The organism is Porphyrobacter sp. TH134 (assembly GCF_002855495.1).
Classification (GTDB): domain Bacteria; phylum Pseudomonadota; class Alphaproteobacteria; order Sphingomonadales; family Sphingomonadaceae; genus Erythrobacter.
Genome location: NZ_PKRO01000003.1, coordinates 1 through 113,748, shown reverse-complemented (window position 1 = coordinate 113,748; position 113,748 = coordinate 1). Strand labels below are relative to the sequence as shown.

General features: G+C 65.2%; 100 protein-coding genes, 3 tRNA genes and 1 riboswitch (1 of these 104 only partly in view). Of the genes, 64 read left to right on the top strand and 39 right to left on the bottom strand.

Features of this window, described 5'->3' with window-relative positions; all coding sequences use genetic code 11:
• Together tatB and tatC are read left to right on the top strand one after the other, a co-directional pair.
• Window positions 1–144, top strand: partial view of a Sec-independent protein translocase protein TatB gene (gene tatB, locus C0V72_RS02540; RefSeq protein WP_101791643.1) — the 3' end only. Its footprint begins 288 nt before the window's first position; only the last 144 of its 432 coding nucleotides appear in the window; the start codon falls outside the window, past its left edge; the stop codon is at window positions 142–144.
• Window positions 131–943 carry a twin-arginine translocase subunit TatC gene (gene tatC, locus C0V72_RS02535; RefSeq protein WP_101791642.1) on the top strand — a complete coding sequence of 271 codons (813 nt, stop codon included), beginning with the start codon at window positions 131–133 and terminating at the stop codon, window positions 941–943. Before tatB ends, tatC begins: the two co-directional genes overlap by 14 nt.
• Here tatC and C0V72_RS02530 read toward each other — a convergent pair whose 3' ends face one another.
• Complete coding sequence (locus tag C0V72_RS02530) at window positions 944–2,599, bottom strand: amidohydrolase (protein WP_101791641.1); 1,656 nt, start codon at window positions 2,597–2,599, stop codon at window positions 944–946. It abuts the gene before it with no gap.
• 142 nt (window positions 2,600–2,741) lie between these two features.
• Between C0V72_RS02530 and C0V72_RS02525 the strand changes: the two genes are divergently transcribed.
• The 4 genes from C0V72_RS02525 to C0V72_RS02510 all read left to right on the top strand — a co-directional run bounded on the left by C0V72_RS02525 (window position 2,742) and on the right by C0V72_RS02510 (window position 11,658).
• Window positions 2,742–4,004 (top strand): threonine ammonia-lyase, encoded by a 1,263-nt coding sequence (locus C0V72_RS02525; protein WP_101791640.1) that lies wholly within the window; start codon window positions 2,742–2,744, stop codon window positions 4,002–4,004.
• Window positions 4,005–4,215: 211 nt separating this feature from the next.
• Window positions 4,216–5,061, top strand: a complete 846-nt coding sequence (locus tag C0V72_RS02520; protein ID WP_101791639.1) for an arginyltransferase — start codon at window positions 4,216–4,218, stop codon at window positions 5,059–5,061.
• Between the two features lie 127 nt (window positions 5,062–5,188).
• Complete coding sequence (locus tag C0V72_RS02515) at window positions 5,189–7,417, top strand: autotransporter assembly complex protein TamA (protein ID WP_233999738.1); 2,229 nt, start codon at window positions 5,189–5,191, stop codon at window positions 7,415–7,417.
• A complete protein-coding gene (locus C0V72_RS02510; protein WP_101791637.1) occupies window positions 7,417–11,658 on the top strand; it encodes a translocation/assembly module TamB domain-containing protein in 4,242 nt (1,413 codons plus the stop codon). The genes C0V72_RS02515 and C0V72_RS02510 overlap by 1 nt, the downstream gene beginning before the upstream one ends.
• Before the next feature lie 43 nt (window positions 11,659–11,701).
• Here C0V72_RS02510 and C0V72_RS02505 read toward each other — a convergent pair whose 3' ends face one another.
• The 7 genes from C0V72_RS02505 to C0V72_RS02475 form a co-directional block, all read right to left on the bottom strand.
• Entirely contained in the window at window positions 11,702–12,298 is a 597-nt protein-coding gene (locus C0V72_RS02505; protein WP_101791636.1) for a lysozyme, read from the bottom strand.
• Between the two features lie 118 nt (window positions 12,299–12,416).
• Window positions 12,417–13,376, bottom strand: a complete 960-nt coding sequence (locus tag C0V72_RS02500; protein WP_101791635.1) for a calcium/sodium antiporter — start codon at window positions 13,374–13,376, stop codon at window positions 12,417–12,419.
• A 137-nt stretch (window positions 13,377–13,513) separates the two neighbouring features.
• The gene (gene glnA, locus C0V72_RS02495) at window positions 13,514–14,923 is read right to left on the bottom strand and encodes a type I glutamate--ammonia ligase (protein WP_101791634.1); all 1,410 of its coding nucleotides are present in this window, start codon (window positions 14,921–14,923) and stop codon (window positions 13,514–13,516) included.
• Between the two features lie 67 nt (window positions 14,924–14,990).
• On the bottom strand, window positions 14,991–15,329 hold the full coding sequence (locus C0V72_RS02490) for a P-II family nitrogen regulator (protein WP_054119870.1): 339 nt from the start codon (window positions 15,327–15,329) through the stop codon (window positions 14,991–14,993).
• Between the two features lie 219 nt (window positions 15,330–15,548).
• Window positions 15,549–16,469 (bottom strand): N-acetyl-gamma-glutamyl-phosphate reductase, encoded by a 921-nt coding sequence (gene argC / locus C0V72_RS02485; protein ID WP_101791633.1) that lies wholly within the window; start codon window positions 16,467–16,469, stop codon window positions 15,549–15,551.
• Between the two features lie 3 nt (window positions 16,470–16,472).
• Window positions 16,473–16,835 carry a hypothetical protein gene (locus C0V72_RS02480; RefSeq protein ID WP_101791632.1) on the bottom strand — a complete coding sequence of 121 codons (363 nt, stop codon included), beginning with the start codon at window positions 16,833–16,835 and terminating at the stop codon, window positions 16,473–16,475.
• 109 nt (window positions 16,836–16,944) lie between these two features.
• Window positions 16,945–18,327, bottom strand: a complete 1,383-nt coding sequence (locus C0V72_RS02475) for a leucyl aminopeptidase family protein (RefSeq protein WP_101791631.1) — start codon at window positions 18,325–18,327, stop codon at window positions 16,945–16,947.
• Window positions 18,328–18,393: 66 nt separating this feature from the next.
• Here C0V72_RS02475 and C0V72_RS02470 point away from each other — a divergent pair, with 66 nt between their 5' ends.
• From C0V72_RS02470 to C0V72_RS02460, 3 genes are all read left to right on the top strand, one after another.
• Window positions 18,394–19,329 carry a PdaC/SigV domain-containing protein gene (locus C0V72_RS02470; protein ID WP_101791630.1) on the top strand — a complete coding sequence of 312 codons (936 nt, stop codon included), beginning with the start codon at window positions 18,394–18,396 and terminating at the stop codon, window positions 19,327–19,329.
• 32 nt (window positions 19,330–19,361) lie between these two features.
• Window positions 19,362–20,189 (top strand): type I methionyl aminopeptidase, encoded by an 828-nt coding sequence (gene map, locus C0V72_RS02465; RefSeq protein ID WP_101791629.1) that lies wholly within the window; start codon window positions 19,362–19,364, stop codon window positions 20,187–20,189.
• A 166-nt stretch (window positions 20,190–20,355) separates the two neighbouring features.
• On the top strand, window positions 20,356–20,664 hold the full coding sequence (locus tag C0V72_RS02460; protein WP_101791628.1) for a hypothetical protein: 309 nt from the start codon (window positions 20,356–20,358) through the stop codon (window positions 20,662–20,664).
• Here the strand turns inward: C0V72_RS02460 and C0V72_RS02455 are convergent.
• From C0V72_RS02455 to ccmA, 3 genes are read right to left on the bottom strand one after another with little or no spacing between them, the layout of a single operon-like run.
• The gene (locus C0V72_RS02455) at window positions 20,661–21,323 is read right to left on the bottom strand and encodes a hypothetical protein (RefSeq protein ID WP_233999737.1); all 663 of its coding nucleotides are present in this window, start codon (window positions 21,321–21,323) and stop codon (window positions 20,661–20,663) included. The two genes, C0V72_RS02460 and C0V72_RS02455, sit on opposite strands and share 4 nt — an antisense overlap.
• The gene (locus tag C0V72_RS02450) at window positions 21,323–21,973 is read right to left on the bottom strand and encodes a heme exporter protein CcmB (RefSeq protein WP_101791626.1); all 651 of its coding nucleotides are present in this window, start codon (window positions 21,971–21,973) and stop codon (window positions 21,323–21,325) included. Before C0V72_RS02450 ends, C0V72_RS02455 begins: the two co-directional genes overlap by 1 nt.
• Window positions 21,970–22,581, bottom strand: a complete 612-nt coding sequence (gene ccmA / locus C0V72_RS02445) for a heme ABC exporter ATP-binding protein CcmA (protein ID WP_101791625.1) — start codon at window positions 22,579–22,581, stop codon at window positions 21,970–21,972. The genes C0V72_RS02450 and ccmA overlap by 4 nt, the downstream gene beginning before the upstream one ends.
• A 64-nt stretch (window positions 22,582–22,645) precedes the next feature.
• On the opposite strand from ccmA, the gene C0V72_RS02440 reads away from it, so the two are divergent.
• Both C0V72_RS02440 and C0V72_RS02435 read left to right on the top strand, forming a co-directional pair.
• On the top strand, window positions 22,646–22,945 hold the full coding sequence (locus C0V72_RS02440) for a 4a-hydroxytetrahydrobiopterin dehydratase (protein WP_101791624.1): 300 nt from the start codon (window positions 22,646–22,648) through the stop codon (window positions 22,943–22,945).
• The gene (locus C0V72_RS02435; RefSeq protein WP_101791623.1) at window positions 22,945–24,081 is read left to right on the top strand and encodes a hypothetical protein; all 1,137 of its coding nucleotides are present in this window, start codon (window positions 22,945–22,947) and stop codon (window positions 24,079–24,081) included. The genes C0V72_RS02440 and C0V72_RS02435 overlap by 1 nt, the downstream gene beginning before the upstream one ends.
• On the opposite strand, the gene C0V72_RS02430 is transcribed toward C0V72_RS02435, so the two are convergent.
• From C0V72_RS02430 to C0V72_RS02420, 3 genes are all read right to left on the bottom strand, one after another.
• The gene (locus tag C0V72_RS02430) at window positions 24,082–24,888 is read right to left on the bottom strand and encodes an SDR family oxidoreductase (protein ID WP_101791622.1); all 807 of its coding nucleotides are present in this window, start codon (window positions 24,886–24,888) and stop codon (window positions 24,082–24,084) included.
• Between the two features lie 233 nt (window positions 24,889–25,121).
• The gene (locus C0V72_RS02425) at window positions 25,122–26,069 is read right to left on the bottom strand and encodes a hypothetical protein (protein WP_101791621.1); all 948 of its coding nucleotides are present in this window, start codon (window positions 26,067–26,069) and stop codon (window positions 25,122–25,124) included.
• A 113-nt stretch (window positions 26,070–26,182) separates the two neighbouring features.
• Window positions 26,183–26,800 (bottom strand): DNA-3-methyladenine glycosylase family protein, encoded by a 618-nt coding sequence (locus C0V72_RS02420; protein WP_101791702.1) that lies wholly within the window; start codon window positions 26,798–26,800, stop codon window positions 26,183–26,185.
• 106 nt (window positions 26,801–26,906) lie between these two features.
• Between C0V72_RS02420 and C0V72_RS02415 the strand changes: the two genes are divergently transcribed.
• The 32 genes from C0V72_RS02415 to C0V72_RS02260 all read left to right on the top strand — a co-directional run bounded on the left by C0V72_RS02415 (window position 26,907) and on the right by C0V72_RS02260 (window position 61,639).
• Entirely contained in the window at window positions 26,907–27,224 is a 318-nt protein-coding gene (locus C0V72_RS02415) for a 2Fe-2S iron-sulfur cluster-binding protein (protein ID WP_101791620.1), read from the top strand.
• 91 nt (window positions 27,225–27,315) lie between these two features.
• Window positions 27,316–28,371, top strand: coding sequence for a cysteine synthase A (locus C0V72_RS02410; RefSeq protein ID WP_101791701.1), 1,056 nt, complete (start codon window positions 27,316–27,318; stop codon window positions 28,369–28,371).
• The gene (locus C0V72_RS02405) at window positions 28,368–28,805 is read left to right on the top strand and encodes a hypothetical protein (protein ID WP_101791619.1); all 438 of its coding nucleotides are present in this window, start codon (window positions 28,368–28,370) and stop codon (window positions 28,803–28,805) included. The genes C0V72_RS02410 and C0V72_RS02405 overlap by 4 nt, the downstream gene beginning before the upstream one ends.
• Window positions 28,789–29,577: a DUF4350 domain-containing protein gene (locus C0V72_RS02400; protein ID WP_101791618.1), complete on the top strand. Its 789-nt coding sequence runs from the start codon at window positions 28,789–28,791 to the stop codon at window positions 29,575–29,577. Before C0V72_RS02405 ends, C0V72_RS02400 begins: the two co-directional genes overlap by 17 nt.
• 377 nt (window positions 29,578–29,954) lie before the next feature.
• Window positions 29,955–30,452, top strand: coding sequence for a division/cell wall cluster transcriptional repressor MraZ (locus tag C0V72_RS02395; RefSeq protein WP_101791617.1), 498 nt, complete (start codon window positions 29,955–29,957; stop codon window positions 30,450–30,452).
• Window positions 30,449–31,393, top strand: a complete 945-nt coding sequence (rsmH, locus tag C0V72_RS02390) for a 16S rRNA (cytosine(1402)-N(4))-methyltransferase RsmH (protein ID WP_101791616.1) — start codon at window positions 30,449–30,451, stop codon at window positions 31,391–31,393. The genes C0V72_RS02395 and rsmH overlap by 4 nt, the downstream gene beginning before the upstream one ends.
• On the top strand, window positions 31,390–31,953 hold the full coding sequence (locus tag C0V72_RS02385) for a hypothetical protein (protein WP_101791615.1): 564 nt from the start codon (window positions 31,390–31,392) through the stop codon (window positions 31,951–31,953). The genes rsmH and C0V72_RS02385 overlap by 4 nt, the downstream gene beginning before the upstream one ends.
• Window positions 31,950–33,701, top strand: coding sequence for a peptidoglycan D,D-transpeptidase FtsI family protein (locus C0V72_RS02380; RefSeq protein WP_101791614.1), 1,752 nt, complete (start codon window positions 31,950–31,952; stop codon window positions 33,699–33,701). The genes C0V72_RS02385 and C0V72_RS02380 overlap by 4 nt, the downstream gene beginning before the upstream one ends.
• Complete coding sequence (locus C0V72_RS02375; protein ID WP_101791613.1) at window positions 33,698–35,194, top strand: UDP-N-acetylmuramoyl-L-alanyl-D-glutamate--2,6-diaminopimelate ligase; 1,497 nt, start codon at window positions 33,698–33,700, stop codon at window positions 35,192–35,194. The genes C0V72_RS02380 and C0V72_RS02375 overlap by 4 nt, the downstream gene beginning before the upstream one ends.
• Window positions 35,191–36,684 carry a UDP-N-acetylmuramoyl-tripeptide--D-alanyl-D-alanine ligase gene (locus C0V72_RS02370; RefSeq protein WP_101791612.1) on the top strand — a complete coding sequence of 498 codons (1,494 nt, stop codon included), beginning with the start codon at window positions 35,191–35,193 and terminating at the stop codon, window positions 36,682–36,684. Before C0V72_RS02375 ends, C0V72_RS02370 begins: the two co-directional genes overlap by 4 nt.
• A gap of 32 nt (window positions 36,685–36,716) precedes the next feature.
• A complete protein-coding gene (gene mraY / locus C0V72_RS02365; RefSeq protein ID WP_101791611.1) occupies window positions 36,717–37,787 on the top strand; it encodes a phospho-N-acetylmuramoyl-pentapeptide-transferase in 1,071 nt (356 codons plus the stop codon).
• Between the two features lie 16 nt (window positions 37,788–37,803).
• Complete coding sequence (gene murD, locus C0V72_RS02360; RefSeq protein WP_101791610.1) at window positions 37,804–39,180, top strand: UDP-N-acetylmuramoyl-L-alanine--D-glutamate ligase; 1,377 nt, start codon at window positions 37,804–37,806, stop codon at window positions 39,178–39,180.
• Entirely contained in the window at window positions 39,177–40,406 is a 1,230-nt protein-coding gene (locus tag C0V72_RS02355; protein WP_101791609.1) for an FtsW/RodA/SpoVE family cell cycle protein, read from the top strand. The genes murD and C0V72_RS02355 overlap by 4 nt, the downstream gene beginning before the upstream one ends.
• Entirely contained in the window at window positions 40,403–41,638 is a 1,236-nt protein-coding gene (gene murG / locus C0V72_RS02350; protein WP_101791608.1) for an undecaprenyldiphospho-muramoylpentapeptide beta-N-acetylglucosaminyltransferase, read from the top strand. The genes C0V72_RS02355 and murG overlap by 4 nt, the downstream gene beginning before the upstream one ends.
• Window positions 41,635–43,068, top strand: coding sequence for a UDP-N-acetylmuramate--L-alanine ligase (murC, locus tag C0V72_RS02345; protein WP_101791607.1), 1,434 nt, complete (start codon window positions 41,635–41,637; stop codon window positions 43,066–43,068). Before murG ends, murC begins: the two co-directional genes overlap by 4 nt.
• Window positions 43,065–44,030 (top strand): UDP-N-acetylmuramate dehydrogenase, encoded by a 966-nt coding sequence (gene murB / locus C0V72_RS02340; RefSeq protein WP_233999736.1) that lies wholly within the window; start codon window positions 43,065–43,067, stop codon window positions 44,028–44,030. Before murC ends, murB begins: the two co-directional genes overlap by 4 nt.
• 111 nt (window positions 44,031–44,141) lie before the next feature.
• Window positions 44,142–45,149, top strand: a complete 1,008-nt coding sequence (locus C0V72_RS02335; RefSeq protein WP_101791606.1) for a D-alanine--D-alanine ligase — start codon at window positions 44,142–44,144, stop codon at window positions 45,147–45,149.
• Window positions 45,127–46,053 carry a cell division protein FtsQ/DivIB gene (locus C0V72_RS02330; protein WP_101791605.1) on the top strand — a complete coding sequence of 309 codons (927 nt, stop codon included), beginning with the start codon at window positions 45,127–45,129 and terminating at the stop codon, window positions 46,051–46,053. The genes C0V72_RS02335 and C0V72_RS02330 overlap by 23 nt, the downstream gene beginning before the upstream one ends.
• A complete protein-coding gene (gene ftsA, locus C0V72_RS02325; RefSeq protein ID WP_101791604.1) occupies window positions 46,053–47,375 on the top strand; it encodes a cell division protein FtsA in 1,323 nt (440 codons plus the stop codon). The genes C0V72_RS02330 and ftsA overlap by 1 nt, the downstream gene beginning before the upstream one ends.
• Window positions 47,376–47,496: 121 nt before the next feature.
• Entirely contained in the window at window positions 47,497–49,236 is a 1,740-nt protein-coding gene (ftsZ, locus tag C0V72_RS02320; RefSeq protein WP_101791603.1) for a cell division protein FtsZ, read from the top strand.
• Between the two features lie 105 nt (window positions 49,237–49,341).
• Window positions 49,342–50,928: an SPOR domain-containing protein gene (locus C0V72_RS02315; protein WP_233999735.1), complete on the top strand. Its 1,587-nt coding sequence runs from the start codon at window positions 49,342–49,344 to the stop codon at window positions 50,926–50,928.
• Window positions 50,929–51,102: 174 nt separating this feature from the next.
• Window positions 51,103–51,594, top strand: a complete 492-nt coding sequence (locus C0V72_RS02310; protein ID WP_101791601.1) for a YbjN domain-containing protein — start codon at window positions 51,103–51,105, stop codon at window positions 51,592–51,594.
• A 13-nt stretch (window positions 51,595–51,607) separates the two neighbouring features.
• Window positions 51,608–52,399, top strand: coding sequence for a pyrroline-5-carboxylate reductase family protein (locus C0V72_RS02305; RefSeq protein ID WP_101791600.1), 792 nt, complete (start codon window positions 51,608–51,610; stop codon window positions 52,397–52,399).
• A 141-nt stretch (window positions 52,400–52,540) separates the two neighbouring features.
• A complete protein-coding gene (locus C0V72_RS02300) occupies window positions 52,541–53,284 on the top strand; it encodes a Bax inhibitor-1/YccA family protein (RefSeq protein ID WP_101791599.1) in 744 nt (247 codons plus the stop codon).
• Window positions 53,285–53,484: 200 nt separating this feature from the next.
• Window positions 53,485–54,417, top strand: coding sequence for a hypothetical protein (locus tag C0V72_RS02295; protein ID WP_101791598.1), 933 nt, complete (start codon window positions 53,485–53,487; stop codon window positions 54,415–54,417).
• Between the two features lie 128 nt (window positions 54,418–54,545).
• A tRNA-Ala gene (locus tag C0V72_RS02290) sits at window positions 54,546–54,621 on the top strand.
• A 165-nt stretch (window positions 54,622–54,786) separates the two neighbouring features.
• Window positions 54,787–54,976, top strand: a riboswitch (cobalamin riboswitch).
• 113 nt (window positions 54,977–55,089) lie between these two features.
• Window positions 55,090–57,036 (top strand): TonB-dependent receptor plug domain-containing protein, encoded by a 1,947-nt coding sequence (locus tag C0V72_RS02285; RefSeq protein ID WP_101791597.1) that lies wholly within the window; start codon window positions 55,090–55,092, stop codon window positions 57,034–57,036.
• A 13-nt stretch (window positions 57,037–57,049) separates the two neighbouring features.
• Window positions 57,050–57,568 carry a hypothetical protein gene (locus C0V72_RS02280; RefSeq protein WP_143704509.1) on the top strand — a complete coding sequence of 173 codons (519 nt, stop codon included), beginning with the start codon at window positions 57,050–57,052 and terminating at the stop codon, window positions 57,566–57,568.
• Entirely contained in the window at window positions 57,565–58,482 is a 918-nt protein-coding gene (locus tag C0V72_RS02275) for an ABC transporter substrate-binding protein (RefSeq protein WP_101791595.1), read from the top strand. The genes C0V72_RS02280 and C0V72_RS02275 overlap by 4 nt, the downstream gene beginning before the upstream one ends.
• A 48-nt stretch (window positions 58,483–58,530) precedes the next feature.
• Complete coding sequence (gene obgE, locus C0V72_RS02270; protein ID WP_101791594.1) at window positions 58,531–59,595, top strand: GTPase ObgE; 1,065 nt, start codon at window positions 58,531–58,533, stop codon at window positions 59,593–59,595.
• Window positions 59,596–59,603: 8 nt separating this feature from the next.
• Complete coding sequence (gene proB, locus C0V72_RS02265; protein ID WP_101791593.1) at window positions 59,604–60,725, top strand: glutamate 5-kinase; 1,122 nt, start codon at window positions 59,604–59,606, stop codon at window positions 60,723–60,725.
• A gap of 2 nt (window positions 60,726–60,727) precedes the next feature.
• Entirely contained in the window at window positions 60,728–61,639 is a 912-nt protein-coding gene (locus tag C0V72_RS02260; RefSeq protein WP_442792546.1) for an NAD-dependent epimerase/dehydratase family protein, read from the top strand.
• Between the two features lie 92 nt (window positions 61,640–61,731).
• Here the strand turns inward: C0V72_RS02260 and C0V72_RS02255 are convergent, their stop codons facing one another.
• The 9 genes from C0V72_RS02255 to C0V72_RS02215 all read right to left on the bottom strand — a co-directional run bounded on the left by C0V72_RS02255 (window position 61,732) and on the right by C0V72_RS02215 (window position 70,032).
• Entirely contained in the window at window positions 61,732–62,517 is a 786-nt protein-coding gene (locus tag C0V72_RS02255; protein ID WP_172438877.1) for a phosphoadenylyl-sulfate reductase, read from the bottom strand.
• Entirely contained in the window at window positions 62,507–62,962 is a 456-nt protein-coding gene (locus C0V72_RS02250; protein ID WP_101791591.1) for a DUF934 domain-containing protein, read from the bottom strand. The genes C0V72_RS02255 and C0V72_RS02250 overlap by 11 nt, the downstream gene beginning before the upstream one ends.
• Window positions 62,955–64,583 (bottom strand): nitrite/sulfite reductase, encoded by a 1,629-nt coding sequence (locus tag C0V72_RS02245; protein ID WP_101791590.1) that lies wholly within the window; start codon window positions 64,581–64,583, stop codon window positions 62,955–62,957. The genes C0V72_RS02250 and C0V72_RS02245 overlap by 8 nt, the downstream gene beginning before the upstream one ends.
• Window position 64,584: 1 nt before the next feature.
• Window positions 64,585–64,884, bottom strand: a complete 300-nt coding sequence (locus tag C0V72_RS02240; RefSeq protein ID WP_101791589.1) for a DUF2849 domain-containing protein — start codon at window positions 64,882–64,884, stop codon at window positions 64,585–64,587.
• Window positions 64,881–65,708: a uroporphyrinogen-III C-methyltransferase gene (gene cobA / locus C0V72_RS02235; RefSeq protein WP_233999734.1), complete on the bottom strand. Its 828-nt coding sequence runs from the start codon at window positions 65,706–65,708 to the stop codon at window positions 64,881–64,883. Before cobA ends, C0V72_RS02240 begins: the two co-directional genes overlap by 4 nt.
• A gap of 67 nt (window positions 65,709–65,775) precedes the next feature.
• Window positions 65,776–66,789, bottom strand: coding sequence for a mechanosensitive ion channel family protein (locus C0V72_RS02230; RefSeq protein WP_101791588.1), 1,014 nt, complete (start codon window positions 66,787–66,789; stop codon window positions 65,776–65,778).
• Entirely contained in the window at window positions 66,789–67,976 is a 1,188-nt protein-coding gene (gene metC / locus C0V72_RS02225; protein WP_101791587.1) for a cystathionine beta-lyase, read from the bottom strand. The genes C0V72_RS02230 and metC overlap by 1 nt, the downstream gene beginning before the upstream one ends.
• On the bottom strand, window positions 67,973–68,845 hold the full coding sequence (locus tag C0V72_RS02220; RefSeq protein ID WP_101791586.1) for a sulfurtransferase: 873 nt from the start codon (window positions 68,843–68,845) through the stop codon (window positions 67,973–67,975). The genes metC and C0V72_RS02220 overlap by 4 nt, the downstream gene beginning before the upstream one ends.
• 47 nt (window positions 68,846–68,892) lie before the next feature.
• Window positions 68,893–70,032 carry a hypothetical protein gene (locus tag C0V72_RS02215; RefSeq protein ID WP_101791585.1) on the bottom strand — a complete coding sequence of 380 codons (1,140 nt, stop codon included), beginning with the start codon at window positions 70,030–70,032 and terminating at the stop codon, window positions 68,893–68,895.
• 147 nt (window positions 70,033–70,179) lie between these two features.
• Here C0V72_RS02215 and queF point away from each other — a divergent pair, with 147 nt between their 5' ends.
• Window positions 70,180–70,653: a preQ(1) synthase gene (gene queF, locus C0V72_RS02210; RefSeq protein ID WP_101791584.1), complete on the top strand. Its 474-nt coding sequence runs from the start codon at window positions 70,180–70,182 to the stop codon at window positions 70,651–70,653.
• 83 nt (window positions 70,654–70,736) lie between these two features.
• Here queF and C0V72_RS02205 read toward each other — a convergent pair whose 3' ends face one another.
• Window positions 70,737–72,929 carry a putative bifunctional diguanylate cyclase/phosphodiesterase gene (locus C0V72_RS02205; RefSeq protein WP_233999733.1) on the bottom strand — a complete coding sequence of 731 codons (2,193 nt, stop codon included), beginning with the start codon at window positions 72,927–72,929 and terminating at the stop codon, window positions 70,737–70,739.
• Window positions 72,930–73,239: 310 nt separating this feature from the next.
• Here C0V72_RS02205 and C0V72_RS02200 point away from each other — a divergent pair, with 310 nt between their 5' ends.
• The 3 genes from C0V72_RS02200 (at window position 73,240) to C0V72_RS02190 (ending at window position 83,460) form a co-directional block, all read left to right on the top strand.
• The gene (locus tag C0V72_RS02200; RefSeq protein ID WP_172438876.1) at window positions 73,240–78,717 is read left to right on the top strand and encodes an AMP-binding protein; all 5,478 of its coding nucleotides are present in this window, start codon (window positions 73,240–73,242) and stop codon (window positions 78,715–78,717) included.
• Window positions 78,718–78,821: 104 nt separating this feature from the next.
• Window positions 78,822–82,520, top strand: coding sequence for an SDR family NAD(P)-dependent oxidoreductase (locus tag C0V72_RS02195; RefSeq protein WP_101791583.1), 3,699 nt, complete (start codon window positions 78,822–78,824; stop codon window positions 82,518–82,520).
• A 13-nt stretch (window positions 82,521–82,533) separates the two neighbouring features.
• Window positions 82,534–83,460, top strand: a complete 927-nt coding sequence (locus C0V72_RS02190) for an acetyl-CoA carboxylase carboxyltransferase subunit alpha (RefSeq protein WP_101791582.1) — start codon at window positions 82,534–82,536, stop codon at window positions 83,458–83,460.
• 11 nt (window positions 83,461–83,471) lie between these two features.
• Here the strand turns inward: C0V72_RS02190 and C0V72_RS02185 are convergent.
• The 4 genes from C0V72_RS02185 to C0V72_RS02170 all read right to left on the bottom strand — a co-directional run bounded on the left by C0V72_RS02185 (window position 83,472) and on the right by C0V72_RS02170 (window position 87,433).
• Window positions 83,472–83,547: transfer RNA gene (locus C0V72_RS02185), tRNA-Thr, on the bottom strand.
• 73 nt (window positions 83,548–83,620) lie between these two features.
• Entirely contained in the window at window positions 83,621–85,111 is a 1,491-nt protein-coding gene (locus C0V72_RS02180) for a porin (RefSeq protein ID WP_101791581.1), read from the bottom strand.
• 121 nt (window positions 85,112–85,232) lie between these two features.
• Window positions 85,233–86,117 carry a hypothetical protein gene (locus tag C0V72_RS02175; RefSeq protein ID WP_101791580.1) on the bottom strand — a complete coding sequence of 295 codons (885 nt, stop codon included), beginning with the start codon at window positions 86,115–86,117 and terminating at the stop codon, window positions 85,233–85,235.
• Complete coding sequence (locus C0V72_RS02170; protein ID WP_101791579.1) at window positions 86,114–87,433, bottom strand: replication-associated recombination protein A; 1,320 nt, start codon at window positions 87,431–87,433, stop codon at window positions 86,114–86,116. Before C0V72_RS02170 ends, C0V72_RS02175 begins: the two co-directional genes overlap by 4 nt.
• Window positions 87,434–87,547: 114 nt before the next feature.
• Between C0V72_RS02170 and C0V72_RS02165 the strand changes: the two genes are divergently transcribed.
• The gene (locus tag C0V72_RS02165; RefSeq protein WP_101791578.1) at window positions 87,548–88,204 is read left to right on the top strand and encodes a PadR family transcriptional regulator; all 657 of its coding nucleotides are present in this window, start codon (window positions 87,548–87,550) and stop codon (window positions 88,202–88,204) included.
• A 68-nt stretch (window positions 88,205–88,272) separates the two neighbouring features.
• Window positions 88,273–88,707 carry a hypothetical protein gene (locus C0V72_RS02160; protein ID WP_101791577.1) on the top strand — a complete coding sequence of 145 codons (435 nt, stop codon included), beginning with the start codon at window positions 88,273–88,275 and terminating at the stop codon, window positions 88,705–88,707.
• Here the strand turns inward: C0V72_RS02160 and C0V72_RS02155 are convergent.
• Complete coding sequence (locus tag C0V72_RS02155; protein ID WP_101791576.1) at window positions 88,704–89,879, bottom strand: glycosyltransferase family 4 protein; 1,176 nt, start codon at window positions 89,877–89,879, stop codon at window positions 88,704–88,706. The genes C0V72_RS02160 and C0V72_RS02155 overlap by 4 nt on opposite strands.
• Window positions 89,880–90,042: 163 nt before the next feature.
• On the opposite strand from C0V72_RS02155, the gene C0V72_RS02150 reads away from it, so the two are divergent.
• From C0V72_RS02150 to C0V72_RS02140, 3 genes are all read left to right on the top strand, one after another.
• Window positions 90,043–91,221 (top strand): phosphoserine transaminase, encoded by a 1,179-nt coding sequence (locus tag C0V72_RS02150; protein ID WP_101791575.1) that lies wholly within the window; start codon window positions 90,043–90,045, stop codon window positions 91,219–91,221.
• Between the two features lie 132 nt (window positions 91,222–91,353).
• Window positions 91,354–92,943 (top strand): phosphoglycerate dehydrogenase, encoded by a 1,590-nt coding sequence (gene serA / locus C0V72_RS02145; protein ID WP_101791574.1) that lies wholly within the window; start codon window positions 91,354–91,356, stop codon window positions 92,941–92,943.
• A gap of 138 nt (window positions 92,944–93,081) precedes the next feature.
• The gene (locus tag C0V72_RS02140; RefSeq protein ID WP_101791573.1) at window positions 93,082–94,197 is read left to right on the top strand and encodes an ATP phosphoribosyltransferase regulatory subunit; all 1,116 of its coding nucleotides are present in this window, start codon (window positions 93,082–93,084) and stop codon (window positions 94,195–94,197) included.
• 27 nt (window positions 94,198–94,224) lie between these two features.
• On the opposite strand, the gene C0V72_RS16155 is transcribed toward C0V72_RS02140, so the two are convergent.
• Window positions 94,225–94,533 carry a hypothetical protein gene (locus tag C0V72_RS16155; protein ID WP_143704508.1) on the bottom strand — a complete coding sequence of 103 codons (309 nt, stop codon included), beginning with the start codon at window positions 94,531–94,533 and terminating at the stop codon, window positions 94,225–94,227.
• An 11-nt stretch (window positions 94,534–94,544) separates the two neighbouring features.
• Here C0V72_RS16155 and C0V72_RS16150 point away from each other — a divergent pair, with 11 nt between their 5' ends.
• Window positions 94,545–94,772: a hypothetical protein gene (locus tag C0V72_RS16150; RefSeq protein ID WP_143704507.1), complete on the top strand. Its 228-nt coding sequence runs from the start codon at window positions 94,545–94,547 to the stop codon at window positions 94,770–94,772.
• A gap of 74 nt (window positions 94,773–94,846) precedes the next feature.
• Window positions 94,847–95,251: a hypothetical protein gene (locus tag C0V72_RS02135; RefSeq protein WP_101791572.1), complete on the top strand. Its 405-nt coding sequence runs from the start codon at window positions 94,847–94,849 to the stop codon at window positions 95,249–95,251.
• Window positions 95,252–95,299: 48 nt separating this feature from the next.
• Here C0V72_RS02135 and C0V72_RS02130 read toward each other — a convergent pair whose 3' ends face one another.
• A complete protein-coding gene (locus tag C0V72_RS02130) occupies window positions 95,300–96,130 on the bottom strand; it encodes an alpha/beta hydrolase (protein WP_233999745.1) in 831 nt (276 codons plus the stop codon).
• A gap of 364 nt (window positions 96,131–96,494) precedes the next feature.
• Between C0V72_RS02130 and C0V72_RS02125 the strand changes: the two genes are divergently transcribed.
• From C0V72_RS02125 to C0V72_RS02115, 3 genes are all read left to right on the top strand, one after another.
• A complete protein-coding gene (locus tag C0V72_RS02125) occupies window positions 96,495–97,784 on the top strand; it encodes an adenylosuccinate synthase (protein WP_101791571.1) in 1,290 nt (429 codons plus the stop codon).
• A 122-nt stretch (window positions 97,785–97,906) separates the two neighbouring features.
• Window positions 97,907–98,467, top strand: coding sequence for a L,D-transpeptidase family protein (locus C0V72_RS02120; RefSeq protein ID WP_101791570.1), 561 nt, complete (start codon window positions 97,907–97,909; stop codon window positions 98,465–98,467).
• A 170-nt stretch (window positions 98,468–98,637) separates the two neighbouring features.
• Window positions 98,638–99,645, top strand: coding sequence for a MarR family transcriptional regulator (locus C0V72_RS02115; RefSeq protein WP_101791569.1), 1,008 nt, complete (start codon window positions 98,638–98,640; stop codon window positions 99,643–99,645).
• A gap of 3 nt (window positions 99,646–99,648) precedes the next feature.
• Here the strand turns inward: C0V72_RS02115 and C0V72_RS02110 are convergent, their stop codons facing one another.
• From C0V72_RS02110 to argH, 4 genes are read right to left on the bottom strand one after another with little or no spacing between them, the layout of a single operon-like run.
• Window positions 99,649–100,536, bottom strand: a complete 888-nt coding sequence (locus tag C0V72_RS02110) for a precorrin-2 dehydrogenase/sirohydrochlorin ferrochelatase family protein (protein WP_101791568.1) — start codon at window positions 100,534–100,536, stop codon at window positions 99,649–99,651.
• Between the two features lie 19 nt (window positions 100,537–100,555).
• Window positions 100,556–101,815: a diaminopimelate decarboxylase gene (lysA, locus tag C0V72_RS02105; RefSeq protein WP_101791567.1), complete on the bottom strand. Its 1,260-nt coding sequence runs from the start codon at window positions 101,813–101,815 to the stop codon at window positions 100,556–100,558.
• Window positions 101,816–101,832: 17 nt separating this feature from the next.
• Window positions 101,833–102,069, bottom strand: coding sequence for a hypothetical protein (locus C0V72_RS02100; protein ID WP_101791695.1), 237 nt, complete (start codon window positions 102,067–102,069; stop codon window positions 101,833–101,835).
• A complete protein-coding gene (argH, locus tag C0V72_RS02095) occupies window positions 102,069–103,445 on the bottom strand; it encodes an argininosuccinate lyase (RefSeq protein WP_101791694.1) in 1,377 nt (458 codons plus the stop codon). The genes C0V72_RS02100 and argH overlap by 1 nt, the downstream gene beginning before the upstream one ends.
• A 31-nt stretch (window positions 103,446–103,476) precedes the next feature.
• Between argH and C0V72_RS02090 the strand changes: the two genes are divergently transcribed.
• Window positions 103,477–104,043, top strand: coding sequence for a TlpA family protein disulfide reductase (locus C0V72_RS02090; RefSeq protein WP_233999732.1), 567 nt, complete (start codon window positions 103,477–103,479; stop codon window positions 104,041–104,043).
• A 1-nt stretch (window position 104,044) separates the two neighbouring features.
• On the opposite strand, the gene asd is transcribed toward C0V72_RS02090, so the two are convergent.
• Both asd and C0V72_RS02080 read right to left on the bottom strand, forming a co-directional pair.
• Entirely contained in the window at window positions 104,045–104,893 is an 849-nt protein-coding gene (gene asd, locus C0V72_RS02085; RefSeq protein ID WP_101791566.1) for an archaetidylserine decarboxylase, read from the bottom strand.
• Between the two features lie 122 nt (window positions 104,894–105,015).
• A complete protein-coding gene (locus tag C0V72_RS02080) occupies window positions 105,016–105,642 on the bottom strand; it encodes a helix-turn-helix transcriptional regulator (protein ID WP_143704506.1) in 627 nt (208 codons plus the stop codon).
• Between the two features lie 537 nt (window positions 105,643–106,179).
• Here C0V72_RS02080 and C0V72_RS02075 point away from each other — a divergent pair.
• From C0V72_RS02075 to C0V72_RS02055, 5 genes are all read left to right on the top strand, one after another.
• Window positions 106,180–106,686 (top strand): hypothetical protein, encoded by a 507-nt coding sequence (locus C0V72_RS02075; RefSeq protein ID WP_143704505.1) that lies wholly within the window; start codon window positions 106,180–106,182, stop codon window positions 106,684–106,686.
• Window positions 106,687–106,774: 88 nt separating this feature from the next.
• Window positions 106,775–107,347 (top strand): hypothetical protein, encoded by a 573-nt coding sequence (locus C0V72_RS02070; protein WP_101791563.1) that lies wholly within the window; start codon window positions 106,775–106,777, stop codon window positions 107,345–107,347.
• Window positions 107,348–107,378: 31 nt separating this feature from the next.
• Window positions 107,379–108,098 (top strand): fimbria/pilus periplasmic chaperone, encoded by a 720-nt coding sequence (locus C0V72_RS02065; protein WP_172438875.1) that lies wholly within the window; start codon window positions 107,379–107,381, stop codon window positions 108,096–108,098.
• A gap of 6 nt (window positions 108,099–108,104) precedes the next feature.
• Entirely contained in the window at window positions 108,105–110,618 is a 2,514-nt protein-coding gene (locus tag C0V72_RS02060; protein WP_101791561.1) for a fimbria/pilus outer membrane usher protein, read from the top strand.
• On the top strand, window positions 110,615–111,502 hold the full coding sequence (locus C0V72_RS02055; protein WP_101791560.1) for a hypothetical protein: 888 nt from the start codon (window positions 110,615–110,617) through the stop codon (window positions 111,500–111,502). The genes C0V72_RS02060 and C0V72_RS02055 overlap by 4 nt, the downstream gene beginning before the upstream one ends.
• Window positions 111,503–111,535: 33 nt before the next feature.
• Here the strand turns inward: C0V72_RS02055 and C0V72_RS02050 are convergent, their stop codons facing one another.
• Window positions 111,536–111,970: a hypothetical protein gene (locus tag C0V72_RS02050; RefSeq protein WP_101791559.1), complete on the bottom strand. Its 435-nt coding sequence runs from the start codon at window positions 111,968–111,970 to the stop codon at window positions 111,536–111,538.
• 245 nt (window positions 111,971–112,215) lie between these two features.
• A tRNA-Val gene (locus C0V72_RS02045) sits at window positions 112,216–112,291 on the bottom strand.
• Window positions 112,292–112,490: 199 nt separating this feature from the next.
• Here C0V72_RS02045 and C0V72_RS02040 point away from each other — a divergent pair.
• Window positions 112,491–113,297, top strand: coding sequence for an acyltransferase family protein (locus tag C0V72_RS02040; RefSeq protein ID WP_101791558.1), 807 nt, complete (start codon window positions 112,491–112,493; stop codon window positions 113,295–113,297).
• The last annotated feature ends 451 nt before the right edge of the window (window positions 113,298–113,748 follow it).

Sequence of the window (113,748 nt, the reverse complement as noted above, 5' to 3'; positions counted from 1 at the left end):
GATGCCGCACCCGCGGCGCTGCCGCCGGTCCATGATGCAGCGCCAGCGGTTGGCGCAGCCTCTGCGGAAACCATTGCTGATCCGCTGGCGCAAATCCCTGCGCCAGAACCCACCCCCAAAGGCGCTGCCGATGTTCAAGGTTGACGACCTCGACGAGAGCCGCGCGCCTTTGCTCGATCACCTGATCGAATTGCGCACCCGCGTGATCCGGGCGCTGCTGGCGCTTGGGGTCGGCTTTGTCGTGTGCCTTTATTTTGCGGACGAAATCCTCGGTATTCTGGTCTTTCCGCTCAAGCAGGCTTTCCCCAAGGGCGAGGGCCAGCTTATCTTTACCAAGCTGCCCGAGGTGTTCTTCGTTGAACTGAAGGTCGCGCTGTTTGCAGGCTTCATGGTCAGCTTTCCGGTGATCGCCAACCAGCTCTGGGCCTTCGTCGCACCGGGGCTGTACGCACGCGAAAAGAAGGCGTTTCTGCCGTTTCTCTTCGCCACGCCGGTGCTGTTCGGCGCGGGTGCATCGCTCGCCTATTTCATTGTGATGCCGACCGCGTTCAAGTTCTTCCTGGGCTTTGGCGGCGAAGCGGGCGGATTGCAGGTGCAGGCTTTGCCGAGCGCGGGCGAGTATCTCACGCTCGTGATGCAGTTCATTCTCGGCTTTGGGGTGACGTTTCTGCTGCCGGTGCTGCTGCTGCTGTTGCACCGTGCGGGCATTGTAAGCCGGACGCAAATGGTCGCCGCGCGGCGTTACGTCATCGTCGGGATTTTCATCATTGCTGCGATCGTGACGCCGCCCGATCCCGGCTCGCAGATCATCCTGGCCGTGCCGTTGTGGCTGCTGTTCGAAGCGTCGCTGCTGCTGATGCGGTTTCAGGAGAAGGCTGTCGCCGCAGACCGGCTGGCGCGTGAGGCAGAACTGGCGGCGCAGGAGCAGGCTGCGGCCGAATAGCTACTTCGCCTCGCGCACCTTCTTGCCGCCAATCCAGACCTGAAGGATCTTGGTATCGCGCAGCGCTTCCGGCGAGGCGAACAGCGGATCGCGGTCGATCAGCAGGAAGTCGGCCCGCTCTCCGGGCAGCAGGCGGCCAAAGCGCCCCTCGGCAAACCCGGCATAGGCCGCATCCGCAGTAAACCCGGCGAGTGCAGTTTCACGGCTAACCGTTTCTTCCGGAAACCAACCGCCGAAGGGCTGCCCGCTGGCATCGGTGCGGCTGATCGCCGCTGCCATCCCGGCAAAGGGATCGGCAGGTTCCACCGGCGCGTCCGATCCGAAGGCGAGCTTGCCCCCCACCTTCAGCACGCTGCGCCACGGATAGGCCCCGTCCAGCCGGTCAGGCCCCAGCCGTGCTTCGGCCATCAGCCGGTCCGAGGTCTGGTGGAGCGGCTGCATCGAGGCGATCACGCCGTGCTGGCCAAGCCGCGCAATATCGACCGGGTCAATGATCTGGGTGTGTTCGATCCGCCAGCGCCGGTCACCCTTGTAGCTTTCCGACAGCTCCTCGATCGCGCTGAGCACTTCGGCGTTGGCGGCATCGCCAATGGCGTGAACCGCGGTCTGGAACCCGTCCATCGCCGCCCGGCTCATCAGGTTGCGCAATTGGGTCGGGCTCAGCAGCGGCAGGCCGCGCGTGCCGTGATCGTCGGCGTAAGGCTCTTTCAGGCTCGCGCCGCGCGATCCCAGCGCGCCGTCGAGGAACAGCTTGATCCCGCCCATGCGCAGCTTGTCATCATACAGCCAGCCGGTCGGCTCGCCCCCTGCCATCAGTTCGAGCGTTTCGATGCTGTCGGCATAGGACATGATCCGCACCACCAGACGCCCCTCGTCACCCGCGCGGCGGAAGGTTGTCCAGTCGGCGGGCTTGGTGCCCATGTCGGCGACTGCCGTGACGCCCTTGGCCAGCATCACGTCTTGTGCAGCGGCAAAGGCCAGATCGCGCTCTTCCGGGCGCGGCGGGGGGACGACCTTGGCCACCAGCGCGACGGCCTTGTCGACGAACACACCGGCCGGTGCGCCCTTGGCGTCGCGGATGATCTTGCCGCCATCGGGATCGGGGGTCTTGGCTGTCACGCCCGCTGTCTGGATTGCCAGCGTATTAGCCCAGTTGGCATGATTATCCGCGCGTTCCAGCCACACCGGGCGGTCGGCGACCACGGCATCGAGCTCGGCGGCGGTCGGGAACCGGCCCAGACCCCATTTTTCCTGATTCCACCCGCGCCCGATGATCCACGGCCGGCCCGGATTGGCATCGGCAAAGGCCTTGATCGTCGCCAGCGCGTCTTCAAGCGAGGTGGTGCCCGACAGATCGAGGGTGAGCGCGGCAAAGCCCATGTCCATCACATGGACGTGCGCGTCGATCAGTCCGGGGATCATCACCTCGCCCTTGCCATCAAGCCGGTAATCGACCTGCGGGCGCTTGTCCTCGCGGGCCAGCACCTGGGTAATCTTGCCCTCATCATCGAAGACCAGTCCGGTGAACCGCTTGACCTTGCCATCCGCGTCAATCGTCACCCCGTCGACATTGTCGATCAGCGTATCGGCCAGCGCCGGTGCCGACAGGGCAAGGGCAGAGACAGCGGCAAGAGCAAAAGCGATGGTGCGGGGCATGGCAATCCTTGAAGCGGCGCGAAAACAGGTCTGGGTGCGCTGCCTATCGCTTTGCCGGGCGCTTGCCAATCGGTGCGCGTATACGAAATCGGCAAGGCCGCGATTGCCCTTACGTCGCCAAGCCTCTAATCGCGCGGTCGCCATGTCGACACAACTCGCCCCCGCCAGCCCGAAAGGTGCCGCCGCCACACCGGCCGACCTGACCCTTGATGATGTTCGCGCTGCGGCTGCGCGGATTGCAGGTTCGGTGGTTGAAACACCGATGATGCATTCGATCACGCTGTCGCAGATTACCGGCGCGGATATCTGGCTGAAGTTTGAAAACCTCCAGTTTACTGCCGCTTACAAAGAGCGCGGAGCACTGAATGCGCTGCTGCTGCTGACCGAGGAACAGCGCGCGCGCGGCGTGATCGCAGCCTCGGCCGGCAACCATAGCCAAGGCCTATCCTATCACGGCACCCGGCTTGGCGTGCCGGTAACGATCGTGATGCCGCGCACCACGCCGACCGTTAAGGTGATGCAGACCGAAAGCGTCGGCGGCAAGGTCGTGCTGGAAGGCGAATCCTTTGATGAAGCCTACGCCCATGCCCGCAAGCTTGAAGGCGAGTTGGGCCTGACTTTTGTCCACCCGTTTGATGATCCCGATGTGGCGGCAGGCGCTGGCACGGTCGCGCTCGAAATGCTGGCGGTGAAACCCGATCTGGATTGCATTGTCACCCCGATTGGCGGCGGCGGGCTGATTTCGGGCATGGCGACCGTGGCCAAGGCGCTCAATCCGGATATCGAAGTGGTGGGTGTGCAGGCGGGGCTGTTTCCCAGCATGTTCGACCGGATCAAGGGCGCCAGCTTGCCGTGCGGCGGCGATACGCTGGCCGAAGGCATCGCGGTCAAACAGCCCGGCGATTTCACCGCCAGGGTGATCGCCGAAAAGGTTGACGACATCCTGCTGGTGGATGAGCCCGCGCTGGAAAAGGCGGTGGCGCTGCTGCTTCAGATTGAAAAGACGGTGGTGGAAGGCGCTGGTGCGGCGGGGCTTGCGGCGGTGCTGCGCAACCCGGCGCGGTTTGCGGGCAAGACCATCGGTCTGGCGCTGTGCGGCGGCAACATCGATACGCGGTTGCTGGCCAATGTGCTGCTGCGTGATCTGGCGCGCCAGGGCCGCCTTGCGCGCCTCAGGGTCACCTTGCAGGATCGCCCCGGCGCCCTGTTCCGGGTGATGCGCCTGTTTGACGAACACAACGTCAATATCATCGAGATCTACCACCAGCGCATCTTCACCACGCTGCCTGCCAAAGGCCTCATCACCGATATCGAATGCGAAGCGCGTGATGCCGAGCAGGTGGAGCGGCTGGTTGAGGGCCTGCGCGCTAATGGGTATTCGGTGCAGCTCGTCGAACTCGGCTGAAAATCAGGAATAATTTGCCAGCACCGACCCGGCGTTCGCGCCGGGCCGCACCACTTTGGGCGCAGTTTTGCGGTCAATTGAGCCGCTGTTCGCATATTCCGCGAGATTTTCATGGTTAAAGGACTTTTACCAGCGCATGGGTGCGGGCATAAGATTTTCTTAACGTTTCCGACCCTGCGCGATTCATGCGAAAAAAGGACTGGCACCACCCGTGACGGCACCAATCCGCTTCCCCCGGTTCTTTGTGACCAGCCCCGCACCTTGCCCCTATCTGCCCGGGCGGAGCGAGCGGAAGGTTTTTACCGAGTTGAAGGGCGCCCACGCCGATCAGTTGAATGAAGCGTTGGGGCGCATTGGTTTTCGCCGCAGCCAGACGGTGGCCTACCGTCCGTCATGCCTTGATTGTCAGGCCTGTGTCTCGGTCCGGGTCGTGGCTGGCGCCTTCCGGCCCTCAGCCACGCAGAAGCGCGATCTGAAACGCAATGCCGATCTGATCGTGACCGAATGTCGTCCTTGGGCGACCGATGAACAGTTTGAGCTGCTGTCGCGCTACCTTGGCCAGCGCCATCCCGATGGCGGGATGTCGGCGATGGACGAGCTTGATTACGCCGATATGATCGAACACACCCCGGTTGGCAGCGTGGTCACCGAATATCGCGAGCCTGGCCCCGGCGGAAAGCCCGGTCGGCTGATCGGTGCGTGCCTCACTGACCGGCAGAGCGACGGCCTGTCGATGATCTATTCGTTTTACGAACCCGATCATCCCGGACGTGCGGGTCTCGGTAATTTTATTATCCTCGATCATATTCGCCGGGCGGCGGCTGAGGCATTGCCTTACGTCTATCTGGGTTATTGGGTCGAAGGCAGTCCGCGTATGCAGTACAAGGTTCGCTACCGCCCGCTTGAGCGGCTGACCCGCGAAGGCTGGCAGTTGATGGAGGCGGCGGACCAGCATCGGTTGATTGCGGCAGCAACAGCGCCGCGCACAGCACAAGTTTCAGACCTGGTGGGCGCGCGGGGCAAGGATGGCCAGCCTGTCAAGTTCCCGTCCAGCTGAGGCGGTCGCAAGGCATCTCACGCTCGGTCTGGCACTTATCGCAGGATTGAGACGTGGATCGCTTGTGCTGGTTGCGGTTCCGGCTTCCGCTGCGTTTGCAGCGCAGCCGGCCGCGCCGCCAGCCGTCGTGCCTGCCACCGCTGAGCCGCCCGCTGCGGTCCCGGCAGCAGGCGATCCCGCGGCTGAGCCGCCTGTACGCGCTGAGCCGCAAGCTGTGCCAACGTCGCTGGATGATCTGATTCCGGCTGATGCTGTCGCCAATCCCGAAGCATGGGCTGCGGGCGGCGTTTCCAATCCTGCTCCGGTGGTTGAGGCCGGCAGCGATCTGACAGACCCGTTCTCGTCACCGATCGATGACCCTCTGGCCGGTTTTCTGCCGCCGCCCAATCCGGCCTTGCAGCCTGCGATTGACGAGACGTTTGCCAATTTTGCGCTGGAGGAGCCCGAGCCGCTCCCGGCCGATCCCGAGCTTGCAGAACTCCCCAGCCTCGCCGGGCCGGTGCTGGGCGAATTGCCCGAGCTGGCTGAGACGCGGATCAACGACCAGCTGGTGCTGGCGCTTCCGGCGGCGAAGGAAGCCTTCCCCGAAAGCGCTGAATTCGTCCAGCGGTTCAAGGATCTGTCGACGTTGGAGGCGTTTGACGACGACAGCGACTCAATCCCTCAGGTGGCGGCCCGCGCGCGCGCCGATGAAGAATTGCTGGGCAATATCCTGCGCACCTATGGCTATTACGGCGGTGAGGTTGTGCGTCAGCTATCGGGCGGTCGGCGTGCCAGTGATGCGGCCGGGGCCGCCGCGGATCAGGCCGCAGAGGCCGCAGCAAGCGAGCCCAGCGTGCGGTTCGATATTCTGCCGGGCACGCGCTACAGTTTCGGGCGGATCGACCTTGGGGCGCTGCCCGCCTTGCCGGAGCCCGACGCCAGCCGCCTGATTGCGGCGTTCGGGATTAAGCCGGGCGATCCGGTCTATGCCGACCGCATTGTGGAACGCGAACTCGAATTGCGCGTGGCGCTGGGGGAAACGGGCTATCCGTTTGCCGAGCTGGCAGAGCCGGAATTGCTGATCGATCATGCCCGCAGCGAAGGCGATCTGACGCTCGATGTGCAGCCGCGCGGCAAATATGTGTTCGGCGATATCATCAGCGCCGATGAGCGGTTTCTGTCCGGGCGCCATCTGGCTGAGATCGCGCGCTTTGATGAAGGCGATGTGTTCCAGCAGAGCCTTGAGACAGACCTGCGCCGGGCAATTATTGCCACCGGGTTGGTTTCCAGCGTGACCGTTACCCCGCGCGAAACCCGCGCGCCGGTTGGCAGCGAGCCGGGCGAAGTTGCGCTTGATGTCGCGTTTGACCGCGCGCCGGTGCGTACCGTTGCGGGCGCGATTGGTTACGGCACCGAGGATGGCTTCAAGGTTGAAGGCCGGTGGGAACACCGGAACCTGTTCCCGCCGGAAGGCGCGCTGCGGCTGCGAGGGATCCTTGGCACCCGCGAAGCACTCGCCAGCGTTGGCGTGCGGCGCAACAATTTCCTCGGCCGCGATCAGGTGCTTAGCGTGGACCTGTTCGCCAGCGATATCACGACGCAGGCGGTGGATTCGCGTGGTTTCGGGATGCGCGGCACGTTTGAGAAGGTATCGAACATCCTGTTCCAGAAGCCGCTGAGCTGGCAGTTGGGCGGCGAACTGCTTTATACCGACGAACGCAACCGGACCAGCCGCGTGGCCCCCGACGCTGTCGTGCCGCGCCAAGCCTATCTGATCGGCGGATTGTTCGGCAGTGTCACACTCGATGCGAGCGATGATCTGCTCGACCCTAACGAAGGTTACCGCGCTACGCTGTTCCTTGCGCCGGAGGTGTCACGGTCTGACGGGGCGCAAAGCTTCTATCTGCGCGCGCAGGGCGATGTGAGCTATTATCAATCGGTCGGGCCGGCGGTGCTGGCCGGACGGCTGCGTGCGGCAACCATTCAGGGCGCAGGCATTGACGATATTGCGCCGTCACGCCGGCTGTATGGCGGCGGCGGGGCGTCGGTGCGCGGCTATGGGTTCCAGGGCGTTGGCCCGCGCGATGATCTGGGTAACCCGACCGGCGGGGCCTCGTTGGTCGAATTCTCGCTGGAAGCGCGCGTGGAGACGCCGTTGTTTGGCGGCGCCATCGAGGTCGTGCCGTTTGTCGATGGCGGATCGGTCGCGCGCGGATCGACCCCGGATTTCGACGAGATCCGGTTCGGCGCCGGGGTGGGCATTCGCTACAAAACCACCTTTGGCCCCATCCGCGTCGATGTGGCGACCCCGATCAATCCCACCGCGTTCGATAGTCCGGTGGTGGTCTATGTCAGCCTGGGTCAGGCATTCTGATGGCGGCGGACGATCCTGTGCTGCCGGAAGCGCAAACCCAGTCAGCGCCAGCGCCGCGCAGCAGCGCCGCGCGCCGCTGGGGCAAGCGGCTGGCGTGGGCGCTGGCGATCCTGATTGCGCCGGTCCTGCTGGCCGCGGCTTTCTTTGCCACGCCGATCGGCAAGCGCTTCATTGCTGACCAGATTGCGGCTGTGGCGCCAGCCTCGGGCCTGCGCTTTACCGTCGGCCGGATCGAAGGCGACATCTATGGCAAGGCGGTGCTGCGGACCGTGGTGGTGCGCGATCCCAAGGGTGCGTTCCTGACGATCCCCGAAGTGCGGCTGGACTGGCGCCCGCTCAACTGGCTGCGCGGCGGGCTCGATATCCGGGAAGTGACCGCGCGGCGCGGACGGCTGACGCGCTTGCCCGAACTGCTTCCCGGTGATCCGGACGCGCCGCTGCTGCCCGATTTCGATATTCGCGTCGACAAGCTGGTGATCGATGATCTGGTGATCGCCAAGGGCATTGCCACCGCGCGTGACGAGCGGGCCGACATGACGGCCCGGATCGACATTCGCAAAGGCCGCGCGTTCATCGACGCCAAGGCGCGGTTGGGGGCCGAAGACCGGATCAATCTGCTGATCGATGCCCAGCCTGATGGCGACCGGTTCGATATTGCCGGCGATTACCGCGCTCCGGCTGGCGGTGTGCTGGCCGGGTTGGCAGGGCTGAAGGAAGGTTACACCGCGCGCATTGTCGGCGATGGCAGCTGGGTCAAGTGGCGCGGCGCCGCGCTGGCCCGGCGCCTTGATGCACAAAGCGCGCCCGTTGCCGCATTCCAGATCAGCAATGATGCGGGCCAATACGGGGTGATCGGGAAGCTGCGCGCCGGGCTGGCGGATGATACAATTGCAGGCCGGGCGCTGGGCGAAACGCTGTCGCTTGTGGTTGGCTTCAAGCTGGACAACAGCGTGGTGGAAGGCCGGGCCGCCGCGGTATCATCAGGGGTTGATCTGCGGGCCGCGGGCGCTGTCAATCTGGCGGACAAGGTGGTGGACGGTGCGCGGGTCCGGCTTACCATGCGCAACCCCGATCTGCTGGGTGAAAGCCTGCGGATCGAGGGCGGCGAGCTGATCGCCAATCTTTCGGGCGCGTTCGACGATCTTGCCATCAAGCACGAACTGACCGTTTCCCGCCTCACGGCATCCGGCGTGGTTGCCACCGGGCTGGCCCAATCGGGCGCCGCGCGGATCGAAGGAACAGTGCTCAGCCTGCCGCTGGCGCTGACAGCGCAGCGGGTGCAGACCGGTAATGCCTTTGCCGATCCTCGCCTTGTCAAAGGCCGGGCCAGCGGCATCATCACCTATGATTTTGCCAAGGCGCGCCTCGCGGCTGACAGGGCGCAGATTGCGTTTCCCGGGCTGGAGGCGGCGCTGTCCCTGCGCGGCGATGTTGGCGCCGGGGCCTATGCTGTCGCCGGGCCGATCAAAGCCAGTGCCTTGCGCGTCGAGGGCGCAGGCGTGGTGACCGCCAACGCCAAGATCCTCGCCAAGTTCGGCCCCGCCGTGCCGTGGAGCCTGCGCGCCAACCTGGCCGGAGTTCTCAGCCGGATCGGTAATGCGACCCTCGTCAATCTGGCTGGTGAGCAGGTGCGCTTCAAAGGCGCGCTGGGCATGGGCGCGGGCCAGCCGGTGGTGCTGCGCGATACCACCATCACCTCGCCGCGCCTGACCGCCCGGCTCGATAGCAAGCTGATGACCGCTGGCGGCGTCACGCGAACGGTCATCGCGGGCAGCGGACAGCAGGCGCAATATGGACCATTCCGTTTCGATGCCGAAGTCGCAGCCGATGGCCCGCGCGGCGTGCTGGTGCTGGCCGATCCCTACCCCGCGGCCGGACTGAAAGACGTCCGGATCGCGCTTGCCCCCAGCACAGAGGGCTTCGGCCTCGATGTTGCCGGCGGATCGCTGCTGGGCGAATTTGACGGCGCGATTGAACTGTTTCTTCCCGAAAACGCCCCCACACGGGTCGCGATCAACCGGCTGGATGTCTATCGCACCACAATCACCGGCGGCGTGGTGCTGGAAGATGCCGGGCCTTCCGGCGATCTGCGGCTGGCGGGCGGCGGCGTCAACGGCACGCTCTCGTTCCGCCCGCAAGGCGGCGGGGCAACCGGATTTGTCGTCGATCTGGCCGCGCGCAATGCCAGCTTTGGCGGCGCGACGCCGATCAGCATCACCCGCGCCGATATTGCGGCGACGGGGCGTTATGCTGATGGCAGCACGACACTGGAAGCGGACATCACCGCAGCCGGGTTCGAATATGGCAGTCTCAGCCTTGCCAGCATGACCGCCAAGGCGGCCATCAACAATGGCCGCGGCAAGGTTACGGGCAATATCGCCGGGCGGCGGTCTGACCGGTTTGCCGCGAATTTCGATGCCGAGGTGGCGCCCAGCCGGATAGCGGTGGCTGCGCGCGGGCAATACGGCAACGCCCAGATCACGATGCCGCGCCGTGCGGTGTTGACCGCTCTGGATGATGGCGGCTGGCAGCTGGCGCCGTCGCAGATCGGCCTGGGCGGCGGCTTCGCGATTGCCGAGGGCACCTTCGGCGGCGGCACCACTGCCGTTCAGCTGAAACTGTCGCGCATGCCGCTGCGGCTGCTGGATCTGGCGGGGACCGATCTCGGCCTTGGCGGACGATTGACCGGGATCATCGATTACCGCCAATCGGGCCGCGGAGTTCCCACGGCAACAGCCCGCGGGCGGATCGAACGGTTCAGCCGGGCAGGCCTCGTGCTTTCGTCCAAGCCGATCAATGTGCTTGGCGTGGTCAACCTTGGCGCCGACCGCCTGACGGCTGCGGCCCGGTTGTTTGAAGGGGAAGACCGGCGCGGCGATCTGGCCATGCGGATTACCGGCCTGTCGCCCACTGGCGCGCTGACCGACCGGCTGATGCGCGGACAGCTGGGGGCGCGGCTTTCGTTTGATGGTGCGGCTGAAACGCTGTGGCGGCTGGCAGCGATTGAGGCCTTTGATCTGGCCGGCCCCGTCCGTATCGCTGCGCGCGCCACCGGCACGCTCGCCAGCCCGCAAATCACCGGGACAGTCGCGAGCGATGATCTGACGGTGCAAAGCGGGTTGACCGGCACGCGCATTACCAATGTCAATGCGCGCGGCCGATTTGCCGGATCACGGCTGGAGCTGGTGCGCTTTGCCGGGCAGACGCCGGGCGGCGGCACGATCAGCGGCAGCGGCACAATCGATCTGGCGGGCATGGGCGCGGCGCGCGGGCCAAGCCTTGATCTGCGGGCCGCGGTCAAGCAGGCCCGGTTGCTTGATGCCAACGGGCTTGAAGCGACGATTACGGGCCCCTTGCGGATCGTTTCCAACGGGCTGGGCGGCACGATCGCCGGGCGCGTGAAGATCGACCGGGCGCGCTGGGCGCTGGGGATCGCTGAAGAGGATGTCGCGCTGCCGCAAATCGCCACGCGCGAGATCAATGGCGATGGTGCGCGCGGCCGGACGCAGGTTTCGGGCCGTGATGCGGCGTGGCGCTATCTGGTGAATGCCTCGGCGCCAAGCAGGGTGGCGGTCGAAGGGTTGGGGCTGGAGAGCGAGTGGGGCATCGACATCGCGCTGCGCGGGACGGTTGATGATCCGCGCATCGGTGGCACCGCTCAGCTTGTGCGCGGCGATTACACCTTTGCCGGCACCCGCTTTGATCTGACCCGAGGGCGGATTCTGTTCGATGTGGGCGAGCCGATCAATCCGCGGCTTGATGTGCTGGCTGAGACCGCCAAGAACGGCACCAATGTCGATATCGCTATCACCGGCAATGCCCAATCGCCGACGATTGCCTTCTCCAGCGATCCAGCCTTGCCTGAAGAGGAGATTCTGGCCCGGCTGCTGTTCGGCGGTTCGGTCACGTCGCTCTCGGCGACGGATGCGGTGCAATTGGCAGCGGCGCTTGCGGCGCTGCGCGGCGGCGGCGGCGGCCTTGATCCGATTGGCGAGTTGCGCCGGTCAATCGGGCTGGATCAACTGCGCATCATCAGCGCCGACCCGCTGATCGGGCGCGGCACGGGGATTGCGATTGGCAAGAACATTACCCGCAGCATCTATGTCGAGCTGGTAACCGACGGGCGCGGTTACAGCGCAACGCAGGTCGAATACCGTATCACCAGCTGGCTGGCCTTGCTTGGGACGGTATCGACCATCGGCCGCGATTCGGTGCTGGTGCAGGTCAGCCGGGATTACTGAGGGCGTTTGATCACCCGCGCATAGGTGAAGACGGCCCGGCCCATCACGGCGCCGGACTAAGATACAATGCCGCCTCTGCCGCACGGCGGCGCACCAGGCCCTTCAGCACGCGGCCACCGGCGCGGTTCCAGCGGGCAAACTCGCGCGCGGCCCCTGCGGTGTCTCCGGCGATGTGGCGCCGGGTCAATGCGGCGCGGGCGATTGCGCCGGTATTGTAGTGAAAGCTGACGAACGCATCGAACTGGGCCTGTGTGGTCGGCGCGGTGCGGATGACGGCGGAAACATCGGCGGCGTAACGCGCCAGATCCTGTGCCAGGCGGGCATCGCACTGGACCTGCGTCCAACAGGTGCCGGGGCCGATCACGCCCCCGCCAAATCTGTCGCGGCCGGTTGCACCCCAACCGATGGTCCAAGGTTCAGCGCCGGTGCCGGGATCAGGGTAGGCTTCCACCATCCCATCGTGCCGGATCCGGGCGCAGCCCTCGAACTGTTTGATCAGCGCGATACCCACGGCGCTGATCGTCTGCTGCTGTGCGGGCATGGGGACGGGCGGGATGGGGGGCGGGGGCGTTGCAGGTGTGGCAATCGCAGCGAGGCGGCGGATCAGCGTCAGCAACGAGGTGGCAGGTTGGTAGGGCATGGCGGCGGCCTCTTGAAGGGAGAGAGGCCGGGGAATTAGGCACGCTTGGCGCGGGTAGGAAAATGAAATCTTGGCAGGCCTGCTGCGGTATACCACCCACGCTGGCGGCAAATGCGCGTCAACGCAGCGCAAGCAGGGCGGTATAGCCGATATACAGCGCCACCAGCAGCGCGCCCTCGATCCGGGACAGCTTCCATCCGCTGCGCAGCTGGACGATCAGGAGCGCTGTGACGCCAAGCATGACCCAAATGTCGAAACCGGCGATTTCTGCGGGCACGGCAATCGGCTTTATCACAGCCGTCAGACCCAGAATTCCGAAAATATTGTAGATGTTTGAGCCAACAATGTTGCCCAAGGCCACATCCTCATGCTTGCGCAGGACTGCGACGATGCAGGCAATCAATTCGGGCAGGGATGTGCCGACGGCAACAACCGTCAGGCCGATAACACTTTCCGATACGCCTGCCGTACTGGCAATCACAGTGGCGCCATCGACCAGCCAGCCTGCGCCGAAAATGGCTGCGACAAGCCCTGCAACAATCATCGCGCCAAGGATGATCGGGCCGGTAGAGGGCGGCACGGGACGGTCTTCAGCCTCGGCTTCATGACGATGGCACTCGTCGTCATCCGCGGCACTTTCGGATTTGTAGGCGTACCAGACGTAGCCGCCGAGGCAGATCAGCAACCCGAGCCCCATCAACCGGTCGATAAAGCCGAAAACCACCACCCCTGTCGCCAAAAGCGTCGCACCGCCCAGCGCAATCGAATCGCGCCGAAAGGATTTCGGATTGACGCTAAGTGGCAGAATGACCGCTGACAGCCCGAGAATAAACAGGATGTTGGCAATGTTCGATCCCACCACATTGCCGATCGCGATCCCTGGCGATCCTGCCAGCGCGGCTTGCACACTCGTGGCCAGTTCGGGGGTTGAAGTGCCAAAGCCAACAATGGTGAGGCCCGCCAGCAACGGCGATATGCCGAGCCGTGCCGCCATGCCGACCGCGCCCCGCACCAAAAGCTCACCGCCCAGCGCGAGCAGGACCAAACCGCCAAGCACCAGCAGGATTGATTGCGTCATAACTGTCCTTGAGATCCCACTTATCCCTGCGACTTAGCGCGCGCGGCGGGCCAAGGGAAGATTGGTATCCATGCAAAAGGGCCGCCCGGTTCGCCGGACGGCCCTTGCGATTGTTCCTAAGGGTAGGGACGATCAGATCACATGCTGTAATACATGTCGAATTCAACCGGGCAGGGGGTGGTTTCGGTGCGGATCACCTCTTCCCACTTCAGTTCTGCGTAGGATTCGATCTGGTCCTTGGTGAACACGTCGCCCTTCAGCAGGAACTCGTGATCGGCGGCCAGACTGTCGAGCGCTTCACGCAAACTGCCGCACACAGTCGGCACTTCGGCGAGTTCGGCCGGGGGCAGATCGTAGAGGTTCTTGTCCATCGCCTCACCCGGATGGATCTTGTTCTCGATCCCGTCGAGACCCGCCATTAGCAGCGCCGAATAGCACAGGTAGGGGTTGGCCATCGCGTCGGGGAAACGGAATTCCACGCGCTTGGCCTTGTCGCCCGTCCCGTACGGAATGCGGCACGAGGCCGAACGGTTGCGCGCCGAATAGGCCAGCAGCACCGGTGCTTCGAAGCCCGGCACCAGCCGCTTGTAGCTGTTGGTGGTCGGGTTGGTGAAGGCGTTCAGCGCCTTGGCGTGCTTGATCACGCCGCCGATGAAGTACAGGCACATTTCCGACAGACCGGCATATTCATTGCCGGCAAACATCGGCTTGCCATCCTTCCAGATCGAGATGTGCGTGTGCATCCCGCTGCCGTTGTCGGCCTTGATCGGCTTGGGCATGAAGGTCGCGGTCTTGCCATAGGCATGGGCAACCTGGTGCACGACATACTTGTAAATCTGCATCCGGTCAGCGGTCTGCACCAGCGTGCCGAAGGTCAGGCCCAGCTCGTGCTGGGCGGCGGCGACTTCGTGGTGGTGCTTGTCGCACGGCAGGCCCATTTCGAGCATGGTCGAGACCATCTCGGCGCGAATGTCCACGGCGCTGTCGACCGGCGCGACGGGGAAGTACCCGCCCTTGGCGCGCGGGCGGTGGCCCATGTTGCCCTGCTCGTATTCCTTGCTGGTGTTGCCCGGCAGTTCGATGTCGTCGATCGCGAAGCCCGATCCGGCGTAGCCATCTTCAAAGCGCACGTCGTCGAACATGAAGAACTCGGCTTCCGGGCCGACATAGACCGTGTCGCCGATACCGGTCGACTTGAGATAGGCCTCGGCGCGCTTGGCCGTGGTGCGCGGATCGCGGCTGTACCAGTCGCCGGTCGAAGGCTCGACGATGTCGCAATTGATGACCAGCATCGGGGTCGCGCTGAAGGGATCGACCCAGGTTTCGGTCAGATCGGGCTTCAGGATCATGTCGGATTCGTTGATCGCCTTCCAGCCCGCGATCGACGATCCGTCGAACATCAGGCCGTCTTCCAGCTCGTCTTCACCCATGACACTGGCGACCATGGTGAGGTGCTGCCACTTGCCCTTGGGGTCGGTGAAGCGCAGATCGACCCACTCGATTTCCTCGTCCTTGATCTTCTTCAGGACGTCTTTTGCTATCGACATTTGTGTAGTGCCTCCGAGGTAAGTCTGGGTTGGCCCGCCGGTATGGCTGGGCAGGAGAGGGTGAAAATCAGATCGCGTCGTCGTTGGTTTCGCCGGTGCGGATGCGCAGCGCGCTTTCGATCGCGGTGACGAAGATCTTGCCATCGCCGATCCGCCCCGTCTGCGCAGCCGCGGCGATCGCTTCGACCACGCGTTCGGCCTGATCGTCGGCGACGACCACTTCGAGCTTCACCTTGGGCAGGAAGTCGACGACATATTCGGCGCCGCGATAAAGCTCGGTATGGCCCTTCTGGCGGCCGAAACCCTTGGCTTCCGTCACGGTGATGCCGGACACGCCGATTTCGTGCAGCGCTTCCTTCACCTCATCGAGTTTGAAGGGTTTGATGATCGCTTCGATCTTTTTCACGTCGTCCCCATCCGCGCCTGGCCGTTTGCTGACCGATTCATAACAAGAACCGTGCCAAGCTGTGTTGGTGGCGGCTTTGAACAATCCTTGCCGCTTGAAGACTCAAGGGTAGGGATGTCTTTCGCCTTGGCCCTGCCGGTAGCAAGATTATGGTGCGCTGCGCAATGGTGCACAGCATCTGATCGGGGGTTGCCTAAATTTTAAGCAATCGCCGCGCGATTATAAGCGAAGGCCCGTAGTTTCGGGCAGGCCGCACATGATGTTGAGGTTCTGGATCGCGGCGCCTGATGCGCCTTTGCCAAGGTTGTCGAGGTGGGCGACAAGGCGGGCCTGACTGTCATCGGGTGAACCGAAGACGAACAGTTCCATGCCATCCCAAGGCTCGGCAGATTTGCGAAGCAGCAGTTCGCTTGCTGGCTCGCTGTTGACCTTTACGACCCGGCTGTTTGCATAGGTTGCGGTCAGCTCGTCACGAAGCGTCTGGCTGCCTTCGCCGCCGATCACGTCCAGCGAAAGCGGCACATCAACAATCATGCCGCGATGGGCCGGGATCACCGCTGGCGAGAATACCGGCGCGTGCTTCAACCCGGCGTAGCGCTGCATTTCGGCAAGATGCTTGTGCCCGAGCGACAATCCATAGGCGCGAAAGGCGATGTCGGGTTCGGTGTCGAACCGGTCGATCAGCGCGTTTCCACCGCCTGAAAATCCGCTCACGGCGTTGACGGTGTAAGCCCAGTTTTCAGGCAACCGCCCCGCGCGAACCAAGGGGGCGACCAGCGCGAGGAACCCGGTAGGGTAGCACCCTGGGTTGCTGACGAAACGGGCATTGGCGATGGCGTCATGCCCGATCAGTTCGGGAAAGCCATAAGTCCAGCCGTCCGCCACGCGGTGCGCGGATGAGGCGTCGATGATCCGGGTGTCCGATCCTTCCGCCAGCTTCACCGCCTCCTTCGCCGCTTCGTCCGGCAGGCACAGGATGGCGATGTCGGCCGCGTGGATCGCGTCGCGGCGGGCGGTTTCATCCTTGCGCTCGGCATCGCCCAGCACGATCAGGTCGAATTCCTCACGCCCTTGCAACCGCTCGCGGATTTCAAGGCCGGTGGTGCCTGCTGCACCGTCGATGAAGAGGCGGATTGTCATGGACTAGACGGTTTCAGGAGCAAGTTCGCTCGCCCGGCACCAGCCGCTTGGCCCTTGCGGACCCGGGCAGCCCCACACCCATTCCCCTGCCACATCCAGCAGTTCAAACCGGCTGGCCGCGCCAAGCGTCGCAAACACTTCGGCATCGCCGCGCGGATTGAGCCTGAGGCCCGCGCCGGACGCACCGACGCTGCGGACGTGCGGGATGACATAATGCGCCGCAAGGTGCGTTCCCGCCAGTGCCATGTGCGCCAGATCACCTCGCAGGGGCAGCGTGCCGGGCGCGGGCTTTTCCACCGGACCTTTAAGGCCCAGCACGCCATGCGGCACTGCGTAGTCGGTATTCTCGCGCGCCGCGCCGTTCATGTGCGTTCCGTCAGCCCTTGTCGCTCGCGCCGGTCGCATCCCGGCAGCGGTGTGCGCGAGCCGTTAGCGGCAAGCGGCCCGCGGAGCAAGCTTGCGCGCCCCATGGGCGTCATGCGTAGCGGCCACGGATGGCGTGCCACGATGCCCGCAGCCCAAGTCCTCGCCCGCCGCGGGCACGGCCCGGCTTGGGCGCGGGGCTCCAGGCGAAGGTGTCGTAATGCACCCAGTCGATCCCCTCTCCCACGAAGCGGTCGAGGAACAGGCCCGCCACGCTCGCTCCGGCAAAGGGGTTGGCGGCCGAGTTCGCCATATCGGCCACATCCGAGACGAGGTATTCGCGGTAGGCTTCGTGCAGCGGCAGGCGCCAGCCGGTATCGTCATGGGCCTTGCCGGCCGCAAGAAAAGCCTCTGCTGTTTCGTCCCGGCGGGCAAACAAGGCGGGAAGGTCCGGGCCGAGCGCGACGCGCGCTGCCCCGGTCAGCGTGGCGAAGTCGACGATCAGATCAGGATTTTCTTCCGATGCACGGGTCAGGGCATCGCCAAGGATCAGGCGGCCTTCGGCATCGGTGTTGTCGATTTCGACGGTAAGCCCTTTCCGGCTCGCCAGCACGTCGCCGGGCCGGAATGCCCCGCCTGAAATCGCATTTTCGACGGCCGGAACCAGCAGATGCAGCCGCACCTTCAGCCGGGCACCCATGATCAGGCCTGCCAGCGCGATGGCATGGGCCGCGCCCCCCATGTCCTTTTTCATCAGCCGCATGCCTGATCCCGGCTTGATGTTGAGGCCGCCGGAATCAAAGCACACCCCTTTGCCGACCACCGCCAGAACCGGGTGCGCCGGATCGCCCCAGACCAGGTGCATCAACCGCGGCGCATGGTGCCGCGCGGCGGCCCTGCCGACGGCATGGACCATCGGATAGCCCTGTTCCAACGCATCGCCGCGCACCACCGTCAGTTCGGCCTTGTGCGCCTTGGCGAGCCTTTCGCATTCAGCTTCCAGCGCGGCTGGCCCCATGTCTTCGGGCGGCGCATTGACCATGTCGCGCACCAGACATTCCGCTTGCGCCTCAGCAGTATAGCCATCGATCTGGCCGACCTGGGCGGTCAGCAACACCCGCGGGCCGTGTGCCTTGTCCTCGCTTTTGTAGCGGCTGAAGCGATATTGGCCGGTGATCCAGCCGAACATCGCCGGGCCCGCTTCCGCATTGGCGACCCGGTAAACGCCTTCGGGCAATTCGTCCGCGAGTTTCGCGAGGCACCAGCTCGACAGGCTGTCCGGATTGGCCACCCCGCTGACCACGAACCACGAATCCCCGTCCGGGATAATCGCATATTGATACCCGCCGCCTTCAAACTTTTGCGCAGCAAGGCTGGCGCGCTGGCCCGCTGTCAGCCCCTTGGCAAAGGCTTCAAGGCTGTCCTTGTTCACCAGATGAATGGCAATCGCATCCTCGCCGCGGTCGGGCCGGATCAGGGCTTTGGGTTCGTTCATCCCTGTTCCATAATCGCCCCGGCAGCGATGTCACCAGCAGATTCGGATCCGGGGAGGGACAGGGTTATGGCAAGCGCGATGTTTCACGTGAAACAGCTGGCAAGGCCGGGCAAGCGGGGGTTTTTGCGGTGGCTGGACGGGTCTGGTATCTTGCACGGTTTGGCGCGGACCGGCCTGAAACGGGCAGGCGCGGGGTTGGGATTGATGCTGGGCGCGGCGCTGGCGGGATGTTCCGCTCCGGCCGACAGCAACGCTGCTGTGGGGGTTGCGCAGGCCGCCGTACCGCCCGCGCCGCCTGCTCCTCCGGCGGCGGCTGCTACGCCCGGCGCGGTGGTCTTCACCGACAATGATCAAGCTGGCGAGGCCAAGCGCGCGTTTTCTTACATCTGGCCCGCTGCCGTCTCTGCCGTGCCTGCGCTGACGGGGCGGTTCTCCGCCGAGCGGGACGGGCTGCTCGCCGGGCAGAAAGCCGATTGGGCGGAAGCCTTGCGCGAATTTGCTGGCAGCGACTGCGCTGGCTGCGTGATGCGTGATTTCCAGAAGGAATGGGCCGTGGTCGCCGATCTGCCGCGCTTCTTGTCCCTTTCCGCAAGCTTTTATGAATACACCGGCGGCGCACACGGAAACGGCGCGCACGACGCGCTGGTGTGGGACCGCGAGGCCGAGGCGGCGCTTGATCCCAAAGCCATGTTCACAACGCCCGCAGCCTTGCAGGATGCGCTGGGCGCGGCGTGGTGCAAGGCGCTCAAGGCACAGCGGCAGGAGCGGCTGGGCGATGGTTACAGCGACGACGGGTTCTTCCAATGCCCGGCGATTGCCGATCTGACCGTGCTGGTGGGTTCCTCGGACAAGCGATCCTTCAACCGCATCGGCCTGCTGGCGGCCCCCTATGTTGCAGGCTCTTACGCGGAAGGAACCTACGAAGTGACGCTGCCGGTCACACCTGCGGTGCTGGCGGCGGTCAAACCTGCTTACCGGGCGGCTTTCACGACCGCGAAGTAGCTTTTTGCGTCCGGTGTCGCTATGTAGGCGCCATGCACGATTATCAACTCGTTGACGGCGATCAGACCGTCTACCGCGATGGCTCCATCAAGCTCCACACGCCTGAGGGGTTCGAGGGGATGCGCAAGGCCGGCAAGCTTGCCGCCGAGATCCTTGACGCCTGCGCCGAACTGGTGCGCCCGGGCGTCACCACCGGCAGCATTGATGATGCGGTCCGGGGTATGATGCTGGATGCCGGCGCGGTCCCGGCGACGCTTGGCTATCGCGGCTATGCGCATTCCAGCTGCATCTCGATCAATCATGTGATTTGTCACGGGATTCCGGGCGACAAGGTGCTGAAGGATGGCGACATCCTCAACATCGACGTGACCCCGCTGGTGGACGGCTGGCATGGTGACACCAGCCGCATGTTCTATGCAGGCGAACCGCCCTTGAAGGCGAAGAAGCTGGTCGAGGTGACCTACGAATGCCTGATGCTCGGCATTGCGGCAGCCCAGCCCGGCGCGCGGCTGGGCGACATTGGCGCGGCGATTGAAGCGCACGCCAACAGCTTCCGTTACGGCGTGGTGCGCGAGTTCTGCGGGCATGGCCTCGGCCGTCTGTTCCACGACGCGCCCGAAGTGGTCCATGCGGCCAAGGCGGGCACGGGGCCGGAGCTGAAGCCGGGGATGTTCTTCACCATCGAACCGATGATCAATCTCGGCAAGCCCTGGGCCAAGGTGCTGGGCGATGGCTGGACGGCGGTGACACGGGACAAATCGCTGAGCGCGCAGTTCGAGCACTCGATCGCGATCACCGAGACGGGCAACGAGATCTTCACCAAGAGCCCGACGGGGCGGGATTGCCCGCCTTATTTTTAGATTTTTCGCACGCCCTTCCGGGCGCGCGATCCTCGCTAGACGGGCAGCAAGCTGCCCCCGCTGCGGGCGGGCGTTCGCCTCTGCGGCCCTACGGGCGATTTTGTCTCCTTCGTCATCCCGGACTTGATCCGGGATCCAGCTTCCTTTTGATCGAGAGGCATTGCCAGTGCGCGACCTGATCGAGGGGGCGAGCCGCGAGTCCCTCGTGGAATTCGTTCTGGCCGTGATCCACGGTTGCACGATCATGGCGCGCGAACCCGATTGGAACGACGATCAACGGGCGGTGATCAACAACCGCATCCACTACCTCGTCGGTCATGCACTTGCGCTCGTGCGGGCGCGTGAGATTGACGCCTGGACAATTGATGGAATTGCGGAGCACTCCGGGAAGCTATCCCCTTCGCTTTTGCAGCAGCCGTTGGCACTTCTGAAGAAGCGGGGCCCCGGCTCAAGGCCGGGGAGACGGAGGAGTTAGAGAAACAACACCGCCAGCACCGCGCTCATCACCGCCACCAGCCCCACCGAAAAGCCCAGCATCGCCAGCACCGGCTTGGTCACGCGCCCGTGCAGCACCCAATCATAGCCCGCCGACACCAGCACGGTGATCGGCACCTGCACCGCAATCGCGACCGGATCGGGCAGGCCTAGCACCTGCACCACGCGGGCGTAGGCGGGGGTCATCAGCGCCAGTGTCGCGATCAGCATGGCCTGCCGGTGCGCGGCGAAATCGCGGCGGCGGGCGAAGTGCAGCGCGGCGAAATAAAGGGGGATGAAGGTCGCGAACGCGGCCAAGTTTACCACGGTCACTTCCGGGCGGCCCAGTTCCAGCCCGATCCGCCAGGAAATCACCCCGCCGCTCACCAGCATTGCACCGACCAGCGCAATCGAGGCGCGGCCTGTTGCCTTGTGCGCGCCCAGCTTGAAGCGCGCGGCAAGGAAGCTCTGGCTTGCCAGCAAGGTCAGCCAGGCGATCATGGAGCCTGCATGAAACACGACAATCGGCGTATAGCGCGCCTGCACTTGCGGGTGCGCAACTGCCTTCAGCGCAAAGGCGAACAGCGTGAAGCCCAACAGCCCCAGCGCGATCTTGCCCATCAATTCGTTCGCCCGAACGTGGCTTTCTGGCGCTCTCACTAGTTCTCCCTTGCCGCCCGGATCGCGGCTCCGGCAGCAAACGGAGCGAGTGCCGCCAGCGCGAGGCTTATGGCTGCAACGAAGCCGAGGCTGATGTGATCCTGACGGGCGAGCGCGCCCGCGCCAAAAATCAGGATGGGCAAGGCAAGGGGAATCAGCAGCAAGCCCGAAAGCGCCGCGCCGGCACGCAAGGACGCCGTCAGCGCGGCGATCATCAGGCCGATGGCGGCAAGGCCCGGCGTGCCGGCGATCAGGCCCAGAACAAGGATCTGGAACGTCTCCCCCTCGATCTTGAGCAGGGCTGCGGCGGGGAAAGTCGCCAGCACCAGCGGCGGGCCGAAGCTGAGCCAATGGGCCACGAGGCGCACCGCCATCATCGCCTCTTCCGCCATCCCGCGCAGCTTCAGCTGGTCGAAGAAGCCCAGCTCGATGTCGCGCGCCACCAGCTTTTCCAGCGGCAGGATCGCCGCCAGCAGCGCCGCGATCCACACCACCCCGCCGCCTGTCCTGGCCAGCAGATTGACATCCGGCCCCACCGCAAAGGGAAACAGCATGGCTACCGCAACGAAGAACACGACGGGAAGGGCGGCCCCGCTTCCGGTGAACGGGAAGAACTGCGCCAGATCGCGGCGGAGCAGCGCGGCAATCATGCCTCGTGCTCCTGCTGCGCGGGGGCGAAGTCCTCGATGGCAAAGCTCGTCATTCCCGGCACATCAAGCGGCTGGTGCGAGGCGATGAGCGCGATGCCTTGCTGCGCGCAATGTTCGCGCACCAATTCGCTGACCAAGCCTTGCGACGCGGTGTCGAGGCCGGAGAGCGGCTCGTCCAGCAGCCAGATCGGCGCGGCCTGTCCCAGCACGCGGGCGAGGGCAGCGCGCTTTTTCTGGCCGGTCGAAAGATAGCGCACCGGAACCTCGGCCAGCGCCTCCAGCCTGAGCCGTGCCATGATGGTGTCGGCTTTGCCTGCCCCGTCCAGCCCGAACCAGAAGGCGAGCGCGCGGCCCAGCGGCAGGTCAGGGTCAAGCCCGCTGCGTTCATCCAGCAGCGCCAATGCGCCTGTCCGCCGAACTTCTCCGGCGTAAGGCGTCGTCAGGCCGGCCGCCGCGCGGATCAGCGTTGTCTTGCCTGCGCCGTTCGCGCCGGTCACATGGCACGCCGCGCCGGGCGCAAGGGCAAACGACAGCCGCCGGAACAACAGCCGGTCCCCCCGGCGGCAGGCCAGATCATGCGCGGACAAGGATGGGGGATTGGCGGGCATGGGACGCTGCGTTAGGGAAAAGGGGGCAAGCAAACAAGCGACCCCGTTGCAAGGAAACTCCCCAATGCCCGTCCCAGAACTCGATACCGCCGAAATCGCCCAATTGCTCGCCCAGCATCCCGCGTGGAGCCTGGCGCGCGATGGCAAGGCGATGACGCGCACGTTCCAGTTCAAGGATTTTTCGCAAGCCTGGGGCTTCATGAGCCGCGTGGCGCTGCTGGCCGAAGCGCAGGATCATCATCCCGAATGGTTCAATGTCTATGCCAAGGTGGAAGTGACGCTGACCACCCATGATGCGGGGCAAAGCGGCGGCTTGTCCCAGCGCGATGTGGTGCTGGCGGGCGCGATCGACGCGCTGGCGTGATGCGGAGCATCGCCGCGCTCGCCATGCTTGGCCTGATCGCCGCGCCCGCCGCGGCTGAGGAAACCGCGCAGGCAAGCCGTATCTGGCGCGGAATGCTGGGCGATACCGCGATCACAGCGTGTTTCTTTGACGAAGATGCTCGCGCCGGGATCTATTACATCGATGCCGCGCTTGCACCGATCGGGCTGGACCCCGCGGGCGATGCTGGCCCTAACGTCAGCCGCGAACGGGGCGGCAGTGATGAAGGGGGCGAGGCAATCTGGATATTCGCGCCGGACGCCGATGATCGCATTCAAGGTGAATGGCAGCGGGGCGACCAGACGCTTGGCTTCGGCCTTACCGCCGTGCCCGTCCCCTTGGCCGAGTACAGTTCACCCTGCGAGACAGAGGCTTTTCTTGGGCCCTTGCTGGCAGGCGGCGAAATCACCGACAAGCCGGCCCGGTTCGAAGGCACAGCCTATACCGAACGGAGCTATACCGGGCCCAAACGGGCAGGGGTGGATGATTATAATGTGGCCACTCTGGCGCTTGATCCCGTCCGCCCCGGCGATGGTGCGATTAACCGCGCGCTGGCGGCGGCGCTGCCCGATGGCACAGCCGCGCATGGCGCCGGGCAATGCGCCGGGTGGAGCATGGCCAATGGCGGCACTGGTCTGGGCTATCTGGAACAGGCCATTGTCCCGATCCTGATATCGCCGCGTTGGCTGAGCGTGCGCGATTCTGGTAGCAGCTATTGCGGCGGGGCGCACCCCAACCATTTCACCGGGTTTGCCGTCTACGACCGCGATAGCGGGGCCGAGGTTGATCCGGCCGCATGGTTCACCCCCGGCGCGCTGGCGTTTTACGATTGGGAGAGTGAACCGGGCCATCCGCGCGCCATCGCTGGCCTGTCCGATGCGCTTGGGCAGGCGCTGCTGGCCCATTGGTCTGGATCAAACGACCTTTCGGAATGCGGGACGCCTGACGCCATTGGCGGCTACAGCTGGCAGATCGGCCTGACGCGTGAAGGCCCCGTGTTCGTGCCCCAGTTGCCGCACGTCATCTTTGCCTGCACCGAAGAAGTGGTGATCCCCTGGAAGGCCGCGCGCCCGTTCCTGTCGGCCGAGGGCCGGGCGGTCATGGACAGCTTGCGCTGATTACCTGCCCAGCGGCCCCGAACTGCCGCGCAATTGCTTGCGCACCTTGCCCGGCATCCAGCGCTTTGCAAAGGCCATCCGCCGGGCCGTGGCGCCGACAAAATAGTCGAGCTTGTCACCGTGCACCGCATCCCACACGGCCTGCGCCACATCGGTCACCGGGCTGATTTCCAGCCCGGCGCTGCGCACCCGGTCGCGGATCTGTTCGTTCGATTTGCGGTTGCCGGTGCCGTTCAGCAGCGGGGTTTCGATAAAGGCGGGGCATACCGAGGCCACCGTGATCCGGTCAGCCGCCCATTCGGCATCCAAACTTTCACTGACCGCGCGCACGCCGAACTTGGTGGCGCAGTAAACGCTCATCCCGGCCGATCCCGCGATCCCCGCCGCGCTGGCGATATTGACCAGCGCCGATCCCGGCGCGCTGGCCTTCAGGTAGGGATAGACCGCCTGCGCACCGTAGAGTACCCCTTTGAGGTTGATATCGAGGCAGCGGTCGATTTCCTCCGGGTCAAGTTCGGACAATGAACCGCCCGTGCCGATCCCGGCATTGTTAACCAGCGCATCGATCCGGCCCCCGGCAGCCGCCGCAAAACCGGCCAGGGCCGTATCCCAGCCCGCCCGGTCGCGCACGTCGAGCCTGCCCGACCATTTGGCCTCACCTGTGATTTGCCCAAGGGTTTCGGCCATCCCGGCTTCGTTGATATCGGCCACCCCGACAAACCACCCGCGCGCGCCGAAATGCTGCGCGGTCGCCCGGCCGATGCCCGATCCGCCGCCGGTGATAAAGATGCTGCGTTGCTGTCCCATGTGATCCCTCTCCGATTGCTGTTTGCAACCTGTCTAGACCTTGGAAGGGCGCTTGTCAGCAGTCACAGCGCCGGGCTGGCACAGACTTGGGCGGGCAAGATGACGGCTCCCGACCTTTGGATTCATGGTTCAGCCCAAGTGGAAATGGCAGATGTCGGGACGGGCATAACGGCGACCAAATGGCCGATAATGGCTGATTTGCGGAATGGCGGTTATCGCTGCCAATCTGTAACTTACTGGCCCAGCGCGTCAGCCTGCGGTCTTGTGGTGCGCTCGGTCTCGGCTGCGGCTCGAGCGATGTCGTTGTAGACGCGGCGCGCCGAGGAGTTACGGGAAGCGTTGTACAGCTCAGCAACTAGCGCCCGATCGAATGATGTCATCTCGGCAGGCGGTTCAGCTTCGCCGAACAGAGTAAGGATAGTAGGGGCGGGAACGCCCCCCTCGTTTGAAGGTGCGGATGTCCCGATCAGTGTGCGGACGGTTGCATAATCGGCTAGTTGGGCCAACGTCAGGCCATGCGCCGCATCGCGAGAAATCAGGACCGCAGCGCCCGTTATCTCGGCGGTGATGATCGGATCGGAGCCGCTGTAAGGCTGGTCCATTTCCGGGGCAAAGTCCGTTGAGAAAACAGGCCTAAGCTTGTCGAACAAAGGGAAAGGTTGACCTCGGGCATCCCGGATGACGATCCTGTTCCAAGCACGAACCGGTCCGGTTTCAGCCAAGACGCGCTCCCGCTGGCGACCGGAAAGATGGGCAATCGACGGGGAGTCGTAGGAAAGCCAACGCTCCGGTGGGCCGGCCGCAGGGGCCATGAAGGCAACTCGGACAGTGGGCAGGCATTTGGGATTGTTGTCGGCTCCGATGCCTAGGTCTCGGGCATTGGCGCGGATGCGTTCCGCTATGGCCTCGGCATCGGGGGCATCAAGGCCGAGAACCTGAACGCACACAGGATAGAGAAACTTCGCTACCGGCTGTCGCATGCGAGGGGGACGGACGATCTGCTTGGTGAACTCGCGCAATTCTTTCCGTCGCTCGCTTTCGGTCGACGGCGGCGTCACAATGATGGTTGTGCCTGGCGCCTCGGCCGGGTCAGCGGATTGCGTGGGTTCATCTGTCGCGGGCGGCACAGCTGCCCAAGCAAGTGCGATAGTGATGGCGTTCGTCCACATGGGATGGATCATAACGCCTTAAGGATAAAGCGTAAATCGATTCGCCCTTGCGCGAAATGTCCGGTTTGGGGTCGCTTGCCGAACGGTCGCTATGGCTCCGCATAACGCCAATTCCCGACGCAGGTTCACAGCGCCGGGTTGGCGTAGAAATGCCAGGTGAAGATCGCCATGCTGCCGCGCTGCGGGGACCATGGTTCGGCCAGCCGCCGGGTGACGTTTTCGCCGGGGCGTTCTTCCAGATCGAGCAGGCGTTTGACGCCTTCCTGCACCGCCAGATCGCCCGCAGGCCAGATATCGGGGCGGCCTTCGGCGAACAGCAGGTAGATTTCCGCCGACCAGCGCCCGATCCCCTTGATCCGGGTGAGCAGCGCAATGGCTGCCTCGTCATCGGAGGGCAGGGCCGCCAGATCAAGCTCGCCTGCCGCCACCAGTTCGCACAAGGACCGGGCATAGCCCTGCTTCTGGCGCGACAGACCGCAAGCGCGCAGGGTTTCGAAGTCGCGGGAGAGCAGCGCATCGGGCGCGAAATTCTCGCCCAGTTCCGCCTCCAGCTTGCGCCAGACTGACGCGGCAGAGGCGACCGAGACCTGCTGGCCCACGATGGTGCGCAGCATGGTGGCAAAACCCGGATCGCGCAATCGCGCTTCGGGATAGCCGACCCGGGCCAGCGCGCGGCCCAGTGCCGGTTCGCGCAGCGCCAGCGCATCCAGATCATCGCGCAATTTTTCCGCTGTCAGACCCACTGCCACTTTCCTTAACTTGCCTTGCGCCAGAGAGTGCCTTAGCAGCCGCAACACACTCTTGAAGCGCACATCCTTGCGCGCAATAGCCCAAAAGGAATTCCGATCCATGCCCAGATTGGTCGTCACCAACCGCGAAGGCGAAACCAGCGAAATTACCGTCAGCGAAGGCCTGACCGTGATGGAAGCGATCCGCGATAACGGGTTTGACGAGCTGCTGGCGCTGTGCGGCGGGTGCTGTTCGTGCGCGACGTGCCATGTGCATATTGACCCGGCGTTTGCGGACAAGCTGCCGAAGATGAGCGAGGACGAGGACGATCTGCTCGAATCCAGCGATCACCGCACCGAAACCAGCCGCCTGTCGTGTCAGGTACCGCTGACCGCTGCCCTCGATGGTCTGCACGTCACAATCGCACCCGAGGACTGAGCTTCCCAGGGTCAGGTCTTGGCGCGAGGGTCGGGGACAGATTTAACGCTTCCCCGTTGCCCCGCGCTTCCCGAACGCCTAATTCATGCCGATGAACATCACCCGCCCCTTTGGCGACACGCTCGCGCTTATCGGTAATACCCCCATCGTCCGGCTGGCTGGCCCCAGCGAGGCGGCGGGCTGCGACATTTACGGCAAGTGCGAATTTGCCAACCCCGGCTCTTCGGTGAAGGACCGGGCAGCGCTGTGGATCATCCGAGATGCCGAAGCGCGCGGCGAGTTGCTGCCCGGCGGCACAGTGGTTGAAGGCACCGCCGGCAACACCGGGATCGGCGTGGCGCTGGTCGCCAACGCCAAAGGCTACAAGACGATCATCGTCATGCCCGACAACCAGTCCAAGGAAAAGATGGACACGCTGCGGGCGCTGGGCGCGGAGCTGGTGCTGGTACCGCCCACCAAGTTTGCCGATGCCGGCCACTTCGTCCACACCTCGCGCCGTCTGGCGGAAGAAACGCCGGGGGCGGTCTGGGCCAACCAGTTTGACAATATCGCCAACCGCCGCGCGCATATCGAAGGCACAGCGCCGGAAATCTGGGAACAGCTGGGCGGCCGCGTCGATGGATTTACCTGCGCGGCCGGCACCGGCGGGACGATCGCAGGCGTGGGCCTCGGCCTCAAGGCGTTCGATGAGAATATCCGCATCGCGCTGACCGATCCGCATGGCGCGGCGCTGTATAACTACTATGCCCACGGAGAATTGCGCGCCGAAGGGTCATCGGTCGCCGAAGGGATCGGGCAGGGGCGCATCACCGCCAACCTTGAAGGCGCAGCCATCGACACGCAGTATCGCATCAGCGATGAAGAAGGCCTCGTCTGGGTTGAGCGCCTACTGCAAGAAGAAGGCCTGTGCCTTGGCCTGTCGTCGGGCATCAATGTCGCAGGCGCGGTGGCGCTGGGCCGGGAACTGGTGGCTGAAGGGCGCGCCAATCCGCAGGTCGTCACCATTCTGTGCGACACCGGCTTCCGTTATCTTTCCACGCTTTACAATCCCGAGTGGCTACGCGCGAAGGGACTGCCCGTGTTCGATTGGCTGGCCCGGCCTGCCGCTGCTATGCTTGCTGCTGCTGCCCCTGCGGGTGCCGCATGAAGCGGTTGTCCTGGCGAGAGCGGTTGCTGCGGATGAACCAGCGCAGTCTGTTCGGCACCGCAAGCCGCAGCCTTGGCCGCACGGCTGCTGCCAGGGAAATGTCCGGAGAGCTGGAGGATGTCTCCACCGCCGCCATTGCCCGCGCCGAGGCGGTCCAGCGCTTGCAGGTCGGGCTGTTCGGGATCGGGGCGATGGTGCTGCTGGTCGGGCTTGCCAGCATCATCGGCGGTCAGGCTGACCGCATTGACGAACTGGCCGCGCCCGAGGCCGCGCCGACGATTGAACCCAGCGTAGCACCAGCGCAGGCCAACCCGCTGGCCGATGCGGGCGTGGTGCCAGATATTGCCGCCGAACCGAGCCCGTCCCCGTCCCCGCGCCCGCTTGATTTGCCGCCGCCGCGGCAAGGCGCACCGGTCGATGCCGCGCCGCAATAACAGCGTGTGGATTGCGGTGCTGGCAGCAGGGGCGCTGCTGGGGATCGCCGCCTGCGACGCGGTGCCGACAGCGCCGACAGCGCGTGACGCCGCCGCACCCGCCACGCGGCTTGGGGTGATGAGCAGCCTGCCGCTTTACTGGCCGCTTGATGCCGAGCTTGGCGCGCTGGCTGCCGGGCAGGGCGCCATACCGTGGCAGCGCGCGGCACTGGCGCAGCGCTATGTGATCGAACCGCTCGATACGCTGTCGCCGATTCCGGCGCTATCGCCCGGCGCGCCCGCGACTGATCCTTTGGCGGGTCTCGATCGGCTGGCGGTGATCCAGCCGCGCGGGCTTTCCCCGGCTGATAATGTCGCGCTGGATGATTGGGTGCGCGCGGGCGGACGATTGCTGATCGCGCTCGATCCGGCGCTGACCGGGGATTACGACCTGCCGCTGGGCGATCCGCGCCGGCCGGTGGATACAGCGCTGATCCCGCCGGTCGCCGCGCGCTGGGGGCTGGCCGTCAGCTTTGACGAGGCGCAGGCAGCGCAGGTCACGCTCGCACAGTTGGGTGATGCGGCGCTGCCGCTGGCGCTGGCCGGGCGGGTGGATCTGACAGGACCGCAAGCATCGGCCTGCACACTGCTGGCCAAGGGCGCGGCGGCGCGCTGCCGCGTGGGCAAGGGACAGGTCACGCTGATCGCCGATGCGGCGGTCTTTGAGCATCGCGAGCTTGCGGGCGAAAGCGGCGCAGCCCTGCTCGGCGTGCTGTCAGCCGCTCTGGAATGAGGCATTTGGGGAAATTGCGGGACAAGCGAGAATCGCTGCCGGGGAAATCACGGGAAATCGGGCAATGCGTCTGGTTTCACGCTGGGTTTATGGGCGAACTGCGCTGCGGGATGGAACCTAGGGATTGCAAGAAAATGTCGTAAAATCAGTATTCTGCCAAGTTTTCCCGTAAAATCCCCGAAAATTCCCTTTTCTCCCCGCCTCTTCCCCGATATGACCGGGGTCCATCAGGCATGTCTGTATGTCGCGCGTCCGGCTGGTGGGGTCGGCGCATCCGTGTCGCTTGTCTGCGGCCGGGACGGGGAAGGCGTGTCTTATCATCGTGCTGGGCGCTGTCAGGGGCGCGCTGCATCGGGGCTAAAGGGGATCGCAGGCACGTGTCTGCATTTGGAGGATATAATGGCCAATCATACTCGCCCGCGGGCGAGAAGGGCCGCTTTGTCCTTCCTCCCGGCTTCCGCAAGGCTGTGAAGGAAAGCTCGGGCGGTGCCCGCACCTTGTGCCTTGCCGCCCATGATCGCTTCGATTGCCTGGTCGGGTTCGGCCTGTCGCGCACCGAGAAACTGGCCGCCCAGCTTGACCGCGAAGAAGAGCGCGCGATCCGCATGAACGATACCGCCTTCGACCGCGATGTGCGTGCGGCCCAATTGTTCGGCTTTGAACAACTGCCCTTTGATGAAAGCGGCCGCTTCGTGATGCCGGAGCACCTGCGCGAATTGGGCAAGGTGGCCGATGGCCTGTATTTCCAGGCAGCGGGCGAATTTTTCTTCGTGTGGTCGCCTGAACAGCTCGCCGCGATGGGCCCGGAATGGAAGGGCGCGCAGGCCGCCTGTGCCAAGCTGATGGCCTCGGCCAAGAAGGGGGGCGCCGCATGACGCCCGCCGCGCCCCACATCCCTGTGCTGCTGGACGAGGTGGTCGCCGCGCTTGGGCCGCGCCCTGGGATGACGATTGTCGATGCGACCTTCGGCGCGGGCGGATACACCGCTGCGCTGCTGGACGCGGGCGCCGCCGTGCACGCCTTCGACCGCGATCCCGATGCGATTGCCGCCGGGCAAGCGATGGCTGCGCGCTACGATGGCCGGCTTGCGCTCCACCCGGCGCGCTTTTCCGCGATGCGCGCTGAACTGGCCGCGATCGGTATCACGAGCGTCGATGCGGTGGTGATGGATATCGGCGTCTCCTCGATGCAGCTCGATCAGGGCGACCGGGGCTTTGCGTTCATGCATGACGGACCGCTGGACATGCGCATGAGCCAGGACGGGGAAAGCGCCGCCGATTTCCTCAACACCGCCGATGAAGAAGCCATCGCCAATGTGCTGTATCTCTATGGCGAAGAACGCCAGTCGCGCCGCGTCGCCCGCGCCATCGTCGCCGCGCGTCCGCTGGTCACGACGGGAGAACTCGCCCGCGTGGTGCGCCGCGCACTGGGCCACAAGCCGCACGACAAGAAAGACCCGGCAACCCGCACCTTCCAGGCCGTGCGTGTCCATGTGAACGACGAGCTGGGCGAACTGGAAGCCGGGCTTGCCGCTGCCGAGGCGCTGCTGGGCGAGGGCGGGGTGCTGGCGGTGGTCAGCTTCCACAGCCTTGAAGACCGCATGGTCAAGCAGTTCCTGCGCGCTGGCAGCAGCGCGGGCCGGGCTGTTTCGCGCCACCTGCCGGGGGAAATCCCCGGTCCCCCGCCCACCTTTACGCAAGTGTCCAAGGCTATTCGTCCCACAGAGGTCGAAATTGCCCGCAACCCCCGCGCCCGTTCATCCACCTTGCGCCATGCGATTCGCACCGGCGCACCAGCCAGGAGCCTCGCCGCATGATGAACAGCTCTCAGGCCCGTTCGCTGGGCTGGGCCGCCGTGCTGGCGATCTGCTTTGCACTGGTGGTGGTGCTCAGCTTCAAGGTGCATGCGGTGAAAAGCGAAGTGCTGCTGGCCGAACGCCAGCTGATCGCGCTTGAGCGCGAGACGCTGCTGCTGGAAACCGAGTTCGAGACCCGTTCCAGCCAGCGCCAGCTGGCCGAATGGAACACCGTCGAATTCGGCTATGCCGCGCCGCGCGCCGGGCAGTTCCTCGATGGCGAGCGCCAACTCGCCAGCCTTGGTGAAGTGCGCGGCCCCGGCGCGCCTTCGCCGATCCGTCTGGCGCGCGCTGAAACGGCCGATGGCGAAGCCACGGCCGCCGCGCCGGAGGCTCCGATGCGTTCGCCGGTTTCGGGCGCTGCTGTCACGCTGGCGTCCGCCGGGGGCGAGAAGGATGCAGGGGCGGTGTTCACGCAGGCCTTCGGCGACTTCCTGATCGAAGCCTCCCCGATCCGGCCTGCGCGCGCCGAAGTGCTCCGTTCGCCCAAGGCTGCTGCCGCGCCGGGAACGGGCGAATGAACATGATGGCGGCGCAGTTTGCTGCCCCCCTGAGCATCAGTGCTGCCACGCCTGTCATCCCTGCCGGACGGTTGCCCAGTGTTGGCCTGCGGTCGCAATTGCTGTGGGCCGCGCGGGTGCGGGTCTTGTGGCTGGTGGGCGGGTTTGCAGCGCTGGCGCTGATTGCGCTGCTGCGGATCATCTCGCTCGGCCTGGTGGGCCAGGCGCCGACCCGCACCAGTCTGGAAGATGCGCTGCTGCCACCGCGCGGCGAGATCACCGATCGCAACGGCGCGCCGCTGGCGCGGGCGTTTCCGGCCTATGCCTTGTGGTTTGACCCCAAGGCCATGGGCGATAGCGGTGCGCCGCTGGTGCGCAGCCCGCAGGCTGTCGCCAATGATCTGAAAGCGATTTTCCCTGATATCAACGCGGCTCGCATGGCACGGCGGCTGGCGTCTGGGCAGGCCGGCTATCTGCGCCGCCGGATCCTGCCGGAAGAAGCCAACCGCGTATTTGCACTGGGCGAGATTGCCCTGGAAATCCCGCGTGAGACAGACCGCTATTACCCGCAAGGGACGCTGGCTGCGCATGTGCTGGGCTATGTCGTCGAGGACAAGGGCGGTCAGGTCGGGATGGAGCAAGTGCTGGAAGGGCGCCTAAGCCATCCTGACAAGCGCGACACCCCGGTCGCCTTGTCGATCGATGTGCGCGTGCAAGGCGCGCTTGAGGATGAACTGCGGCGCGGCATGCTCGCCACCAATGCGATTGGCGCTGCCGGACTGGTGCTGGATGTCGACACCGGCGAAGTGATGGCGCTGGCAAGCTTGCCCGAATTCGATCCCAACACCGCTGGCGCAGCCGGGGCGACCAACGTGTTCAACCGCGCCACCAATGGCGTCTTCGAACTGGGTTCGACCTTCAAGCCGCTCAGCGTGGCGGCCGCGATTGATGCCGGCGTGGTGCGCGATCTCGGCAAGGCGTGGGACGCAACCCCGGTGGAAATCGGCCGCCGCACGATCAAGGACCTGCATCCCAAGGGTGCCAGCCTGAACGTGCCGCAGGCGTTGGTCTATTCCTCGAACACTGTCACCGCCCGCGTCGCCGATGCGCTGGGGCCGGAACGCCTGCGCCAGAACATGATTGATCTGGGCATGGACCGCCGCCCCTTCATCGAACTGCCTGCCAAGGGCAAGCCGATCTGGCCGCAGGGTCCGTGGAGCCGGATCACCAACATGACCGTCAGCTATGGCCACGGCCTTGCCGTAACGCCGCTGCATCTTGCCAGCGCCTATGCGGCGATGGTCAATGGCGGGATCTGGCGCCCGGCCACCCTGATGAAGCTCGCGCCTGCCGACGTGCCGCGCGGGCGGCGGGTGTTCAAGGAATCGACCTCGTCGAAGATGCGCCAGATGCTGCGCATGATCTCGCTGTATGGCACCGGCAAAAGCGCCGATGCCCCCGGTTACCGCGTGGGCGGCAAGACGGGCTCTGCCGAAAAGGCCGGGCGCGGCGGCTATAACAAGACCTCGCTGGTGTCCTCCTTTGCCGCCGCCTTCCCGATGGATGCGCCGCGTTATGTGGTGGTGGTGGTGGTGGACGAACCCAAGGGCACGGTTGCCAGCAGCTTTCAGCGCACCGCCGCTTTCACGGCCGCGCCGGTGGTGGGCCGGCTGGTTCCGCGCATCGGCCCGATGCTCGGCGTTGCGCCCGACGACAGCCGCGATGTCGACATTTCCGATCTTCGCTATCTGGTGGACAGAGGCAAATGAGGCTGGACGAGCTGCTCTCGAAGGCCGGGATGCCGGATGCGGGTGTGGGTGCGGGCACGGCGGCGGTCACCGGCTTTGCCATTGACCATCGCAAGGTAGCCCCCGGCACGGTGTTCGGCGCGTTCCAGGGCGCGAGCGTGAACGGCGAGGATTTCATTGCCGCGGCTATTGCAGCAGGCGCAGTTGCCGTGGTCGCCCGGCCCGAGGCCGCCGTGACCGGCGCGCTCCACATTGCGGATGCCAACCCGCGCCGGGCCTTTGCGCGCCTCGCCGCCGGGTTCTTCAGCCCGGTGCCGCCTGTGCTGGTTGCTGTCACCGGCACCAATGGCAAGACCTCCTGCGCCGAGATGACCCGCCAGATCTGGCGCATGGCGGGCGAGCGCGCGGCCAGCATCGGCACGCTGGGCGTCACCACGCCGGACGGCAGTATCGCCACCGGCCTGACCACGCCCGATATCGTCACCTTCCTGGCCAACATGGCAGGCCTTGCACGCGAGGGCGTGACCCATGTGGCCTACGAAGCGTCGAGCCACGGCCTCGACCAGTATCGCAACGAGGGCTTGGTGGTCAGCGCCAGCGCCTTCACCAACTTCAGCCGCGATCATCTCGATTATCATGGCACGATGGAGGCCTATTTCGCGGCCAAGATGCGGCTGTTCACTGAAGTCGTCGCCCCCGGCAGCCCTGCGATCATCCATGATGCCGGCGATGGTTCGGAGTGGACGGCCAAGGCAATTGCGCAGGCTGAGGCGCGCGGCCTTAAGGTTCTCACTGTCGGGGAGGGCGGGCACTTCCTGCGCCTTGTCTCTCGTGAACCTGGACAATTGGGGCAGGTTCTTCACATCGAACATGACGGCGCGGCGCGAAAGGTCAGCCTGCCGCTCATCGGTGCCTATCAGGCGGCCAACGCGCTGGTTTCGGCGGGCCTCGCGCTGGCGACCGGGGTTGCGCCAGGCACGGTGTTTGACGCGCTCGCCCGGCTGCAACCCGTGCGCGGACGGTTGGAGCGGGCCGCGCTCAATCCGGCAGGCGCGCCCGCCTATGTCGATTATGCGCACACCCCCGATGCGCTGGAGGCGGCGATTGCCGCGCTGCGCCCGCATGTGGCAGAGGGCGGCAGGCTGATCGTGGTGTTCGGCGCAGGCGGAGACCGCGATGCGGGCAAGCGTCCGCAGATGGGCGCGGTTGCCGCGCGCGCCGCTGACATTGCCATCGTCACTGACGACAACCCCCGCAGCGAAGATCCCGCCGCCATCCGCGCGGCCATCATGGCAGGCGCGGGCGCCAATACCGGCGCAATCGCCAGAGAAATCGGGGGTCGCCGCGCTGCCATTGCTGCGGCAATTGGGGAAGCCGGGCCGCGCGATATTGTGCTGATCGCCGGCAAGGGCCACGAACAGGGACAAATATTCGGGTCAGGAGAAAACATGCGGATCGAAGCCTTCGATGATGTCGAAGTCGCGCGCGAATGTGCAGGAGGCCAATGCGGATGAACGCGCCTGTCGCTCACCCGATGCTGCACCATTGGTCCGTTACGCCGCGCGACGCGCTGCCGATGGCGCTGTGGACCGCAGCCGAGATTGCAGCCGCAACAGGCGGGGTCGCCAGCCATGACTTTCAGGCCTCGGGCGTCGAGATGGATTCGCGCGATGTGAAGCCGGGCGATGTCTTTGTCGCGTTGAAGGGCGAGGCGATGGACGGCCACCGGTTCTTGGACGCCGCTTTCCAGAAGGGCGCAGTGGCCGCGATCACGGACCGCCCGGTCGATTATCCCCATGTGCTGGTCGCCGACACCACCGCCGCACTCCACGCGCTCGCTCATGCCGCACGCGACCGCGCGGCAGATGCGGTGCGGATCGGTGTCACCGGATCGGTCGGCAAGACAGGGATGAAGGAAGCGATCTTCGCCTGTCTTGACCGCGCCAGCCGGGGCGCAGCGCATCGCAGCGTGCGCAGCTACAACAATCACGTTGGCGTCCCCCTCAGTCTTGCCCGGATGCCTGCGCGCGCCAAGTTCGGTGTGTTCGAGATGGGCATGAACCATCAGGGCGAAATCGCCCCGCTGGCCGCTCATGCCCGCCCGCACGTCGCGCTCATCACCACCATCGCGCCCGCGCATATCGAAAACCTCGGCAGTCTTGAGGCGATCGCGGACGAGAAATCGCAGATCTTTACCGGCCTCGTGCCCGGCGGGGTGGCGATCATTCCGGCGGATAGCGAATGGGCGGCCCGCATGATCGCCCATGCCAAGGCCTGCGGCGCACAGGTTGTCACCTTCGGCCGCGACCGGACCGCAGATGTCCGGCTGCTCGACGCGATTCCGGCGGCAGGCGGATCGGGATCATTGGTGACCGCCGATCTGGGGGACCGGCGGATCTGTTACACCATTGCCGAGCCGGGCGAGCACTGGATCGTCAATTCACTGGGCGTCATGGCGGCGGTGCGCGCTGCGGGCGGCGATCTGGCCAGCGCCGGGCTGGCCCTCGCTGAAATGGGCGGGCTGAAGGGCCGGGGCGCACGTCACACGCTTGATGTCGCCGGTGGCAGTGCGCTGCTGATCGACGAGAGCTATAACGCCAATCCCGCCTCGATGCGCGCCACGCTGGCCGCGCTGGCAGCGACGCCTGCAACCCGCCGCATTGCGGTGCTGGGTTCGATGAAGGAACTGGGCGATTTTGCCGATGGCTTCCACCGCCAGCTGGCCCAGCCGCTGACCGAAGCCGGCGTCACGCATGCCATTCTTGTGGGGCCCGAAATGCTCAGCCTCGCCGACGAGTTGGGGAAAGTCTCTGCCCTGCCGCTTGGCAAGGGACCAAGCTTCACGCATTGCGATGGGCCAGACCAGGCGATTGCGGCGCTTGGGCAGTATGGTCTCGCCCATAATGATGCGGTGCTGGTGAAGGGGTCCAATTCGGTCGGCCTTGGCAAGCTGGTGTCGCATTTTACCGATCAAGCCCGCGCAGGAACTGCAACGGCACACTGAGGCCCGCGGTGGCGGCGCCAAAGGATTATTGAATGCTGTATCTGCTTGCCGAGTGGCTTGGCTTCGAAGGCATCCTCAATCTGGTGCGCTACCAGAGCTTCCGCGCGGGCGCGACGCTGATGACGGCGCTGGTGATCGGGTTGCTGATCGGCGAGCGCTTCATCAATTTTCTGCGTGTGCGCCAGGGCAAGGGTCAGCCGATCCGGCTGGACGGCCCGCAATCGCACCTCGCCAAGCGCGGCACGCCGACCATGGGCGGTTTGCTGATCCTGACCGCGCTGACAGCGGCGATGCTGCTCTGGATGGATCTTTCCAGCCCCTTCGTGTGGGCGTGCATGGCGGTGACGATCGGCTTCGGGGTCATCGGTTTCCTTGATGATTACGACAAGGTCTCCAAAAACAGCCACGCGGGCGTGCCGGCGCGGGTGCGGCTGCTGGGTGAATTCGTGGTGGCGGGCGTCGCCAGCTGGCTGATCGTCAGCCAGATCAACACCAATCTCTACCTGCCGTTCCTGACCGGGGTGAGCATCCCGCTGGGGCCGTTCTATTACGTCTTTGCCGCCTTCGTGATTGTGGGTGCGGGCAACGCGGTGAACCTGACGGACGGGCTGGATGGCCTTGCGATCATGCCGGTGATTATTGCGGCCGGCACTTTCGCCATCATCGCCTATCTGGTGGGCCGGGCGGATTTCAGCGATTATCTGGGCATTCCGCATGTCCCGGGCGCGGGCGAGCTGGCGATTTTCTGCGCGGCGATCATGGGCGCGGGGCTGGCCTTCCTGTGGTTCAATGCGCCGCCTGCTGCGGTGTTCATGGGCGATACCGGTAGCCTTGCACTGGGCGGCGCGCTGGGCGCGATTGCCGTGGCAAGCCACCATGAGGTGGTTCTCGGCATTGTCGGCGGCTTGTTCGTGCTGGAAGCGGTCAGCGTGATTGTGCAGGTGTTCTGGTTCAAGCGCACAGGGCGCCGGGTGTTCAAGATGGCGCCGATCCACCATCACTTCGAACAACTCGGTTGGAGCGAGAGCAAGGTTGTCATCCGGTTCTGGATCATCGCCATCGTGCTCGCGCTGATCGGTCTTTCCACACTGAAACTGCGATAGGAGAGGGCAGGGTCACGTGATTACCTCCCCCGCCTTCAAGGGAAAGCGTTACGCGGTGCTCGGTCTGGCGCGGTCGGGCGCGGCCGCCGCCGAGGCGCTGCTGGCGAGCGGGGCGGAGGTGGTCGCCTGGGATCGCCAGCCCCATGCGCGCGAGCCGTTTGAAGGGCGCTGCCGGCTGATCGATCCGCTGGAGCTGGATCTTACCGGCTTTGCCGGTGTGGTGGTTTCGCCGGGCGTGCCACTCAACAATCATCCGATCGGGCCGCATACCTGGCAATATGGCTTGCCGGTGATCGGCGATATTGAACTGTTCGCGGCGGCCCGCGCCCATCTGCCGCCGCACCGTGTGGTCGCCATCACCGGCACCAACGGCAAATCCACCACCACCGCGCTCGTCCATCACATTCTGCAAACCGCAGGCGTGCCAAGCCTGATGGGCGGCAATATCGGCGATCCCATCATGGGGCAGGCGGCGCTGCCGGAAGGCGGCGTCTATGTGCTCGAATTGTCGAGCTTCCAGATCGACCTGACGTTTACGCTCGATTGCGACGTTGCCGCGCTGACCAACATCACGCCAGATCATCTGGACCGCTATGCCGATTTTGCGGCCTATGCGGCCTCAAAGGAGCGATTGTTCCAGATGCAGGCCAGCGGCACCGCCATCATTTGTGCGGAGGACGCACCCAGCCGCGCTATCGCTGACCGGGTCAAGGCCGCGGGCAAGCCGCTGGTGCGGGTGAGCACCGCCGATCTTGATGCTGGCGGGCTGGCGTCAGGGCGCTCGCCCTCGCTGGCCGGGCCGCACAATGCCCAGAATGCTGCCGTTGCCGTGGCCATCTGCCGCCAGCTTGGCCTTGAAGACGCGCAGATCGCCCAGGGGCTCGCCAGCTATCGCGGCCTGCCGCACCGGATGGAACGGGTGTGCGAGGCGCGGGGCGTGATCTACATTAACGACAGCAAGGCGACCAACGCCGCCTCGGCTGCCCCTGCGCTCGCGGCCTTCCCACCCGATCCTGCTATCAACGATGGTGCTCCCCGCATCCACTGGATTGTCGGCGGCCTGCCCAAAGAGGATGGCCTTGGAGCCTGCGCCGATCACCTTGGCAATGTGGCGGCTGCCTATACCGTGGGTGAGGCGGGGCCGATGTTTGCTGAATTGCTGGAAGGCCGCGTGCTGACCCACCGCTGCGAACTCATCAGCGAAGCCGTGCGCCGCGCCGAAGAAGCCGCGCGCCCGGGCGAAGTCGTGCTGCTGAGCCCTGCTTGCGCCAGCTATGACCAGTTTCGCGATTATGAAAAGCGCGGCCACCATTTCCGCCAGATGGTCGGGGTGCTGACCGGCTGCGACACCGCCAGCAGCGATAGCGCCGCCAGCCGGAGCATCCTGCCATGACGCTGCCGGCCTATTCGCCGGTCAGCCGCTCGGCTGGCAATTACCTGCCCCCTGTTCCGATCCAGCGGCGCTGGCGTGATGGACTGCGGATCTGGTGGCGCGAGATCGACCGCGTGCTGCTGTTGCTGATCGCGCTGCTGATGGCGATCGGCATGGTCGCGGTCGCCGCCGCGTCGCCAGCCAGCGCTGACCAGTTGTCCACCGCGAAAGAACGGGTCGCCGACTTCATGTTCTTCAAGCGCCATGTCGTGTTCCAGTTGATGGGCCTGACACTGATGATCGGCCTGTCGTTCCTGAGCCGCGATTCCGCCCGGCGGTTGGGCATTCTGGTGGGCGCGGTGATGCTGGCGTTGCTGTTTGTGGTCCCCATCATCGGTGAGGAAAAGAACGGCGCCAAGCGCTGGATCAATGTCGGGATGAGCTTGCAGCCGTCCGAGTTTCTGAAGCCGGGCTTTGCAATCATCTGCGCCTGGGTGCTGAGCTGGCGCCTGCGCGATCCGGGTTTGCCGGTGATCGTCTATGTCAGTGCGCTGATGGGTCTGATTGCCGGGCTGCTGATGCTGCAACCCAATCTGGGCGATGCGATCCTGTTCGGCGGGATCTGGCTGGTGATGGTGCTGCTGGCGGGCATGCCGTGGCAGCGCATCGCCGCGCTGGGCGGGATAGCGGTCGTGGGGCTCAGCCTTGCTTATGTGTTCTATGACAATGCCCGCCACCGCATTGACGGGTTTCTGGGCGGGGGCACGGCGTTCGATCAGGTCGATCTGGCGCAGCGCACCATCACCGCGGGCGGGTGGACCGGCACCGGATTGTGGCTGGGCATCCGCAAGATGAACCTGCCCGAGGCGCACACCGATTACATCTTCTCGGTGATCGGGGAGGAGTTCGGGCTGATCATGTGCGCGATCATCGTGCTGCTTTATTGCGGGCTGGTGCTGCGTGCGCTGACACGGCTGGTGGGCGAGGACAATCTGTTCGCCTTGCTGGCGGCGGCGGGCCTGATAACGCAGTTCGGCGGGCAGGCCTTCATCAACATTCTGGTGAACCTCAAGCTGTTCCCGTCCAAAGGCATGACGCTGCCACTGATTTCCTACGGCGGCTCATCGACACTGGCGGTGTGCTTTACGCTTGGGCTATTGCTGGCAATCACCCGGCGCAACCCGTTCCTCGCCCGAGACGGCGGGGGGCTGCGCGACCTGATTGAACGCAAGGAACCCGGCGCATGACCAGCAGCAGTTTCAGTTCCGGTCCGAACGGTGCTTCACGCCATTATGTGCTGGCCGCAGGCGGCACAGGCGGGCACCTGATCCCGGCTTTCGCACTGGCGAGCGAACTTCATGCGCGCGGACATCACGTCGCGCTGATCACCGATGATCGCGGCGCGGCGATCCCGGGCAAGCCTGATTTTCTCACCGCCCACGTTCTGCCCGCCGGGCGTTTCGGCAAGAACCCGCTGGGCTGGCCAGCCGGCATCCGCGCGGTGCTGGAAGGCCGCGCAATGGCGCTGCGTCTGTTCGATGCGTTCGAGCCGTCGGCGACCATCGGCTTTGGCGGTTATCCCGCCTTGCCCGCCCTGCTGGCGGCAACGGCGGCCAAGCTGCCGAGCATTGTGCATGAACAAAACGCCGTGCTGGGCCGCGTCAACCGCCTGCTGGCGGGCCGGGTCGACGCGATTGCAACGTCTTATGATGAAGTCGACCGGCTCAACCCCAAGCACGCAGGCAAGGTGCGCCTGACCGGCAACCCGGTGCGCGCCGAGGTGCTGGCCCTGCGCGACAAGGATTTTCCGTCCTTCACCGATGAAAGCCTGCTGCGCATTCTGGTGACGGGCGGATCACAGGGCGCGCGGGTGCTGTCCGAGGTCGTGCCTGATGGCCTTGCGATGCTGCCCCCTGCGCTGCGGCAGCGCTTGCAGGTGACCCAGCAATGCCGGCCCGAGGATCTGGAGGCCGTGCGCACGCGCTATGCCAGCCACGATATTCCGGCTGAACTGGGCACCTATTTTGAAGACATGCACGAACGGCTGGCCGACGCGCACCTGTTTATCGGCCGGGCGGGCGCTTCGACGATTGCGGAACTGACAGCGGTGGGCCGCCCGGCGATCCTGATCCCGCTGCCGATCGCGACTGACGATCACCAGGCGGTCAACACGCGCGAGATGGTGCGCGCAGGCGGCGCGCGGATGATCCGGCAGGAGGCGTTCCAGCCCAAGGAGCTCGCCAAGCAGATCCAGGCGATGGCGATGAACCCCGCCAGCCTCGCCAACGCAGCGCATTGCGCCTTCAATTGCGGACGCCCCGAAGCAGCGAAAGACCTCGCCGATCTGGTTGAGAGCATGAGCGGGATTGATCTGATGGACGTGATCCGCATGGGCGAGACAAACCCCCGCGCGGCGCAGGCCGCTGCCCGTCCCCAGACCGCGACCCGCAAAGCTGCGAAGGATCGGGCTGAACCATGAAGGGCGTTGGCACAGACATCGGGACCATCCATTTCGTCGGCATCGGCGGGATCGGCATGTCCGGCATTGCCGAGGTGATGCGCAACCTCGGCTACACCGTGCAAGGATCGGACATTTCCGAAGGCCCCAGCGTCGAACGCCTGCGCGCGCGCGGGATCACGGTGCATATCGGCCATGCCCGCGAGAATGTGGAGGGCGTGGCCGTGGTCGTCACCTCCACCGCGGTGCGCCGGACCAACCCCGAAGTCGCCGCCGCGCTGGAAGCCCGCGTCCCCGTGGTGCGCCGGGCGGAGATGCTGGCTGAACTGATGCGGCTCAAATCCACCGTCGCGGTGGCTGGCACGCATGGCAAAACCACCACCACAAGCATGATCGCGACGCTGCTGGACGCCGGCGGGATCGATCCGACCGTCATCAATGGCGGGATTATCGAGCAATATGGCTCCAACGCCCGCCTCGGCGATAGCGACTGGATGGTGGTCGAAGCCGACGAGAGCGACGGCAGCTTTCTGCGATTGGACGGCACCATTGCCGTGGTCACCAATATCGATCCCGAACACCTCGATCACTACGGTGATTTCGACGGGGTGAAGCGCGCCTTCGTGGAGTTCATCCACAACGTCCCTTTCTACGGCGCGGCGGTGCTGTGCGTCGATCACCCGGTGGTGCAGGCCGTGATCGGCGACGTGCGCGACCGCAAGGTCGTGACCTACGGCTTCTCGCTGCAAGCCGATATTTGCGGCGTCAATGTCCGCAGCGCCGAGGGCGGCAACAGCTTCGATGTGATCGTGCGTCAGCGCGGACTTGAAGACCGCCGGATCGAGGGTGTGCACCTGCCCATGCCCGGGCGCCATAACGTCCAGAATGCGCTCGCTGCGATCGCAGTTGCGATCGAAATGGGGTGCACGGATGATGTGATCCGCACCGGCTTTGCCCGGTTTGGCGGCGTGCGGCGGCGGTTCACCAAGGTCGGCAGCATCGCCGTGCATGGCGGCGCGGTGACGGTGATTGATGATTACGCCCACCACCCGGTCGAAATCCGCGCCGTGCTCAGCGCGGCGCGTGAGGCTGTGGCGGGCACCGATGGCCGGGTGATCGCGGTCGCCCAGCCGCACCGCTATTCACGCCTCAATGATCTGATGGACGCCTTTCAATCCTGCTTCGACGATGCTGATGTCGCCTATGTCGCGCCGGTCTATCCGGCGGGTGAGGAGCCGATCCCGGGCGTCGATCACGCCGCGTTGGTGGCAGGCATGAAAGCGCGGGGCCACCGGGCCGCGCGCGAGATTGCGGGGGCCGAGGCGCTGGCCGAGGCGCTGGCGGGCGAGATCCAGCCGGGCGATATGGTTGTGTGCCTTGGTGCGGGCGATATCACCCGCTGGGCGGCGGGCCTTGCACCTGCGATCACCGCCAAGCAGGGCGCGGCATGAACCAGCCCGGCGACAGTTACGAATTTGACAGCGGTGCTGCCCCGACCTGCGCGGTGGAAGGCGGGGTATCCGCGCCCGTGCCGCTCGAAGGTATTCGCGGCAAGCTGACCTGCAAGGCGCCGCTTGCGCCCTATACCTGGTTCAAGACCGGCGGGCCTGCCGACTGGCTGTTTGAGCCTGCAGATATGGCCGATCTCACGCTGTTTCTTGAACGGCTGGGCGGGGAAATCCCGGTGATGGCACTGGGCCTCGGCTCGAACATGATCGTGCGTGATGGCGGGGTTCCGGGCGTGGTGGTGCGGCTGGGCAAGGCCTTTGCGGGCGTCCAGCATACGGGCGAGCTGGAACTGACCTGCGGCGGCGGGGCGAGCGGCATTCTGGTTGCCTCGACCGCGCGCGACCTCGGCATTGCGGGGCTTGAGTTTCTGCGCGGCATCCCCGGCACGGTTGGCGGCTTTGTGCGGATGAACGGCGGTGCCTACGGGCGCGAAGTGGCCGATGTGCTGCTGGATTGCGCGGTGATCCTGCACGATGGCAGCTTCATAACGCTGACCGCCGAGGAACTCGAATATTCCTACCGCCATTCCGCTCTGCCTGACGGGGCAATTGTGGTGTCGGCGCGTTTTCGTGGCCACCCCGGCGATCCCAAAGCCATCGGCGCGGAGATGGACCGCATCGCTGCCGCACGCGAGGCGAGCCAGCCGCTGCGCACCAAGACGGGCGGTTCGACCTTCAAGAACCCCGATGGCCACAAGGCGTGGGCCCTGGTCGATGCAGCCGGATGCCGCGGCCTCGCGCTGGGCGGCGCGCAGGTCAGCGAGAAGCACACCAACTTCCTCATCAACACCGGCTCCGCCACCAGCGCCGATATCGAAGGGCTGGGCGAGCTGGTGCGCGACAAAGTCTATGCCCATTCCGGCGTCAGTCTCGAATGGGAAATCCAGCGGGTGGGGCGGCCGTGATGCATGCACCAACACCCGTTTGCCCTGAGCTTGTCGAGGGGCCGTCCTACTTTCACAACACGTCCAAAGTGACGTGCAGGGCTTCGACAATCTCAGCCCGAACGGAATTGAATGATGTTTGATAATCCCCTCCACGTCGCGGTCCTGATGGGCGGTTGGGCCAATGAACGCCCCGTGTCGTTGACCAGCGGCGCGGGCGTAGCCGATGCGCTGGAGAGCAAGGGCCACCGCGTCACCCGGATTGACATGGGCCGCGATGTCGCGCTCAGGCTCCACGAAGCCAAGCCCGATGTCGTGTTCAACGCGCTCCACGGCGTGCCGGGGGAGGACGGGACGGTGCAGGGGATGCTCGACCTGATGGGGCTGCCCTACACCCATTCGGGCCTCGCCACCTCGGTGATCGCGATCGATAAGCAGTTGACCAAGCAGGCGCTGGTGCCACACGGCATCCCCATGCCCGGCGGGCGGATCGTGACGCGCGAGGAACTCTACGCGCGCGACCCGCTGCCGCGTCCCTATGTGCTGAAGCCGGTCAATGAAGGCTCGTCCGTCGGCGTCGCCATCGTCACGGCGGACAGCAATGTCGGCAACCCGATCAGCCCGGACGCGCGCGGCCCTTGGCAGGAATTCGCCGAATTGCTCGCGGAGCCCTTCATCAAGGGCCGCGAACTGACGGCGGCTGTGCTCGATGGCCCCGATGGTCCGCGCGCGCTCGGTGTGACTGAACTGGTGGTCGCAAGCGGCTTCTACGATTACGAGAACAAGTACACTGCGGGGCGCACCGAACACATTTTCCCCGCGCAGCTTCCGCCTGAAATCACCGCCCTGTGCGAGGCCTATGCGGTCAAGGCGCATCAGGTGCTGGGCTGCCACGGCACCAGCCGCACCGATTTCCGCTGGGATGACGAGGCGGGCGAGGACGGGCTGTTCGTGCTCGAAACCAACACCCAGCCGGGTATGACACCGCTCAGTCTCGTGCCCGAACAGGCGGCGGGGCGGGGTATCCCTTATGCCGATCTGGTCGAGATGCTGGTAGCCGAGGCGCTTCGGGTGCATGGGGCAAAGGGCAAGGGTCACAAGCGAAAGGGGGGCAGCGATGGCACAGCAGATCCGGCGTAACGGCACCTCCGGCGTACGGCGCGCGGCCAAGGCGCAAAGCCGCAGCCTCACCGCCCAGCGTGCGCGTGGGCAGGCGAGCGGGTTTATCGACCGGGCGATGGGGCTTTTGCCCTTCACCGAGGAACAGTGGAGCCGCATCTGGCTGGCCATGATCATCGGTACCGGGGTGGGCGCCGCCTTCGTGATTGCGAGCCTTGCAGGCGTGCCAGCCCTCGCGCAGGCACAGGTCGCAGCGATTGCTGCCGATGCGGGGTTTGAAGTGCGCCATGTCCGCGTGACCGGCACGGCGCGGATGGACGAACAGCAGGTTTATGCCCGCGCGCTCGCCACCCGCAATCAGGCGATGCCGGATGTTGATATCGCCAAGCTGCGGGCCGAACTGCGCGCGCTGCCCTGGGTAAAAGATGCGCGGGTTTCGATCCAGCTGCCCCACACCCTGGCCATCGACATTGTCGAACGCACGCCGCATGCCGTGCTGGAAAAGGCCGACCGGCTGGTGCTGATCGACCAGACCGGGGTGGAACTTGAACCGGTAGCCCCCGCCAAGGCCAAGGGGATGCTGCGGCTGGCCGGGCCGGGCGCGGGGCGGCAGGCACCGGCGCTGGAGTCGCTGCTGGCTGTCGCGCCCGCGCTGACCCCCAAGATCGAAGCTGCCGAGTGGGTCGGCAACCGCCGCTGGAACCTGACCTTTGCCACCGGGCAATTGCTGGCGCTGCCTGAAGGCGAAGTCGAGGCCGCGACCGCACTGGTCAAGTTTGCGCGGCTGGACGGCAAGAACCGGCTGCTTGGCGGCAAGGTGCTGGCTTTTGATATGCGCACACCGCCGCGCTTGTATCTGCGGTTGCCCGATGCGGTCGGCAAGCCCAAGGTCGTTGCAGCGGACGAACAGGGGGAGCCGATCTGATGGCATCACGGGCACCTGCACAGCGCCGTCTGGCGCGCACTTATGCGGCGGTCAATGTCGGCAGTTTCCGCATCTCGGCGATGATCATGGGCGAGACCGAGAACGGCGAATTGCAGGTGCTCGGCAGCGGTCACCGTGCCAGTGCGGGGGTCAAGCGCGGCTATGTCACCGACATGGCGGCTGCCGCCCATGCGATCCGCGATGCGGTGGAGCGCGCCGAAAAAAGCGCGAACACTCCTGTGCGCAGCGTCTGGATCGCTTGCGCCGGTGCAGGGCTGGCCAGTCATGTCGTGGCGGTCGATATCGAAATCGGCGGGCGGCGGATCGAGGACGAGGATGTCGAAGCGCTGCTGATCGAGGCGCAGGACATGATCCAGCCCGATGGCCGCCGCGTGCTCCATGCCCAGCCTGCGCACTACACGCTCGACGGGGCCCACGGCGTTGCCAATCCGCGCGGGCTTCATGCTGAACGGCTGGGGGTGGATATCCACGTGATGCTGGCGGATGGCGCGCCGGTCCGAAACCTCACCGAAGCGGTGCAGAACGCGCATCTCGAAGTCGAAGGCGTTGTCGCTGCGCCGCTGGCAGCGGGTCACGCCTGCCTGACACCCGAAGAGCGCGAGCTTGGCGTGGCGCTGGTTGAGATTGGCGCGGATATCACCAATGTTGCAGTGTTCGCAGGCGGAATGCTGCTGGGGCTGCATGCGATCCCGATGGGTTCGGCTGGCATCACCGATGCGATTGCCAGCAGCTTCGGCATCCGCCGCTCTCAGGCGGAACGGCTGAAATGTGTGGCGGGGTCAGCGATTGCCAGCCCGTCAGACAATCGCGAACTGATCCCGGTCAGCGGCCCCGGCGAAAGCGCGGATGGCGCAGCACCCGGCCCGCTGGCGCGCGGGGCGGATGACAAGAACCGGATCGTGCGCGCCGAACTGATCGCTGTGGTGACCCAGCAATTGTCGGTGCTGACGGGCGAGGTCGGCAAGGCATTGAAGACCATGGGTTTCGCCGGCAGCCGGGCGGGGCAGGTGGTGCTGACCGGCGGCGGGGCGGAGCTTGCCGGCATGGCGGATTTCATGCAGGGCGCGCTCGGCCAACCGGTGCGGCTTGGGCGGCCGCCGCAGCTTGTCGGGATGCCCGAAGCGCACCACGCGCCTGGCTTCGCAACGCTGGCGGGGCTGTGTCTTTATGCGGCGGACGACCCGGTCGATATCCGCGCTGTGGGTGCGGGCCGCGCCGGCGTATACAAGGCCTTCACGCGCGAAAGCGGCATCTCGGCGCTGATCGCGCGCTTGTTCCGGGCGCTGAAAGAGTATTTTTGACGCAGCGGTGCTGTGGATAAGGGTTAAGCCGCTATAAAATGTGTATCATGATTATGTCACAGACGCGCTATGCGGGGTACGTGGTAAGGATACCGCGTTTCCGCGCCGGGAGGATCAGCAGATGAGCATCAATATCGGACCCGCAGCGAGCGACGACCTGCGCCCGCGCATTACCGTCATCGGGATTGGCGGGGCCGGTGGCAACGCGATTGCCAACATGATCGCTGCTGAGATCGAAGGTGTCGAGTTCATCGTCGCCAACACCGACGCGCAGGCCTTGAGCAGTTCGCCGGCTGAACGCCGCATCCAGCTGGGCCCGGATATCACTGGCGGGCTTGGCGCAGGCGCGCGGCCCGAAGTGGGCAAGGCCGCTGCTGAAGAAACGGTTGCGGACATCGAAAAGGCGCTGGAAGGCGTCAACATGTGCTTTATCGCCGCCGGTATGGGCGGGGGCACCGGCACCGGCGCCGCGCCCGTGATCGCCGAAGCCGCGCGCCGCATGGGCGTGCTGACCGTGGGTGTCGTCACCAAGCCGTTCCTGTTTGAAGGCACGCGCCGGATGCGCGCTGCCGAAGCCGGGATCGAAGAGCTTCAGGCCCATGTCGATACGCTGATCGTCATCCCCAACCAGAACCTGTTCCTGGTCGCCAAGGCGGAAACCACCTTCAAGGAAGCCTTCCAGCTGGCCGACGAAGTGTTGCAGCAGGGTGTGCGGTCGATCACCGATCTGATGACCATGCCCGGCCTCATCAACCTCGACTTTGCCGACGTGCGTTCGGTCATGAGCGAGATGGGCAAGGCGATGATGGGCACCGGCGAGGGTGAGGGCGAGAACCGCGCGCTCGACGCGGCCGAGCAAGCCATCGCCAACCCGCTGCTCGACGGGGTCAGCATGGCGGGCGCCAAGGGCGTCATCATTTCGATCATCGGCGGCGAAGACATGCGCCTGCTCGAAGTTGATGAAGCCGCCAACCATATCCGCGAACTGGTTGATGAAGACGCCAACATCATCTGGGGCAGCGCTTTCAATCCCGACTTGAAGGGCAAGATCCGCGTTTCGGTGGTGGCCACCGGGATCGAGCAAAGCGCTATCGGCCAGTCCGAACGCTCGCAGCCGGTCTCGCTCGGCGGTGCGCGCGCGCCCAAGCGCCCTGTGCTGGAATTGTCTGAAGACGAGGGCATGGTCGAACTGCCGCCGCAGCCTGCTCCGGCCCCTGCCCCAGCGGCCCCGGCCGCCAGTTTCAGCCCGGCGGCTTCCGCCTCGGTGAGCTATGGCAACGACATGCTCGACCTTGGCGCCGAGGACGAGGACGCCGAGGAGGATGGCGATTTTCCGACCGCTGCGCCGTTCGACCTGACCGGTATGCAGGCTGGTGATGATTATGGCGAGGAATATGACGACGATGTCGATGGCATCGTCGATCCGCTGGCGGGCCTGCGCGGTGTGGACGATGCGCCGGGTGCTGGCTTTGTCGCGAATGCTGGCGGTGCGGCGCCGACGCGCGAAGATCCGCTTGATCTGGATGATGGTTACACGCCCTATTCCAACGCGGACGAGCCTGATGACGGTCCCTTGCAGGATGACCTGCTGGCCAATGCAGACCGGCTTGCGGCGGACAATCGCCCGGTCGAGGCCCGGCTTGGTGGCGGGCGGCGGCGCGGTCTGCTCGGCGGCGGCGCCGAAGGTGCTGGCAGTGGCGGCGGCAGTGCCGGCGGTGCGGCCGGCGGCGGCAGCACGCTGTTTGAGCGCATGGCCAATCTGTCACGCAGCAGCTCGCGCGAAGAAGACGATGATGATGACGGCGATGACAGCCCGGCGCTCAGCATCCCGCGCTTCCTCGGGCGGCAGAATAACCAGTAACTCGCCCCCCATGCGCGCTGTCTTTCAGCGCACGTGGGGCGCTGTTTGCCGCATGGCTCGCGTCCCGCTCTGGCGGGACTCAGCAGGCACGTTAAGGCACGCATGATGGCGCCGCGTTCATCTGTTACTTGCGCTCTGGCGATGGGCATGGCCGCGACCTTTGCGGGTCCGGGCACTGCCCGTGCGCAAGAGGTGATTTCGCGCGAGGTCGTCCAGCAGCTGCCTTCGGGCGAGGTGCAGCGGCTCAACCGCGCGCTTGTAGCGCTGGCCCAGACCCCGCGTGATCGCGACGCGCTGATCGAGGCGGGTCAGGCGGCGTTGGGGGTCGATGATCTTGAAGCGGCGATCGGCTTTTTTGGCCGGGCGGCTGAGGTTGACCCCGGTCATTCTGGCGCGGCGCAGGGGCTGGCTTCGGTCTATCTGCGGGCCGGCCGCGCGGGAGAGGCGCTGGTCCAGTTTGACCGGGCTTTGGCCGCCGGCGTGCCCGAGGCGGCGGTCGCATCGGACCGCGCGCTTACGCTGGATCTGGTGGGCGAACAGCCAGCCGCGCAGGCCGGTTATCTGCGGGCGCTGCAATTCAGTCCCGCCGATGACGAGGCGCGCCGCCGCCTTGCGACCAGCTATGCCATTTCCGGCAATCGCGCGGGGTTTGAAGAGGCCTTGCGCCCGCTGCTCGACAAGCGGGACATGGCGGCCCAGCGCACGCGGGCCTTTGGCCTTGCGATCATGGGCGATAGCGAGCGTGCGACGGCGATTGTCGAACAGGTCATGCCGCGCGATCTGGCAACCCGGCTGGTGCCCTATCTTGGTTACATGCCGCGCCTGACCAAGCCGCAGCAGGCGGCGGCTGCGAATCTCGGCATTTTCCCGCGTGCGGCAGACATCGGCCGCGATGATCCGCGGCTGGCACGTTTTGCTGCCGAGGAACGCGCGGATAACCGCTTGGCGCCCAGCGGTCCGCCGCTCGGTGCGCGTGCCTTGCCTGCGCCTGCGCCAACAGCGGTGGCGGTGCCAGCGCCAACAACCACAGTCTATGCCGAACCGGTTTCCGCGTCGGCGATCGGGTCTGTGCCCCCGCCGGCGCGCGTGGCCACGGTGGCGCCGGTCAACGTGACGACGGCCGCGAGTGCGCCGGGGCCGGTTGCGGCTTCGGTGCCCGCTCCTCTGCTTGCGCCTGCACCACTGCCCGCGCCTCTGCCCGCGCCGCAACCCCTACCGGCACCAGTCCCAGCGCCGCTACCCCAACCGCCGCTCCGGGTCGCCGATGCCTTCGCCGACCTGGGCGCTCCGCTACCCGATGCGCGGGTCAGCGGCGATGCGGTCGATATTTCGCGAATCGCGGTCAAGCGCGAAGCGCCGCCGCCACCTGTCGCCAAGCCGGTGGCCGAAAAACCGAAACCCAAGGAGCCGCCCAAGCCCGTTCACCCCAGCCGCGTCTGGGTGCAGGTGGCAACGGGCCGCAAGATCGATGCGCTGGCGTTTGACTGGCGGCGGATCAGCAAGGAAGGCGGCAAGACGCTTGCCAGCCTCAAGCCCCATACGGCGCGTTGGGGACAGACGAACCGGCTTGTCGTCGGCCCTGTCGCCAGCCGCGACAAGGCCGAGGCCATGGTCCGCGAGCTGAAGGCCAAGGGTCTCGACAGCTTCCTGTGGCTCAGCGATGAAGGCGAGGAAGTTCAGGCGCTTAAGTAACGCCTGGGCGTGATCCCCCACTTTCTTTGCACAGGCTTTGCACAGGTCTGTCCGGTTCTCCCCAGCCAGCCTGACATGGGCGATTGCCAAGCCTGCCCCAAGGCGTTCATGCGTTGCACCAATGGTGAACCTGCTCCCCCCCACTGCGATCCCCCGGCCATGAGAGTGCAAGACATGGACTATTCCGCCGAGGACGAAGCCGCCCCCGTCGAAATGCTCGCCAGCCTGTTTGAGGCGCGAGGCTGGCCATGCGAAATGGTGGCTGATGATGAAATGACCGGCGAAGTGCAGGGCAGCTGGGCCAATTACCAGCTGCGTGCGATCTGGCGGGCCGAAGACCGCGTGCTTCAGTTTCTGTGCCTGCCTGACATTCGCGTGACCGAAGATAAAAAACCCGCTGCCTACGAGCTGCTTTGCCTGGTCAACGAACAGATGTGGCTGGGGCATTTCGATATCTGGTCCAGCGGCGACGTGCTGCTCTATCGCCACGGCGCGCTGCTGGGTGATGGCGGGCGGCTCAGTCTGGATATGGCGCAGTCGCTGGTCGAATGTGCGATCGACGAATGCGACCGGTTCTACCCGGCGTTCCAGTTTGTGCTGTGGGGCGGCAAAACTCCCCGCGCGGCTTTGGACGCGGCGATGGTTGACGCTGCGGGCGAGGCTTGAGCGCGCGAATAAGATGAACCACCTACTTATCATCGGCTGCGGCAACATGGGTGGGGCGATGCTGGCCGGTTGGCTGGCTGCTGGCGAGCCGCCCGCGCGGTTCAGCGTGCTCGATCCCGCGTTGCCCGATGCGCCGGATGGCGTTGCGCTTTACCGCAATGCCGCCGATCTGCCGGGCGCGCATGATGCGGTCTTGCTCGGGTTCAAGCCGCAGCAATTGGGTGCGTTGGGGCCGGGTTTGCAGGATGTGACCGCGGGCCGGACAGTATTCTCGCTGCTCGCCGGGATCACGCTGGCGCAGCTCGCCGCCGCCTTTCCGCAGGCTGCCGCGCATGTACGGGTGATGCCCAATCTGGCAGCGCGGATCAACAAATCGCCGGTCATCCTGAGCCATACCGGTCTTGCCGAAGCGCCGCGCGCGGCCGTGTTCGCGCTGTTCGATACCCTCGGCAGTGCGGTGTGGCTGGATGATGAGACACAGTTCGATCTGGTGACCGCGCTTGCCGGATCGGGGCCGGGCTTTGTTTACCGCTTTATCGATGCGCTGGCGGGCGCGGCCGTGGATCTGGGCCTGGAGGAGAGCACGGCGGCCAGTCTCGCGCTGGCCACCGTTGAGGGTGCAGCCGCGCTGGCGGCCAACGCCGATGTTGGCCCTGCGACCCTTGCTGACCGGGTTGCCAGTCCGGGCGGAATGACCCGCGAAGGCCTCAATGTGCTTGACGAGGGTAGGGCGCTGCGGCGGCTGCTGACCGACACCTTGCGCGCCACCGCCGAAAAGGGCGCAGCACTCTCTCGCGGCAGTTAAGATTAACATCGGTTAATCTGAACGAATTGCGCCGATTGCAATCCGGTTTCGCTTGAAAAGCGCTGCCGAAACTCCGATATTCGCCGCATTGGAGAGCGCGGGCGTTTCCGCGCTCCGATAAGAAAGGCTAAGGGTTTCGCAATGGCTGACTGGAATGACACCTCGCGCGATGCGCAGCGGCTGGGCTCCGTGCCCCGCGCCGGAGGCGATGTCGCCGGCCGCGTGAGCTTTGATGAGGGCCTGCGTTCGCACATGCTCTCGATCTACAATTACATGACCTCGGGCATTCTGCTGACCGGGATCGTCGCGCTGCTGGCTTTCAGCAGCGGCATCGCGGAAACGATTCACTTCAGTGCTCTGCGTTGGGTTGTCGGCCTGTCGCCGCTCGCCATCGTGTTCGCCATGAGCTTTGGCGCCAACCGCTTCAGCACCGGCACGCTCCAACTGATGTTCTGGGGCTTTGCGACGCTGATGGGCCTGTCGCTGTCGTCGATCTTTCTGGTTTACACCGGCGGTTCGATCGCCACGACCTTCTTCGCCACCGCCGCGGCCTTTGCCGGTCTGTCGCTGTACGGCTACACCACCAAGAAGAGCCTGTCGGGTCTCGGCAGCTTCCTCATCATGGGCGTGATCGGCCTGCTGGTGGCGATGGTCATCAACCTGTTCCTCCAGAGCCCCGCGTTCCATTACGCGATCAGCTTCATCGGCGTGCTGATCTTCGCCGGTCTGACCGCTTACGATACGCAGCGCCTGAAGAACGAGTACCAGTATCTGCGCGGCACGCAGTTTGCGGGCAAGGCCGTGATCCTGGGCGCGCTGAGCCTTTATCTGGACTTCATCAACATGTTCCAGTTCTTGCTCAGCTTCCTTGGCAACCGCGAGTAAGCGGTCCGCCACGCCACTGGCCAGGGCTTCGGTCTGACGCACAGATGTTGAAATATCGGATGCCCGGGGCTTTCCTTAAGCTCCGGGCATTTGCATTCTAACCGAGGGTCGGTATCGCTGCGCTTCAGGCTGGAGCAAGCCGTCGGCGCGCATCCACGCCCTTGGCGGCCCATTCAGACCGCAGCAGGAGAGATACCCCAATGAACGCGGCTTCCCCCACGTCGTCATCCGCGCATGGCGGGCTTGCGCAGGCCACCACGCGCAAGCGCTTTGGCGTGACCATTACCATGTTGGCAGCGACCAGCGCTGTGCTGGCGGCCTGTGCCACACCGGCGCCGCCCCCGCCGCCCCCGCCCCCGCCGCCCCCGCCGCCGGTGGTGGTCGAAGCCGTGCCCTACCGCCCGCTCCCGCCGGGCGGGGCGCATTACGTGATGGACCTGCCGCCGCGCGGGCCTGACGGTCGGCGTGTCACGGTCAACAGCAACCTGTCCGACGACCAATTGGTCTGGAACCTGCGTTCGGCCTGGAACGTCGCTGCGCTCAATTGCCTTGGGCCTGATTACGAACCGGTCCTCGAAGGCTACCGCGCGTTTCTGACCAAGAACGTCAAATCGCTGAAGGCGGTCAATGATCGGCTGGAAAAGAGCTACACCAGCCGCTTCCGCGTGCGGCGCGATGCGATTGTGGCGCGCGATGGCTATACCACGCAGGTTTACAATTTCTTTGCAGAGCCTGCCGCGCGCGCCGGGTTCTGCCGTGCGGCGCTCGAAATGTCGAACCGCGTGTTGATGACCCCGCCTGCCAATCCGCTCGAATTCGCGCGGGCCAATTTTGATGGTTTGCTGTTGCCGTTCGACCAGTTCTTCAACGAGTTCGAGGCCTATCAGCAGGCGTCGGCTGCGTGGGATGCAAAGTGGGGCGCGATGTACGGCGCCTCGCAGCCGGGCTGGGTTGCGGTGCAGCAGGCCCGTTCGGGCATGGCGGTGATGGGCGCCTCCGATCCCGCTGCCCAGACGGTGATCGATCCGGTGACCGGGCTGCCAGTGCCCGTCATTCCGGTGAACGAAGGCGTGATGTCGCAGCCGGTGGTTCAGCCGATCGCGCCCACTCCCGCGCCCGGTAAGGGCCAGTAGGGAGCGCCAGTCAAACCGGGGCCGCAGCGCGAAAAAATCTTGCGTTGCATGGGCCCCGGCTTGCAGTTATTGCGCGCGCCTGCCCGCTTTCCTTTTGGGAATGGCACGCGGGCGCAAAAACCTGGAACGGGGCCGTAGCTCAGATGGGAGAGCGCGTCGTTCGCAATGACGAGGTCAGGGGTTCGATCCCCCTCGGCTCCACCAGGTATTTCTTGTTTTAACTTGCAAGCGCTGCGCGGGCCGTCCGGCCCGCTTGGCCATCGCGCCATAAGGCGCGGCGGCCGATCGGCCATGCGGCCCTTTGGGCCGATCTGCGCAATCCCTATTCTTCCACTTTACACCGCTTGCCGTCGGCTTTGCCTGACGCTATCGCTTGCCCCGCGTTTCGGTAACGGGAATGCGGTTTGATTCCGCAGCTGTCCCTGCAACTGTAAGCGGTGAGTATCTGGTTGCGCGCCCCGGTAGGGGCAGCCACTGGGGGCCCTCGGGCCGCTGGGAAGGTGAGCACCGGATGCGTTGATCCGTGAGCCAGGAGACCGACCGGGGCGTGTCGCTCTTTGCCCGGCTCAGGGATTGGCCAGGCGCGGAACCACTTTCGTTGTGAGCGACATCGCTGGGCTGTGGGGGAAGGTTCCCTCGCGGCCACCATGTTGCTGATAACGGGAGGAATCCGTGAAAAATTTTGTATTGTTGGGCAGCGTCGCTGGGGCGGCGCTGGCTTGGGCTGCGCCTGTGGCCGCGCAGCAGGTCTCGCAAGAACCCTATGTCGACGAGGGTGACCCGGTCGGCGAGCGCGTCACGCCGGAGCCGATCCTTGTGTCGGCCAGCCGCCTGCCAACGGTTTCCATCTCCGAATTCACCGGCTCCGCCCTCATCATCACCGCCGAACAGCTCGAACAGCGCCAGACCCGCGACATTGCCGATATCCTGCGCGATGTGCCCGGCGTGGCGGTTGCAGGTATCGCAGGCCAGACCCAGATCCGGCTGCGCGGCTCCGAGGGCAATCACGTGCTCGTGCTGGTCGACGGGATCGAAGTGTCCGATCCCTTCGCGGGCGAATTCGACATCGGCACGCTTCAGGTCGAGCCCGGCGCCCGGGTCGAAGTGCTGCGCGGCCAGCAATCCGCGCTTTATGGCCCTGACGCCATCGGCGGCGTGGTCGCTTACCAAAGCGCCAGCGGGCGCGCTGTGCCCGGCTTTGCCGCGCGGCTTGAGGGCGGCACGCAAGGCACTGTCAACGGCGCGCTGCGTTATGGCGCAGCCGGTGACACATGGGACGCAGCCCTTTCTGCCACGGTGGTCAGCACCGATGGCCAACCCAATGCGCGAGGCGGCGTCCGTGATATTGGTCGCGACAGCTACACTGTCGCGGGCAAGGGCGCGGTCGATCTGAGCGACACTGTGCAACTGCGCGCCGCAGCCCGCTTCATCCGCACCGAAGGCCAATCCAACGACAGCGATTCCGACACCGCCAGCCCCACCTTCGGCTTCATCATCGACAGTCCCGGCACCCGCTTCACCAACGAGGCTGTCTATGCGCTGGTCGGGGCAAAGATGGAAACGCTGGAGGGGCGCTGGACCCATGACCTTTCAGCCCAGATCGCCGATGTCACCCGCGAAACCTTCACCGCCTTCGGCAAGTCGAGCGGAAGCGAAGGCGACCGCGTAAAGGCCTCCTATGTCAGCGCCTTCGCCTTGGCGGATCAGCACAATCTCACCTTCGCCGCTGATTACGAGGTCGAGGGGTTCCGCAACACCACACCGGGCGGCTTTGCCTTCAACGGGCGGCGAGAGATCGAACAGGTCGGCCTGGTGGGTGAATATCGCTATGCTGGCGAAGCGTTCGACCTGTCGGCGGCACTGCGCCACGACATCAACGATCTGTTTGCGGATGCCACCACCTTCCGTGTCGGCGCGGGCTACCGCGTGACCGACACCACCCGCCTGCGCGCTGCGGCGGGCAGCGGGGTCAAGAACCCCGGCTTTTTCGAGCTGTATGGCTTTGTCGATGGCCGCTTCATCGGCAATGAAAACCTCCGGCCCGAAAAGTCGACCGGGTGGGAAGTCGGGCTTGACCAGCAGCTGGGCGATAGTGCCAGCTTGGCCGTGACCTATTTCAACAGCGAGCTGGAGGGGGAAATTTTCACCACGTTCCCCGCCCCTACCTTCATCGCGACCCCGGCCAATCGCACCACGGTGAGCAACCAGCGCGGGGTTGAGGTATCGCTGAACGCCCGGCTCGCCCCGCAGTGGAGCGTGGATGCGGCCTATAGCTACCTTGATGCCGAGGAAAACGGCGTGGAAGAAGTCCGCCGTCCCGAACACATCGCCAGCGCGGCGCTGACGTGGAGCGCGCCGGGCGATGCCGCGTCTGCCACGCTTGTGGTGCGTCACAATGGCGTAACGCCGGATGTGGCCTTCATCGATCCCAGCTTTGTTCCGGTGCGGGTGCAGTTGGACGATTACACGCTCGTCAATCTTAACGCGCGCGCCCGGATGACCGATCAGGTCAGCATCTTTGCCCGCATCGATAACCTGCTGGGAGACCGGTACGAGCAAGTGTTCAGCTTTGTCTCCCCAGGCCGTTCGGCGGTTGTGGGCGTCGAAGCGCGGTTCTGAAGGAGGCATGATGATGACGGATTTTGCAAAATCGCTCCCCGCGCTGGCATTGCCTGCGGTGCTCGCCGCCACCACGCTCACAGGTACGGTGGTGCTGGCCTGCATGATGCCGTTCGCGGCCATCGCGACGATCTGTGCGCTCGCGATGCCGGCGCGGCGGGGGCTGGCGACGGTCGCGCTGTGCTGGCTGGGCAATCAGGTGCTCGGTTTTGGGCTGATGGGCTTCCCGTGGGACGCGCCGACATTCGCGGCGGGTCTTTCGCTGCTGGTGTCCAGCTTGATCGCCTTTGCCGCGGCCCGCGGGTTGGCAAAGGCACAGGACAACCCGCTGCTCGCCTTTGTTGGCGCGTTTGCTGCGTTTGAAGTCAGCCTGTTCGCCTACGCCCTGCCGTTCGGCGATCCGGCGCTGTTTGCCCCGCACATCGTCGCGCAAATCGCGCTGAATGATGCGCTGTGGTTTGCCGGGCTGTGGCTCGGCTGGCAGGTGCTGGCGCGCATCCCGGCGCTGGCTGATAGGCGCCGACGGGTATGACCAACCAGCCTTTGCGCATCGTCTCGCTGCTCCCCAGCGCCACCGAACTCGCGGTGGCGCTGGGGTTGGAGGGCAATTTGGTGGGCCGCAGCCACGAATGCGACTTTCCCCCGGCGGTGAAAGCGCTGCCGGTTTGTACCTCGACCAAGCTGGAAAAGGGGCTGACATCGCAAGCGATCGAAGACCGGGTGAAGGCGATCGTCGAGAAGGGCCTGTCGGTCTATGATGTCGATGCCGCTCTGCTGCGTTCGCTCAGGCCTGATGTGATCCTGACGCAGGCGCAATGCGCTGTCTGCGCCGTGACGCCCGCCGATCTGGAGGAAGCGCTGGCGGCATGGGTTGGCACGCCGCCCGTGCTGGTCTCGCTCGCACCCGATGATCTGTCGGACGTGTACGGCGATCTTCAGCGGGTGGCCGATGCGGCGGGCGTGCCGGACCGCGCCGCCCCTGCTGCGGCGCGGATGCAGGCGGGAATCGCCGCGCTGCCCAAACCAGTGGCTCCGCGCCCGACCATGCTCGCGGTCGAATGGATGGAACCGCTGATGGTAGCCGGCAACTGGGTGCCCGAACTGGTGCGCGCTGCCGGGGCCGATCCGCTGCTGGCCGACCCCGGCGTCCATTCGCACTGGATCACCTTTGACGCGATCGCCGCCGCCGATCCTGATATCATCGCGCTGATGCCCTGCGGCTACCAGCTCGGCCAGACCCTTCCCGAAGCCCGCGCGCTGCTGGCTGAGCCGCAATGGCAGGCCTTGCGCGCGGTGCGCGAGGGGCGGGTGTTTGCGGTCGATGGCCACCACCTGTTCAACCGTCCGGGGCCGCGTCTGGTGGAAAGCGCCGAAGTGCTTTCGTGCCTTGTCCACACGCCGGACGATGTGCCCGAGAGGCTCGCTCCGTTCATAGCAAGGCTCTGACGTGCCATTCCCCTCGCAATCGCAGCAAAAATTGCCTATGGGCGCGCGATGCATTTTCTCGACCAAGCCAAGATCTATGTGAAGTCCGGCGGAGGCGGCCCCGGCGCCGTCTCGTTCCGGCGTGAGATGTACGTCGAATATGGCGGCCCTGACGGCGGCAACGGCGGCAACGGCGGCGACATCGTGTTTGAAGCCGTAGCGGGCCTCAACACGCTGATCGACTTCCGCTATTCGCAGCATTTCAAAGCCCCGCGTGGTCAGCACGGGATGGGCAAGGACCGCACGGGCGCGTCGGCCAAGCCGCTCGTCATCAAGGTGCCGGTCGGAACGCAGGTCTTGTCCGAAGACAAGGAAGAAGTGCTCGCCGATTTCACGCAGGTCGGCCAGCGCGTCACCTTCCTTGAAGGCGGGATGGGCGGGCGTGGCAACGCGAGCTACAAGACGTCCACCAACCGTGCCCCGCGCCAGCATCAGGACGGGATACCCGGTCAGGAAGCCTGGGTGTGGCTGCGGCTCAAGCTGCTGGCCGATGTTGGCCTTGTGGGCATGCCGAACGCGGGCAAATCGACCTTCATCAATGCTGTGTCCAATGCGGGCGCGAAGGTGGGCGCCTATGCCTTCACCACGCTGGTGCCAAAGCTGGGTGTGGTGCGCCACAAGGGCCGCGAATTCGTTCTGGCGGATATTCCGGGCCTGATCGAAGGCGCAGCCGAAGGCGTCGGGATCGGTGACCGCTTCCTCGGCCATATCGAACGCTGCCGGGTGCTGATCCACCTGATCGACATCACCGGCACCGAAGACGCCGACCCTGCCGAAGCGATGCGGATCGTCGAGGATGAACTGGCAGCCTACGGCGCGGGCCTTGAGGACAAGGCGCGGCTGGTGGTGCTCAACAAGCTCGACCTGGCGGATGCTGAACTGGTCGAGGCCTATAGCGAGGAATTGCTGGCCGCCGGTGCGGACAAGGTGTTCGCGGTGTCCGGCGTGACCGGCGCGGGCATCCCCGAACTGCTCGATGCGGTGCTCGGCTACCTGCCCGATCGCACCTCGACCGAGACCAAGACGGTCGAGGTCGAGCATGAGGAAGACGCCAGCGACTGGTCGCCGCTGTAAGCCCGGCGATGCTGACCAGCCTGTCTGACATCACCGCCGCGCGGCGGATCGTGGTCAAGATCGGCAGCGCGCTGCTGGTGGGCGGCGGGCAGGCGCGTGAAGCCTGGCTGACCCGGATGGCCGGCGATCTTGTCGCGCTGCGCCGTGCCGGCGCGCAGGTGATTGTGGTAAGCTCCGGCGCGATTGCACTGGGGGCAGCCCGGCTCGCCTTGCCCAAGGGCGGGCGCGGAAGCCTGGCCGATGCGCAGGCTGCAGCTGCCGTCGGGCAGATCGCGCTGGCCGACCTCTGGAGCCGCGCGCTGGGCGATGAGGGGATCACCGCGGCGCAAATGCTGCTGACGCTGGGCGATCTGGAAGACCGGCGGCGCTATCTCAACGCGTCGGCCACGCTCGACCGCTTGCTGGAGGCGGGGGTGATCCCTGTCATCAACGAAAATGACAGCGTGGCGACCGAGGAAATCCGCTTCGGCGACAACGACCGGCTGGCCGCGCGGGTGGCACAGGCGGCCAATGCCGATCTGGTGCTGCTGTTGTCGGACGTCGACGGGCTGTTTGACCGCGACCCGCGTGAAGCAGGCGCTGCGCTGGTGCCGGTGGTTGACGCGGTAACGCCTGACGTGATGGCGATGGCGAGCGGGTCTTCCTCCTCGGGCATGGGTTCGGGCGGGATGACATCCAAGCTGCAAGCCGCGCAGATCGCGACGCGCGCCGGGATCGCGCTCGCGATTATGAACGGCACGCATGATGCACCCATCGCCCATGCCCTGGCGGCGGGTACGGGGACGCTGTTCTTGCCCGTTCGTACTGATTCTGCCCGCAAGGCTTGGCTGGGCGGGCGGCTGGCCCCGGCTGGCGAACTGCGTGTCGACACAGGCTGCGCGCAAGCCCTGAAAGCGGGCGGGGCAAGCCTGCTGGCGGCGGGCGTGGTCGGCGTATCCGGGCAATTCCGGCGCGGTGATCTGGTCAGCGTGGTCAGCATGAAGGGTGAACGGCTGGCGCAGGGCCTCGCCGAATATGACGCCGCCGAAATGCAGCTGATCGCCGGCCGCCGCGCCGAGGATCAGGCCGAGCGGCTTGGCTATGCGCCGCGGTCCTGCGTCATCCACCGTGACCACATGGTCTTGCTGTGAGCGTGATCGCGCTGACCGGGGCGACCGGCTTTGTCGGCAGCGCCGTGCTCAATGCGGCGCTGGCCGAGGAGCATCAGGTGCGCGCTCTGGCCCGCCGCGATCAGACGGCGCGCCTGGGTGTCGAATGGGTAAGGGGCGATCTGGGCGATGCGGCCGCGCTTTGCGCGCTGGTCGCCGGGGCCGATGCGTTGATCCATGTCGCTGGCCTCACCAACACCCCTGACCCTGCGGCGTTCGAGGCTGCGAATGTCACCGGCACCGCCAATGTCATTGCCGCACTGAGGCAGGCCGGCGTCAAACGGCTGGTGTTTGTTTCGTCGCTGGCGGCCCGCATGCCGGGCCTGTCGGCCTATGGCGCGTCGAAGGCGCAGGCCGAAGCGCTGGTGGAGGCAAGCGGCCTTGACTGGACCACAGTGCGCCCGCCCGGGGTCTATGGTCCGCGCGATGTCGACTATCTGGAGATGTTCCGCACCGCCAAGCGGGGCTTCGTCCCCTTGCCGCCCGGCGGGGCGAGTTCGATCATTCACGCCGACGATCTGGCGCGGCTTCTTGTCGCGCTTGCCGCAGGAAACGCAGCCTCGACCAAAAAGCAGACTTACGAACCCGATGACGGGCGCGAGGGCGGGTGGAGCCATAAGGAACTTGCGCAAGCCATAGGCCGTGCGGTGGGCAGGCGCAGCGTCTTCGCCCCGCACCTGCCGCGCGCGGTGCTGGATGCTGCCGCTGCCGCCGACCGGATCATTCGCGGCGACCGCGCGAAACTCACCGCCGACCGGGTAGGCTATATGGCGCATCCCAACTGGGTGTCGCGCTTCGACCGCAAGCCGCCACCGGCTATCTGGCAGCCGCGCATCAGCGGCGAGGAAGGACTGAAGGCGACTGCCGAATGGTATCGGCGCGAGGGTTGGCTGTAAGCACTACATCGTCATCCCGGGCTTGACCCGGGATCGCTCGAAACGTGGCGCTTGGCTGATAGCGGTCCCGGATCAAGTCCGGGACGACGATTCTAAAGAAACGGCTCTTCGCCCGGCTTGTGGATGCCGCATTCGGTCTTGTCCCAGCCCTTCCACCGCCCTGATCGCGGGTCTTCGCCCGGCGCGACCTGCGAGGTGCAGGGCGAACAGCCAATCGAGGGGTAACCTTGGGCAATCAGCGGGTGGCGCGGCAGGTCGTGCTGGATGAAGTAGCCTTCGAGCTGGCCCGCATCCCAATCGATCAGCGGGTTGATCTTGAGCCGCCCTTGCGCGTCGCTGGTGTCCACCTCGAAGCGGGGCAGATTGGCGCGGGTTGAGGACTGGAAGGATTTGCGGCCCGTGAAGCTGGCATCGTAATGCGCCAGCGCTTTGGCCAGCGGCTTGACCTTGCGGATTTCGCAGCAGCCATCCGGATCATAGGACCAGCGCAGGCCGGTTTCGTCGCGCTTGGCCAATTCCTCAGGCTCCGGCGTCAGCACCACCAGATTGAGGCCGAGCCGGCCCACCAGTTCATCGCGATAGGCCAGCGTTTCGGGAAAATGCTTGCCCGTATCGAGGAACAGCACCGGCACGGCCGGATCAACGCTGGCGATCAGATGCAGCAGCACAGCGCTTTCCGCACCGAAGCTGGAGACGACCGCCAGATCCCCCGCGAGCCCATCGCGGATCACCGCTTCCAGCATTTCCTGCGTCGATGCGCCCCGGAACATGCGGTTCAGGCGCACCGCATCATGTTCGGTAAAGCGCGGCGCGAGGTCGAGGATGTCGGGCGTGCGCGCGATCATCCCGATCTTTCCGAGGGAGACGTCAGGCTTCATGGCGCTTGTCCGCGATGGTCCGGCGCGCATCCGCTGCGCGCTGGTACACGTTGTCCCACGTTGCGAAGGCGCGGCGCGCGTCTTCCTCGTCGAGGCGCTTGTCGGGGGCGAAGCTGTCGAACCCGCAGCGGCGCATGTGGCTCAATTGGTCGATCAGCACCTGACCCACGGCGCGCAGCTCGCCGGTGTAGCCGGCCTCGCGCAGAATGCGCGCCGCTGAATAGCCGCGCCCGTCGCCAAAGCTGGGGAAGTTGACCTCCACCAAAGCCAGCCGGTCGAGGAAGGGCAGCAGCAACCGCGCATCATCGCCCGGCTCAATCCGGACGGCGGCCGCGTTGGTCTGGTCGCAGCAAGCGTCAACGGTGACGGTGCCGTGATCGACCGCCTCGTCATCGCGGAAGCGGAATTGCACTTCGTCGGGCGAGGTGCCGAGATTGTCAGCCATAAAGCGCCTCCTTGAACGGCTCCATGCCGATGCGGCGGTAGGTGTCGAGGAAGCGCTCGCCTTCGGCGCGGGCTTCGAGATAGACGTCGGTGACCTTCTCGACCGCGGCGATCACGCCGTCCTCGTCAAAGCCGGGGCCGGTGATCTTGGCGAGGCTGACATCCTCCGCCTCCGACCCGCCCAATGAGAGCTGGTAATTCTCGGTGCCCTTCTTGTCGACGCCGAGGATGCCGATGTGGCCCGCATGGTGGTGCCCGCAAGCATTGATGCAGCCGGAGATTTTCAGCTTCAATTCGCCGATCACTTCGGTGCGGCCCGTTTGCGCGAACCGTTCCGAAATGCGCTGGGCCAGCGGGATCGAGCGGGCGTTGGCGAGGCTGCAATAATCAAGGCCGGGGCAGGCGATGATATCCTCGATCGTGTCCATGTTGGGCGATCCGAGACCCGCTTCGTCCAGCGCGGTCCACAGCGCATGCAGATCGGCAATCCGCACGTGGGGCAGCAGCACGTTCTGCGTGTGCATCACCCGCAGTTCGTCAAAGCTGTATTGCTTGGCCAGCCGCGCCATCAGACGCATCTGGTCAGCCGTGGCATCGCCGGGAATGCCGCCTGCGGGCTTGAGGCTGATGACCGCCGAGACATAGGCGTCATGCTTGTGGCGGTGCGTGTTGCGATCCACCCACAGTGCGAAATCGGGGTCAGAACGGTCGAGCGTCTTGGGGCCCTCGACGAAGGCGGGATCAGCGAAATGCGCCGCAATCCGCGCCAGCTCCTCCAGTGGTGGCTCCACCCCGACGCTCAGCATATGGGCGAATTCTTCCTCGACCTGCCGGGTGTATTCCGCCGCGCCCAGTTCATGGACGAGGATCTTGATCCGCGCCTTGTACTTGTTGTCGCGCCGGCCGTAGCGGTTGTAGACCCGCAGGCACGCCTCGGCATAGGTGATCAGCTGATCGAGCGGCACGAAGTCGCGGATCAGCGGGGCGATCATCGGGGTACGACCCATGCCGCCACCCGCATAGAACTGCGCGCCGACTTCGCCGTCACGCTTGACGATGCGGATGCCGATATCGTGCAGCCGCATCGCTGCCCGGTCCGTTTCGGAGCCGATCACCGCGATCTTGAACTTGCGCGGCAGGTAGGTGAACTCCGGGTGGAAGCTCGACCACTGGCGCATCAGCTCGGCATAGGGGCGAGGGTCCACCACTTCGTCCGCCGCAGCGCCCGCGAAGTGATCGGCGCTGATGTTACGGATGCAATTGCCGCTGGTCTGGATGGCGTGCATTTCGACCCTCGCCAGATCGGCGAGGATATCGGCGGCGTCTTCCAGCTTGATCCAGTTGTACTGGATGTTCTGGCGCGTGGTGAAGTGGCCGTAGCCGCGGTCATACTTCTCCGCGATGTCAGCCAGCGCCTCCATCTGCCGCGCGTTGAGCGTGCCATAGGGAATGGCGACGCGCAGCATATAGGCGTGGAGCTGCAAATAGAGCCCGTTCATCAGCCTGAGCGGCTTGAACTGGTCCTCGGTCAGCTTGCCTTCGAGGCGGCGGCGGGCCTGGTCGCGGAATTCCTCGACGCGGGCATCGACCATCGCCTGATCATATTGGTCGTATTGATACATGTCAGATCACCCAGTCCCAGCCAGTCTTGTTGGCGGTCGGCACGGCGAGGTCGCGCCGCACGGTCGGGCCGAGTGCGCGCACCCGGTCCTTGATATGCGCGGGGCGAACATGGCCGCCCGCATCGATGGTGGCTTCAATGGCGTAGGGCACGTTGACGCGGCGCGCGGCTTCCTCGCGGGCGAGGATTTCTTCCGCGTCATCGCCGACATCGACGGCGTCGTCGACGAACAGCGACCAGCCGGTGCCGTTCCACCATGTGACAGCGCCCGAGCGCAGGTCATTTCCGGTGAGGATTTTCATGCTTCTTGCTCTCCGTCACCCCAGCGCAAGCTGGGGCCTAGGGCTTCAACGAAATGCGTTTGCCGCTCCAGGTCCCAACTTTCGCTGGCATCACGGCCTTGGTCGAACTGGCGCGCCGTCACCTCGCCGATCACGATCAGCGCCGGGCTTTTCACCGCCTCGGCCTCGACCAGATCGGGCAGCCCGGCGAGCAAGCCCCGCAACACCCGCATTTCCGGGCGCGCGGCGTTTTCGATCACGGCGACCGGCATGTCGGGGGCGAGGCCATCGGCCATCAGTTTCTCGGCGATCTGGGGCGCGGTGGAGACGCCCATGTAGATCACGAGCGTGCGGCCCTTGCCCGCGAGGCCGGACCAGTCCTGCTCGGCGAGGCCCTTGCATTGCCCGGCCACAAAACTGACGATGCTGGACGCGTCGCGGTGGGTCAGTGCAATCTGCGCCGCCGCGCCCGCGCCTTGCGCCGCGCTGATGCCGGGGACAACTTCGACCCGGACGCCTGCCGCGCGCGCCGCTTCCGCTTCTTCGCCGCCGCGCCCGAAGATGAAAGGATCGCCGCCCTTCAACCGCACCACATCGCGCCCCGCCAAAGCCTCAGCCACCAGCAGCGCATTGATGTCCTCTTGCGGCAGGGTGTGGCGAGCGCGCTGCTTGGCGACCGAGATCAGGCGGGCATCCGAGCGAGCGAGGCCCAGAATGTCAGGCCCGATCAGCCCGTCATGCACGATCACGCGCGCGGCCTCGATCAGGCGGACGGCGCGCAAGGTCAGCAGGTCCACCGGACCCGGCCCCGCGCCGACGAGATAGATAGTGCCAGTCTTGTCCATGACCGTGCAAATGGGCCAGCGCGTGCCCGCATGCCAGCGAGAATGGGTTGCCCGGCGCGTAGCGGAACTATTGCGCGGGGTCGGGCGGGTCCGCCCGGCGCGCTTCGAGCGCGGCGATCACCCGATCGAGCGCCTCGGTTCCCTGCAAATTGAGGTCGCGCTGGGGGTAGGGCAGCGCAATCTCGTGCTCCTTGAACAATCCCCACACATGCCGCAGCACATCGCTGCGCACATTGCCGACCCCTTCCTCGGGATCGTTGATCCAGCAGTGGATGGTGAAATTGACCGCATTGTCGCCAAACCCGTTCCACCACACTGTCGGCGGCGGCAGGGCCAGCACCCGGCGCGCCTTGCTGGCCGCCTGAAGCATCAGCTTTTCGGCAAGCGCCATATCGGCATCATAGCTGACCCCCACCTGCACCTGCACCCGCACATTGCGCGAGGAATAGGACCAGTTTTCGACCTGATTGATCATCAGGTTTTCGTTGGGGATCAGGTATTCGCGTTCGTCACGGGTCACCACGGAAATCGCCCGGATGCCGATCTTGCGGATCTGGCCGAAGGTCTGTTGCCCGGTCGGATCGCTCACCGCGATCACGTCGCCCGGCTTGATCGACTTGTCCATCAGCAAGATGATGCCCGAAATCAGATTGCCGAAGGTCTTTTGCAGACCAAACCCGATGGCAAGGCCAAAGGCGCCCGAAAACACCGTCAGGGCGGTCAGATCAATGCCGAGCAGATCGACGCCGAGAAAGAAGGTGATGATCCAGATGACAATCTGCGCGATCTTCTCGGTCAGCACGCGCTGGGTGTCATCAAGCCCGGTCAGCCGCCGCAGCGCGCTGCGCGTCAGCCGGGTGGCGGCCATCGCAAAGCCCAGCACCAGCAGCACGGCAGCAGCGGCAAACAGCACATCAAAGGCTGAAATGCGCCAGTCGCCGACCTCCACCGCCCAGCGATCAAGCTGGTTGAGGATGCCGCCGATGGTCTGGCTGCGTTCGGCAATATCCTCGCGCACGGAATCTGCGCCGCTGACATTGGGCGTTTCCGCCGGGGCCGGGACTGATGCGGGCACAGCCATCAGGCCTGCGCCAAGGCCTGCGCCAGATCGGCAATCAGGTCGCCGGGATCCTCCAGGCCGATCGCCAGTCTGAGCGCCGGCTGGCCGCCGGTGCCGGGCATGATGGTGCGGTAATCTTCCGGGGCTATCGGCAGCGCCAGGCTTTCAAATCCGCCCCAGCTATAGCCGATCCCGAACAGGCGCAGCGCATCGGCCACGCGGGCTGAGGCTTGCGGATCATCACTCGCCAGCACGAAGGCGAACAGGCCGCAGCCGCCGGTAAAGTCGCGGCGCCACAAGGCGTGACCGGGATCAGACGGCAGCATCGGGCACAGCACGCGCGCGACCTCGGGCCGGGTTTCCAGCCACGCAGCAATCTGCAAGGCCGAGCGGGTCTGCGCCTCCAGCCGTACCGCCATGGTGCGAAGCCCGCGCGCGGCCAGCGCGGCATCATCGGGCGAGACGACTTGCCCCAGTTCCTGCGCGGTGCGGCGCAGCGCGGTGTACCAGCGTTTGCCCGCACTCGCGCTGCCCATCATCAGATCGGAATGGCCGCCGACATGCTTCGACAGGCTCATCATCACGATGTCGCAGCCATGCTGGAGCGCGGCAAAGCCCAAGGGGCTGGCCCAGGTATTGTCGATCAGGCTGACCGTGCCATGATCGCGGGCGATGGCGGCAAGGGCGGGGACATCGCAAACCTCGAAGGTGAGGCTGCCGGGCGATTCGAGCCACACCGCCCTGACCGGATCGGCAAACAGCGCGCGGTAGGTGTCCACATCGCGCGGATCGAAAAAGCTGGTCGTCACCCCCATCCGCGTCAGCAGCCCGGTCGCCATGCTGCGCGAAGGGTCATAGGCATTGTCGGCCATCAGCAGCCGGTCACCCGGCTTCAGCACGGCGAGCAGCGCGCCCGCAATCGCGGCGACCCCGCTGGGGTAAAGCTGGGTGCCGTAAGCCCCCGGCTCGATCTGGGTCAGTGCCTCGGCCAGCGCCCATTGGGTCGGCGCGCCGCGCCGGCCGTAGAAGAACTGTCCGTCGGTGTTGTTGCCCCCCGCAGCGCGGCGATCGGCATCCTTGTCATAAAGGTGGGTCGAGGCGCGCCAGATGGGGGGGTTGACGACCGGGCCGGTCCACGCCTTGCGCCGCCCGCCGCGCACCAGCCGGGTCGCGGGCTTGAGATGCCCGTCATCACCGCCGCTGCTCATGCATCAGGCCCTTGCGCTTTGGGCGTTGCCGGATCGGCGCCCCATTCGCTCCAGCTCCCATCATACAGCATGGCTGTATCCACCCCGATCAGGTGGAGCGCGAACAACAGCACGCTGGCGGTCACACCGCTGCCGCAGCTGGCGGTCAGCGGCTGCGCCAGATCGATCCCGGCGGCGGTGAAGGCGGCGCGGATGGCATCGGGTGATTTGTAGGTGCCATCGGCGTTCAGCACCTCGGTGAAGGGCAGGTTCAGCGCGCCGGGGATCCGCCCCATCGGCAGGCCGTGGACCGGATCGACCCCGGTGCCATAAACCCGGTCGGCGCTGCGGGCGTCCAGCACCTGCTCGCTGGCGGTGCCGAGATTGGCGAGCATGTCGGCCTTGCTGCGCACCCGTGTGGGGGCGGCAAGGCTGGCGGGCGCTGCGGGGGGCGATGCTGGCGTTCCGCTTGCCAGCGGCAGGCCGTGTGCGCGCCACTGGCCCAAACCGCCGTCAAGAATGGCGATCTCGCCGCGCCAGCCGCTCGCGGTCAGCACAAACCACGCGCGGGCAGCCGTGCGGATCGCGCTGTCGTCATAAAGGATGATCGCCGCGTCAGGCGCAACGCCAAGGCCTGCCAGCCGCTCGGCCAACTGTGCCGGGGTGGGAACCGCGTAAGGCACGCTTGATCCGGCATCGAACAGGTTTCCCAGCCCAAGGAAGCGGGCACCGGGAATATGCGCTGCGGCAAATTCGCTGGCCGCATCGCGCCCGGCAGCGGGCAGGTGGTGCGAGGCATCGAGCACGGCCAATCCCTCGCCCGCCTTGCCACTATCGAGGTGATCGGCGAGCCATTGGGGCGATACGAGCGCTGAGGGAAGCTGGGTCATGCCCCAGACCCTAGCGCGCCCGGCCGCCTGCTGCCAAGCGCGCGCGTTCAGGCAGCGGCAGAATCCGGGGTGAGCGCGATGGGTTGGGCGATCAATCCCGCCACAGTCCCCGGCGGCTGGTCAAGCAGGATCGGATGCACCCGGCCGCTGGCGCTGGGCGTGCCGATCACGAAGCTGCGGGTCATGGCGCGCAGGCCCTGTCCCTCCAGCGTGACATGGGCCAGCGGGATGAACAGCGGCGTCGTGCCCTGCCGCAGCGGCGCGATGGCTGAAAGCGGCAGTTGCACCGTGCCGGTCAGGCTGCGCGCCTGATGCGGGCCGATGCGCTCGATCCCCACAAGGCCTTGCGCGGCGCCAGCGGACGGAGCGGCGCCCCCCGCTGCATTCGCTCCTGCACTGGCCCGCGCACAGGCGAGTTGCACGGCCGCCGACAGATCATTGACCGCGCGGTCGGAACGGTTGGCGATGGTCAGCCGCCAGCCGATGGTGAACATCATCAGGCTGCGGGTTGCCGCCGTAATCTCCAGCGTCAGGTCAAGCCGGGGTTGATCGTCTGCTCCCAGTGCTGCTTCGGATGAGCCGGTTATGGCGGGCGGGGCAGAGAGGCGCGGAGCCTTGGGCTTGCGCCGCCGCCAGGCCAGCACGCCTCCGCCTAGCAGCAACAGCGCGCCAAGCCCGCCTGCCGCATAGGGCCACCCATCGGGCAGCAGCGGCGCTGCCGGATCGGTTTGGGGGCCGGTGTCCGGCAGGTCAGCGGGAAGGCTGGCCGAAGGGGAGGGTGCCGGTGCCAGCGGCGCGGCGGCAGGCGCGGTCTCGGCAGTGACCGGCGGCAGTGCTGGCGGCGCGCCCGCCGCGTCCGCCGCGCGCGGCTGGGCGGGCGGTGGCGCGCTGGCAGCGGCACGCGGCTGCGGAGGCGCAGGCAACCTCGGCGGCGGCTGGCTGGCGCTGGGGGCAGGCGAAGGCAGAGGCTGGATCACCGGAGCGGCGGTCACCGCGGCGCGCGGCGGAATGGCGACCCCGGCGCGTTCGTCCGCGGGGCCAGCGGGCACCGGCGCGGGCGTGGGGGTCGGTTCGGGCAGGCTGAAAGTGCCGGATTGGTCCTGCGCGCTCAGCGATGCCAAAGGCACCCCGGCCAGCGCAAGCGCGGCGGCAATGCTTGGGGAAAGGCGGGCGGGCAGATAGGTCATGGGCGGCAACGCGGCTCGATAGGGTCGAAAAAGGGAGTGCGGTGTGCCGGCTGGGGAGCAGGCTTGCCGCGCCTCCATAGAGCCGCCCGCGGCCCCGCGTCCAGCTACACCCTTGCGCCCATCGGCGGAACGAGGCAGGTGCGCGGCATGCAAAGCACACCCGAAACCCCCAACCGCGCTCCCCAGTTTCTTGGGCGCGACACGCCGCTGCCCGCCTCGCCCGAAGAAGCGGTGCTCGATTACGTCCCTAATCCGCGCCCCGGCCTGACCTTTCTGGTGAGGTTTGTCTCACCGGAGTTCACGTCGCTGTGCCCGGTGACGAGCCAGCCCGATTTTGCGCATCTGGTCATCGACTATGTGCCGGGCGAGACGATCGTCGAGAGCAAAAGCCTCAAGTTGTTTCTCGGCTCTTTCCGCAATCACAACGGGTTTCATGAAGACGTGACCGTCGGGATCGGGGTGCGCCTGTTTGAAGAAATGCGCCCGCAATGGCTGCGGATCGGCGGTTATTGGTATCCGCGCGGCGGTATTCCGATTGATGTGTTCTGGCAATCGGGCCAGCCGCCTGAAGGCTTGTGGCTGCCCGATCAGGGCGTGCCGGGCTATCGCGGGCGCGGGTGAGCGGTTAGGCCCGGGTTAACCAGCCCAGACCCCGACGAGATCCCGCCCGCTGCATGTTTCACGTGGAACATACAGCGGCCGGTTCAAAGCCCCGGAGCGCTCAATTCCAGTTGCACGAATTTGGGGATCGTCTTGTTCGCATCGCGCCATTTGGCCAGCGGGAACGCCCCCGCGCCCAGCGCCGCCAGCGGGATGCCCGCTTCGGCCAGCGAGTAGGGCGAGATGCGATGGCGGGTCATGAACCCCCCGCTACCATCGTTGATCAGCGAGGTTTCGAACTGGAGCCCCTGGCTGTTCTCGGTCGCGTTCACCACCTTGCTGACCACCAGCTGCCCATGCCCCAGATCAAGCACCACATCGGTGCCGACCGGAACCCCGGCAAGGCCAGTGATGCGCGCGCCGGTTTTTGACAGGTTGCGCAGAATCACGTCGTAGTAGTGATCCTCGTGGATCAGGCCGACCTTGCGGAAGATGGTTATGCGTTCGGCCCGGTGGCGCGGCGGTCCGCTGGGGCGGAACAGGGCGGTGCCATCGGCGAATTGCGCCAGCACCTGTTCCTGGTCGAGCGCCTTGGAGAAGATATAGCCCTGCACCAGATCCGCGCCGCGTTCGCGCACCAGCGCCAGCTCGTCCATCGCCTCCACGCCTTCCGCCACGGTCTCCATGCCGAGCGCCTTGGCCAGGGCGACGATCGCGGTGATGATCGCCGGGTTGATATCGCCGTTTTCGGTGCAGCCGCGCACAAAGCTCTGGTCGATCTTGATCTTGTCGAAATGGCCGTGCTTCAGATAGCCGAGCGAGGAATAGCCGGTCCCGAAATCGTCGAGCGCAAGGCGCACGCCCAGCTTTTTCAGATCGCGGAAAGTCGCATCGACCGTTTCCAGGTCGCCGACAAACACGCTCTCGGTGATTTCCAGTTCAAGCCGCTGGGGTGGCAGGCCTGATGCTTCCAGCGCAGCGGCCACTGCCTTGCGAAGGCCGGGACGGATGAACTGCTTTGCGGAAACATTGACGGCAACGCGGATGGGGTCCGGCCATGCCTGAGCGTCGATGCAGGCCTGCTTGAGCGCGGCCTCTCCGATGCGGATGATCAGATCATCATTTTCGGCCACCGGGATGAATTGGGCGGGGCTGATATAACCCTGATCCTCGTCGTGCCAGCGTAGCAAGGCTTCAAAGCATTTGACCTCGTTGGTCACCGGATCGACCAGCGGCTGATAGGCCAGCCGCAATTCGTTCCGGTCCACTGCATCGCGCAGTCGGTCGCCAAGGATGGCGGTCTTCGATGCGGCGTCGCGCAGTTCGCTGGTGAAGAAGCAGAAGGTGCCGCCGCGGGTTTCCTTGGCGGAATAGAGCGCCATGTCGGCAGCGCGTGTCAGCTCGTCGGTATCGACCCCGTCATAGGGCGCCACCGCAATGCCGACCGATGTGCCGATGATCGCGCGCCGTCCGTTGATCTGATAGGGCTGTGAAAGCGATTGGACGATGCGGTTCGCCAGCTCGCCCAGCGTGCCGCGGTCATCCATATCAGGCAGCAGCACCTGAAACTCGTCGCCGCCCAGCCGTCCGACTTCGCCCGCATCCTTGACGATCGATTGCAAGCGCTGCGCTACCTGTTTCAGCAGCTCGTCGCCCGCCGGGTGACCCATGGTGTCATTGATCTGCTTGAAGCGGTCGAGATCAAGCATCATCAGCGCGCAGCTGCGTTGGCTGACGCGGAAGGCGGCGAGCATCGCGGTCAGCCGTTCGCCCAGCTTGCGGCGATTGGCGAGCCCGGTCAGTTCATCCACCTGCGATTGGCGTGCGACCTGGGTGTCGTAGGCATATTGCGCCGAAATATCGACCGCGCTGCCGCGATAGCCCTGAAAATCACCTTTGGCGTCAAGGAACGGGCGGCCATTCAGCCGCCACCAGCGCGTGCCGCCGCGCCCGTCGGATACCGCGACGATCTGTTCTTCAAGCTTGGAGCGGGCCTTCAGCTTGAAGGCGATGCTGCGCTGCTTGGCGCCGGTGCCCTCGTCCTCGACATCATGAAAGACCTTGCTGAGCGGCGTGCCGATCAATGCGCCATCAGGGTCGCCAAGATCAGCCAGGGCGCGCTGCGACAGAAAGCTGAGATGGCCATCGGCGTCGGTCGCCCAGAACATGCCGATGCCCAGTTCTTCGACCTCTCCGAGCACGACCGAGCGATCAGGCCGCGCTGGCATTGCCGGGGTCTGCGCCTCCGACCCCGAGCGATTGGGCTCGCGCGAAGATTTGAGAAAGCCAAGTGGCATGCCTCGTCCTTGTTCCGGACCCGAGAGCGAAAGGGGCGCTCGTCCAACCTCAAATTAGCTGAAACGTGATTGACAAAGCGTTACCGCAAGCAACGCATCCTTGCTCAGCGCCGAAGCGAAGGATTGTTACGACGAAGAGGCCGGAACCGTTACCGATACGCTGCGTTGTGCGCTTGGGTGGCCAAGTTGGCATTTTCTTGCCGACAAAGGCCGCCATCTGTAATTTTGCTGCATAAGGCTAAGTGTCAGGGATCACGCGCAGCCGATTTTAGCGACTACCGGGGGGGACGGCGTCATTTCTGTCGATACCATGCTAGCCAAGGCGCCAGCGGCGCTGACCAATTCCGTCCGCACGCGCAGCGATTGGGAGCGAATGCGCGCGGCGGCTCTGGCTGATCCGGGCGCGTTTCACGGTGCGATTGCGGCGCGTAACATGCATTGGTTTGTGGCTGATCTTGGCTCTTCCGGCGCGTGGATTGCCAAGGATGCAGATGGCCGCTGGCATGGCTGGGATGCGGTATCAGCCGCGCCGGTCAGCCCCGATCTGCCTGCCGACTTCACTCCGTGGGCAGCCGGGTTTGACGGTTCGAACGCCCCCCACTGGCGCTGGTTCGTGGGCGGTCGCACCAACGCGGCCTTCAGCGAACTTGATCGCCATGTGTTGGCGGGCCACGGCGATGAAGCCGCGCTGATCTTCGAAGGCGACCGCTGGGACATGAGCGCGAACGGCGGCAAAGGTGCGCCGATCGACTGCTTCACTATCAGTCGCAAGCAGTTGCTGCTCGAAGTGGCGAAATGCGCGGTTACGCTGGAGGGGCTGGGCCTCAAGCCCGGCGACCGCATGGCGCTCAACATGCCGAGCATCGTGCCGCAGATCTACTGGACCGAAGCGGCCAAGCGGATGGGCGTGGTCTATACGGCGGTGTTCGGCGGGTTCTCGGACAAGACCCTGTCCGACCGGATCGCCGATACCGGGGCGCGGGTGATCGTCACGTCTGATGGCAGCTACCGCAACGCGCAGGTCGCGGCCTTCAAGAACGCCTATACCGACCCGGCGCTCGACAATTTCGTGCCGGTGACGACGGCGCTGGAAATCCTCGGCGGGCTCGATCTGGAACTGCCCGAAGGCGGGCACGACACGATCCTCGACACGGTGCGCGAGGCGCTGGCGGGTGAGATCACGGTCGACCGTTCGGACGTGATGCGCGGGGTGGGCCGGGCGCTGATCAATCTCGGCGCCGAGGGGCGGATAACCTCTGCCGATGCTGCGCGGGTGCGGATCGCGATTGCCTCCAGCCTCGTCACCCTGCCGCCGCGCGTGGAAGCGGTGATCGTGTGCCGCCACACGCACCAGCCTGACATCATTTGGCGTGAGGAACGTGATCGCTGGAGCCATGAGCTGACCGACGCCGCGCTGGTAACAGTGCTGGAGAAAGCACGGGCCGCCGGGTTTGCGGTGCAGACCGAGGCCGATGTGCTGGCGCTCTCCGACGCCGATTTCGTCCGCGCGATCTGGGCTTCGTCCAAGCCGCTGCCGGTCGACGCCGATTATCCGATGTTCTTCATCTACACCTCGGGCAGCACAGGCAAGCCCAAGGGGATCGTGCATAGCCACGGCTATGCCGCAGGCGTGGCCGAAACGATGGCGACAAGCTTCGATGCGCGCCCCGGCGATACGCTGTTCGTGGTCGCCGATCCGGGCTGGATCACCGGGCAGAGCTACCTGATCTGCGCGCCGCTGATGACGCGGGTGACCTCGCTGGTGTCCGAAGGCTCGCCGGTGTTCCCGCACGCGGGCCGCTTTGCCTCGATGATCGAGCGGCACAAGGTCCGCATCTTCAAGGCTGGGGTGACGTTCCTCAAGGCGATCATGTCCGATCCGGCGAACCTCGCCGAACTGGAACGCTATGACATGAGCGGGCTGCGCGTGGCGACCTTCTGCGCCGAGCCTGTCTCGCCATCCGTGCAGGCCTTCGGGATGGAGCACGTCACCCCGCGCTACATCAACTCCTACTGGGCAACCGAGCACGGCGGGATCGCGTGGACGCACATGTTTGCGAATGACGATTTCCCCCTGCGTCCCGATGCGCACGCCTATCCGCTGCCGTGGATCGTGGGTGATGTGTGGGTCGAGGATGAAAGCGCTTCGGGCGGCGATGCGCCCTTTGCGCGTTCGGACGAGGGTGGTGTCTCCTGGCGTAAGGCCGATGTGGGCGAGAAAGGCGAGATCGTCATCGCCGCGCCTTACCCCTATCTCGCGCGCACTATCTGGGGTGATATCGCGGGTTTCAAGGTTGCCGATGGCCGCGTCGATCCCGCCTGGCGCGGCGATGCCAAACGTTGGGAAGAAGGCTATTGGCGGCGCTGGAAGGGCGCATGGGCCTACACCCAGGGCGATTTCGCGATCCAGCATGAGGACGGCTCGTTCTCGCTGCATGGCCGCTCGGATGACGTCATCAATGTCTCGGGCCACCGCATGGGGACCGAGGAGATCGAGGGCGCGGTGTTGCGCGACAAGGCGCTTGCGCCGGACTCGCCGGTCGGCAACGTGCTGGTGGTCGGCGCGCCGCACCGCGAGAAGGGGCTGACCCCGCTCGCCTTCGTGGTGCCGGCCCCCGGCCGCAAGCTCACGCATGAGGACAAGCGACGCCTGTTCGATCTCGTCCGCACCGAGAAAGGCGCGGTCGCTGTGCCGGCTGACTTTATCGAAGTCTCGCAATTCCCCGAAACCCGCTCGGGCAAGTACATGCGCCGCATGGTCCGCGCACTGGTGGTGGGAGAGGATGTCGGCGACGTCACGACGCTGCGCAATCCCGAGGCGCTGGACGAATTGCGCACCGTCATCAACGATTGGCAGCGCAAGCAGCGCATGAGTGACGAACAGGCGCTGTTCGACCGCCACCGCTATTTCCTCGTGCAATACAACACCGTGGCCCCCGGCAAGCAGGTGGCGACCGTCACCGTCACCAACCCGCCCGTCAATGCGCTGAACGAACGCGCGATTGACGAGCTGGTGATGGTCACATCGACGCTGGCGCGCGATGACAGCGTGGTCGCGGTGGTGTTCACCGGCGAGGGCACTTCGTCCTTCGTTGCGGGCGCGGACATCCGCCAGATGCTCGAGGAAATCCACACGGTCGACGAGGCGATGGTGCTCCCCAACAATGCGCACCTCGCCTTCCGCACGATCGAGAGCATGGACAAGCCCTGCGTCGCGGCTGTGCAAGGTGTGGCACTGGGCGGGGGCATGGAGTTCGCGCTCGCGTGTCATTACCGCATTGCAGAACCGGTGGCGCGTTTCGGCCAGCCTGAAATCCGGCTGCGCTTGCTCCCCGGATATGGCGGCACCCAGCGCCTGCCGCGTCTGCTCGCCGACCGGCGCGGCGCGGAGGGCCTGCGCGATGCGCTCGACCTGATTTTGGGCGGGCGGAGCATCACCGCTGAACAAGCGGCGGCGATCGGTGTGGTCGATCATCTGGTTGATGGCGCGCAAGATGCGCTGTCGGCCGCCCATGCCGCAGTACGCGATTTCGTCAGGAACGGCCCCGGCAGCGCCCTGGGCTTTGCCTTTGCGGAACGGCAGGCTGCAACAGTGCGCTGGGAAAGCGCGGCTGAGATCGATCTGGATGCGGTGCTGGAAGACGATTTCCTCCAGCGCATCCTGCGGCAGCTTGCTTGGGCGGGCCGCGATGTCGCGGGGGCGCGGGCGCTCGACGCAGTGCGCACCGGCCTCGAACACGGCATCACCCAAGGCACGGCGCGCGAGGCGCGGCTGTTCTCCGAGGCCATCGTCGACCCCGAGGGCGGCAAGACCGGCATCAAGCAGTTCATGGACAAGGTCGCGCCCCCGCTCCCGGTGCGGCGCGATGGCGTGTGGATCGACGCCGAGCATGAAATGCGGGCGCAAGCCTTGGAAGCGGCGGGCGATCTGCTCCCCGTCGGCGCGCCGTTCTATCCCGGCGTGACCCCGATCCCGAGCCACCAATACGCCTTCGGCATCGCCCGCGATCCCGACACCGGCCAGCCCCGCTTCGGCCCGCCCGCGAGCCATGAGAAGGAGCTGATCGTCAGCGTGCCGGAGCCCGCCCCCAACGAGGCGCTGCTCTATATGCTGACTAGCGAGGTCAACTTCAACGATATCTGGGCGCTGACCGGCATCCCGGTTTCGCCCTTCGATGCGCATGAGGAAGACGTGCAGATCACCGGATCGGGTGGCATCGCGCTGGTCGCGGCGCTGGGCAGCGAGACGCGGGCGCAGGGGCGGATCAAGGTCGGCGATCTGGTGACGGTCTATTCCGGCACCAATGACTTGCTCTCGCCGCTGGTCGGCCATGACCCGATGTATGCGGACTTCTCGATCCAGGGCTACGAGACCGAGACGGGCAGCCATGCGCAGTTCCTGACAGTCCAAGCGCCTCAGATGCACAAGGTGCCGCCTGACCTCACGCTGGAGCAGGCGGGGAGTTATGTGCTGAACCTTGGCACCATCGCGCGCTGTCTGTTCACCACCTTGCAGATCGCGCCGGGGCGGACTCTGTTCGTCGAGGGCGCGGCGACGGGGACGGGGCTGGATGCGCTGCGAAGCTCGGTGCGTACCGGATTGCAGGTGACGGGGCTGGTGTCCTCGGAGGAACGCGCGGCGTTCATCACCAAGGTGCAGGGCGCAGTCGGGGCGATCAACCGCAAGGATGCGCGGTTCGCTGACCTCTACTCGGTGGTTCCGGAAGACACATCGCAAGCGCAGGCGTGGGAAGCCGCAGGCGCTCCGCTGGTCGAGGCATACAAGGCGCTCAACGGCGGAAAGCTCGCCGACTATGTGGTCAGCCACGCGGGCGAGACCGCCTTCCCGCGCTCGTTTCAGCTGCTGGCCGAAGGCGGCACGCTGGCGTTTTACGGCGCATCATCCGGCTACCACTTCAGTTTCATGGGCAAGCCGGGCACGGCCAGCCCTGAGGAAATGCTCCGCCGTGCGGCCCTGCGCGGGGGCGAGGCAGTGCTGATCTTCTACGGGCCGGGTTCATCCGAACTGCTCGATGAAACCGGCCTCGAAATGATCGAGGCCGCGCGCCGCTTCAACGCTAAGAGCGTCATCGCCACCACCACCGATGGCCAGCGCGAGTTCCTGCAATCGCTGGGGCTGGAGGACGCGATTGAAGGGATCGTCTCCCTTGAAAGCATCCGCCGCCGCGAGGGGGCGAATTTCCACTGGCCCGACACCATGCCGCGCCTGCCCGACGCCAAGGCCGATATCGAGGTCTTCAAGGCGGCGGTGCGCGACTATCAGGACCGGGTGATGAAGCCCTTCGGTTCGGCGGTGGGCAAGATCCTGCGCTCGCCCGACAATCCGCGCGGCAGCCCCGATCTGGTGTTCGAGCGGGCCGGGCAGGACACGCTCGGCATCTCGACCTCGCTGGTCAAGCCCTTCACGGGCCGCGTGATCTTTGCAGAAGACCTGACCGGCTGCCGCTTCACCTTCTACGCCCCGCAGGTCTGGACCCGCCAGCGGCGCATCTACATGCCCACCGCGCAGATCTTCGGCACGCACCTGTGCAACGCCTACGAGGTCGCGCGAATGAACGACATGATCGCGGCGGGCCTGCTCGAAGTGACCGAGCCTGAGGTAGTGCCGTGGGACGGGTTGCCGGAAGCGCATCAGGCGATGTGGGACAACCGGCACACCGGGTCCACCTACGTGGTCAACCACGCGCTCCCCGAAATGGGCCTCAGAAGCCGCGACGCGCTGCTCGAAGCATGGGCGGCGCAGGCGAGCGGGGAACCGGACGGCTAGCTCGTGCATTGCACTTTTTGAAACGTTCTTCCCTCTCCTCCCCAGAGAATGAACGAAACGCAAAGCGAAGCGCTGCTTCGCGGTAATTCTGTGAGGAGAGAGACATGGCCAAACCGAAAGCCGTTGCCGCTGCGCCTGCTCTGCAAGGCGATATTCCGGGCCGCCTTGCCGGCAAGATCGCGGTCGTCACGGGTGCGGCGGGCAATCTCGGCGGGCATATCGTCACCCACTACCTTGCAGAAGGCGCAACCGTGGTCATGACGGGCCGCACGCCCGACCGCACCAAGGCGGCGGCCGAGGCGCTCTTGAAGGCGACCGGCGCGGACGCGGCGCGGCTCACGACGGTGGCATTGGATGGCGGCGACATCGCCTCGGTGCGGGCGGCGATTGCAGAGGTGGTGAAGCAATTCGGGCGTATCGACATTCTGGTCAACAACGCCGGCAGCGCCGGGCCCAAGCAGCCGATCGAAAACCTGCCGCTTTCGGCGGAGGAGCTGGCGGCGCTCCAGAAGACCGGCAGCACCGACAGCGAGACCGTGGGGCAGGCGCTGCGCAACATCTTCGGCGTCGCCTGGAACGTCGCGCGGGTCGCGGCGGAGCATATCCCTGAGGGCGGCTCGATCATCAATGTCTCGACCATCTTCAGCCGCACGCCTTATTACGCCCGCGCGGCCTATGTGGTCCCCAAGGCGGCGATGAATGCGTGGAGCCGCGAATTGTCGCTGGAACTTGGCCCCAAGGGCATCCGCGTCAATCTCGTCTACCCCGGCCCGATCGAGAGCGAGCGCATCCGCAATGTCTTCGCCGCGATGGACACTGCGCGCGGCGATGCGGCGGGCACCACTGCGACGCAGTTCTTCGACATGATGAGCCTCGAACGCGCAACGGGCGGGAACGACAAGGCCAAGACCTTCCCGACGCCCACCGACATTGCGACGACCTGCGTGTTCCTCGGCAGCGATGAGAGCGCGGCTTACAATGGCCACGATTTCGAGGTCACCCATGGGATGAGCGTGCGCAAGGAGCAACGCTCGACCTATCTGGCGCGCCCGACCATGCGTTCGATGGACGGTACGGGTTTGGCCGTGCTGATCGCGGCCGGCGACAATTTCGAAGAGGCGCTGGAAATCGCGCAAGTGCAGCTGGCCTGCGGGGCGGAGGTCGTCCTTGGCCTGCCGCGCGCAGCCGACGTTGCCATCGCCGAGAAGCGTTGCGCTGCGCTTGGCCTGTCCGACAAGCTCGCCATCATCCGCTTTAGCCGGAAAGACCCGGCGGGGATGGAAGAGGCGCTGGAGGATTACACCAAGGGCGGCACGCCGGTCAGTGGCGCGCTGTTCCTGCCTGCGCTGAGCGCGGGCGAATTGGCGGGCGCGATCACCGAGGCGGATGATTCTGTGGTCGAGGCGTTGATGGACGCCGAACTCGCCGGCAACATGGCGCTCGCCCGCACTATGAGCCGCTACTGGAAGCGGCACGACAATCTGCTGCAGCCGCCGCGCTTCGTGTTTGTCAGCCACGCCAGCGACGGGAAGGGCGACATCTATGGCCACATCCTGCGCGCTGCGACCGAACAGCTGATCCGTATCTGGCGCGACGAATCCGAGATCGACACCGCGCATGGACGTCGTCGGCAAGCGGAGTGGGGCAACCAGATCGTGCGCTTCACCAACACCGAAGCCGAGAACATCCGCTTCACCGCGGGCCACGCCGCGCGGATCCTGCTCAAGGAAAGCAAGCTCGGCGAGATCACGCTCTACGTCCCCGCCAACATCGGTGAGGCGACCGGCGCGCGCAAGGCGATGCCCGGCTTCTCCGAGAACATCACCGGGCTGCATCTGGGTAAAGTCGCGCTTATCACCGGGGGATCGGCGGGTATTGGCGGACAGGTCGCGCGTCTGCTGGCGCTGGCCGGCGGCAAGGTGATGATGGTCGCGCGGCGCGAAAGCGAGCTGGCTGTCGCCCGCGCGCGGATCGTTTCCGAGCTTGAGGACATCGGTTTCGCCGGTGTCGAGCGCCGGGTGCAGACCCTCGCCAATGTCGATGTCAGCAATTTCGAGAGCCTCAAGGGCGCGGTCGACGCGACGCTGAAGGCCTTCGGGCGGATCGATTACCTCATCAACAACGCCGGGGTCGCGGGCGCGGAAGACATGGTCGTCGACATGGGGGTCGACGCCTGGAATTACACGCTCGATGCGAACCTCGTGTCGAACTACTTCCTGATGCACCACGTCGCCCCGCTGATGAAGGCGCAAGGATCGGGCTACATCCTCAATGTCTCGTCCTATTTCGGGGGCGAGAAGTATCTTGCGGTCGCCTATCCCAACCGGGCGGATTACGCCGTGTCCAAGGCGGGGCAGCGCGCGATGGTGGAATCGATGGCGCGCTATCTCGGCCCCGAGGTGCAATTCAACGCGATCGCGCCCGGGCCGGTCGATGGGGATCGCCTGTCGGGCACCGGCGGCAAGCCCGGCCTTTTCGAGCGGCGCGGCAAGCTGATCCTTGAAAACAAGCGGTTGAATGCTGTCCACGCCGCCGCGATCAAGGCGATCCGGCGCGGGGTCAGGGTCGAGGCGGTGCTGGCGCGGCTCGCGCGCAATGACACCACCAAGATGAGCCACGACACCAACAACCCGCACGAACTGCGCGAACTGGCGCTGGCCTGCGCGCGCGAGGGCGATGGCACCTGCACCTGGGACCAGTACCTGCTCACCCCCGGCATCGCCGCCGCGCTGGTCAGCCGCCTCAGGCAGGCGGGCCTGTTCCTCGATGCGCCCGAATGGAACGACCGCCCGGCCACGCCCGAGGCTGACGCCGACTGGCTGCTTCGCGTGCCGCCCGAGGACGCACCCTTCCTGCCCGCCGACAAGATCGCCATCGAGGCCAAGAAGGTCGGCAGCGGGGTGCTCTCCAAGCTCTATCTCGGCAAGATGCCGACCGAGCATGACGTCGCGCAGGCCACGGTCTTCTTCCTCGCCGACCGCGCCGTTTCGGGCGAGACCTTCATGCCCTCGGGCGGCCTCAGCGTCGAACGCTCGACCACCGAGCGCGAATTGTTCGGCAGCCCCAAGCAGGAACGGCTCGATCAGATGCGGGGCAAGACGGTGTGGATCATCGGTGAACACCTTGCCGATTACCTCGCCGAAACCGCGCGCGCCTTTATCGAGGATTGCCATGCCGCCAACGTGGTGATGATCACTCGCACCGCCGAAGGCTTCGAGGCGATCAAGGCGCAGCTCGATGCCGAAACCGCCGAGGCGCTGACCTCGCTGGTGGTCTCGACCGATATCGAGGCCGCGATGGACGAGGCGCTGATCGCCTGGGGCCGTCCCACGACGATCCTTTCGACGCCCTTTGCCGCGCTTCCCGGTAAGCTGTTCGACACCGCCGATCCGCTCACCCCCGAGGAGTTCCGCCAAGTGGTCGAGGACAACCTCACCCACCACTTCCGCGTGTCGCGCCGCGCGTCCCTGTATGACGATTGCCAGCTGGTGCTGACCAGCCCGGACGTGCCGATGGGCGACAAGTCCCCTGCCTTTGCCCTAGCCAACTTCATCAAGACCACGCTCCACGCCTTCACCGCAACCCTTGCCGTGGAAAACGAGCGGCTGGTGCATGATGTGCCGGTCAACCAGATCAACCTCACGCGACGGGTGCAATCGGAAGAACCGCGCGATCTCGACGAGCATCTCGAAGAGGTCCGCCGTTTCGCCCGCGCGGTGCTGCTGGTTGGCGCGCCGCTGCCGGATGCGGAAGATTCGCGTTACCGTGCGCGGATCTATCGCGGCATGTCGATGACGGTGTGATAGAAGTGCAGGGATGATCCAGTACCTGCCCTTCGAGAAGCCGATCGAGGCACTCGACAAGCATGTGGCAGAGCTGTCCGCCCTGCCCGAAGGCGTGGCCGAGGCGCGGATGCTCGCCGAGCGGGCGGACAAGCTGCTTGCGGACACCTATGCGCGGCTGACCCCATGGCAGCGCACGCTCGTCGCCCGCCATCCCCAGCGCCCGCGGTTCGAGAAGCTGGTAGCGGGGTTGTTCGAGGACTTCCTGCCCATCGCGGGCGACCGAGTGTTCGACGACGATCAGGCGATCATCGGCGGCTTTGCCCGCTTCGAGGGGCGCAAGGTCATGGTGATCGGCCACATGAAGGGCGAGGATACGCCGGGGCGCCTCAGGCACAATTTCGGCATGGCGCGGCCCGAAGGCTATCGCAAGGCGATCCGGCTGATGGAACTCGCTGACCGTTTCGGCCTCCCCGTGGTGACGCTGGTGGACACCCCCGGCGCCTTCCCCGGCGTCGATGCCGAGGCGCGCGGGCAGGCCGAAGCCATCGCCCGCTCGACCGAGGCGTGCCTCGCCTTGGGTGTGCCATTGATCGCAGTGATCATCGGCGAAGGCGGATCGGGCGGCGCGGTGGCGCTGGCGGCAGCCAACCGGGTGCTGATGCTGGAACACGCGGTCTATTCGGTGATCTCGCCCGAAGGCTGCGCCTCGATCCTGTGGCGCAGCGCTGCGCAAGCGGCCACCGCGGCCGAGGCAATGCGGGTGACGGCGGCGGACCTCCTCAAACTCGGCGTGATCCACCGCATCGTCTACGAACCGCGCGGCGGCGCGCATCGTGATGCAGGCGAGACAGTCAAGCGCTTGGCGCTGGCCTTACGCGCCGAATTGGCCGGACTGGCAGCGCTCAGCCCGGCGCAATTGCGCCGTGAGCGCGAGGAGTTTTTCCTAAAGCTGGGGTGAGGGGTAAAACCTGGTGCCGGCTACAGGATTCGAACCCGTGGCCCCCTGATTACAAATCAGGTGCTCTACCAACTGAGCTAAGCCGGCACATCAATAGGTCGCGCCCTAGCGGCAAACGGCCGCGCCCTCAAGGGTCTGGCGGCTGCAACACGCGCCGTTTTCAATAGTTCCATTGCGCCTGAATGCGCAGGATCTGTCCTTCGGCTTGCCCGAGGCGGCGCTCGTCAGCTTCCTTGCGGGATGCCCAGCCGTAGGTTGCGGTCAGTTCAAGCGCTGGATCAAGGTTGAACTCGAAGCCCAGCTCCAGCTCTTCGGTCTCCAGCCGGGGCGCGTTGATCGCGCCTTTGAAGCCGCCGCGATAATACTGCCAGCGGGCAAAGGGATAGAACGGGCCGATCGGCGAGTTGTCGATCTTGGCCATCGCTTGCACATAGCCGCCATTGAGCGGGCGCTCTTCGATCCGGCCGCTGGCGGGGACGAATTCCGGCCCCGTACCCCAGTTCCATTCCGCCTGGATACCAAAGGGCTGGGGGTATAGGATCGCATGCACGCCGACGCGGTCATCCTTGAGCCCGGCCGGGCTGACCCCGCCGGTGCGGATTTCCGGGCGGATGGTGTTGCGCATGATCGCACCGCCCAGCTCCAACACTTGTCCGTCCAGCCCCAGACCGTCCAGTTCGAACGGCCAGGTCGCAAGGCCCACCAGCATCACGTCATTGTCAGTCTCGGTGCGGTTGAGGCCCTGCCCGTTGAAGACCCCGAACCCGAATGCGCCGTAATTGCCGAAAAGTTTCTGCCCATCATCGGCCAGCCGGTCCCAGATCGCCTGGACGCGCGGCGGGGTGTAATAGGCAACAATGCCAAGATCGCGCTCGCCCGGAGCGGCCGAATTGATCGCATCGGTCCGGTCCAGCGCGAGGCGGTTGGACGAGGACTGCATGTTTTCCCAGCCATAGGGTACCTTCGACTGGCCCAGCCGGATGCGGAAGGATTTGTCATCGAAAGGGAAGACATCGGCATACATGTCGCGCAGGGACACCGTCCCCTCGCGCCGCTCGCCCACCGACTGGTTGGATACAGCGGCGGCAAAATCGGGCTGGAAATAGAGCGATACGTGGTCGTTCAGATCGCCCTGGATGACCATGCGCAGACGGCGGAAACTGAAATTGCTGTCGGCGTTGACCGCGCTGTCGTGGATGGATCGCAGGCGCGAAACACCAGCGGGTGCATCGGCATCGCCGGAGACGATCTGGCTGAACCGCATCTGGGTGTAACCGCGCAGCCGCAGTTTTTCGTACCATGCCTTGCTCTTGGGTGCAGGCGCGGCAGCGGCGGCGAAGCTGGGATTGCCTTCCGGCACGGAGGCCGGAGCGGACGGCGCGGCCTGCGGCTCTGCCTGCGCCATCAGCGGTGCGGGCACCGCCATTGCCGGCGGGGGTGCCGCAGCAGGCGCGCTCTGCGCTGTCTGGAGCGCGGTGACGATCGCCTTCAATTCGTCAATCTGCCGTTGCAGATCGGCAATCGTGCGGGCCTGATCGTCCGCTGATACGGGGGCAGGGGCGCTCTGCGCCTGCGCTGCGGTGCTGCTGACGCTGGCCAGCAGGGTGAGCGCGATAACGGCAGGGGAGCAGTGCCTCGAAACGAACGACATGAACAAGTGCCTTTGCAGGTTGGCTGGCACCGCCGGGTGCCGACGACCGCGCCTCTATGTCGCTTTGGTGTCACTTGCGTGACAATTGTGACCACAATCGCAGTCCGGTGCGGCGGGCGGACTAAACCGCACCGAATGTCCATCCTTCGGTGCGGGCGATTTCGGCGGTGAGGCTGCTGGGGTGCCACAGATCGCCGATGGCATGGACATGGCGCAGCCACGCGGCGGTCAGCAGGGCGTCTGACGAGTGATCGTCGATGGCCCCGGTTCCGGCGACCGGCGGTGAGCCGAGCACGTCCAGCGCATCGTTCAGCGCGCCGTAGCTGCGCAGTTTGGTGGCGGCCCCGGTCACGCCGCCCAGCCGCGCCGCGACCGACGTGTAAATCTCCGTGATGACCGAGCCTTCGGCGGGCAACGGGTCAACCGGCCACACTGGCACTTTGCCGCCCAGCCGGTGCAGCATCCGCATGCCCGTCAGGCTTGATTTGCCGACCTGCGCTGCGCCCACGAGGTTGAAATTGCTCACCGGCCGCACGCCCTGCTGGCGCTGGGCGGCTTCGGCCACCCGGAAACGCCCCTCGCGCGTGGCGGCACCGGGGATGAGAAAGCGGTCGCCTTCCAGCCCCGCGCCGTGGCGGAAATAACGCGAGGCTTGCGGGTGGGTGACAAAGCCGCCTGCCTCAAGGTTCGGATCACCTTCGCACAGCGCGTCGATCAGCGCCCATAGCCCCCGCGCATCGGCGGGGCTGGCGTCCCAGCCGGGAAAAAACGCCCCCGCATCGGCGTGCGGCAGGCTGATCCCGAGATCGAGGCCCACCAGCGTTGCACCCGGCAGATCGCGTAAGCGCGCCAGCACGTCGCTACGCGCCCAGCCTTTGGGATCGGGCGGGGTGACCAGCACCGGCGGCCCGCCATCTGCCAGCGCGACTGCCACCGCGATGCCTTTCTGCCGCACGCCCTTGGCGCCTGACCAATCGACCGCGAGAAAATGCGTAAAGCCGGTCACCCGCGTTCGCTCCGCAGCTTGTCCCAGTAATCCAGCCGCTTTTTCACCTCACGCTCGAACCCGCGCTCCACCGGCGTGTAGAACCGTTCCGGCGTCATGCCGTCAGGCCAGTAATTGTCGCCCGAGAACCCTTCGGCCGTGTTGTGGTCGTAGGTATAGCCTTCGCCGTAACCGATATCCTTCATCAGCTTGGTCGGCGCGTTGAGGATGTTGGCGGGCGGGGCGAGGCTGCCGGTCTCCTTCGCGCTTTTCCATGCGGCCTTTTGCGCCGCATAGACCGCGTTGGATTTGGGCGCGGTGGCAAGGTAGAGGCACGCCTGCGCCAGTGCCAGCTCGCCTTCCGGGCTGCCGAGGAAACGGTAAGCCTCCATCGCGGCCATGCACTGCGGCAGGGCGTGGGGATCGGCAAGGCCGATGTCCTCCACCGCCATGCGCACCAGCCGCCGGGCAAGGAACAGCGGTTCTTCGCCCTCGGTCAGCATCCGGGCGAGGTAATAAAGGGCGGCCTGCGGATCGCTTCCGCGCACCGCTTTGTGCAGGGCGCTGATGAGGTTGTAATGCCCGTCGCGGTCCTTGTCATACACCGCCACGCGGCGTTGCAGGAACGCGCCGAGCGCCGCCGGGTCGAGCGGCTGGGCCAGCCCTGCGGCATATAAAGTCTCGGCCTGCCCCAGCAGGAACCGCCCGTCGCCATCGGCCCCGGTAATCATCGCGGCGCGCGCTTCCGGGGTCACAGGGAGGGGGCCTTCCAAACCTTCCGCCTTGGCGAGCAGCATCGCCAGCGCCGCTTCGTCCAGCCGGTTCAGCACCAACACCTGCGCGCGGGATAGCAGCGCGGCGTTCAAGGCGAAGCTGGGGTTTTCCGTGGTAGCCCCCACCAGCGTCACCACCCCGCGTTCGACATAGGGGAGAAAGCCGTCCTGCTGCGCGCGGTTGAAGCGGTGAATCTCGTCCACAAACAACAGCGTTTTGCGGCCGGTGCTGGCCGTTTTCTCGGCCTCGGCAAAGACCTTCTTCAGGTCCGCCACGCCGGAGAAAACCGCGCTGATCGCGGCAAACCGCATCCCCACCGCGTCCGCCAGCAGCCGCGCAATGCTGGTCTTGCCGGTGCCGGGCGGTCCCCACAGGATCATGCTGGCAAGGCGGCCAGCGGCGACCATCCGCCCGATTGCGCCTTCGGGGCCGGTCAGATGTTCTTGCCCCACCACTTCGGCGAGGGATTGCGGGCGCAGCCGGTCGGCTAACGGCGCATCGGCGGCGGGCGCGCCATCGCCGCGCGGAGCCTCGGGGGCGTCTTGTCCGAACAAATCAGCCATTCGTCGGGCGTGATAGGGCTTCGGGCGGAAAAGAAAACCTCATGCGCGCGCAGCCCTTGCGAAGATAGGTCTAAGATATATCTTTGATGTATCTTGAGCGTGAAGGAGGATCACATGACCTGGAACAGATATGGCCGCGGTGGCGGCTGGGAAAAGTTCGCTGAAGCAATGGCAACAATGGCGATGAACAACGCCGGCAACATGAACTTTGGCGGACCGGCCTTCGACAAGGGCTTCAAGGCGCGCTGGCGTAGCGACGGTGAGGCCGATGGCGAGGGTGATGAACGCGGCCCCGGCCGTCGTGGCCGGCGCGGGCGGATGTTTGCGCAAGGCGAACTGCGCCTCGCGTTGCTGGCCCTGATCGCGGAAAACCCCTCGCACGGGTACGAGCTTATCAAGGGCATCGAGGAAATGACCGGCGGCGCCTATGCGCCCAGCCCCGGCGCGGTCTATCCGACGCTGCAACTGCTCGAAGATGAAGGAGCGATCGAAGAGGCCGAGGCCGAAGGCGCGAAGAAGCCCTTTGCCGTAACCCGGCAGGGTCAGGACGAACTCGATACCCGTAAGGACGAGGTCGAAGAATTGATGCGCCGCCTTGGCCGTCACGGCGAACGCACCAGCACGGTCCGCTCGCACGATCTGTTCCGCGCAATGGGCAACCTCGGCTCTGTGCTGAAGAACCGTGCACGGGCGGGCAAGCTCGACGAGCGGACCATCAACGAGATTGTCGATATGATCGACGAGATGGCCAAGCGGATCGAACGCCTGTGAGCGATTGCGGTTGATGCAAGTTGGGAATATTCTCCCCCCGTTCGGGTCGCGCCGGACGGGGGGAGATCATGGCAATTATCGGTAACCGCCGAAAAAGAACGCCATCGCATCTGTGGCTGGTGGGGCTGCTTACGCTGGTGTTCAACACAATGGGCATCATCAGTTACCTGACAACCAAGCTCGGGATGCTGGCCGAAATGGGGCTTACGCCCAGCCAGATTGCCTTCATGGAAAGCTACCCGGCATGGGTCAGCGCCTTCTGGGCGTTGGGCGTGTGGGGCGCCTTCGCCGGATCGGTGCTGATCCTGCTACGATCAAAATGGGCGGTGGCCGCAGTGATGGTTGCGCTTGCCGGTCTGGCTGCGGTGACCTTCTATCACTACGCCATGATCGAAATGCCGGCCGACATGCAGTCGCCCGGACTTGATCTGGCGATCTGGGTGGTGACGCTGTTCCTGCTGGTTTACGCGCGCCGCATGACCGCGGCAGGCGTGCTGCGCTAAGCCGTTTTACGGCGCGCTTCGATCAGGCGGATATAGGTTTCGGCAACCACAGCGTTGATTGCTTCCCAGCTGTAATTGCACGCCCGCGTTTCCCCCGCAGCCCCGTGGGCGGCGCGCAAGGCGGGGTCGTTGCAATAGGGGGCGAGGGCTGCGGCAAAGGCGGCGGCATCGCTGTCCTTGTGGCCCGACGGCGCAACCAACCGCCCGGTCACACCGTCAGCGACAAGGCTGGCGCTGCCGGTTGCCCCTGCGGCGACCACGGGAAGCCCGCTTGCCATCGCTTCCAGCGTGACATTGCCGAAGGTTTCGGTGACGCTGGGGTTGAAGAACACATCGCCGCTGGCGAGCGCCTGGCCGAGGTCCGGGCCGGTCTTGAATCCGGCAAAGATACCGCCCGGCAGATTGGCTTCGAACCAACCGCGCGCGGGGCCATCACCGATCACCAGCACCTTATGGCTCGCGCCGGCTGCGCGCAGCTGCGTGATGGTTTCGACAAAGACATCGAGGCCTTTTTCCATCACCAGCCGTCCGAGGAACACGATCGCAACGTCATGATCCGCCAGGCCGAGGCTGCGCCGCCATTCGGGATCGCGGCGGGCGGAGGAAAAGATCGTGCGGTCCACGCCCCGGCTCCACAAGCCGATATCGGCGTGCATCCCCATCGCCAGCAATTCGTCGATCATCGACTGCGACGGCGCGACCAGCGCATCACAGCGGTTGTAGAACCGGCGCAGGCCCTTGACGATCAGCGGTTCGAGGAAAGCCATGTTGTAATAGCGCGGATAGGTTTCGAACCGGGTGTGCACGCTGGCCAGCACCGGGATGTCGTGGCTGCGCGCCCAGCGCAGCGCGGCATGGGCCGACGGATCGGGTGAGGACAGGTGGACGATATTGGGCGCAAATGCCGCCAGATCGCGCTTCACCGCAGCGCCCAGATGGGTCGGCATGCGGTATTCTCCGCGTCCCTTCACCGGCATCGGCACATTGGGCACGCCGACCAGATCGCCGGTCGGCTCGAAATCGGGACGGGCAACCTTGGGGGAGTAGACGCGCACCTTCGCGCCTTGGCCCAGCAGCGAGCCGACCAGGCGGTTCAACGCCTGATTGGCCCCGTCGCGGGTGTAGTTATAGTTGCCGCTGAACAGGGCAATGCGAAGGTCGGACGTTTCCATGGAGCGGCCTGATTAGTAACATTTCGGGCGCTTGGCGAGGGGCGATGCGGCGCTGTTTCACGCTCTGGCCGTTTATTCATTGACTTGTCACAGCCCGCCACTAGAGCGGCGAGCGGGCCACGCGGTCCCAACGCCGCGCGAGCTCTCTGCAAGGAGAGAATACATGACTGAGTACGCACGCGGGCTCGCACACGAGCCGACGCTTAAGCCTGAACGCCCCTTCTTTTCCTCGGGCCCGACGGCGAAATTCCCCGGCTGGTCGCTGGACAAGCTCAAAACCGAATCGCTTGGTCGCTCGCACCGCTCGGCGCTGGGCAAGGCGCGGCTGAAGTACGCGATTGACCTGTCGCGCGAGTTGCTCGGCATTCCCGATGATTACCTGATCGGCATCATGCCCGCGTCCGACACCGGCGCGATCGAAGCGGCCATGTGGGCGATGCTCGATCCTGCGCGCCCGGTTACGGTCGCCGCGTGGGAGAGCTTCGGCAACATCTGGATTCAGGACGCGGTCAAGCAGCTCAAGCTGCCCAACCTGCAGGTGCTGACCGCCGATTACGGCGAGATCCCCGATCTCACCACCATCCCGCAGCGCAATGACGTGGTCTTCACCTGGAACGGCACCACCAGCGGCGCGATGATCCCCAATACCGACTGGCTCGAAGCTGGGCGCGAAGGGATCACCATCAACGACGCTACCAGCGCGATCTTCGCGCAGGAAATGGACTGGTCGAAATTGGATGCCACGACCTATTCGTGGCAGAAGGTGATGGGCAGCGAAGCGCAGCACGGGATGCTGATCCTGTCGCCGAAAGCCGTTGCCCGCATCGAAAGCTACGATCCGCCGTGGCCGATGCCCAAGCTGTTCCGCATGAAGAAGGGCAACAAGATCAACCTCGGCATCTTTGCTGGCGAGACGATCAACACCCCTTCGATGCTGGCGACCGAAGATTACATTGCGGCGCTGGAGTGGGCCAAGAGCATCGGCGGGCGCAAGGCGCTGGTCGAACGCGCCAATGCGAACGCTAGAATCGTCAAGGACTGGATCGAGGCCACCCCGTGGTTGCGCAACATGGCGTCCGATCCGGCGCAGCAGACCAACACCGGCGTCTGCATGGTGTTTCAGGGCGAATGGTACGATGCGCTCTCGGATGACGACAAGGCGGGCGTGCCCAAGAAAATCGTCAAGCTGCTCGAAGAACGCAATGTCGGCTTCGACTTCAACGGCTACCGCGATGCGCCGCCGTCCTTGCGCATCTGGTGCGGTTCGACCGTCGAGCAGGAGGATATCAAGCGCCTGCTGCCGTGGATCGAATGGGCCTACGAGAAGGTCAAGAACGGCTGATCGCCGTCCGTCTCTACCTAGCCAATCCCGTCACCCTGAACTCGTTTCAGGGTCCATTTCTCCCCATCGGACCTCGGTTTCGGAGGCTCGATGGATGCTGAAACAGGTTCAGCATGACGAAGGGAAAAACAAATGTCCCAGAAGCCCAAAGTTCTCATTTCCGACAAGATGGACCCCAATGCCGCGCGCATTTTTGAAGAGCGCGGCTGCGATGTTGATGTGATCACCGGCGAAACGCCGGAGCAGCTGATCGCCCGCATCGCTGACTATGATGGCCTCGCCATCCGCTCCTCGACCAAGGTGACCAAGGCGATCCTCGATGCCGCGACCAACCTCAAGGTGATTGGCCGCGCCGGGATCGGGGTGGACAATGTCGACATCCCCTACGCCTCGTCGAAGGGCGTGGTGGTGATGAACACCCCGTTCGGCAACTCGATCACCACAGCCGAACACGCCATCGCCCTGATGTTCGCGCTCGCCCGCCAGATCCCGGAAGCGAACGCGCAGACGCAGGCGGGCCAATGGCCCAAGAGCGGGTTCATGGGCGTGGAACTCACCGCCAAGACGCTGGGCCTGATCGGCGCGGGCAATATCGGCTCGATCGTCGCCACCCGCGCGCTGGGCCTGCGGATGAAGGTGATCGCCTATGATCCCTTCCTGACCGAGGAACGCGCGGTTGAAATGGGCGTGGAGAAGGTCGATCTCGACACGCTGCTCTCCCGCGCCGATTTCGTCACGCTCCACACCCCGCTGACGGACGAGACCCGCAACATCCTCAGCCGGCAGCGGCTGGAGAATGCCAAGAAGGGCATCCGCATCATCAACTGCGCGCGCGGCGGGCTGATTGACGAAGCGGCATTGAAGGATTGCCTCGAAAGCGGTCAGGTCGCCGGCGCAGCATTGGACGTGTTCGAAACCGAACCGCCCGCCGCCGATCACCCGCTGTTCGGTGCGCCGAACTTCATCTGCACCCCGCACCTTGGCGCGTCGACCACCGAAGCCCAGGTCAATGTCGCGCTGCAAGTGGCCGAGCAGCTCGCCGATTACCTCGTCAATGGCGGCGTCACCAATGCGCTCAACGTGCCGTCGCTGAGCGCCGAGGAAGCGCCCAAGCTGCGCCCCTATATGGCGCTGGCCGAAAAGCTCGGCAGCCTTGTGGGACAACTGGCGCACGGCAACCTCACCCGTATCAGCATCGAGCGTGAAGGCGCGGCGGCTGACCTCAACGGCAAGCCGATCACCGCTGCGGTGCTGAGCGGTTTCATGCGCCGCTATTCCGACACGGTGAACATGGTCAACGCGCCGTTCCTCGCCAAGGAGCGCGGGCTGGATGTCAGCGAGATCCGCCATGACCGCGACGGTGCGTTCAATACGCTGGTGCGGGTGACGGTGGAAACCGCTGCCGGGCCGCGTTCGGTTGCGGGCACGCTGTTCGGAACGGAATCGCCGCGTTTGGTCGAAATCTTCGGCATCGGGATCGAAGCCGAACTGTCGGGCCACATGCTCTACATCGTCAACGACGACAAACCCGGCTTCATCGGCCGCATCGGCACGCTGCTGGGCGCGCGCGGGATCAATATCGGCACCTTCAACCTCGGCAGGCGCGAAGCGGGCGGGGAAGCGGTGCTGCTGCTGAGCCTTGATGAGGCGCTGCCCGCAGATGTGGTCGCCGAGGCCGAGAAGCTCGAAGGCGTGAAGCTGGTCAAGGCTTTGGCGTTTTAAGCACCTCTCTTTCCCGTTCGCCCTGAGCTTGTCGGAAGCGCAGCTGGGCGTTGCCCAACGGCTGCACTTCTTATAGCGCCTCGGTGCAGAAGAAGTGCGGTGCTTCGACAGGCTCAGCACGAACGGAAGTAAGTTCAATTGACCCAACCCAACGATCTCCTCCCCGAAGGCCTCGAAGACCGCCTGCCGCTCGAAGCCGCGCGCATCACTGCTGCGATGCGTGCCTGCCTCGATGTGCTGGATGCGCATGGCTATGACCGGGTGCGCCCGCCGCTGCTTGAATTCGAAGCCTCGCTCGCAGGCCGTATGGCAGGCGCTGTGGCGGGGGAGGCACGGGCGATGTTCCGCTTTGTCGATCCGGCGTCCTTGCGCACGCTCGCGCTGCGATCGGACATGACCCCCCAGGTCGGACGGATCGCTGCGACCAGCCTCAAGACCGCCGCCCGCCCGCTGCGCCTCGCCTATTGCGGGGACACGGTGGTGATCAAGGCAAGCCAGCTCGATCCGGCGCGCGAACGCCTGCAATTGGGCGCGGAGCTGATCGGCTCTGACTCGGTCGCCGCCGCCAGTGAGGCGGTGATGCTGGCGGTCAAGGCGCTGAGCGCGGCGGGGCTGACCGGCATCTCGGTCGATTTCACGCTCCCCGATCTGGTCGACACGCTCAGCGAAAAGGCCTTTCCGCTCGCTCCCGAACAGATCGCAGCGGTGCGGCGCGAACTCGACACCAAGGACTCAGGCGGATTGAAGGCGGCAGGCGGCGCGGCCTATCTGCCGCTGCTGTATGCGACCGGCCCGTTTGCCGAAGCGCTGGCGGCCTTGCGCGCGGTGGATGCCGGCGGGGCGCTGAAGACGCGGCTCGACGGGCTGGAGCAGATCGCCGCGCACGTTGGCGATGCCGCGCGAATCACGCTCGACCCGACCGAGCGGCACGGGTTTGAATACCAATCGTGGTTCGGCTTTACGCTTTACGCCGAGGGCCTGCGCCGCGCGGTCGGGCGGGGCGGGACGTACCGGATCGCCGGCAGCAACGAGGCCGCGACCGGTTTTACGCTTTATCTTGATCGTCTCGCCGATGCCGCGCCGCAGCCGGTTGCCGCGCGGATGGTGTATCTGCCGCTGGGTCATGACCGCGCAGCAGCGGCGGCTCTGCGGGCCGAAGGCTGGCGCACGCGCGCCCAGCTGGCCGAGGGTGAAGACGCCGCCATGCTGGGCTGCGACTATGTGCTGGGGGCGGGCGGGCCGGAGAGGGTCTGACGATCCTTGCAGCGGTTCTGCCGCTTATCAATTCATGCTCGGCCATAGGGTTACGCCGTTTGAGTTGAGCCCCCGGTTTTTTCTAAACAATGTTTGGCAGGCCCTGACATGTCCGCCGTGCAAATCGGGCATGGCATCGTGCGCGCCGCGATCTTGGGCGAGCATTCTGAAACCGTGCGGCATGAAGCCACGATCGCCTCTGTCGGCCCACAGGGTCGCAAGATCGCGACTAAGCGAAGGATATTTGCGGATGAGCCGTAGTTGCAGCGGTTGACCCGAACCCACACCCGATGATTTAAAAAGCGTGCCGGCACCAATCCCGAATTCGAAAGACAAGGAGAGATAAGGTGAGCAAGATTAGTGAACTCAGCGATTTCGAAGTTGACTTCGTATCTGCTGGTGACGGTACTGCAACACGATCAGAAGTATTGGCAGTCGGCTCGGCAATTACTGGTGCAGGTGCACTGGCTCTTGGTGCGGTCGCCTCACCAATTCTGGTGCCGGCCGCCATCGCGTTCGGCGTGACGTCAGCGGCCTTTGGCCTCGGCGCAGCGGTGATCGCGCTCGCTGAGTAAACGTGGGTCAGGGATGGGCGCAGGTCGCCCATCCCGCTCCCTAACGGCTTGTCATTCGTGCTATGAGACCGCCCATGCTCCACTATCGAGACGACATTCCTGATAAAAAATATCGGCTCGTGAGCCTGTTTGGGGAAACGACAATTCTGGCCAAAGAGGAAAATTATCGGGCAATCATGGCGACCCCCTTTTTCTTCTACCTCGGGTTTTGTTCGCTGTTCCTCCTCGCGCTCGCTTTTTCTGAAAGCCTTTTTCTGGGCTTTGGTGGTTTTGTGTTCGTGGTGATGGCAATTTTCGCAGCCGTGGCCGCGTCCTTCCTGAGCTATGCGACATTCAGTTTTTACGCGCGCCGCGCCCAGGAGCTTGATGGCCTGCCGAACACCGTTTCGGCGCCGGTCAGAGTCCCCATGTTTTGGTTTGAGGTCTTTGCCTTCGTGATGATCCCGCTCGGCGGGGCGATTGACTGGCTTATCCGGTGATTTGTCTGTCAGGTGCGCCAGATGAATGGCCTACCGATCCGGCCTGCTTCATGCCCCAAACACGGTCTTCAGCCATGCATCCATGACCGGGGTGGCCGGGTAGTCGGGCTGGCCCAGCTTGCGGTTGATCTCGGCATGGCCCTTTAACCCGTCACCGGGAAAGCTGCCGATCTCTACCGCGGTGCCGGCACGGCGGAGCGCTTCGGCCAGCGCAGTGTTTTGCGCTATTCCGTCCTTGCGCTGGACGTGGATCAGCAGAAACGCGGGCGCATTGGGCGCGGCGGCGTGGAAGGTGGGCGAGAGCGCGCGCTGTCGCGCCAGATCGGTGCCGAACGCCTGTTCATAGGTGCCCGCCATGAACCGCCCGGCCTGCGCCATTTGCGCCGGCACATCATAGGCCGCCCCGTCATTGGGCATAACCCCGTCAATATCGGCAAAGCTGAGGCCCGCGGTCTTCAGATAGCGCTCGTCCGTCCCCACCAGCGCCACCAGATGCGCGCCTGCGCTGTGGCCCGTCAGCACCACGCGGGTCCGATCAATCCCCAAGTCGTCAGCGCGCGCCAGCAGAAAGGCGAGGGCCGCCGCAACGTCTGCTGCCTGGTCCTCCACGGTGCTGTGCGGGACGAGGCGGTAATCCACCGATGCAAAGGCATAGCCCTGTTCCAACATATGCGCCGGCATCGCCCGGCCCATGGCATTGCTCTTTGACCCGCGCTTCCATCCGCCCCCGTGGACAAACAGGACAAGTGGCGCATTCTTCGTGCCTGCGGGCACCCACAGATCAAGCGCCTGAAGGCTGTCACTGCCATAGGCGAGGGTCTGCGGAGCGGGGCCCTGCTGTTCGGCGCGCTGGCCGGGGCCGCCGCGCCGCTGCTCCATCCGCGCGCGCAATTGGCCGCGGCAATCCTCGGAGAGCTGGCTGGCCCGCTGGGCAAGGCACGCGCGCATCTGCGACCGGTCCGTTCCGCACAGCGCAGCAATTTCGGCGCGACATTCGCCCGCGATGCGGGGCCCGCCCCCGCGCTGCTGCTGGGCAAGGATGGGGCTGGCGAGCACGGCAAGCGCTCCGGCAGCGATCAGGGCTTTGGCGGTGGTATGCATCGGCATCGTCCTCGTGACCAATCTGCCCTTTCAACGTGCAGGCTCGCAAAACCCTTCGCGGCTTCTGCCTTGCCCTTGCTCTCCCCCGCCCAAACGCCTAGGCGGCCTGCGCGGTTTTCCCGCCTGTCGGATAAGGATTGAAATGGCCAACGTCACCGTGATCGGCGCCCAGTGGGGCGATGAGGGCAAGGGCAAGATCGTCGACTGGCTCGCCAGCCGGGCGGACGCCGTCGTGCGCTTTCAGGGCGGGCACAATGCCGGCCACACGCTGGTGATCGATGGCAAGGTGTACAAGCTGTCGCTGCTCCCGTCAGGCATCGTGTCGGGCACGCTGTCGGTGATCGGCAATGGCGTAGTGCTCGATCCCTGGGCCTTGCGCGACGAGGTCGCCAAGATCGAAGGGCAGGGCGTCAGCGTCACCGACGAAAACCTCGCTGTGGCGGATAACTGTCCGCTGATCCTGCCGCTGCACCGCGATCTCGACGCCTTGCGCGAAACGGCGGCGGGCAAGGGCAAGATCGGCACGACCGGACGCGGCATTGGCCCGGCTTACGAGGACAAGGTCGGCAGACGGGCGATCCGCGTGTGCGATCTGGCGCATCTCGACACGCTGGAACCGCAGCTTGACCGCCTCTGCGCGCACCACGATGCATTGCGCGCAGGCTTCGGCCAGCCCCCGGTTGACCGCGCGGCGCTGCTCGAAGAACTGCGCGAAATCGCGCCGTTTGTGCTGCGTTTCGCCCAGCCGGTGTGGAAGCGCCTGAAGAAGGTGCGGCGCGCGGGCGCGAAGATCCTGTTCGAAGGCGCGCAGGGCGTGCTGCTCGATGTCGATCACGGCACCTATCCCTTTGTCACTTCGTCCAACACGGTCAGCGGCACGGCGGCTTCCGGCAGCGGCCTCGGCCCCAATTCGACCGGCTTCGTGCTCGGCATCGTCAAGGCCTACACCACCCGCGTCGGCAGCGGCCCGTTCCCGACCGAGCTGGAGGACGACATCGGCCAGCGGCTGGGTGAGCGCGGCCATGAATTCGGCACGGTCACCGGGCGCAAGCGCCGGGTTGGCTGGTTCGATGCCGTGCTGGTGCGCCAGTCCTGCGCGATCAGCGGCGTCACCGGCATCGCGCTGACCAAGATCGACGTATTGGACGGGCTCGACCGGGTCAGCATCTGCACCGGCTATCGCCTGCATGGGAAGGTGTATGATTACCTCCCCAGCCACGCCGCCGATCAGGCCGCGTGCGAACCGATCTACGAAGACATGCCCGGCTGGAGCGAAAGCACCGCAGGCGCGCGCTCCTATGCCGATCTGCCCGCCAATGCGATCAAGTATATCCAGCGCATCCAGGAGCTGATCGAATGCCCTGTCGCGCTGGTTTCGACCTCGCCGGAGCGGGACGACACGATCCTGATGCGCGATCCGTTTGTGGACTAGGCCTGCATCTCCTCTCCCCGGCGGCGAGAGGGATCAGACGCCCTGCACCCCCTGTCCCCCAAGGGGCAGTTTCCATTTTGGGGCATTGATCGCGCGAGGTTTTGCGGGTTAACCTTGGGCTTGTGAACCGTCTCGCGCTCTTGCCTCTGCTGGCCCTTGCCGCTTGCGCCGCGCCGCCGGTGACGCAGGCCGAGCGCGCTGCCACACCCCCGCCACCGCCGCTCATGCGGGAAGCGGCCCGGATCGCGGCCGAGCCGCGCTTTGCCACCATCGATTACCTCATTGTCGACAAGTCCGAACGGCTGATGGTCGCCTATGCGGGCGGGCAGCCGGTCAAGGCCTGGCGCGGCCTGCAATTCGGCGACCAGCCCCAAGGCCACAAGCAGTTCGAAGGGGACGAACGCACGCCCGAAGGCCGCTACGTGATTGAGGGCCGCAACCCCGGCAGCGCCTATCACCTCAGCCTGAAAGTCTCCTACCCCAACGCCGAAGACCGCGCTTTTGCGCGCAGCTATGGCCGTTCGCCGGGCGGGCAGATTTTTCTCCACGGCCAGCCCAATGGCCTGCCGTTCGGGCGGATGCCGGGGGACTGGACCGATGGCTGCATCGCGCTGTCCAACGCCGAAATCGAGGAATTGTGGCGGATTGTCCCGGATGGGACGGTGATCGAAATCCGCCCCTGAAGCCTCCCCCGGCACGGGGAGGGGGACCCTGCAAAGCATGGCGAAGGGGCGAGCGCGGTTTTGTGTCTGGCTGCGCATGAAAGTTGCCCAAACCCTGATACCCACGCACAAATACTTGACATGATCCGTATTTGTTCTACCCATGTTCCAACATTGTTGGAGTCGCACCCATGTTGAACGATGCTTCCGGACAGGCCGATTTTTCCTATGACATCGCCGATGACGGTGCTGGCCTGCCAGCGCGCGTTGCTATCTTCGCTGAGGATGAGGGATTGCGCCGCCAGATCGCCGCAGACCTTGGCGGGGCCGGATTCCGCAGCATCGATGGCGGCAGCCTGCGCGCGTTGCTTGAAGGGCCGATTGCGCTGCTCGGTGATGTGGTGGTGGTTGATTGTGCGGTCACCGGATCGCGCGGAATTGACGGGATGATGCTCGCGGGGCTGGCCCGGCTCGATATGCGTGTGGCGCGTTCGGGCGCAAAGCTGATCGTGGCAACCAATCTTCAGGGCCTTGATGATGTGTTTGCGGTGCTCGATCAGTCGAACCCGCAAATTCTGATTACGCCCAGCCGTGCTGAACGGGTGATCGCGGTGGGCCGCGTCATGGGCGAGGCCGGGGCCGCACGCCTGCGCGAAATGGGCGATGAGGACCGCGTGGCCTTGCTGCGCCTGTCGCAGCAGGTCGAAGCGATTGCCCATTCGCTTGACCGGCTGGGCCACGCCGCTGCGTCGGGCGACGGCAGCGGTGTCAGTGATCTCAAACGGGATTATCGCGCGCCCGAGGGCGGGTTGGTCAACGGATTCCATGCCGCTCGCGACCATGCGCCGCCGCTGCCCGATCCGCAGATGGTGCGCCAGGTTATTGCGAACCGGCAGGCGCGGGTGCGGTTTTTCGATCCTGATCTGTTCGGCGATCCGGCGTGGGATATGCTGCTCGATCTGACAGCGGCGCATGGCGAAGGCGTGCAGGTCTCGGTCACCTCGCTGTGCATCGCGGCCGGCGTGCCGGCAACCACGGCGCTGCGCTGGCTGACGCAGATGGTGGAAAGCGGGATTTTCCAGCGGGTGCCCGATCCCGCCGATCGGCGCCGCGCGTTTATCGCGCTGAGCGACAAGGCGATTGCGGCGATGTCGGGTTACTTTGCCAGTCTGCGCAGCCCGGTCTTGCAGGCCGCGTGAGCATCAGGCCCTCGGGCAAGCCCCCGGGCGCCAATGCAGGATCAGGGTGAGACCGGGTGACAAGGGGGGTGTAGACCCGTCATTGCGAGGTTCAGACCCCGCTTCGACCCCCGCCAGACCCTCGCTAGGCCCCGGTTCGCCCCGCTCTTTTGCGGGTAACACGCATCTTTCGGCATCGGCGCGGGCTCTGGCAAGGATCGCCGCAGGCACATCGCCGTCCAGCAGCAGCACGTCTGCTTCGCCCAGCAGCCGGGCCTGCCGCAACGTAAGCTCCTCAGGATCGGCGCTGGTCAGGATGATCTCGACAACGGCCCCGGCCGCAGCCTGCGCCGCATCGGCAATCCAGCTTTCAACCTTCTGAAAGGATCCCGGATCAAACGGGTCAAGCGCACCGCCTTCACGCAGCGCAGCATCGACCGCACGGCGCCGGTCCGGGCCATCGGGAAAGCGCTGGCGCAGGGCAGGGCGGACAGCTTCCAGCGCTTTGGCGAGCAAGCCCAAACTCTCGGGCAGCACCCGTTCAAGCCGCAGCCGCACATGCTTCGCCAGTCCGGCCGACGCGCCGCCAGTGCCGATCGCGATCAACAGCGGATCACGGTCAAGGATTGAAGGCGTTGTAAAGTCGCACAATTCCGGCCGGTCAACGACATTGACCAGCATCCCCGCACAGCGCGCATTGATAGCGGCGACCTCGCACGCCCGCGCGTCATCATAGGCGATGAAGGCCAGCCGTACGCCTTCGTCCACCGCGCGCGCCAGATCATCGACGATGACCCCGCCGGCGCGCTCGACCAGCCGCCGCTTGGGCTCCGCTGCCGGACCTTCGCCCAGCACCAGCACGCTTTGCCCCGCAATCTGGTGAAACAAGGGCAGGCTGGCGATCCGGCTCATCGCAGGTGCATTCGGCGGGTCAGGCGAGCCATTCGGGCACGCGTTCTGCATCCATGATCGCGCCCGCCTCAATCCGGTCGGCGACCACGGCGAACTTGTCGCCATCGACCAGCACCTCGGCCACGAAGCCGCGCGAGTTGTAGGACGAGGCCATCGTCGCACCGTAAGCCCCGGCGGTGCGGAACACAGCCAATTCGCCTGCTTCCAGCGCATCGCATTCGCGGCCCATCGCGAAGGTATCGCCGGTCTCGCAGATCGGGCCGACGATGTTTGCGGTCATGCGCGCCCCCTTGGGTTCGACCGCCTCGAAATGGTGATAGGCGCCGTAAAGCGCCGGGCGGGCCAGATCATTCATCGCCGCATCGACGATCACGAAAGGATCCTTGATGCCGCGCTTCACGCGCACCACGCGGGTCAGCAGCACGCCCGCGTTGCCGGCGATGACACGGCCGGGCTCGAAGATCAGCTTCACGCCCCAGTCCCGCGTCACCCGCGCGACCATTGCGCCGTATTCGGCAGGCTGCGGCAGCACCTCGCCAACCTTGTAAGGCACGCCGAGACCGCCGCCGAGGTCGACATGCGTGATCGTGTGGCCCGCACCGCGCAAGGCGGTGACGAGCGCGCCAAGCTTGGTGAACGCCGTTTCCAACGGCTCAAGATCGGCCAGCTGGCTGCCGATATGCACCGCCACACCGCGCAGATGCACGCCGGGCAGCCCGGCGAGCTTGCCGAAGATCTGGCCTGCCTCGCTGATCGGCACGCCAAACTTGTTGTCGGCCTTGCCGGTCGAGATCTTGTCGTGGGTGCCGGCATCCACATCGGGATTGATCCGCAGGGTGCACTGCGCCGTCATCCCGCGCGCGGCGGCGATTTCGGCGAGCTCGATGCCTTCTTCCTCGCTTTCGATATTGAACTGGCCAATGCCAGCATCCAGCGCGGCGACCATTTCGGCGGCGGTTTTCCCGACGCCCGAGAACACGATCATCTCCGGCGCAATCCCGGCCGCCAGCGCACGGCGCATTTCGCCCACCGAGACAACGTCTGCACCCATCCCTGCGGCGCCCAGCACCTTGAGGACCGAGAGGTTGGGGTTCGATTTGACCGCGAAGGCGATCAGCTTGTCCGGCACATCCGCCAGCGCTTCGCGGAAGACGCGCGCGTGGCGTTCCAGCGTGGCGCGCGAATAGACATAGACGGGGGTGCCGACCGCATCGGCGATCTGCGGCAACGGCACGTCTTCGGCGTGCATCACGCCGCTGTGCAGGGTGAAATGATCCATGGCTTGGCTTCTTGTGCTTATTCAGGGGGCAAGTCGAAGGGGTCGTCCTGGCGTTCTTCCGAACGCCGGCGCAATTCCACGCTGCGTTCCGGCGCGGCCAGCGCGCCGCGGCGGAGCAATTCTTGTGCGGAGGGCTCGGTGGTTGCGCCATAGGGCGCGGGCGGAAGGCTGGCGCCTTCGGGCGGGGTCAGCGGCGCAGTGGTTCCGCAAGCCGTTACCAGGCCCGCAAACACCAAAACGAGGGCGGTTCGCATCATTCCTCCATTCCCAGCGCAGCGCGCGCCGCGGCAACCTGCCAACGGACCTGATCGGGCGCGGTTCCGCCGTAAGAGGCCCGGGCCGCAACCGAGGCGTCGACCGACAGCGCTGCATAGACGCTTTCATCGATCCGCGCATCAATCGCCTGAAGGTCATCGAGCGGCAGGGCGTCGAGCGCGATGCCGCGCGCTTCCGCGAGTTTGACCGCGCTGCCAGTGATGTGGTGCGCCTCGCGGAACGGGATGCCGCGCGCCCGCACCAGCCAGTCGGCCAGATCGGTCGCGGTGGCATAGCCCAATTCGGCCGCGGCGCGCATCCGGGCGGTGTTGAAGGTGGCGCCCGCAATCATCCCGGTCATCGCCGCGATGCTGAGGGCCATGAGGCTGGCGGCTTCGAACACCGGCGGCTTGTCGTCCTGCATGTCCTTGGAATAGGCGAGCGGCAGGCCCTTCATGGTGATCATCAGACTGGTGAGCGCCCCGATCACGCGGCCCGAATGGCCGCGCACCAGTTCGGCGGCGTCGGGGTTTTTCTTCTGCGGCATGATCGACGAGCCGGTCGAAAGACTGTCAGGCAGGCGGATGAAGCCGAAAGGTTGGCTCGCCCACAGGATCAGTTCTTCGGCCAGCCGCGAAAGGTGCAGGGCGGCGCTTGAACAGCACCACAGGAAATCCAGCGCGAAGTCGCGGTCGGACACGGCGTCGAGAGAATTGGCGGTGGGCCGGTCGAAGCCAAGCGCTACCGCCGTTGCCTCGCGGTCGATGGGAAAGCCAGTCCCGGCCAGCGCCGCGCTGCCGAGCGGGCATTCGTTCATCCGCACCCGCGCATCGGCCAGCCGCGCCCGGTCGCGCCGGAACATCTCGTAATAGGCCATCAGATGGTGGCCCAATGTGACGGGCTGCGCGGTCTGCAAATGGGTGAAGCCGGGCATGATGCTGGCCGCGTGCTCGCCCGCGCGGGTCACCAGCGCACGCTGCAAGGCCGCCAGCCCCTCGTCCATCTGCTCCGCCGCATCGCGCACCCAAAGGCGGAAATCGGTCGCCACCTGATCGTTGCGGCTGCGCGCGGTGTGCAGACGGCCCGCGACCGGGCCGATCAACTCGGCGAGGCGCGCTTCGGTGGTCATGTGGATGTCTTCGCGGTCCCAATCCTCGGGCACGCCGCTCGCTTCATATTCGCCAGCAACCGCATCGAGGCCATTGGCGATCACCAGCTCATCGTCGGCGGCGATGATGCCGGCGGCGCCCAGCATCGCCACATGCGCCTTGCTGGCGGCGATATCCTGCCGCCACAGCGCCTTGTCGAACGGGATGGAGGCGTTGATTTCGCGCATGATTGCGCTAGGTCCGTCAGCGAAGCGCCCGCCCCACATGGCGTTGGTCGCACCCGTATCGGAGCCTGTCATGTCCCGCTCGTCACTCATTCTGGCACTACCGCTCCTGCTGCTGGCGGGATGCGATAGGGCTGCCGAGGCCCCGGCGCAACCGGTTGCGCAGGGCGAGGTTGCCAAGACGCCGACAGGACTGATGACGCGCCAGTTTGCCGGCACGCCCATCCCGGCGATCACAGTGTCCGATCCGGCAGGCAAGCGCCTCGATCTCGGCGCGCAGGACGGGCCGGTGCTGCTCAACCTGTGGGCGACCTGGTGCGGCCCTTGCGTCAAGGAAATGCCGCAGCTCGACACGCTGGCCGCCGAGCTTGAGGGCGAGGTGCGGGTGATCACCATCAGTCAGGATGTGCGCGGGGGCGAGGTGGTGACGCCGTTCTTCGCCAAGGGCGGCTATGCGCGGCTCGAACCGTGGCTCGATCCTGAAGCGGCGCTGTCGGCGCAATTCACGCCCGAAGGCGCGTTGCCGCTCACGGTCCTGTTCGACGCCAGCGGGAAGGAAGTGCTGCGGGTGGCGGGCGGTTATGAATGGGACAGCGCCGCGGCGGTGGCGCTCATTCGCGAAAGCCTCGCCGCGAAATAGGTCAGGCGCTCAGCCGCCGTGCGATGGCCTGGCCCATGCGCAACGGATCGCCGGGCTTCAGGCCTTCCAGCCATGCCGTGCGGCCAGGTTCGAACACCAGCACCACGGTTGAGCCCAGGTAGAAGCGCCCCATCTCGTCCCCGGCGGCGAATTCATGGGCTGCGGCGCTGAATTCCTCGTGCACCGGGGCTGCGGCATGGGTGCGGAAGGTGTTCGGCCAGACCGTGTCGATCCCGGCGACGATCATCGCGCCCACCATGACGCTGGCGAAATGCCCGTCCGGTCCATCGAACCGGCACGACAGGCGTTCGTTGCGGGCGAACAAGCGGTCGACCCCGGCAGCTGTGGCCGTGTTGACCGAATAGAGGTCGCCAGGGATGTAGCTGGTCGCCTGCAAGCGGCCAGCGGCGGGCATGTGGACCCGGTGGTAATCCTTGGGGCTGAGATAGATCGTCATGAACTGCCCGCCATCAAACCGCGCGGCCTCATCAGCCCCACACCCGAGAAGCTCGGCGACGGAGTAATCGCGCCCCTTGGCCTGAATGATCCGGCCCGCAGTGACCGGGCCCAGCTGGCTGACCGCGCCATCGGCGGGCGAGAGGATGAACGTGTCCGTGTCGGCGAGGGGCCTTGCGCCGGGCTTCAGCTCCCGCGTGAAGAAGTCGTTGAAACTGGCGAATTGTCCGATCCCGCGTGCCGCTTCGCTGAGGTCGACGCCGTAAGCCGCGACAAAGCGGCGGATCAGCCGGTCACGCAGCCAGGGCGTCTCGCTCGCGGCAAAGCTCCCGGCAAAGCGCGAGAGGGCGTGCTGGGGCAGGATATGCTGGAGCGCGATGAAGGCAGAAGACATGGCCCCGCGCTACCGGTCCGCAGCAGACGGTGCAAGCGGCGCGGGCTAAACTGTGGCGGTTTGCCTGCCATCGGCGGCAGTCCCGGTCAGACGCTTGCGCCGACCGGCAAAAGGCGGGGCCATCAACCGAACAAGAACAGCCTCAGTTTCGCAAACAGGGCCTCGCGCGAGGATACATCGATCTTGATATAGATATTGCGGATGTGGAACCTGACCGTATCGGAAGACTTGCCGGTCGTCTCGACGATTTCCTGCACTGTCTTTCCGCGCAGCAGATCCCGGCAGATGAGCGCCTCTTGGCGCGTCAGGTTGAAGTATTCTTCGAAGTGGAGGACGGCGCTTTCGCGGTAATTGTCATCATTGATGATGCGCAGGCCGAAGACGTTGACGTTAGTTCCTGCCCCAAGCCGCCGGCACTGAAGGATGCTGCGCGCCGTTTGCCGCTCGCCTTCGAGCGCGATCACGCTGGTGGGCATGTCGGGCGATTGAATGAAGCGGGACAGGGCAGCCTGTGCACGCTTGTCGGCAAGGACGAGACTGTCGCGGTCAAGTTTGATGCAAGTCACATGATCAAGGAACCCCGGAAGGTTCGCACTGTGCCACAGCACGCGTTGCTGGGCGTCACAAATGACGCTGGGATTTCTTGACGAGGAAAGCCACTCCTCCATGATCAAAGGCAGCACCAGCAACGACGTGGACGCCGGTTGCCTGACGGTGTCACTGTTCAACTTTCGCCCCTCAATCCCCAAGGCCTGTCCCGCCTGAGCATCACAATTGCTCGGCGATGGTTCCGCCTCTGGGGCAATCTGGTGACAAAGCTGATTTTTTAATTTAATCTAAGTTAGTCTTTTGAATAACTTACAATATTGGTGGTACCGACTCAGACTCTGGCTTGCGCGGAACGGTGTTGCTCCTGCTTTCAGGGAGTCAGAGCCGGGATTTTAGTTTCATCGTGGGACATCAGCTGAAATCTCCGTCCCTCCCGCGCGAGGGAGACCATGCCAATACGACCGCCTGAAATGCAAATTTGCGGCGTTGCTACCAAAATTGGTGAAGAATTCGTTAAGCTGACGCGGCTAACCCCACCGACGGGGGGGAACGTACCGGACTGACCAGTTCGGTCTTTTCTTCAAAAGAAACGAAACAGAAGGGGACTCGAAAAAGTCCTCCGTCCTCCTTGTGTCGCACACAAGCTGAGATGCCGAATGGCGTGCAGCAAGTCTCGTTGGTCAACCACAATGCGTCAGGCAATCCTGCCTTTCGCAAGCGAAGAGGTTATGTCTATTATGAAGAAGCTCCTTATGACTGCCGTTGCAGTCTCCGCGATTTCGGCTACTCCGGCGATGGCCGACGACAAGGCCGACCTGTCGATCAAGGGCAACATCGCCCTGGCATGCACCGTCAGCCCTGACGAACGTGACGTGACGGTTGATCTCAACCTCACCACCGAACAGACCGCGGGCAGCCTGACCTACCGCTGCAACGGCGCCAATGGCTTCACGCGCACAATCGTTTCGGACAACTCGGGCCGACTGAACAACGCAGCCGGTGCAAACCGCGGCTTCGTGCCCTACACTGTCACTCACAGCGGCGGTTCGGGCATCGCAATCGGGACGCCGGTTTCGCTTGCCACCGCCTTCACGAACTCGCTCGCATCTTCGGCAGCGTTCGTGAACGGTCAGACCGGCCAGCTGCGCCTGATCCTCGCCAAGCCGGCCTCGGCGACCGATGCCAACCCGCTGTTTGCTGGTGATTACACCGACGTGATCCGCGTTTCGATCACCGCCAACTGATGGTTCGGCCTGCTTTGGCAGGCCGCGTAACGGACGGGGTGGCCACCAGGGCCACCCCGATACCGGCAAGGGGAAAGGAAGATCCGGGGTGCTAGTCAGGCAAGCTGCCGCTTTCGGAATCGCGTTCGCTGCGCTGACAGGCGCTTCGCTCCGCGCGCAGACGAACGAGCAAGTCGAACTGCAAGTCGTCCCCCAACCCTACCTCGAACGGGACTTCGGCCGCGAGGCCGCCATCACCATCCGCGCCGTGTGGCCGCTGGAATGCAGCGTGGTCTTCAACGAAGCCTTGGCACGGGTTGATCTGGTCGCCAGCTCGGCGACCGAAGTCGGGGTGCAGCTTAACTGCAACACCCCGTTCCGCCTGCGCGCCACGGCGGCAAACGGCGCTCTGCGACATACTGGTCAATATCGGCCCGGCGATGCCCGCAGCTTTCTTCCCTATTCGGTGACTTGGCCCGCGATGGTGTCAAACGGCGGGTACAGCATCGCGCAGAATTTTTCTGCCGACGGCCGTCAATGGGCCGGGGGGCTTGAGTTCAGCTCTGGCGCATCGGTGGTCAACCAGACCGGTGAGATGCGGATCACCTGGGGTAACGCACAGAACTTGCTCGCAGGGGAGTACCGGGAGGTGTTCGTACTCGAGATGGAACCGGTCGATTGAGCGACGCGTGCCAAGGACAAAGGGTAAGATGATGACTTCCAAGCGAACACTCTTTGCAGCCCTTGCTGCCGCGGTGACCTTGCTGTGCGCTCCGGCGCAGGCGCACCGCGTTTACCCGATGAGCTACGAGCTGGCGCCGGTCGGCAGCGGGGCAGCCACGGTTCTGCGCGTGGACAACACGACCGAGCGTCCGCTCACCCTTGAAGTGACCGCCGAGAAGCGGACCTGGGACGAGCAGGGCAACGAGATGCGCACGCCGGCCGATGAGGATTTCCTCATCCTTCCGCCGCAATTGATCGTCGAGCCCGGCAAAACGCAGGCGATCCGCGTCCAATATGTCGGCGATCCGACAATCGACCAGACCGCGATGTATGTGATCGGCGTCAATCAGGTTCCGGTCACAGACCCGACGGCGGGCACCGGGGTGCAGTTCGTCATCAATTTCGGGACGGCTGCCTATGTCGTGCCTGCCGGCGCGAAAACCGAGTTGAAGATCGTGTCGGTGGCCGCCGCGAGCACGCCGGGGACAATGGAAGTTGTGCTTGAAAACAGCGGGGCGCGCTATGCCCCGCTCGGCAGCACCACCTGGACCTTCACCAACGGCGCGGGACAGAAGATGGAGCTGAGCGGCGATCCCTTGCGCGAAACGCTCATCGCATCGGTCGTGCCATCGGGAGGGCGCCGCATCTTCACGGTGCCTGCGGCCGAGGGATTTGCGCTCACAGCTCCGATCCAGCTCGTCATCAAGTGACGATGCATGAGGGGGCGTTTACATAAGGCGCGCCGGACGATCGGGCTGCGGGGGTGGGCGCTGGCCAGTGGCTCGGTACTGGCCAGCCTGGTTGCGGCACCGGCCTTCGGACAAGCCGCGCAGGCACAGCAGGAACCACGGGCAGCGCCGACCCCTGCCGAACCCACGATCGACGTCAGTCTGCCGCTTGTTCTCGACGGGGTTTATGTCGGCGATATCGGCGCGCGTACGACCATGGGTGGCACGCTCGTCAGTCTGGGCGGGCCGCGCTTCCTTGATCTGCTCGGCGCGCGTCTGAACGACGAGGCCCGCGCAGAACTGACGGCGCGGGTCGCGGCTGACGGCGATTTTCTGCCGCTGGCCCGGGCGCAGGTTGACGGTCTTTCCGTCACTTTCGATGCCGCCAATTTCGCTGTGGCGGTGTCCGTCGCCGCAGCTGTCGCGCGGGTCCAGGACTTTGCGCTCAGCCCCAACATCATCGACGCGCCGCGCGAAAACACGCTGCTTCCCGCCAATCTGGCGGTTGGTCTGAACATGTTCTTCTCGAAATCCTACGTGCACCGCGACCGCCTTTCTCCTGCAAGAGAAGGCGCGCAGCCGACCACCCTCGGCATCGACGGGGTTGTCAACGTGGGCGGGCTGGATGGGGCGTACCTGTTCCATCAATGGACCTACCGCGGCGGCCCTGACAAGCGCCTCACCCGCGGCAATGTGACGCTGGTGCACGATGACTGGCGCAGGGCAATCCGCGCCCAGGCGGGCGATGTCGATCCCTTCGTTCTTCCGTTGCAGGGTGCAGCAGCCCTTGGCGGCATATCCGTGCTGCGGGCCTATGCCGACTTGCAGCCTACCCGCAATATCAGGCCGGCCGGCCGGACGACATTTAGCCTAGATCGCGATGCCATTGTCGAGGTCGAGGTAAACGGCGTCATCACCCGGACCGTCCAGCTGCGGGCCGGCAACTACAACCTGCGCGATCTGCCGTTTACCGAAGGGCTGAACGAGGTCCGTCTGCTGGTGCAGGACGAAGCGGGCCGCCGCGAAATTGCGTCCTTCTCCCGCTCGTTCACCACCAACCTGCTGGAAGAAGGGCTGACTGAGTTTTCCTTCGCCCTTGGTGTGCCGCGTACGCCCACGGCGGGGGGCTTTCGCTATGGGGACGACCTGCAAGCCACCGGATATTTCCGCAAGGGGGTCACCCAAAGCATCACGCTTGGCGTCAACGCACAGGCGGACCGCCGGGTACAGACGGTAGGGGGCGAGGCGATCTGGGCCACCCGTGCCGGCACCTTCCGGCTGGAAGCGGTGGGCAGCACCTCGGGCACTGGCGAAGGATTCGCGACGACGGTCGGCTGGGTGAAGTCCTTCGACATGTTCGGCACGCTGGGGGAAATCGAAGCGTTCTGGGATCATCGCAGCCGCCAATTCACTGTCCTCAACCAGCTCTTCGCGCAGGATATCAAGGATGACATTGCCGTTCGCTATCGTCAGGGCCTGCCGCTTGACCTGTACCTGAACGCAGCCTTTGGCCGCTCAAGCCGCAGGATCGGGCCGGATCGTACCGTCTGGTCAGCGGGCCTGAGCCGATCCTTCGGCCGCGTGAATGCGGCGATGCTCTATGAAGGGCAGTCGGATCAGATCCTCGGCACCGACCACCGTGTGCTTCTCAATGTCAGCCTGCGGCTCGGCTCACGCGACGGGGTGAACGCGCGCTACGAATCGGGAAGCAACAGCTACCGCATCGAACACGAACGGGTGCTGACCAATGAGGTGGGCAGCCTCGGTTATCGTGCCGGGATCAGCGGAGCCGATGGCGAACGCGGCTTCCAGGGCCAGGTCGATTATTTCACCAACCGTGGCGAGGTGGGCGCGCGCTTCGATCTGCTGGATGATACCGTAAACGGCGGGCGGCTCAGGCAATCGACCGTGCGCGCGGCGGTTGGCGTGGGGATGGCTGATGGCAGCGTGGCGGTGGGCCGGCCTTACCGGGAAGGCTTCGCCATCGTCTCGCGGCACAAGTCGCTGGACGGCAAGCCGGTGGATGTGTCGATCGGCGGCGCCGGACAGGCCTATGCCCGCGTGGATGGGTTCGGTCCTGCGCTGGTGACCGCCAATCGGCCGTACCAGCGCAACGCGGTCAGCTTCAATGTGGATGACTTGCCGGCCGGATACGACATTGGGGCAGGGGCCTTTGAACTTTATCCGGGCAGCGGCAGCGGTTTCAAGCTGACCGTCGGTTCGGACGCAGCCAATACGATCATGGGCGTCCTGCTCGACCGCGCCGGCCAGCCTGTATCGTTGCAGGTCGGCAAACTCGTTTCGCTCGACCGCCCCAAGGAACCCGGGATTTCCCTCTTCACGAACAAGGCCGGCCGGTTTGCCGCAACGGGTCTCAAACCCGGACGTTACCGCCTCACGCTCAATGGCGATGAGGAGAGCGAGCTTGACGTTACAATTCCCGCCGACAGTTCAGGTCTGGTGCCTCTCGGGAGCGTACAATTAAAAGGAGCAAATCGATGAGCTTGGTCCACCGCTCCATCATGACGGCCGCGATCCTGGGCTTTGCCGCCCCGGCGCTCGCCTGCGACCCGCAGATCAGCAGGGTCGATGGGCCGGTCAACGACAGCTACGAACCGTTCTCGCCCGATGCGGCGACCTATCCCCTCAATATCACGATCACCAACCGCGACGAGGCCGCCTGCGATCTGCGCGCAGTCGCGATCGGCACCATGTCCGGCGCGCGGCGCCTCATCGGCGCGTCTTCGCGGGCGCAACTGGGATACGAGATTTTCGGCGAGCAGGCCATCAGACTGCCCAACGAGCAGGCCGCGGGCTTCGGTCTGCCGATCCTGATCGCCGGGCGGCAAGAAATCGTGCTGCGGCTGCAAGTGCGCGTCAGGCCCGGCCAGGTCGTGCCTTCGGGCATCTATGACGAGAATGTCGAACTGCTGCTTCTTGGTTCCACCGGCGACGTGCGTGAGCAGCGCCGCTTTCCGCTGCGGCTCAGGGTGGAGGCCCGGGCGCAGGTCAACCTTGCCGGCACCGCGGGCATCTTCAGCAACGGCGCACGCAGCGCGGTTCTTGATCTGGGTGAACTGAAGGACGGGACAGCAAACTCGATCTTCATCCAGCTGCGCGCGAACGAGCCGGTGCGCGTCCGATTATTGTCGCAGAACAAGGGTGATCTGATCAACGTCGAGCAGCCGAAGGAGCGTATCCCCTACCAGCTCGTGGTTGACGGGACGCCGGTCGATATGTCGGGGCCTGCTGATCTGCGCCGTTCGCCGCCCCGGTCGCTCGACGGGGCCTCCTACCGCGCGGTCGCCACCGTTCCCGTGGTCGGCAACCGGTTCGCGGGCGAGTACCGCGATCTGATCTCGATCAGTGTCGAGGCGACGCCGTGACCTGCTGCCCTGCGGTGCAAAGCGTGATGCCGGTCAGAACGGCGCGTTTGCGATCGTCTCGATTTGCAGCGATTGCAGCCGCGCGGCTGCGCCATCTTCGGAGAACAGGATGCTCAGCGGTTCGCCGGCCATGTCCGACCCTGAGAAAGCGGAACGCGCGATCGAGATCATGCCGCCTTTGACAGGCAGCTCGCGGCCACCGAAACGGACATGCGTTGCCTTGCTGTCAGCGGGCAATCGCAGCTGAAGCGTATAGGACGTGTTGCAGCGTTCAGCGATGACCAGGGTCAAGGCTTCGCCCCCGCTGTAGTCCTGTTGCAGAACCGAAGCGTCACAACTCACAGGAACGTAACCGCGCAGCTCGAAGCTGGCGCGTGACACGTTCGTAGGCGAAGCCAGCATTGCGCCGCCGATCAAGGCAAAAGCGGGATAAAAGAGCATGATGAACATCCACAGTTGTTCGACCATGCCGGAGATAGCGCAAACAGGTTAAGGCTTCGTCGACACGGCTACGGGCATGGTATGCTGCTCTGTCTTTTCAGGAGGATGGCCTGGAAAAAGAGGAGCGCGTCGTCCGGTCCGCGTTTGCGAGCCTGCACGTCGTGTGCGAGCCTCGACTGGCAGAAATGGGAGCGCGGCAGCGCAGACCCACCCCGGCAGGGTGAAAGGATCGCCTGAATGTGCGGAAAAGCGCGCTTTTGCGCCGGCCTGCCTGGTGGGCGGTAACGGGCTCGAACCGCTGACCCTCTCGGTGTAAACGAGATGCTCTACCAACTGAGCTAACCGCCCCACGGCGATGGGGCGCGGTTTAGCGTGGTTTTCGGGGCCGTCAAGTAAGTAGAAAGCGGAACAAAGCAGGCCAATCTGGACCGCTATTTGCTACCAAGTCCCGAAACAGGCCCGGACCGTTGCGACAAAAATAGTTATTGCCTAATCTGGGTTGGACCGCTCACTGGCTAACCCAGACCTTACCTAGGATGGCAGCCCATTGCGAAACCAAAACATCGAGGTCGTCCGCATCATTGCGGCGTTTGGGATTGTCCTGGTTCACAGCGGCGCGACTGGTGCGCAGATTGGCTATTCTGGCCTTGTCGCCTTTACCATGCTGGCAACCTATTTTGCGGGCAGTGATCCTGCCAAGCTGGCCAGGCGGGTGCTGGTGCCATGGGCCTTTTGGTCGATGTTCTATCTGGCTTGGAGGTTTGCCGCCGACGGTTCTCCGTTCCATCAAGGCTTAAGTCCGGTAGCGTCGGTGCTTTATGGCACGCACCTGTGGTTTTTGCCGTTTATTTTTGCGGTCAATCTGGCGCTGACATTCGTGACCGCGCGATGGCTGCCGGCCGTCTGTGCGGTTGTCGCGTTCATCTTGTTGGCCGGGTCGCCATGGTGGCGTGAATTGCAACTGGCCACCGAACCACCGGTGACGCAATTTCTCCACGCAATTCCCGCGGCTTTGCTGGGCGTTGCGTTTCGACAGCGCATTGGCATGGTCATCGGAGCGCTCGGGTTGTTTGCGTGCCTGTTGTGGGACTTGCCAGGCGTAAGCCTGCCATATGTCGTTGGAGGCGGAGCGGTGTTTGCAGCATTGATGCTGCCGCATTTTCCGAAAAGCGTGGAGTGGGCTTCAAGCTGCATGTTCGGCGTTTATCTGGTTCATATCGCAGCCCTCGGCGTGTTTAATAGAATTTTCGGGCAGGGTGAACTGATTACGGCGATCGTAGCCTTTTTTGCGTCGTTTGCTGGTGTCTTGATTGCCCGGCATGTGGCGCCATGGAGCAGGAAAATTCTCGGGTAGCAGCATTGGCAGATCCCCGACTGTGTGATGAATGTGATTTTGGTGGTGGAGCTTCGGATTGATGGAAGCTGTATGTCTAACGTGCCAAGGGCCAGCGATTGTGCAAGGCAAATGGCTGGTTATCCATAATCGGAAGGCTCATGCCCCTGCTTTCTAAGTCAGCTTGTTTGATGAATCGCCATTCTCCGATTTGAATAAGGAGCCTGTCGCATGGGCGCGCATGTGTTGGAACCTTACCCCACTACGGACAACGCATTGGGCGAAAATCATCTCGCAAATGGCGCATGCTCATTTCAAAGGATGACTTCAGCGACGCTGACCATCAGCAAGTGTAGAACTGATGCAGGGATTATCTAGGCTCAGGCCCCATTAAATTGCTTGCGCGAGACGTGATCGGTTGATTCAATGGCGGCGCTGAGGAGGCGCTGCCGTTGACTGAAGTCTGGATGTT

Bases quoted from the DNA above. Each gene is read 5' to 3' on its own strand.
- tatC (WP_101791642.1), top strand. From the start codon at position 131: ATGTTCAAGGTTGACGACCTCGACGAGAGCCGCGCGCCTTTGCTCGAT.
- C0V72_RS02530 (WP_101791641.1), bottom strand. From the start codon at position 2,599: ATGCCCCGCACCATCGCTTTTGCTCTTGCCGCTGTCTCTGCCCTTGCC.
- C0V72_RS02525 (WP_101791640.1), top strand. From the start codon at position 2,742: ATGTCGACACAACTCGCCCCCGCCAGCCCGAAAGGTGCCGCCGCCACA.
- C0V72_RS02510 (WP_101791637.1), top strand. From the start codon at position 7,417: ATGGCGGCGGACGATCCTGTGCTGCCGGAAGCGCAAACCCAGTCAGCG.
- C0V72_RS02505 (WP_101791636.1), bottom strand. From the start codon at position 12,298: ATGCCCTACCAACCTGCCACCTCGTTGCTGACGCTGATCCGCCGCCTC.
- C0V72_RS02500 (WP_101791635.1), bottom strand. From the start codon at position 13,376: ATGACGCAATCAATCCTGCTGGTGCTTGGCGGTTTGGTCCTGCTCGCG.
- glnA (WP_101791634.1), bottom strand. From the start codon at position 14,923: ATGTCGATAGCAAAAGACGTCCTGAAGAAGATCAAGGACGAGGAAATC.
- argC (WP_101791633.1), bottom strand. From the start codon at position 16,469: ATGACAATCCGCCTCTTCATCGACGGTGCAGCAGGCACCACCGGCCTT.
- C0V72_RS02480 (WP_101791632.1), bottom strand. From the start codon at position 16,835: ATGAACGGCGCGGCGCGCGAGAATACCGACTACGCAGTGCCGCATGGC.
- C0V72_RS02475 (WP_101791631.1), bottom strand. From the start codon at position 18,327: ATGAACGAACCCAAAGCCCTGATCCGGCCCGACCGCGGCGAGGATGCG.
- C0V72_RS02470 (WP_101791630.1), top strand. From the start codon at position 18,394: ATGGCAAGCGCGATGTTTCACGTGAAACAGCTGGCAAGGCCGGGCAAG.
- map (WP_101791629.1), top strand. From the start codon at position 19,362: ATGCACGATTATCAACTCGTTGACGGCGATCAGACCGTCTACCGCGAT.
- C0V72_RS02450 (WP_101791626.1), bottom strand. From the start codon at position 21,973: ATGATTGCCGCGCTGCTCCGCCGCGATCTGGCGCAGTTCTTCCCGTTC.
- ccmA (WP_101791625.1), bottom strand. From the start codon at position 22,581: ATGCCCGCCAATCCCCCATCCTTGTCCGCGCATGATCTGGCCTGCCGC.
- C0V72_RS02440 (WP_101791624.1), top strand. From the start codon at position 22,646: ATGCCCGTCCCAGAACTCGATACCGCCGAAATCGCCCAATTGCTCGCC.
- C0V72_RS02435 (WP_101791623.1), top strand. From the start codon at position 22,945: ATGCGGAGCATCGCCGCGCTCGCCATGCTTGGCCTGATCGCCGCGCCC.
- C0V72_RS02430 (WP_101791622.1), bottom strand. From the start codon at position 24,888: ATGGGACAGCAACGCAGCATCTTTATCACCGGCGGCGGATCGGGCATC.
- C0V72_RS02425 (WP_101791621.1), bottom strand. From the start codon at position 26,069: ATGATCCATCCCATGTGGACGAACGCCATCACTATCGCACTTGCTTGG.
- C0V72_RS02415 (WP_101791620.1), top strand. From the start codon at position 26,907: ATGCCCAGATTGGTCGTCACCAACCGCGAAGGCGAAACCAGCGAAATT.
- C0V72_RS02410 (WP_101791701.1), top strand. From the start codon at position 27,316: ATGAACATCACCCGCCCCTTTGGCGACACGCTCGCGCTTATCGGTAAT.
- C0V72_RS02405 (WP_101791619.1), top strand. From the start codon at position 28,368: ATGAAGCGGTTGTCCTGGCGAGAGCGGTTGCTGCGGATGAACCAGCGC.
- C0V72_RS02400 (WP_101791618.1), top strand. From the start codon at position 28,789: ATGCCGCGCCGCAATAACAGCGTGTGGATTGCGGTGCTGGCAGCAGGG.
- rsmH (WP_101791616.1), top strand. From the start codon at position 30,449: ATGACGCCCGCCGCGCCCCACATCCCTGTGCTGCTGGACGAGGTGGTC.
- C0V72_RS02385 (WP_101791615.1), top strand. From the start codon at position 31,390: ATGATGAACAGCTCTCAGGCCCGTTCGCTGGGCTGGGCCGCCGTGCTG.
- C0V72_RS02380 (WP_101791614.1), top strand. From the start codon at position 31,950: ATGAACATGATGGCGGCGCAGTTTGCTGCCCCCCTGAGCATCAGTGCT.
- C0V72_RS02375 (WP_101791613.1), top strand. From the start codon at position 33,698: ATGAGGCTGGACGAGCTGCTCTCGAAGGCCGGGATGCCGGATGCGGGT.
- C0V72_RS02370 (WP_101791612.1), top strand. From the start codon at position 35,191: ATGAACGCGCCTGTCGCTCACCCGATGCTGCACCATTGGTCCGTTACG.
- mraY (WP_101791611.1), top strand. From the start codon at position 36,717: ATGCTGTATCTGCTTGCCGAGTGGCTTGGCTTCGAAGGCATCCTCAAT.
- C0V72_RS02355 (WP_101791609.1), top strand. From the start codon at position 39,177: ATGACGCTGCCGGCCTATTCGCCGGTCAGCCGCTCGGCTGGCAATTAC.
- murG (WP_101791608.1), top strand. From the start codon at position 40,403: ATGACCAGCAGCAGTTTCAGTTCCGGTCCGAACGGTGCTTCACGCCAT.
- murC (WP_101791607.1), top strand. From the start codon at position 41,635: ATGAAGGGCGTTGGCACAGACATCGGGACCATCCATTTCGTCGGCATC.
- murB (WP_233999736.1), top strand. From the start codon at position 43,065: ATGAACCAGCCCGGCGACAGTTACGAATTTGACAGCGGTGCTGCCCCG.
- C0V72_RS02335 (WP_101791606.1), top strand. From the start codon at position 44,142: ATGATGTTTGATAATCCCCTCCACGTCGCGGTCCTGATGGGCGGTTGG.
- C0V72_RS02330 (WP_101791605.1), top strand. From the start codon at position 45,127: ATGGCACAGCAGATCCGGCGTAACGGCACCTCCGGCGTACGGCGCGCG.
- ftsA (WP_101791604.1), top strand. From the start codon at position 46,053: ATGGCATCACGGGCACCTGCACAGCGCCGTCTGGCGCGCACTTATGCG.
- ftsZ (WP_101791603.1), top strand. From the start codon at position 47,497: ATGAGCATCAATATCGGACCCGCAGCGAGCGACGACCTGCGCCCGCGC.
- C0V72_RS02315 (WP_233999735.1), top strand. From the start codon at position 49,342: ATGGCGCCGCGTTCATCTGTTACTTGCGCTCTGGCGATGGGCATGGCC.
- C0V72_RS02310 (WP_101791601.1), top strand. From the start codon at position 51,103: ATGGACTATTCCGCCGAGGACGAAGCCGCCCCCGTCGAAATGCTCGCC.
- C0V72_RS02305 (WP_101791600.1), top strand. From the start codon at position 51,608: ATGAACCACCTACTTATCATCGGCTGCGGCAACATGGGTGGGGCGATG.
- C0V72_RS02300 (WP_101791599.1), top strand. From the start codon at position 52,541: ATGGCTGACTGGAATGACACCTCGCGCGATGCGCAGCGGCTGGGCTCC.
- C0V72_RS02295 (WP_101791598.1), top strand. From the start codon at position 53,485: ATGAACGCGGCTTCCCCCACGTCGTCATCCGCGCATGGCGGGCTTGCG.
- C0V72_RS02280 (WP_143704509.1), top strand. From the start codon at position 57,050: ATGACGGATTTTGCAAAATCGCTCCCCGCGCTGGCATTGCCTGCGGTG.
- C0V72_RS02275 (WP_101791595.1), top strand. From the start codon at position 57,565: ATGACCAACCAGCCTTTGCGCATCGTCTCGCTGCTCCCCAGCGCCACC.
- obgE (WP_101791594.1), top strand. From the start codon at position 58,531: ATGCATTTTCTCGACCAAGCCAAGATCTATGTGAAGTCCGGCGGAGGC.
- proB (WP_101791593.1), top strand. From the start codon at position 59,604: ATGCTGACCAGCCTGTCTGACATCACCGCCGCGCGGCGGATCGTGGTC.
- C0V72_RS02255 (WP_172438877.1), bottom strand. From the start codon at position 62,517: ATGAAGCCTGACGTCTCCCTCGGAAAGATCGGGATGATCGCGCGCACG.
- C0V72_RS02250 (WP_101791591.1), bottom strand. From the start codon at position 62,962: ATGGCTGACAATCTCGGCACCTCGCCCGACGAAGTGCAATTCCGCTTC.
- C0V72_RS02245 (WP_101791590.1), bottom strand. From the start codon at position 64,583: ATGTATCAATACGACCAATATGATCAGGCGATGGTCGATGCCCGCGTC.
- C0V72_RS02240 (WP_101791589.1), bottom strand. From the start codon at position 64,884: ATGAAAATCCTCACCGGAAATGACCTGCGCTCGGGCGCTGTCACATGG.
- cobA (WP_233999734.1), bottom strand. From the start codon at position 65,708: ATGGACAAGACTGGCACTATCTATCTCGTCGGCGCGGGGCCGGGTCCG.
- C0V72_RS02230 (WP_101791588.1), bottom strand. From the start codon at position 66,789: ATGGCTGTGCCCGCATCAGTCCCGGCCCCGGCGGAAACGCCCAATGTC.
- metC (WP_101791587.1), bottom strand. From the start codon at position 67,976: ATGAGCAGCGGCGGTGATGACGGGCATCTCAAGCCCGCGACCCGGCTG.
- C0V72_RS02220 (WP_101791586.1), bottom strand. From the start codon at position 68,845: ATGACCCAGCTTCCCTCAGCGCTCGTATCGCCCCAATGGCTCGCCGAT.
- C0V72_RS02215 (WP_101791585.1), bottom strand. From the start codon at position 70,032: ATGACCTATCTGCCCGCCCGCCTTTCCCCAAGCATTGCCGCCGCGCTT.
- queF (WP_101791584.1), top strand. From the start codon at position 70,180: ATGCAAAGCACACCCGAAACCCCCAACCGCGCTCCCCAGTTTCTTGGG.
- C0V72_RS02205 (WP_233999733.1), bottom strand. From the start codon at position 72,929: ATGCCACTTGGCTTTCTCAAATCTTCGCGCGAGCCCAATCGCTCGGGG.
- C0V72_RS02200 (WP_172438876.1), top strand. From the start codon at position 73,240: ATGCTAGCCAAGGCGCCAGCGGCGCTGACCAATTCCGTCCGCACGCGC.
- C0V72_RS02195 (WP_101791583.1), top strand. From the start codon at position 78,822: ATGGCCAAACCGAAAGCCGTTGCCGCTGCGCCTGCTCTGCAAGGCGAT.
- C0V72_RS02190 (WP_101791582.1), top strand. From the start codon at position 82,534: ATGATCCAGTACCTGCCCTTCGAGAAGCCGATCGAGGCACTCGACAAG.
- C0V72_RS02180 (WP_101791581.1), bottom strand. From the start codon at position 85,111: ATGTCGTTCGTTTCGAGGCACTGCTCCCCTGCCGTTATCGCGCTCACC.
- C0V72_RS02170 (WP_101791579.1), bottom strand. From the start codon at position 87,433: ATGGCTGATTTGTTCGGACAAGACGCCCCCGAGGCTCCGCGCGGCGAT.
- C0V72_RS02165 (WP_101791578.1), top strand. From the start codon at position 87,548: ATGACCTGGAACAGATATGGCCGCGGTGGCGGCTGGGAAAAGTTCGCT.
- C0V72_RS02160 (WP_101791577.1), top strand. From the start codon at position 88,273: ATGGCAATTATCGGTAACCGCCGAAAAAGAACGCCATCGCATCTGTGG.
- C0V72_RS02155 (WP_101791576.1), bottom strand. From the start codon at position 89,879: ATGGAAACGTCCGACCTTCGCATTGCCCTGTTCAGCGGCAACTATAAC.
- C0V72_RS02150 (WP_101791575.1), top strand. From the start codon at position 90,043: ATGACTGAGTACGCACGCGGGCTCGCACACGAGCCGACGCTTAAGCCT.
- serA (WP_101791574.1), top strand. From the start codon at position 91,354: ATGTCCCAGAAGCCCAAAGTTCTCATTTCCGACAAGATGGACCCCAAT.
- C0V72_RS02135 (WP_101791572.1), top strand. From the start codon at position 94,847: ATGCTCCACTATCGAGACGACATTCCTGATAAAAAATATCGGCTCGTG.
- C0V72_RS02130 (WP_233999745.1), bottom strand. From the start codon at position 96,130: ATGGAGCAGCGGCGCGGCGGCCCCGGCCAGCGCGCCGAACAGCAGGGC.
- C0V72_RS02125 (WP_101791571.1), top strand. From the start codon at position 96,495: ATGGCCAACGTCACCGTGATCGGCGCCCAGTGGGGCGATGAGGGCAAG.
- C0V72_RS02115 (WP_101791569.1), top strand. From the start codon at position 98,638: ATGTTGAACGATGCTTCCGGACAGGCCGATTTTTCCTATGACATCGCC.
- C0V72_RS02110 (WP_101791568.1), bottom strand. From the start codon at position 100,536: ATGAGCCGGATCGCCAGCCTGCCCTTGTTTCACCAGATTGCGGGGCAA.
- lysA (WP_101791567.1), bottom strand. From the start codon at position 101,815: ATGGATCATTTCACCCTGCACAGCGGCGTGATGCACGCCGAAGACGTG.
- C0V72_RS02100 (WP_101791695.1), bottom strand. From the start codon at position 102,069: ATGCGAACCGCCCTCGTTTTGGTGTTTGCGGGCCTGGTAACGGCTTGC.
- argH (WP_101791694.1), bottom strand. From the start codon at position 103,445: ATGTGGGGCGGGCGCTTCGCTGACGGACCTAGCGCAATCATGCGCGAA.
- C0V72_RS02090 (WP_233999732.1), top strand. From the start codon at position 103,477: ATGTCCCGCTCGTCACTCATTCTGGCACTACCGCTCCTGCTGCTGGCG.
- asd (WP_101791566.1), bottom strand. From the start codon at position 104,893: ATGTCTTCTGCCTTCATCGCGCTCCAGCATATCCTGCCCCAGCACGCC.
- C0V72_RS02075 (WP_143704505.1), top strand. From the start codon at position 106,180: ATGAAGAAGCTCCTTATGACTGCCGTTGCAGTCTCCGCGATTTCGGCT.
- C0V72_RS02065 (WP_172438875.1), top strand. From the start codon at position 107,379: ATGACTTCCAAGCGAACACTCTTTGCAGCCCTTGCTGCCGCGGTGACC.
- C0V72_RS02060 (WP_101791561.1), top strand. From the start codon at position 108,105: ATGAGGGGGCGTTTACATAAGGCGCGCCGGACGATCGGGCTGCGGGGG.
- C0V72_RS02055 (WP_101791560.1), top strand. From the start codon at position 110,615: ATGAGCTTGGTCCACCGCTCCATCATGACGGCCGCGATCCTGGGCTTT.
- C0V72_RS02050 (WP_101791559.1), bottom strand. From the start codon at position 111,970: ATGGTCGAACAACTGTGGATGTTCATCATGCTCTTTTATCCCGCTTTT.